The 111696-nt window shown below is 65.6% G+C and carries 108 protein-coding genes and 1 tRNA gene (1 of these 109 cut by a window edge); 56 read left to right on the forward strand and 53 right to left on the reverse strand.

Going from position 1 to position 111696, the window contains the following annotated elements; all coding sequences use genetic code 11:
* The 7 genes in view from AM2010_RS12200 to AM2010_RS12230 are tightly spaced (each overlapping or abutting the next) and all read right to left on the reverse strand, a layout consistent with a single transcriptional unit that may run on beyond the window.
* A protein-coding gene (locus AM2010_RS12200) for a RidA family protein (RefSeq protein ID WP_047807300.1) crosses the window boundary here: on the reverse strand, positions 1 to 276 show its 5' portion. The gene continues 129 nt to the left of window position 1, outside the view; the window shows 276 of its 405 coding nt (coding positions 1-276); it begins with the start codon at positions 274 to 276; its stop codon lies beyond the left edge, outside the window.
* Positions 273 to 695: an acyl-CoA thioesterase gene (locus AM2010_RS12205; RefSeq protein ID WP_047807301.1), complete on the reverse strand. Its 423-nt coding sequence runs from the start codon at positions 693 to 695 to the stop codon at positions 273 to 275. Before AM2010_RS12205 ends, AM2010_RS12200 begins: the two co-directional genes overlap by 4 nt.
* A complete protein-coding gene (locus tag AM2010_RS12210) occupies positions 695 to 1861 on the reverse strand; it encodes an acyl-CoA dehydrogenase family protein (RefSeq protein WP_047807302.1) in 1167 nt (388 codons plus the stop codon). Before AM2010_RS12210 ends, AM2010_RS12205 begins: the two co-directional genes overlap by 1 nt.
* Positions 1861 to 2670: an enoyl-CoA hydratase family protein gene (locus AM2010_RS12215; protein WP_047807303.1), complete on the reverse strand. Its 810-nt coding sequence runs from the start codon at positions 2668 to 2670 to the stop codon at positions 1861 to 1863. Before AM2010_RS12215 ends, AM2010_RS12210 begins: the two co-directional genes overlap by 1 nt.
* Complete coding sequence (locus tag AM2010_RS12220; protein WP_047807304.1) at positions 2667 to 3164, reverse strand: MarR family winged helix-turn-helix transcriptional regulator; 498 nt, start codon at positions 3162 to 3164, stop codon at positions 2667 to 2669. Before AM2010_RS12220 ends, AM2010_RS12215 begins: the two co-directional genes overlap by 4 nt.
* Entirely contained in the window at positions 3161 to 3946 is a 786-nt protein-coding gene (locus AM2010_RS12225) for an SDR family NAD(P)-dependent oxidoreductase (protein WP_047807305.1), read from the reverse strand. The genes AM2010_RS12220 and AM2010_RS12225 overlap by 4 nt, the downstream gene beginning before the upstream one ends.
* The gene (locus AM2010_RS12230) at positions 3939 to 6239 is read right to left on the reverse strand and encodes a bifunctional salicylyl-CoA 5-hydroxylase/oxidoreductase (RefSeq protein WP_047807306.1); all 2301 of its coding nucleotides are present in this window, start codon (positions 6237 to 6239) and stop codon (positions 3939 to 3941) included. The genes AM2010_RS12225 and AM2010_RS12230 overlap by 8 nt, the downstream gene beginning before the upstream one ends.
* Positions 6240 to 6379: 140 nt before the next feature.
* Between AM2010_RS12230 and AM2010_RS12235 the strand changes: the two genes are divergently transcribed.
* From AM2010_RS12235 to AM2010_RS12260, 6 genes are all read left to right on the forward strand, one after another.
* Positions 6380 to 7549, forward strand: coding sequence for a pyridoxal phosphate-dependent aminotransferase (locus AM2010_RS12235; protein WP_047807307.1), 1170 nt, complete (start codon positions 6380 to 6382; stop codon positions 7547 to 7549).
* 37 nt (positions 7550 to 7586) lie between these two features.
* The gene (locus tag AM2010_RS12240; protein WP_047807308.1) at positions 7587 to 9242 is read left to right on the forward strand and encodes a DUF885 family protein; all 1656 of its coding nucleotides are present in this window, start codon (positions 7587 to 7589) and stop codon (positions 9240 to 9242) included.
* A 254-nt stretch (positions 9243 to 9496) separates the two neighbouring features.
* Positions 9497 to 10573, forward strand: a complete 1077-nt coding sequence (tdh, locus tag AM2010_RS12245) for an L-threonine 3-dehydrogenase (protein ID WP_047807309.1) — start codon at positions 9497 to 9499, stop codon at positions 10571 to 10573.
* Positions 10574 to 10577: 4 nt separating this feature from the next.
* Positions 10578 to 11696, forward strand: coding sequence for a GNAT family N-acetyltransferase (locus tag AM2010_RS12250; protein WP_047807310.1), 1119 nt, complete (start codon positions 10578 to 10580; stop codon positions 11694 to 11696).
* Positions 11697 to 11708: 12 nt separating this feature from the next.
* Entirely contained in the window at positions 11709 to 12749 is a 1041-nt protein-coding gene (locus AM2010_RS12255) for a methyltransferase (RefSeq protein WP_047807311.1), read from the forward strand.
* On the forward strand, positions 12746 to 14149 hold the full coding sequence (locus AM2010_RS12260; protein WP_053044081.1) for an FAD-binding oxidoreductase: 1404 nt from the start codon (positions 12746 to 12748) through the stop codon (positions 14147 to 14149). The genes AM2010_RS12255 and AM2010_RS12260 overlap by 4 nt, the downstream gene beginning before the upstream one ends.
* Before the next feature lie 71 nt (positions 14150 to 14220).
* Here the strand turns inward: AM2010_RS12260 and AM2010_RS12265 are convergent.
* A tRNA-Gly gene (locus AM2010_RS12265) sits at positions 14221 to 14295 on the reverse strand.
* Positions 14296 to 14480: 185 nt separating this feature from the next.
* On the opposite strand from AM2010_RS12265, the gene AM2010_RS12270 reads away from it, so the two are divergent.
* Both AM2010_RS12270 and AM2010_RS12275 read left to right on the forward strand, forming a co-directional pair.
* A complete protein-coding gene (locus AM2010_RS12270) occupies positions 14481 to 15395 on the forward strand; it encodes a tetratricopeptide repeat protein (protein ID WP_047807312.1) in 915 nt (304 codons plus the stop codon).
* Positions 15396 to 15420: 25 nt separating this feature from the next.
* The gene (locus AM2010_RS12275) at positions 15421 to 16044 is read left to right on the forward strand and encodes an LON peptidase substrate-binding domain-containing protein (protein ID WP_047807313.1); all 624 of its coding nucleotides are present in this window, start codon (positions 15421 to 15423) and stop codon (positions 16042 to 16044) included.
* Positions 16045 to 16054: 10 nt separating this feature from the next.
* Here AM2010_RS12275 and AM2010_RS12280 read toward each other — a convergent pair whose 3' ends face one another.
* From AM2010_RS12280 to argB, 5 genes are all read right to left on the reverse strand, one after another.
* On the reverse strand, positions 16055 to 16675 hold the full coding sequence (locus AM2010_RS12280; protein WP_047807314.1) for a MarC family protein: 621 nt from the start codon (positions 16673 to 16675) through the stop codon (positions 16055 to 16057).
* Between the two features lie 6 nt (positions 16676 to 16681).
* Positions 16682 to 17422 carry a hypothetical protein gene (locus AM2010_RS12285; protein WP_053044082.1) on the reverse strand — a complete coding sequence of 247 codons (741 nt, stop codon included), beginning with the start codon at positions 17420 to 17422 and terminating at the stop codon, positions 16682 to 16684.
* Positions 17419 to 18315, reverse strand: coding sequence for a bifunctional methylenetetrahydrofolate dehydrogenase/methenyltetrahydrofolate cyclohydrolase FolD (gene folD, locus AM2010_RS12290; RefSeq protein WP_047807315.1), 897 nt, complete (start codon positions 18313 to 18315; stop codon positions 17419 to 17421). The genes AM2010_RS12285 and folD overlap by 4 nt, the downstream gene beginning before the upstream one ends.
* Positions 18316 to 18573, reverse strand: a complete 258-nt coding sequence (locus AM2010_RS12295; RefSeq protein ID WP_047807964.1) for a YggT family protein — start codon at positions 18571 to 18573, stop codon at positions 18316 to 18318. It lies immediately after the preceding gene.
* Positions 18574 to 18702: 129 nt separating this feature from the next.
* Positions 18703 to 19602: an acetylglutamate kinase gene (gene argB, locus AM2010_RS12300; RefSeq protein WP_047807316.1), complete on the reverse strand. Its 900-nt coding sequence runs from the start codon at positions 19600 to 19602 to the stop codon at positions 18703 to 18705.
* Between the two features lie 213 nt (positions 19603 to 19815).
* Between argB and AM2010_RS12305 the strand changes: the two genes are divergently transcribed.
* Positions 19816 to 20208: a hypothetical protein gene (locus AM2010_RS12305; protein ID WP_047807317.1), complete on the forward strand. Its 393-nt coding sequence runs from the start codon at positions 19816 to 19818 to the stop codon at positions 20206 to 20208.
* Between the two features lie 156 nt (positions 20209 to 20364).
* Here the strand turns inward: AM2010_RS12305 and AM2010_RS12310 are convergent, their stop codons facing one another.
* The 5 genes from AM2010_RS12310 to AM2010_RS12330 all read right to left on the reverse strand — a co-directional run bounded on the left by AM2010_RS12310 (position 20365) and on the right by AM2010_RS12330 (position 24339).
* A complete protein-coding gene (locus AM2010_RS12310) occupies positions 20365 to 21228 on the reverse strand; it encodes an HTD2 family dehydratase (protein ID WP_047807318.1) in 864 nt (287 codons plus the stop codon).
* Positions 21228 to 22442 carry an acetyl-CoA C-acetyltransferase gene (locus AM2010_RS12315; protein WP_047807319.1) on the reverse strand — a complete coding sequence of 405 codons (1215 nt, stop codon included), beginning with the start codon at positions 22440 to 22442 and terminating at the stop codon, positions 21228 to 21230. The genes AM2010_RS12310 and AM2010_RS12315 overlap by 1 nt, the downstream gene beginning before the upstream one ends.
* 65 nt (positions 22443 to 22507) lie before the next feature.
* Complete coding sequence (locus tag AM2010_RS12320) at positions 22508 to 23683, reverse strand: acyl-CoA dehydrogenase family protein (protein WP_047807320.1); 1176 nt, start codon at positions 23681 to 23683, stop codon at positions 22508 to 22510.
* Between the two features lie 37 nt (positions 23684 to 23720).
* Positions 23721 to 23942 (reverse strand): hypothetical protein, encoded by a 222-nt coding sequence (locus AM2010_RS12325; protein WP_047807321.1) that lies wholly within the window; start codon positions 23940 to 23942, stop codon positions 23721 to 23723.
* Positions 23943 to 24039: 97 nt separating this feature from the next.
* Complete coding sequence (locus AM2010_RS12330) at positions 24040 to 24339, reverse strand: hypothetical protein (RefSeq protein ID WP_047807322.1); 300 nt, start codon at positions 24337 to 24339, stop codon at positions 24040 to 24042.
* A gap of 135 nt (positions 24340 to 24474) precedes the next feature.
* Between AM2010_RS12330 and recQ the strand changes: the two genes are divergently transcribed.
* The 5 genes from recQ (at position 24475) to AM2010_RS12355 (ending at position 28840) form a co-directional block, all read left to right on the forward strand.
* The gene (recQ, locus tag AM2010_RS12335) at positions 24475 to 26265 is read left to right on the forward strand and encodes a DNA helicase RecQ (RefSeq protein ID WP_047807323.1); all 1791 of its coding nucleotides are present in this window, start codon (positions 24475 to 24477) and stop codon (positions 26263 to 26265) included.
* Between the two features lie 76 nt (positions 26266 to 26341).
* The gene (locus AM2010_RS12340) at positions 26342 to 27256 is read left to right on the forward strand and encodes an SPFH domain-containing protein (RefSeq protein ID WP_047807324.1); all 915 of its coding nucleotides are present in this window, start codon (positions 26342 to 26344) and stop codon (positions 27254 to 27256) included.
* Positions 27257 to 27273: 17 nt separating this feature from the next.
* Positions 27274 to 27477, forward strand: coding sequence for a type II toxin-antitoxin system antitoxin (locus AM2010_RS12345; RefSeq protein ID WP_047807325.1), 204 nt, complete (start codon positions 27274 to 27276; stop codon positions 27475 to 27477).
* Between the two features lie 62 nt (positions 27478 to 27539).
* Entirely contained in the window at positions 27540 to 28523 is a 984-nt protein-coding gene (locus tag AM2010_RS12350; RefSeq protein ID WP_047807326.1) for a right-handed parallel beta-helix repeat-containing protein, read from the forward strand.
* 53 nt (positions 28524 to 28576) lie between these two features.
* Positions 28577 to 28840 (forward strand): DksA/TraR family C4-type zinc finger protein, encoded by a 264-nt coding sequence (locus AM2010_RS12355; protein WP_047807327.1) that lies wholly within the window; start codon positions 28577 to 28579, stop codon positions 28838 to 28840.
* A 31-nt stretch (positions 28841 to 28871) separates the two neighbouring features.
* On the opposite strand, the gene ribA is transcribed toward AM2010_RS12355, so the two are convergent.
* From ribA to pabB, 7 genes are all read right to left on the reverse strand, one after another.
* Positions 28872 to 29909 (reverse strand): GTP cyclohydrolase II, encoded by a 1038-nt coding sequence (gene ribA, locus AM2010_RS12360; protein WP_236699463.1) that lies wholly within the window; start codon positions 29907 to 29909, stop codon positions 28872 to 28874.
* A gap of 29 nt (positions 29910 to 29938) precedes the next feature.
* Positions 29939 to 30730 carry an exodeoxyribonuclease III gene (locus tag AM2010_RS14440; protein ID WP_047807328.1) on the reverse strand — a complete coding sequence of 264 codons (792 nt, stop codon included), beginning with the start codon at positions 30728 to 30730 and terminating at the stop codon, positions 29939 to 29941.
* Positions 30731 to 31024: 294 nt separating this feature from the next.
* Positions 31025 to 31735 (reverse strand): LolA family protein, encoded by a 711-nt coding sequence (locus AM2010_RS12370; RefSeq protein ID WP_082132921.1) that lies wholly within the window; start codon positions 31733 to 31735, stop codon positions 31025 to 31027.
* Positions 31736 to 31799: 64 nt separating this feature from the next.
* The gene (gene rpmG, locus AM2010_RS12375; protein ID WP_010233410.1) at positions 31800 to 31967 is read right to left on the reverse strand and encodes a 50S ribosomal protein L33; all 168 of its coding nucleotides are present in this window, start codon (positions 31965 to 31967) and stop codon (positions 31800 to 31802) included.
* A 138-nt stretch (positions 31968 to 32105) separates the two neighbouring features.
* Positions 32106 to 32510, reverse strand: coding sequence for an alternative ribosome rescue aminoacyl-tRNA hydrolase ArfB (arfB, locus tag AM2010_RS12380; RefSeq protein ID WP_047807329.1), 405 nt, complete (start codon positions 32508 to 32510; stop codon positions 32106 to 32108).
* Positions 32503 to 33156 carry an RluA family pseudouridine synthase gene (locus AM2010_RS12385; protein WP_047807330.1) on the reverse strand — a complete coding sequence of 218 codons (654 nt, stop codon included), beginning with the start codon at positions 33154 to 33156 and terminating at the stop codon, positions 32503 to 32505. Before AM2010_RS12385 ends, arfB begins: the two co-directional genes overlap by 8 nt.
* Positions 33153 to 34976: an aminodeoxychorismate synthase component I gene (gene pabB, locus AM2010_RS12390; protein ID WP_047807331.1), complete on the reverse strand. Its 1824-nt coding sequence runs from the start codon at positions 34974 to 34976 to the stop codon at positions 33153 to 33155. The genes AM2010_RS12385 and pabB overlap by 4 nt, the downstream gene beginning before the upstream one ends.
* 104 nt (positions 34977 to 35080) lie before the next feature.
* On the opposite strand from pabB, the gene AM2010_RS12395 reads away from it, so the two are divergent.
* Positions 35081 to 36655: a helicase HerA-like domain-containing protein gene (locus AM2010_RS12395; protein WP_047807967.1), complete on the forward strand. Its 1575-nt coding sequence runs from the start codon at positions 35081 to 35083 to the stop codon at positions 36653 to 36655.
* Between the two features lie 39 nt (positions 36656 to 36694).
* Here AM2010_RS12395 and AM2010_RS12400 read toward each other — a convergent pair whose 3' ends face one another.
* From AM2010_RS12400 to AM2010_RS12425, 6 genes are all read right to left on the reverse strand, one after another.
* Complete coding sequence (locus tag AM2010_RS12400) at positions 36695 to 38095, reverse strand: sensor histidine kinase (RefSeq protein ID WP_047807332.1); 1401 nt, start codon at positions 38093 to 38095, stop codon at positions 36695 to 36697.
* A 3-nt stretch (positions 38096 to 38098) separates the two neighbouring features.
* The gene (locus AM2010_RS12405) at positions 38099 to 38833 is read right to left on the reverse strand and encodes a response regulator (RefSeq protein WP_047807333.1); all 735 of its coding nucleotides are present in this window, start codon (positions 38831 to 38833) and stop codon (positions 38099 to 38101) included.
* Between the two features lie 47 nt (positions 38834 to 38880).
* The gene (locus tag AM2010_RS12410; protein ID WP_047807334.1) at positions 38881 to 39555 is read right to left on the reverse strand and encodes a hypothetical protein; all 675 of its coding nucleotides are present in this window, start codon (positions 39553 to 39555) and stop codon (positions 38881 to 38883) included.
* A gap of 189 nt (positions 39556 to 39744) precedes the next feature.
* Entirely contained in the window at positions 39745 to 40137 is a 393-nt protein-coding gene (locus AM2010_RS12415; RefSeq protein ID WP_047807335.1) for a cupin domain-containing protein, read from the reverse strand.
* A complete protein-coding gene (locus AM2010_RS12420) occupies positions 40137 to 40529 on the reverse strand; it encodes a VOC family protein (RefSeq protein WP_047807336.1) in 393 nt (130 codons plus the stop codon). The genes AM2010_RS12415 and AM2010_RS12420 overlap by 1 nt, the downstream gene beginning before the upstream one ends.
* An 82-nt stretch (positions 40530 to 40611) precedes the next feature.
* Positions 40612 to 42417, reverse strand: coding sequence for an aminopeptidase P family protein (locus tag AM2010_RS12425; protein ID WP_047807337.1), 1806 nt, complete (start codon positions 42415 to 42417; stop codon positions 40612 to 40614).
* A gap of 37 nt (positions 42418 to 42454) precedes the next feature.
* On the opposite strand from AM2010_RS12425, the gene AM2010_RS12430 reads away from it, so the two are divergent.
* Positions 42455 to 44563 carry a S9 family peptidase gene (locus AM2010_RS12430; RefSeq protein ID WP_047807338.1) on the forward strand — a complete coding sequence of 703 codons (2109 nt, stop codon included), beginning with the start codon at positions 42455 to 42457 and terminating at the stop codon, positions 44561 to 44563.
* Entirely contained in the window at positions 44560 to 44958 is a 399-nt protein-coding gene (locus tag AM2010_RS12435; protein ID WP_047807339.1) for an acyl-CoA thioesterase, read from the forward strand. Before AM2010_RS12430 ends, AM2010_RS12435 begins: the two co-directional genes overlap by 4 nt.
* 42 nt (positions 44959 to 45000) lie before the next feature.
* On the opposite strand, the gene AM2010_RS12440 is transcribed toward AM2010_RS12435, so the two are convergent.
* The gene (locus AM2010_RS12440) at positions 45001 to 46704 is read right to left on the reverse strand and encodes a GGDEF domain-containing protein (protein WP_053044083.1); all 1704 of its coding nucleotides are present in this window, start codon (positions 46702 to 46704) and stop codon (positions 45001 to 45003) included.
* 51 nt (positions 46705 to 46755) lie between these two features.
* Positions 46756 to 47871, reverse strand: a complete 1116-nt coding sequence (gene ald, locus AM2010_RS12445; protein ID WP_047807340.1) for an alanine dehydrogenase — start codon at positions 47869 to 47871, stop codon at positions 46756 to 46758.
* Positions 47872 to 48092: 221 nt separating this feature from the next.
* Here ald and AM2010_RS12450 point away from each other — a divergent pair, with 221 nt between their 5' ends.
* From AM2010_RS12450 to AM2010_RS12480, 7 genes are all read left to right on the forward strand, one after another.
* Positions 48093 to 49442 (forward strand): OprO/OprP family phosphate-selective porin, encoded by a 1350-nt coding sequence (locus AM2010_RS12450; protein ID WP_047807969.1) that lies wholly within the window; start codon positions 48093 to 48095, stop codon positions 49440 to 49442.
* Between the two features lie 96 nt (positions 49443 to 49538).
* The gene (locus tag AM2010_RS12455) at positions 49539 to 50585 is read left to right on the forward strand and encodes a substrate-binding domain-containing protein (RefSeq protein WP_047807341.1); all 1047 of its coding nucleotides are present in this window, start codon (positions 49539 to 49541) and stop codon (positions 50583 to 50585) included.
* A gap of 175 nt (positions 50586 to 50760) precedes the next feature.
* Positions 50761 to 51624 (forward strand): non-homologous end joining protein Ku, encoded by an 864-nt coding sequence (ku, locus tag AM2010_RS12460; RefSeq protein ID WP_047807342.1) that lies wholly within the window; start codon positions 50761 to 50763, stop codon positions 51622 to 51624.
* Complete coding sequence (locus AM2010_RS12465; protein WP_047807343.1) at positions 51624 to 52094, forward strand: MgtC/SapB family protein; 471 nt, start codon at positions 51624 to 51626, stop codon at positions 52092 to 52094. Before ku ends, AM2010_RS12465 begins: the two co-directional genes overlap by 1 nt.
* Positions 52091 to 54640: a DNA ligase D gene (gene ligD / locus AM2010_RS12470; RefSeq protein ID WP_047807344.1), complete on the forward strand. Its 2550-nt coding sequence runs from the start codon at positions 52091 to 52093 to the stop codon at positions 54638 to 54640. Before AM2010_RS12465 ends, ligD begins: the two co-directional genes overlap by 4 nt.
* Positions 54641 to 54693: 53 nt before the next feature.
* Positions 54694 to 55833, forward strand: a complete 1140-nt coding sequence (locus AM2010_RS12475; RefSeq protein WP_047807345.1) for a DUF2157 domain-containing protein — start codon at positions 54694 to 54696, stop codon at positions 55831 to 55833.
* A complete protein-coding gene (locus tag AM2010_RS12480) occupies positions 55830 to 56348 on the forward strand; it encodes a GDYXXLXY domain-containing protein (RefSeq protein ID WP_047807346.1) in 519 nt (172 codons plus the stop codon). Before AM2010_RS12475 ends, AM2010_RS12480 begins: the two co-directional genes overlap by 4 nt.
* A 428-nt stretch (positions 56349 to 56776) precedes the next feature.
* On the opposite strand, the gene AM2010_RS12490 is transcribed toward AM2010_RS12480, so the two are convergent.
* Together AM2010_RS12490 and AM2010_RS12495 are read right to left on the reverse strand one after the other, a co-directional pair.
* The gene (locus AM2010_RS12490) at positions 56777 to 59131 is read right to left on the reverse strand and encodes an FtsK/SpoIIIE family DNA translocase (RefSeq protein ID WP_047807348.1); all 2355 of its coding nucleotides are present in this window, start codon (positions 59129 to 59131) and stop codon (positions 56777 to 56779) included.
* Between the two features lie 92 nt (positions 59132 to 59223).
* On the reverse strand, positions 59224 to 59757 hold the full coding sequence (locus AM2010_RS12495) for a thiamine phosphate synthase (protein ID WP_236699464.1): 534 nt from the start codon (positions 59755 to 59757) through the stop codon (positions 59224 to 59226).
* A gap of 22 nt (positions 59758 to 59779) precedes the next feature.
* Between AM2010_RS12495 and AM2010_RS12500 the strand changes: the two genes are divergently transcribed.
* Positions 59780 to 60442 carry a YggS family pyridoxal phosphate-dependent enzyme gene (locus AM2010_RS12500; protein ID WP_047807349.1) on the forward strand — a complete coding sequence of 221 codons (663 nt, stop codon included), beginning with the start codon at positions 59780 to 59782 and terminating at the stop codon, positions 60440 to 60442.
* 69 nt (positions 60443 to 60511) lie between these two features.
* Here the strand turns inward: AM2010_RS12500 and AM2010_RS12505 are convergent, their stop codons facing one another.
* The 3 genes from AM2010_RS12505 to AM2010_RS12515 form a co-directional block, all read right to left on the reverse strand.
* Positions 60512 to 63235: a TonB-dependent receptor gene (locus AM2010_RS12505; protein ID WP_047807350.1), complete on the reverse strand. Its 2724-nt coding sequence runs from the start codon at positions 63233 to 63235 to the stop codon at positions 60512 to 60514.
* 103 nt (positions 63236 to 63338) lie between these two features.
* Positions 63339 to 66098: a [protein-PII] uridylyltransferase gene (locus tag AM2010_RS12510; RefSeq protein ID WP_047807351.1), complete on the reverse strand. Its 2760-nt coding sequence runs from the start codon at positions 66096 to 66098 to the stop codon at positions 63339 to 63341.
* Positions 66095 to 67792 carry a class I adenylate-forming enzyme family protein gene (locus AM2010_RS12515; protein WP_047807352.1) on the reverse strand — a complete coding sequence of 566 codons (1698 nt, stop codon included), beginning with the start codon at positions 67790 to 67792 and terminating at the stop codon, positions 66095 to 66097. The genes AM2010_RS12510 and AM2010_RS12515 overlap by 4 nt, the downstream gene beginning before the upstream one ends.
* A gap of 163 nt (positions 67793 to 67955) precedes the next feature.
* Between AM2010_RS12515 and lgt the strand changes: the two genes are divergently transcribed.
* Together lgt and AM2010_RS12525 are read left to right on the forward strand one after the other, a co-directional pair.
* Entirely contained in the window at positions 67956 to 68822 is an 867-nt protein-coding gene (lgt, locus tag AM2010_RS12520; protein WP_420834962.1) for a prolipoprotein diacylglyceryl transferase, read from the forward strand.
* Positions 68819 to 69907, forward strand: a complete 1089-nt coding sequence (locus AM2010_RS12525) for a class I SAM-dependent methyltransferase (RefSeq protein WP_047807354.1) — start codon at positions 68819 to 68821, stop codon at positions 69905 to 69907. The genes lgt and AM2010_RS12525 overlap by 4 nt, the downstream gene beginning before the upstream one ends.
* 39 nt (positions 69908 to 69946) lie before the next feature.
* Here AM2010_RS12525 and AM2010_RS12530 read toward each other — a convergent pair whose 3' ends face one another.
* The 3 genes from AM2010_RS12530 to AM2010_RS12540 form a co-directional block, all read right to left on the reverse strand.
* Positions 69947 to 71488 (reverse strand): glycine betaine ABC transporter substrate-binding protein, encoded by a 1542-nt coding sequence (locus AM2010_RS12530; RefSeq protein ID WP_047807355.1) that lies wholly within the window; start codon positions 71486 to 71488, stop codon positions 69947 to 69949.
* Entirely contained in the window at positions 71485 to 72252 is a 768-nt protein-coding gene (locus AM2010_RS12535) for an ATP-binding cassette domain-containing protein (RefSeq protein ID WP_047807356.1), read from the reverse strand. The genes AM2010_RS12530 and AM2010_RS12535 overlap by 4 nt, the downstream gene beginning before the upstream one ends.
* A 96-nt stretch (positions 72253 to 72348) precedes the next feature.
* On the reverse strand, positions 72349 to 73866 hold the full coding sequence (locus AM2010_RS12540; protein WP_053044084.1) for a PAS domain-containing protein: 1518 nt from the start codon (positions 73864 to 73866) through the stop codon (positions 72349 to 72351).
* A 120-nt stretch (positions 73867 to 73986) separates the two neighbouring features.
* Between AM2010_RS12540 and AM2010_RS12545 the strand changes: the two genes are divergently transcribed.
* From AM2010_RS12545 to AM2010_RS12565, 5 genes are all read left to right on the forward strand, one after another.
* Positions 73987 to 75153 carry an isovaleryl-CoA dehydrogenase gene (locus tag AM2010_RS12545; RefSeq protein ID WP_047807357.1) on the forward strand — a complete coding sequence of 389 codons (1167 nt, stop codon included), beginning with the start codon at positions 73987 to 73989 and terminating at the stop codon, positions 75151 to 75153.
* Positions 75150 to 76103 carry an NAD-dependent epimerase/dehydratase family protein gene (locus AM2010_RS12550; protein WP_047807358.1) on the forward strand — a complete coding sequence of 318 codons (954 nt, stop codon included), beginning with the start codon at positions 75150 to 75152 and terminating at the stop codon, positions 76101 to 76103. Before AM2010_RS12545 ends, AM2010_RS12550 begins: the two co-directional genes overlap by 4 nt.
* Entirely contained in the window at positions 76100 to 77707 is a 1608-nt protein-coding gene (locus tag AM2010_RS12555; protein ID WP_047807359.1) for a carboxyl transferase domain-containing protein, read from the forward strand. Before AM2010_RS12550 ends, AM2010_RS12555 begins: the two co-directional genes overlap by 4 nt.
* 83 nt (positions 77708 to 77790) lie before the next feature.
* On the forward strand, positions 77791 to 78294 hold the full coding sequence (locus tag AM2010_RS12560; protein ID WP_047807360.1) for a hypothetical protein: 504 nt from the start codon (positions 77791 to 77793) through the stop codon (positions 78292 to 78294).
* A gap of 94 nt (positions 78295 to 78388) precedes the next feature.
* Positions 78389 to 79021 (forward strand): TetR/AcrR family transcriptional regulator, encoded by a 633-nt coding sequence (locus AM2010_RS12565; protein ID WP_053044085.1) that lies wholly within the window; start codon positions 78389 to 78391, stop codon positions 79019 to 79021.
* Between the two features lie 6 nt (positions 79022 to 79027).
* Here AM2010_RS12565 and AM2010_RS12570 read toward each other — a convergent pair whose 3' ends face one another.
* Positions 79028 to 80761 carry a bifunctional metallophosphatase/5'-nucleotidase gene (locus tag AM2010_RS12570; protein WP_047807361.1) on the reverse strand — a complete coding sequence of 578 codons (1734 nt, stop codon included), beginning with the start codon at positions 80759 to 80761 and terminating at the stop codon, positions 79028 to 79030.
* Between the two features lie 163 nt (positions 80762 to 80924).
* Here AM2010_RS12570 and AM2010_RS12575 point away from each other — a divergent pair, with 163 nt between their 5' ends.
* A complete protein-coding gene (locus tag AM2010_RS12575; RefSeq protein ID WP_047807362.1) occupies positions 80925 to 81419 on the forward strand; it encodes a hypothetical protein in 495 nt (164 codons plus the stop codon).
* Between the two features lie 85 nt (positions 81420 to 81504).
* On the opposite strand, the gene gyrB is transcribed toward AM2010_RS12575, so the two are convergent.
* The gene (gyrB, locus tag AM2010_RS12580) at positions 81505 to 84042 is read right to left on the reverse strand and encodes a DNA topoisomerase (ATP-hydrolyzing) subunit B (protein WP_047807363.1); all 2538 of its coding nucleotides are present in this window, start codon (positions 84040 to 84042) and stop codon (positions 81505 to 81507) included.
* Between the two features lie 128 nt (positions 84043 to 84170).
* Here gyrB and AM2010_RS12585 point away from each other — a divergent pair, with 128 nt between their 5' ends.
* The 4 genes from AM2010_RS12585 (at position 84171) to AM2010_RS14320 (ending at position 87530) form a co-directional block, all read left to right on the forward strand.
* A complete protein-coding gene (locus AM2010_RS12585) occupies positions 84171 to 85556 on the forward strand; it encodes an L-serine ammonia-lyase (RefSeq protein ID WP_047807364.1) in 1386 nt (461 codons plus the stop codon).
* Positions 85550 to 85684: a hypothetical protein gene (locus AM2010_RS14480; protein ID WP_269084052.1), complete on the forward strand. Its 135-nt coding sequence runs from the start codon at positions 85550 to 85552 to the stop codon at positions 85682 to 85684. The genes AM2010_RS12585 and AM2010_RS14480 overlap by 7 nt, the downstream gene beginning before the upstream one ends.
* Positions 85685 to 85716: 32 nt before the next feature.
* Positions 85717 to 87270 (forward strand): class I adenylate-forming enzyme family protein, encoded by a 1554-nt coding sequence (locus AM2010_RS12590; protein ID WP_047807365.1) that lies wholly within the window; start codon positions 85717 to 85719, stop codon positions 87268 to 87270.
* Between the two features lie 119 nt (positions 87271 to 87389).
* Entirely contained in the window at positions 87390 to 87530 is a 141-nt protein-coding gene (locus AM2010_RS14320; protein ID WP_169747788.1) for a hypothetical protein, read from the forward strand.
* A gap of 193 nt (positions 87531 to 87723) precedes the next feature.
* Here AM2010_RS14320 and AM2010_RS12595 read toward each other — a convergent pair whose 3' ends face one another.
* Positions 87724 to 88029 (reverse strand): UrcA family protein, encoded by a 306-nt coding sequence (locus AM2010_RS12595; RefSeq protein ID WP_047807366.1) that lies wholly within the window; start codon positions 88027 to 88029, stop codon positions 87724 to 87726.
* A gap of 214 nt (positions 88030 to 88243) precedes the next feature.
* Between AM2010_RS12595 and guaA the strand changes: the two genes are divergently transcribed.
* The 4 genes from guaA to AM2010_RS12615 all read left to right on the forward strand — a co-directional run bounded on the left by guaA (position 88244) and on the right by AM2010_RS12615 (position 92402).
* The gene (gene guaA, locus AM2010_RS12600) at positions 88244 to 89818 is read left to right on the forward strand and encodes a glutamine-hydrolyzing GMP synthase (protein WP_047807367.1); all 1575 of its coding nucleotides are present in this window, start codon (positions 88244 to 88246) and stop codon (positions 89816 to 89818) included.
* Positions 89819 to 89962: 144 nt separating this feature from the next.
* A complete protein-coding gene (locus AM2010_RS12605; protein WP_047807368.1) occupies positions 89963 to 90505 on the forward strand; it encodes an NADPH-dependent FMN reductase in 543 nt (180 codons plus the stop codon).
* Positions 90502 to 91329 (forward strand): arylamine N-acetyltransferase family protein, encoded by an 828-nt coding sequence (locus AM2010_RS12610; protein WP_047807369.1) that lies wholly within the window; start codon positions 90502 to 90504, stop codon positions 91327 to 91329. Before AM2010_RS12605 ends, AM2010_RS12610 begins: the two co-directional genes overlap by 4 nt.
* A 98-nt stretch (positions 91330 to 91427) precedes the next feature.
* Positions 91428 to 92402, forward strand: coding sequence for an NAD(P)H-dependent flavin oxidoreductase (locus AM2010_RS12615; RefSeq protein ID WP_047807973.1), 975 nt, complete (start codon positions 91428 to 91430; stop codon positions 92400 to 92402).
* 18 nt (positions 92403 to 92420) lie between these two features.
* Here the strand turns inward: AM2010_RS12615 and AM2010_RS12620 are convergent, their stop codons facing one another.
* The 5 genes from AM2010_RS12620 to AM2010_RS12640 all read right to left on the reverse strand — a co-directional run bounded on the left by AM2010_RS12620 (position 92421) and on the right by AM2010_RS12640 (position 95620).
* Positions 92421 to 92969: a DUF924 family protein gene (locus AM2010_RS12620; RefSeq protein WP_047807370.1), complete on the reverse strand. Its 549-nt coding sequence runs from the start codon at positions 92967 to 92969 to the stop codon at positions 92421 to 92423.
* Positions 92970 to 92976: 7 nt separating this feature from the next.
* Positions 92977 to 93375, reverse strand: coding sequence for a hypothetical protein (locus AM2010_RS12625; RefSeq protein WP_047807371.1), 399 nt, complete (start codon positions 93373 to 93375; stop codon positions 92977 to 92979).
* 3 nt (positions 93376 to 93378) lie between these two features.
* Positions 93379 to 93801 (reverse strand): hypothetical protein, encoded by a 423-nt coding sequence (locus AM2010_RS12630; protein ID WP_047807372.1) that lies wholly within the window; start codon positions 93799 to 93801, stop codon positions 93379 to 93381.
* Between the two features lie 58 nt (positions 93802 to 93859).
* On the reverse strand, positions 93860 to 95290 hold the full coding sequence (gene tldD, locus AM2010_RS12635) for a metalloprotease TldD (RefSeq protein WP_047807373.1): 1431 nt from the start codon (positions 95288 to 95290) through the stop codon (positions 93860 to 93862).
* 69 nt (positions 95291 to 95359) lie between these two features.
* Positions 95360 to 95620 (reverse strand): zinc-finger domain-containing protein, encoded by a 261-nt coding sequence (locus tag AM2010_RS12640; protein WP_047807374.1) that lies wholly within the window; start codon positions 95618 to 95620, stop codon positions 95360 to 95362.
* A gap of 78 nt (positions 95621 to 95698) precedes the next feature.
* Here AM2010_RS12640 and AM2010_RS12645 point away from each other — a divergent pair, with 78 nt between their 5' ends.
* Positions 95699 to 96673, forward strand: coding sequence for an ABC transporter ATP-binding protein (locus AM2010_RS12645; protein WP_047807375.1), 975 nt, complete (start codon positions 95699 to 95701; stop codon positions 96671 to 96673).
* 48 nt (positions 96674 to 96721) lie between these two features.
* Here AM2010_RS12645 and AM2010_RS12650 read toward each other — a convergent pair whose 3' ends face one another.
* The gene (locus tag AM2010_RS12650; protein ID WP_047807376.1) at positions 96722 to 96952 is read right to left on the reverse strand and encodes a hypothetical protein; all 231 of its coding nucleotides are present in this window, start codon (positions 96950 to 96952) and stop codon (positions 96722 to 96724) included.
* 108 nt (positions 96953 to 97060) lie between these two features.
* Between AM2010_RS12650 and nadB the strand changes: the two genes are divergently transcribed.
* The 6 genes from nadB to AM2010_RS12680 all read left to right on the forward strand — a co-directional run bounded on the left by nadB (position 97061) and on the right by AM2010_RS12680 (position 103022).
* Positions 97061 to 98641 carry an L-aspartate oxidase gene (nadB, locus tag AM2010_RS12655; RefSeq protein ID WP_047807974.1) on the forward strand — a complete coding sequence of 527 codons (1581 nt, stop codon included), beginning with the start codon at positions 97061 to 97063 and terminating at the stop codon, positions 98639 to 98641.
* Positions 98642 to 98768: 127 nt separating this feature from the next.
* Complete coding sequence (locus tag AM2010_RS12660; protein WP_047807975.1) at positions 98769 to 99659, forward strand: alpha/beta fold hydrolase; 891 nt, start codon at positions 98769 to 98771, stop codon at positions 99657 to 99659.
* Positions 99660 to 100193: 534 nt separating this feature from the next.
* The gene (locus AM2010_RS12665) at positions 100194 to 102248 is read left to right on the forward strand and encodes a ribonucleoside-diphosphate reductase subunit alpha (RefSeq protein ID WP_150115291.1); all 2055 of its coding nucleotides are present in this window, start codon (positions 100194 to 100196) and stop codon (positions 102246 to 102248) included.
* A 10-nt stretch (positions 102249 to 102258) separates the two neighbouring features.
* On the forward strand, positions 102259 to 102504 hold the full coding sequence (locus tag AM2010_RS12670; RefSeq protein ID WP_047807378.1) for a DUF4160 domain-containing protein: 246 nt from the start codon (positions 102259 to 102261) through the stop codon (positions 102502 to 102504).
* Positions 102485 to 102751: a DUF2442 domain-containing protein gene (locus tag AM2010_RS12675; RefSeq protein WP_047807379.1), complete on the forward strand. Its 267-nt coding sequence runs from the start codon at positions 102485 to 102487 to the stop codon at positions 102749 to 102751. Before AM2010_RS12670 ends, AM2010_RS12675 begins: the two co-directional genes overlap by 20 nt.
* The gene (locus AM2010_RS12680) at positions 102741 to 103022 is read left to right on the forward strand and encodes a hypothetical protein (protein ID WP_047807380.1); all 282 of its coding nucleotides are present in this window, start codon (positions 102741 to 102743) and stop codon (positions 103020 to 103022) included. The genes AM2010_RS12675 and AM2010_RS12680 overlap by 11 nt, the downstream gene beginning before the upstream one ends.
* 127 nt (positions 103023 to 103149) lie before the next feature.
* Here the strand turns inward: AM2010_RS12680 and AM2010_RS12685 are convergent, their stop codons facing one another.
* Complete coding sequence (locus tag AM2010_RS12685) at positions 103150 to 103392, reverse strand: DUF2171 domain-containing protein (RefSeq protein WP_047807381.1); 243 nt, start codon at positions 103390 to 103392, stop codon at positions 103150 to 103152.
* 97 nt (positions 103393 to 103489) lie between these two features.
* Positions 103490 to 103750 (reverse strand): hypothetical protein, encoded by a 261-nt coding sequence (locus tag AM2010_RS12690; protein ID WP_047807382.1) that lies wholly within the window; start codon positions 103748 to 103750, stop codon positions 103490 to 103492.
* 165 nt (positions 103751 to 103915) lie between these two features.
* Here AM2010_RS12690 and AM2010_RS12695 point away from each other — a divergent pair, with 165 nt between their 5' ends.
* From AM2010_RS12695 to AM2010_RS12725, 7 genes are all read left to right on the forward strand, one after another.
* Positions 103916 to 104983, forward strand: a complete 1068-nt coding sequence (locus AM2010_RS12695) for a ribonucleotide-diphosphate reductase subunit beta (protein ID WP_047807383.1) — start codon at positions 103916 to 103918, stop codon at positions 104981 to 104983.
* 327 nt (positions 104984 to 105310) lie between these two features.
* On the forward strand, positions 105311 to 105580 hold the full coding sequence (locus tag AM2010_RS12700; RefSeq protein ID WP_047807384.1) for a DUF4160 domain-containing protein: 270 nt from the start codon (positions 105311 to 105313) through the stop codon (positions 105578 to 105580).
* Entirely contained in the window at positions 105573 to 105839 is a 267-nt protein-coding gene (locus tag AM2010_RS12705; protein WP_047807385.1) for a DUF2442 domain-containing protein, read from the forward strand. Before AM2010_RS12700 ends, AM2010_RS12705 begins: the two co-directional genes overlap by 8 nt.
* 15 nt (positions 105840 to 105854) lie before the next feature.
* Positions 105855 to 106655, forward strand: coding sequence for a hypothetical protein (locus tag AM2010_RS12710; RefSeq protein ID WP_047807386.1), 801 nt, complete (start codon positions 105855 to 105857; stop codon positions 106653 to 106655).
* 45 nt (positions 106656 to 106700) lie between these two features.
* Positions 106701 to 107822 carry an 8-amino-7-oxononanoate synthase gene (locus AM2010_RS12715; protein ID WP_047807387.1) on the forward strand — a complete coding sequence of 374 codons (1122 nt, stop codon included), beginning with the start codon at positions 106701 to 106703 and terminating at the stop codon, positions 107820 to 107822.
* Entirely contained in the window at positions 107819 to 108442 is a 624-nt protein-coding gene (gene bioD / locus AM2010_RS12720; protein WP_047807388.1) for a dethiobiotin synthase, read from the forward strand. Before AM2010_RS12715 ends, bioD begins: the two co-directional genes overlap by 4 nt.
* Positions 108439 to 109686 (forward strand): adenosylmethionine--8-amino-7-oxononanoate transaminase, encoded by a 1248-nt coding sequence (locus tag AM2010_RS12725; protein ID WP_047807389.1) that lies wholly within the window; start codon positions 108439 to 108441, stop codon positions 109684 to 109686. Before bioD ends, AM2010_RS12725 begins: the two co-directional genes overlap by 4 nt.
* Before the next feature lie 18 nt (positions 109687 to 109704).
* Here the strand turns inward: AM2010_RS12725 and AM2010_RS12730 are convergent, their stop codons facing one another.
* Complete coding sequence (locus AM2010_RS12730) at positions 109705 to 110463, reverse strand: 2-keto-4-pentenoate hydratase (RefSeq protein WP_236699466.1); 759 nt, start codon at positions 110461 to 110463, stop codon at positions 109705 to 109707.
* Positions 110464 to 110640: 177 nt separating this feature from the next.
* On the opposite strand from AM2010_RS12730, the gene AM2010_RS12735 reads away from it, so the two are divergent.
* The gene (locus AM2010_RS12735; RefSeq protein WP_047807391.1) at positions 110641 to 111666 is read left to right on the forward strand and encodes a LacI family DNA-binding transcriptional regulator; all 1026 of its coding nucleotides are present in this window, start codon (positions 110641 to 110643) and stop codon (positions 111664 to 111666) included.
* Positions 111667 to 111696 lie beyond the last annotated feature (30 nt).

The following is a 111696-nucleotide window of genomic DNA, read 5'->3' on the forward strand; positions in this document are numbered from 1 at the left end:
GGCCGGCAGGCTGGCGAGATATTCCTCCCGGTCGGTGACGTACCAGGTCATGCGCACGATATGTTCGGCAGCCGCGCCGGCTTCGGCGAGAACGGCGATCGTATTGATCAGGACCTGGCGGAATTGTCCGGCAAGATCATCGGCGACGAACTGCTCGTTCTCGTCCCATCCGATGATCCCGGCGGTGAAGATCATGCGGCCGCTGGCGGCAATGCCGTTGGAATATCCGCGCGGTCGCGGCCAGCCGGGGGGCAGGAGGGATTGGTGGGCGGTCATGATGCTTCCTTGTTGGACGTTGCGTCTTTCCTCAGACGCTCGAGAAAGTCTGCCGGCCAGGCGCGGGCCTGCGCGCTGGCGAGATCGATCAGCACGAGGGTGGGGCGAACCGCGAAGCGTGCTTCGCCGCCACAGGCAATGTCGACCGCAAGGTCGAGCGAGCTTTTGCCGACCCGCAGCGTGCGGACTGTGAAATCGAGCATGTCGCCCAGCCGGCTGGGCGCGGTGAATTCGGCACTGAGGGCCACCGTTGGCAAGCCCATGCCCAGCTCGCCGTGCATCGTGCGCCGATCGACCCCCAGCACGGCGGCGGTCCAGTCTTCGACCGCTGCGTCACACAGTTCGAAATACCGCGGATAATAGGCAATGCCCGCAGGGTCGCAGTGCGCGAAGCGCAAGGGCAGGCTGGTTGTGAACATCAGCGTGCGCTTTGGGCAAGATGCTGACGCGCGATGACCACTTTCTGCACTTCGGATGCGCCTTCGTAGATCCGCAATGCGCGCACTTCGCGATACAGCGCCTCCACCGGGGTGCCCACGGTAACGCCCAGCCCCCCGAACATCTGGACGGCCTTGTCGATCACCTGCTGCGCGCTGTCGGTCGAATGCAGCTTGGCCAGCGCGGCTTCCCGCGAATTGCGTTCTCCGCGGACGTCGCGCAGCCAGCCCGCGCGATAGATCAGCAGCGCCGACGTATCGACGTCGAGCACCATTTCGGCGAGCTTTGACTGGGTGACGGCATTATCTGCCAGAACCCCGCTGCCCAGCTTGCGCGTGCGCGCCCGCTCGGTCGCTTCGTCCAACGCGCGCCGCGCGAAACCAAGCGCTGCGGCGCCGACAGTCGTACGAAAGATGTCGAGCGTTGCCATGGCGGCGGCAAAGCCGCGTCCGGCCTCGCCCAGCAGCGCGGACTGCGGCAGGGCCATATCGGTGAATGTCAGCGTCGCCAGGGGGTGCGGCGCGATCACCGCGATCCGTTCGGTTACCGCCAATCCCGGGGTGTCGGCATCGACGATGAAGGCCGAAACGCCTTTCGCCCCCGGTGCCTCCCCCGTGCGGGCGAACAGAACGTAATAGTCGGCGATGCCGCCGTTGGAGATATACGTCTTTGCGCCGTCGACACGGTAGCCGTCCGCAACGCGACTGGCGGTTGTTTCCATTGCCGCGACGTCCGATCCCGAGACGGGTTCGGTAAGCGCGAAAGCCGCAATCTTCTGCCCGGCCGCGACGGCCGGAAGATAGGCCTGCTTCTGCGCCTCGGTCCCGAACAGACTGATCGTGCCTGAGCCGAGCCCCTGCATCGCGAATGCAAAGTCCGCCAGGCCCGAATGCCGCGCCAGCGTTTCGCGGATCAGCGCGAGCGAGCGGATATCCAGCGTTTCGTGAACACCGCCATAGGCGGCCGGAACGCAGTAACGCAGCCACCCGCCATCCCCCAGGGCGCGGACGAGCGCGCGGCAGGCGCCGTCGATGTCCTCCGGATGATCGTCAGCCAGGTTGTCGGCGCACCAGGCATCCAGATCGGCAGCAAGCTGGCGGTGCCCATCGTCGAGGAAGGGCCAGTCGAGGAAGCTGCGGTCGGCCATCAGTCGCCTGCGAACTCTGGCGTGCGCTTGGCGGCGAATGCCTCGAAAGCGCGACGAAAATCGTTGGTTGCCATGCAGATTGCCTGCGCCTGGGCCTCCATTTCGATCGCCGTTTCGACCGAAACCGACCATTCGGTGTTGAGCTGTGTCTTGGTGATGCCATGCGCGAAGGTCGGGCCGCAAGCCAGCGAGCGAGCGAGGGTGAGAGCTTCTTCCTCCAGCGTTTCGCTGTCGACCAGGCGATTGTGGAAGCCCCAGCGTTCGCCTTCCTCGGCGGTCATCATCCGTCCGGTGTAAAGCAGTTCGGATGCGCGGCCCTGGCCGACGATCCGCGGCAGTATTGCGCAAGCGCCCATGTCGCACCCGGCCAGGCCGACGCGGGTGAACAGGAAAGCGGTCCGGGCCGTCGGGGTCGCGATCCGCATGTCGGAAGCCATTGCCATGATCGCGCCCGCGCCAACACAGATGCCGTCGATCGCAGCGACGATGGGCTGCGGGCAGGCGCGCATCGCCTTGACGAGATCCCCGGTCATCCGGGTGAAAGCCAGCAATTCGGGCATTGCCATTTCGGTCAACGGTCCGATGATCTCATGCACATCCCCGCCCGATGAAAAGTTGCCGCCGGCGCCCGTGACGATCACGGCCTTTACCGCCGGAGCATAGGCCAGGGCGCGGAAGGTATCGCGCAGTTCGGCATAGCTTTCGAACGTCAGGGGATTCTTGCGCTCGGGCCGATTGAGCGTCACGGTCGCGACGCCGTCGGCGAAATGCCAGCCGAAGTGTTCTGGCGAGAACTGTTCGGGGTTCATGCCTCTTCCTTTCCGATTTGTGCGGCAAGCGAATCCTTCAGCGTGCCGAGAAGTTCGAGGAGCGCGCCCTGCTGGTCGCGCTCCAGCCCGCCCAGCATTGCGTCGATCCAGTCCTGATGCGCTTCCGCCAGCCCGTCGAAGCACTGGCGCCCCTGTTCGGTCAGGCGCACGATCGAGGATCGGCCATCGGTGGGCGAGGGTGCCACCCCCACGTATCCATCGCGGACCAGGGCCTGCACGACGCCGGTGACGTTTCCGTTGGACACCAGCAGTGCTTGTGACAGCTGGCCCATCGTCATCCCTTCAGGATGGCGATCGAGTGCTGCCATGATGTCGAACCGCGGCAGGGTGATGTCGTACCGATCGGCGAAGCGCCGCCTCACCTGCTTTTCGATTGTCCGCGTGCACGCCAGCAATCGCAGCCACAGCCGCACGCTGTCGCGCTGTTCGGGATCGCCAATCCGATGGTCGAGTATCGATGGACTGTCGTTCACATCACTTCTCCGCCTGCGACCATGATGGTCTGCCCGGTGATCGAGCGGCTGGACGGGCGGCACAGCCAGGCTACCGCTTCAGCCACTTCGGCCGGTTCTATCAGCCGTCTCTGCGGGTTGAAGCGCGTGAGTTCGGCCTTTGCCTGATCGGCGCTGCGTCCCGTCGCGGTCTGGATACGCGCGACGGCAGTGTCGACGATCCCGGTGTCGGAGAAGCCGGGGCAGACGGCGTTTACCGTCAGCGCCGTTCGCGCATATTCTGCGGCCAGGGCGCGCGTCAGGCCGATGGCGCCGTGCTTCGACGCGACATAGGGTGCGGTATAGGCATAGCCTTTGACCCCTGCGGTCGATGCGACCGTCACAATGCGACCCGCGGGCGCCGCCAGCAGATCGGGCAGCGCGGATTGGGTGCAATGAAACAGCGCGTCGAGGTTGACGCCGATCGTTTTTCGCCACGCTTCGGCGGTAACGCTGGCGAAGGGCGCGCTTGGCGCGATACCCGCATTGTTGATGAGAATGCCTATGGGGCCGTGCTGCGCGCGCGCAGCGGCGCAGGCTGTGTCTACCGCCTCGCGGTCGGAAACATCGGCAATCGCCACATGCACGTCGGCCCCATATCCGGTGCGCAGGGCGTTTGCCGTTTCTTCCAGCGGCCCGCGGGTTCTGCCGACCAGCGTCAGCCGCGCGCCTTCGGCAGCCAGCGCGCGCGCAATGGCTGCGCCGATCCCCGATCCGCCCCCGGTGACAAGGGCATGGGCATCTTTCAACTGCCGACTAGCCATTCTCCGCGGCTTCCATCTCGGCCGCGCGCTTCATGTTGCGCGTCAGCTGGGCGATGCCGCCGAGATAGGGCGCCGGCACGGGGGCACGATCGTATTCGTGCTGTGCCGCGGCGCGCAATGTCCACATGGGATCGATCATGTGCGGCCGGCCGAGCGCCACCAGATCTGCCCGCCCGGCGGCCAGAATCGAATTGACGTGGTCGGTTTCGAAGATGTTGCCGACGGCCATCGTCGAAACCCGTGCCTCGTTCCGGATCTGGTCGGCGAAGGGCGTCTGGAACATGCGCCCGTAAACCGGACGCGATGCCGCCCAGGTCTGCCCGGCGGAAACGTCGATCAGGTCGGCCCCGGCAGCCTGAAACGCTTCGGCGATCTGCACGGCTTCGTCCGGCGTCACGCCTGCCGTTCCCATCCAGTCGGTGGCAGAGATGCGAACCGACATCGGCCGGTCGGCAGGCCAGACGGCGCGCATCGCGGAGAAGACTTCGAGGGGATAGCGCAGGCGGTTTTCCAGCGAGCCGCCATATTCGTCGTTCCGCCGGTTCTGCAGCGGGGTGATGAAGCTGGACAGAAGATAGCCGTGGGCGGCGTGCATCTCCACCATATCGAAGCCAGCTTCTATCGCGCGCTGCGTAGCAGCCACGAACTGATCGCGGACCTGGATCATATCGTCCCGGTTCATCGGGCGCGGGACCTGGTTGGCTTCGTTCCACGGCACGTCCGATGCGGCGATCAGCGGCCAGTTGCCGCTGTCGAGCGGTTCGTCCATTCCCTCCCAGCCGATCCTGGTGGAACCTTTGGCGCCCGAATGGCCGAGCTGGAGACAGATCCTGGCCGGGGTTTCGCGGTGCACAAAATCGGTGATGCGGCGCCACGCGGCGACATGTTCGGGCGCATACATGCCGGGGCATCCCGGGGTGATCCGCCCATCGGCGGAAACGCAGGTCATTTCGGTATAGACTAGCCCCGCACCGCCTTGCGCACGGGTGCCGTAGTGGACCAGATGAAAATCGCCGGGCATGCCGTTTTTGGCGCTGTACATTGCCATCGGCGATACGACGACGCGGTTGCACAGGCGCATCTCGCGCAGCTTGTAAGGGGCGAACATCGGTGGGGCGATTTCGTCCGCGCCGTCGGGGGCCTGGGTCTGAAACCAGCGCTCCACCCCTTCCAGCCATGCCTTGTCGCGCAGCCTCAGGTTTTCGTGGCTGACCCGCTGCGAGCGGGTGAGCAGCGAATATGCGAACTGGAGCGGCGGAAAGGCCAGATAGCGGTCGAGCGTTTCGAACCACTCGGTCGAATTGCGCGCGCTGTTCTGAAGCTTCAGCACCTCGACGCTGCGCTCCGCCTGATATTCGGCAAGCGCCTGCGCCCGGTCGAGGCCCGGGCGGTTGAGCACCTCGGCCAGCTTGATCGCATCTTCCAGCGCCAGCTTGGTGCCCGATCCGATCGAGAAATGCGCGGTATGCGCTGCGTCGCCGAGCAGGACGAACTTCTCGTACGACCAGTTGGCGGTAACGATGCGGCGGAAATTGAGCCACGCCTTCGGTCCCGGCAGGTGCGTGGCGTTGGACATCAGGGCGTGACCGTCGAGATGCTTCGCGAAGATTGTTTCGCACAGCGCGATCGCGTCGGGCTGGTCCATCCGGTCGAGGCCGAGCCGCTGCCAGGTTTCCGGCTCCATCTCTACGATGAATGTCGAAAGCCGGTCGTCGAAACGATAGGCGTGGGCCCATATCCAGCCGGCATCCGTCTGTTCGAACGCAAATGTGAAGGCATCGAACTGCTTTTCGGTGCCGAACCAGAAAAACTTGTTCTTTCGCACCTGAATATCGGCGTCGAAATGTTCGGCGTGGGCAGTGCGAATGCGGCTGTTCGCGCCATCGGCCGCGATCACCAGATCGTAGTCCGCCCAATCGGCCAGATCGGCGCTCGCTTCATGTTCGAAGTGCAGGCCGATGCCCAGCTCGCGTGCACGATCCTGCAGTATCGCGAGCAGCCGCTTGCGCCCGATGCCGATAAATCCGTGCCCCCCCGAACGGATGGATTCGCCGCGGATGTGGACTTCGATATCGTCCCAATGGGCGAATTCGTCGCGGATCGTCTCCCCGCTGACCGGGTCGTTGGCCATCAGATTCTCGACTGTCTGGTCCGAGAAGACGACTCCCCAGCCGAACGTATCGTCGGCACGATTGCGTTCGAACACGTCGATCGTGTGCGATGGATCGCGCAGCTTCATCGAGATAGCGAAATAGAGGCCTGCCGGGCCGCCGCCTGCGCATGCGATCTTCATCTCGCCAACTCCTTTCCCGATTTGTCGAACGATCGACTGGCTAAGTCGTCGGGAAATTTATTTCAACCTTAAAATTTTAAGCTTGAAATATCGTATATCACGTAATTATGCACGTGTATGGGAAATCTGGAGATGCGACTATGAAGTGGCCAGCGCAGCGCCTTGCGGCGGGATCGAAGAAATCCTTCGGGATGTATGACGAGGCGGCCAAACTCGACGCGGCCGGTGTCGACCTGATCCATCTCGAGTTCGGGCGGCCCCATGCGGACACGCCCGAACATATCAAGCAGGCGACCAAGGACGCGCTTGACGCCGGGATCGTTCACTATGGCGATTTTCGCGGAACGCTGTCGTTTCGGGAAGCGCTTGTGCGCAAGCTACGCGATTTCAACCAGCTCGATTACGGCGTTGACGAAGTCCTGGTGACCAATGGGCTGACCCATGCATCCTTCGCAGCATTCATGGCCGCGGTCGATCCGGGTGACGAAGTGATCCTTCTCGACCCGTTCTATCCGCAGCATGTCGGCAAGACCGAACTGGCGGGCGGCAAGGTCGTAGTGGCCGAACTGGACAAGGAAAACGGCTTCGCGATCTCGCGCGAGAAGATCGCGGCCCGCATTACCGATCGCACGCGGATGATCGTGCTGGTCAATCCGGCCAATCCCACCGGGCGGGTCTATACCCGCGAAGAGCTGCAGCATGTCGCCGATCTTGCGATCGAGCACGATCTGCTGGTTCTGTCTGACGAAGTTTACGAATACATCACCTATGGCGGCGCGCAGCACATCAGCATCGCGAGCCTGCCGGGAATGCGCGAACGGACGATCAGCTGCTATGCCTTTACCAAGGCCTATTCCATGGACGGCTGGCGCATCGGCTATCTGGCGGCGGACGCTCGTCTGATGCCTGCTCTGCTGCGCATCGCAATGACGGAAGTAACGCACGTCAACGTCTTCGTGCAGGAAGGGGCGCGGGCTGCGGTTGAGGGGCCGCAGGACGCGATGCAGGCCATCGTGGAGGCGGATCGCCGCAAGCGCGATATCGTCGTGCAGGCGCTCAACCAGATGCCCGGCGTGTCGTGCGCCGAGCCGGAGGGGACGATCTACGCCTTCCCCGACATCACCGGCACCGGGTTCCAATCGCAGGATCTTGCGATGCGAATACTGAAGGAAGCGCACGTCGTGGTCGAATCGGGCGCGTTCTACGGTCCCAGCGGCGAAGGGCATCTGCGCGTCTGCTTCGGTTCGGTATCGGAAGCGCGCGTCGCCGAAGGGATGGACAGGCTCACTCGCTTTTTCAACGCGTTGTGACGGGAAGGCGCGCCTTGCGCCGATTGGGGAGGGACTGATGAAATTTGCCTTGCGCTGTACCGCTGCGCTGATGCTGGCGACCGCGATGCCGGTAACACTGGCCACGCCGGCCGCCGCTCAGCAGGAACCGGAGCGTGCCGGATACGCCGCGCTGCAGACGCTCTATTCGCAGTTCCGCGATCTCGTCCCGCCGCCGATGGTGGACGGTGTGCCCGATTACTCGCCCGAGGCGATGGCGCGCCAGTATGCAGAGCTGAAGGCGCTGCAAACGCGCCTGCGCGCGATAGATGACAGCAGCTGGCCGATCTCGCAGCGCGTGGACTACATGGTCGTACTGGCCGAAATGCGCGGGTTCGAGTTCCAGCACCGGGTCCTTCAGCCGTGGAAGCGCGATCCTGCGTTCTACAGCACGACCAATCTCGGCTTCGGCCCGAAGATGCATGGCGCGATGGCCATCCCCGATCTACCGCTGGACGATGCCGAGGCGGCAGCCCTGGCCGATCGCCTGAACGCGGTGCCTGAGGCGCTGCGCCAGGCAAAGACGAACCTTACCGACGCACGCGGAGACCTCGCGCGTCTCGGCATCGTGCAGAAGCAGGTCGAGGTCAACGTTTACGGCCAGCTGGCGGAACAGGCCGCCCGCCTGCAGCCGGAACTGGCCGCACCTGCCCGCCGTGCCCAAGCCGCCGCGGGCGAGTTCAAGGCATGGCTGGAAAGCATCGAGGCGGATCTTCCCGCCCACGGCGGGGTCGGCCGGGAAAACTACGCCTGGTACCTGAAGAACGTCCTCCTGCTGCCCTATACCCCGGAAGAAATCGCAACGCTGGGCGAGCGGGAGTATCAGCGCCAGATCGCCTTCCTCAAGATAGAGGAGCATCGCAACCGCGACACCCCGATGCCGGCGCCGATCGCGACCCGTGCCGAATTCGATGCCAAGCGGAAGGCCGAAGACGAAGATCTTCTGCGCTTCCTGCGCGAAGGCGACTGGATGACGATCCCGGACTATGTCGCGCATGATCCGGAAGAGGGCCCCTATCAGTTTCCGTTCGAGAAGGACCCTTCGAAGCCGGGCCTGTTCGATCCCCCGCTCGATCTCCATTTCTTCTTCCAGGCCGAATTTCGCGACGGGCGGCCACTGCGCGCGCACAACCTTCCCGGCCATGCTTTCGATGGATTGCAGTCGGCGCGCGACACGCGCCCGATCCGGGGCGAGCGGCGCCTGTTCTTCGTGAACGGCGTGCGCAACGAAGGGTGGGCGTTCTATCTTGAAGAAATGATCCTGCAGGCCGGCCTGCTCGACGACCGGCCCAAGACGCGGGAGATCGACTATATCCTCGGCGCCAAGCGCGCGGCGCGCGTGCGACCGGAACTGATGATGCAGGCCAACGCCTGGACCTGGGCGGAAGCCAATGCCTCGCTGATCGCGCGCACGCCCAAATGGATGGGCCCCGGTGATGCGGTCGCCCAGTTCGATATAGAACTCTACTTGCGCCAGCCCGGCTACGGCATCGGATATTACATCGGCAAGATCGAGCTGGAACGGCTGCTGGCCGATGTCGCGATGCAGGAAGGCGAGGCGTTCGACATCAAGTCGTTCCATGACCGCTTCCGGGCAGCCGGTTCGATCCCGATTTCGCTGATCCGCTGGGAAATGACCGGCAAGGCTGACGAGATCGCGACGATGCGCGATTAGGCAGAAGCGGCCCTGCGCGGCCGCGATAGCCCATCGGCCCAGACGAGAAACACGCCAGCCTTCGCCGCAAGGCTGCGGCGAAGGCTAAAGCTGTGCCCCGTTCGTCTGCGATATGACCATTCCGGATGTATCCCCGCCGGTTCGGCTCCGGAACGGACGGGGCCTTCGTTGACCGACTCACGCCGAACATAGAGCTTCTCCTTCACGCAAGGCGCGGATTTCTAAACGAAATTCCGCACCAGAAAGGGTGCGCTATGCAAGCTTTGGTCAAGGCCCATCCCCGCGAAGGGCTATGGATGTGCGACGTGCCGGTACCCGATCCGGGACCGGATCAGGTGCTGGTAAAAGTTCGCCAGACCGGGATTTGCGGGACCGATCTGCATATCTGGAACTGGGACGAATGGGCCCGAAGCACGATCGCCGTGCCAACCACTATCGGTCACGAGTTCGTCGGCGAAATCGTCGCGCTCGGCCGCAACGTAAGGCACCTTTCGCGCGGGCAGCGGGTATCGGGCGAAGGCCATGTCGTCTGCATGCATGGCCGCGCAGCACGGGCAGGGCGGCCGCACCATTGCGCGCAGATGGACGCGATCGGAATCACCCTGCCGGGTGCCTTTGCCGAGTATCTCGTGCTTCCGGCGGTAAACGCGGTCCCTCTGCCGGATGCCATCGACGACGATATCGGCGCGATCCTCGATCCGCTGGGCAATGCCGTCCATGCTGCGTTGTCGTTCGATCTCGCGGGGGAAGATGTGCTGATTACCGGCGCGGGCCCGATCGGGATTATGGCGGCCGCTGTCGCGCGCCATGCCGGCGCCCGCAAAGTGGTTATTACCGACGTCAATCGGGGCCGCCTCGCCCTCGCACGGGAGGTGGTCGATGCGGTCACGGTCGATGTGTCGACCCAGCCCTTGTCCGACGCGGTCGCACCGTTGGACCTTGGCGATGGCTTTGCCGTCGGTCTGGAAATGAGCGGCGCGCCATCCGCATTCGATGCCATGGTCGATGCGATGGCACCGGGCGGCAGGATCGCCTACCTCGGCATAGCGCCGCGCCCGATGCTGGTCGACTGGACGCGGATCATCTTCAAAAGCCTGTTTATCAAGGGGATTTACGGGCGCGAGATGTTTCGCACCTGGCACAAGATGATTGCCCTGCTCGAATCCGGGCTGAATGTCGGGCCGGTCATTACCCATCGGCTGGACGCTGCGGATTTCGCATCCGGGTTTGCCGCGATGCGCTCCGGCCAGGCGGGCAAGGTGGTGTTGTCCTGGCCCCCCGAGCAGAGCGTCGCCGCGCACCGTTCTGCCGTTCAGCACGTGGAGGCATAGGGCTGTGGCGGGCGGGCTGGAAGTCATCGCGGTGAAGGCAATCGATGCGATCCCTGCTGACGCATACGAAGAACTCGCCGCGCATTGCGATGCCCCTGCTTATTACGATCGGCGCTTCCTTCAGGCGGCGGAACGGCATCCGCTATTGCCGATAGAGGATATGCACTACGTCCTCGTCCGCAACGGCGACCGGCTTGATGCTTTCCTGCCCGTCTATCGCCAGCGCGTGTCGACTGCCGACCCGCTTGGCCTCCTGTCGCGGACCGCCTCCGCCGGTTTCCATCCCTCGGAAAGCGCGCTCTTCAGCCACATCATGCATTGCTGCGACTCGCGGCTGCTGCTGCGCGACAATTCACCGGTACTGTTCGGAATGGTCCTCGACCGGGTTGAACAGCTGGCGCGAGAGGAAGGTGTTCCCCAGTTCGCGATTGCTAATGTCGCCGATCCGGCCCTGCTCGCAATGGCCGAGGCACAGGGCATGGAAGTCAAATTTTCGGTCGATCGCTACCAGATGGATCTGACCGGGATCGACGACGTCGAAGACCTGGTAATGCGGCATATCCCGGTGGAGGGGCGGCACGAAATTCGCCGCCAGCGGCGCAAGATCGCGAAATACGGGATCCGGGTGGAGATCGAGACCCCGCCGATCGCGCGGATCGAGGAGGTGGCGCAGCTGTGCCACGATACCACGGCGCGGCGCGGTACGCCCGATTATCTGCCTGCCGATGCTCTTGCGCGGTTCCTGGCCGAGTGCGGATCGCTGCTGCGAATCGTTTCGGTGTATCACGAGGATCGGCGCGTCGGCGCGAGCATCCTGCTCCTCGACAACGCGGCAGTGCACTTCTGGCTCGCCGGGATGGATTACACCCTCGATACCTTCAGCCCCTATACCGCCGCGTTCGACGCGGTTTTCCACTTCGCGTTCGAAAATGGTTTCAGGCGCATCGAATGCGGCCGGCTGAACGAACGGACGAAGCAGCGCTTCGGTTTTTCACCGCAACCTCTCCACGCGATTGTGCGCCGCGTTTCCGCCCGACCGGGCGCCGAGGAACAATGCGCGGCGGCCCGATGCGGCCCGGCCACTTCCCGACAAGACGCCGACTTGCCCCAAACTTCCGCCTGAAAGGACTGGATCATGAACACCGTCACATTCCCTTCTTCCGTCACGATGCCGCGCAACGACGATCGCCCGCTGTGGGATGTCCTGCTGGGGGTTTTCGGCCTGCCCGCGCTGTTCATTGCGCATCGACTGGGCTTGTTCGAGCTGGTCGACGCAAAGGCCCCCACGCTGGAGGAATTGTGTGTGGAACTGAAACTGGCGCGGCGCACCGCGCAGATTCTGGTGAGCACCGCCACCGCGCTCGATTTCATGACGGTCGAGGATGGCCGCTATCGGCTGACCCCACTGGCCGAAGACTATCTGCTGCCGCGCAGTTCAACCTATTTCGGATACTACTGGGATCTGATTATCGACAACCATCAGGTCTTCTCCTTCGATGCGTTGAAGAATGCGATCGTGAACGACAAGCCGACCGCCTATGGGGTCGACGACATCTATCAAACCCATCGCGAGGAGGAGGAACGGACGCGCGAATTCACCCGTGCGATGCATTCGATCAGCCTGCCCCCTGCAATGGCCTGGGCGCGCAAGCTCGACCTGGCGCAGCATCGGCAGATGCTCGACATCGGCGGCGGGTCGGGGGCTCATGCCCTGATGGCGGCCCAGGCCGTGCCCACGCTGAACGCGACGATCTTCGATCTTGAAACGGTCTGCCCCGTGGCGGAAGAATTCATTGCCCACTACGGCATGGGCGATCGCGTGTCGGCCGCGCGGGGGGACATGTGGATCGATCCCTTCCCGGCCGCCGATTTCCACTTCTACTCGCATGTTTTCCACGGCTGGCCGCCCGAAAAATGCGCGTTCCTGAGCCGCAAGAGCTTCGAACATCTCGAACCCGGCGGGCGCATCGCGGTGCATGAATTTGTCTACAACGATGCCGACAAGACAGGCCCGTTCCCGGTCGCGGCGATGAGCATGGTCATGCTCGGCTGGGGCGTGGGCGAACAATATTCGGCGGACGAGATCACGCGCTTCCTGTCGCAGGCCGGCTTCGTCGATGTCGAAACCGTGCCGACGTTCGGGTACTACAATATCGTGACCGGCAGAAAGCCGTGAGCGAGCCGGGGAAGCGGCTGGAGGAGCCGCTGGCCGAACAACTGGCCGACCGCATTCGGGGATCGGTCGTCGGGCGCGCAACGCCCGGCTACGAGCTGCGCCGGACGGGGCTCGTCTGGAATGGCCGGCCGGCGCAGAATTACCCCGATCTCATCGTTCGCCCGGATACGATCGGGGAAGTTCGCACCGCGATCCGCTTTGCGCGAGAGCACGGATTGACGGTCTCCGTTCGTGGAAGCGGACACAGCTACAGCGGTGTCTTCCTGCACGATGGCGGTATGCTGCTCGATCTGTCGGGGCTCGATGACATTGTCCCCGACATCGAAACGCGAACCGTGTCGGTCGGGCCGGGCGCAACGGGCGGCCGCATCGATGCGGCGCTGGCACATCATGGCCTGGCTTTCCCCGTGGGGCATGGGGCGCAAGTGGGAATCGCGGGATTCCTCCTTGGTGGCGGGATCGGGATCAACGGTGGTGCCTGGGGCGGGATGAGCTGCCACAGTATCCTCGCCGCCGATATGGTCATGGCCGATGGGCGGCTGGTTCGCGCCAGTGCCGGGGAGAATGCGGACCTGTTCCGGGCCCTGCGCGGGGGCGGCCCGGGGCTGCCCTTCGTCGTCGTGCGGTTTATCCTGCGCTGTTACCGCCGGCCTAACCATATCGCGCTGGTCAATCGTTTCGTTCGCTTTTCGCAATTGCCGGACGTGGCGCGCGCGATCGAACGCCTGTCAGACCGCCTCGATTCCCGGCTGCAGGTTATGCTCGCCATCGTCCCTGCGCCGGCGGAACTGGCCCCCCGGTTGGCGCAGGATGATCACAACCGGCTCGGCGCCCTGACCGCGATTGCCTTTGCCGACGACGCGACCGAGGCAGAGCGGTTGCACGCGCCGTTGGACGGTGAGCCGGCCTTGCAGGCCGCACTCCATCGCGAAGCTATCGATCCGGCGGGCTTCGACGACATCTTCGCCATGACCGATATGGCGTTGACCGCGCCCAGGGTGCGCGCGGACAATATCTTCACCGACCGGCTCGGCGAAGCGGTGGCTGCGCTGATGCGGCATCTGCCTGCGGCCCCGTCGCCGGCATGCATCCCGTTGATCGTCCGGCGCAATTCACCCTCGGTGCGCGACGATGCCGCCTTCTCGATCCGCGGCCGCTTTTCGGTGTCGACTTATGCGCAGGCGGAGGTGGCGGAGGACGACCGCCCCACTGCAGCATGGCTCCACCGCCTGTACGACGATCTGTTGCCGATCGCTTCGGGATGCTACGTCAACGAAGTCGATCTGGAGGGGCGGCCCGAAGCGCTGGAACGCTGCCATTCGCCGGCCGTGCGCGAAGAACTCGCCGCCATTCGCAAGCACCACGATCCCCACCGCCTGTTCCGCGGCCCTGCCGGCTGATCGGAAGATCGATCGCGGCAGCGGCACCCGTACGGGCGGGTGCGTTGCGACCGGTCATGCAGAAGATGTTCTGGAGCGGGCGAAGAGATTCGAACTCTCGACCCCAACCTTGGCAAGGTTGTGCTCTACCCCTGAGCTACGCCCGCTCACTGACGTACCCGGCGGCGCATGGCCCCGGTGGGAGGCGGCGCGATTAGCAGCGGGTGCTGAAGGCTGCAAGGGGAAAATCGCCGCTCGCGCCAGAGTGCACTTCGCTCTTCACAATGCGCGCAAAAGGCCCACATTGGCAGCTTGACCGAAAGCGTGGCAACGGGAGCGAATCTTGGCGAGCATGGGCCTTAATATCGACGAGCAGAAGGCGGTGGACCGGTTCCGTAAGGATGTGGTCGAACCGTCGATGACGAAACTCGTCGTCCTCGATTTCTGGGCCGAATGGTGCGGCCCGTGCAAGGCGCTGGCTCCGGTGCTGGAGAAAGTGGCAGCCGAATACGCCGACAAGGGCGTGATTCTGGCAAAGGTCAACGTGGACGAGGAGCAGTTCATCGCGAGCCAGTTCCAGGTCCGTTCCATCCCCACCGTCTATGCCCTGTTTCAGGGTCAGCCGGTCGCCGACCTGACCAGCGCCCGCAGCGAATCGCAGTTGAAGCAGACGCTGGATCAGTTGCTGGCCCAGCTGCCGGTGCAGGGCGGCGATGGCGGCGCGGCGCAGCAGCAGGGGCAGGACGTCGAACAGTTCGTCACCATGGGCGAGCAGGTTCTGGCCGATGGTGATGCCGAGCGTGCTGCGGGCATTTTCGGTCAGGTGATCGAGATGGTGCCCGACAACGCGGCGGCACACGCGGGCCTCATCCGTGCGCTGGTCGCAGCCGACCGGGTGGAGGAGGCCCAGGCACTGGTGGGCTCTCTGCCGCCCGCTCTGGCTGAGGACCCGGCGGTGAAGACGGCGAAAAGCGCGCTGGATCTGGCGGGGACTTCGGTTGACGACGGCGAACTGCAAACCCTGCGCGCGGCCGCAGCGGAAGATCCTGCCGATATGGAAAAGCAGCTCGCCTTTGCAGAAGCTGCCTTTGCTGCGAACAGCCGCGACGAGGCCGCCGATACGTTGCTTGCCATGATCGAGCGTGATCGCGAGTGGAACGAAGGTGCGGCGCGGGCCAAGCTGCTCCAGATTTTCGAAGCGGTCGGGCTGGAAGATCCCTGGGCCGTTGCCACCCGGCGCCGACTGTCGAAAATCCTGTTCGGATGATCGGGATGCAGCGCCTTTGCAGCGGATGGGTTTGCGGGTGAGCACCCGGCTTTCGATCTTTCCCCTGCCCGGCGTCATCCTGTTCCCCGGGCTACAGTTGCCGCTGCACGTGTTCGAGCCGCGCTATCGCGCGCTGGTGAGCGATGCCCTGGCACGCGACCGGCGGATCGCGATGATCCAGCCGCAGCGCGCGGCGGAAGGCGCGCCGTTGTTCGCGGTGGGGTGCGTGGGGCGGATCGGCGAAGTCGAGGCGCTGGACGATGGGCGGTACAACATCGTTCTGGAGGGGGAGGCACGCTTTCGCCTGGTCCGCGAGCTGGAGACGACGACTGCCTTTCGCCAGATCGATGCGACCTTGATCGAAGACCGCGACGACGAAGTTCTCAGCAGTGTGGAGCGCGCCGGGTTCGAGGCCGAAGCACGGCGCTTCGCCGATGCTCAAGGCTATAGCGTGGATTGGGATTCGGTCGCGCGGCTCGACGATATGGCGCTGATCAACGGTGTCAGCCAGATCGCGCCCTTCGATCCGGCGTCCAAACAGGCTTTGCTCGAAGCGTCCGACCTGAGCGAACGGTGCGAGCTGCTGATCCAGCTCATGCAGTTCTTCGGCTTCCGCGACGGTGACGAGGAGCGTGTGACGCTCCAGTAACGGCGCGGCGTCAGAAGAACGCCCCGCGCAACCCGTCGATCACGTACTGCGCGGCTAGCGCGGCCAGAAGAACGCCCAGAAGGCGCGTGATCACTGCTTCCACCCGTGCGCCGAAGAAGCGCATCAACGGGCCTGCGGCGAGGAAGGCGAGCAGGGTCAGGGCCAAGACCAGCAGCAGCGCCCCCAGAACGACCAGCGTTTGTTCGGTTCTCTCCGCCTCGTTCATCAGCAGCATGATCGCGGCGATCGCGCCGGGGCCGGCCAGCATGGGCATGGCCATCGGGAAGACCGAGACGTCCTCAATCTCCGGCGTGGCGGCGACCTTCTCCGCGCGTTCCTCGCGCCGCTGGGTGCGTTTCTCGAATACCATTTCGAACGCGATCCAGAACAGCATCAGCCCGCCGGCGATGCGGAAACTGTCCAGCTCGATATGGAGCGCGCCGAGCAATTCCTGCCCGAACAGGGCGAAGACCAGCAGGATCGCCAGCGCGATCATGCAGGCGCGGATCGCCATGGCGCGCGCCTGCGCGGCGGTCGCGCCTTTGGTCAGCCCGGCATAGATCGGCGCGCAGCCGGGCGGATCGATCACCACGAAAAGCGTGATGAAGGCGGAAATGAAGAGTTCGACCATAACGTATCAATCTCCGGCCGGTGCGGCGACTTCGCTGCGCAGCACCTCTTCCATCGTGTCGCCCTTGCGCAGGAAAACCGATACCACGCGCGAGCGATCGGGCGCGACCCGATAGCGGTAAACGAGCGTCCGGTCGCGCGATTCGCCGTAGCCGTCGGCAAGGCCAAGGCCCGCAGCCTCTGCGCCCGCATCCCTGTCCGCCTGGGCCGCAGCGAACGCAGCCGGCTGGCCGTCCGGCGCGCAATCGGCCACCTGGGTGCGGATAATATCGGGCTCCGTCAGCGGTTCGGCCAGATCATCCCCCTGATCCAGCAGCCAGCGATGCTCTTCCTCGTCGCCGGGGCGCCCGCGCCGTTCCCACACCGTGGTGTAATAGCCGGTGGTGCCATCGGGGCGCTGCCAGGCGCCGCGGGTGACCGAAAGCGATCCGTCGCAGCTCGACCAGAGCTGGTGCGGCTGCCATTGCACCGGCTGTGCCGGATCATCGCGCCGCGAGAGCCATTTTCGCGCCTCGACCGCTTCGGGCACGAACATCACCGCATTGTCCGCCGCGAACTTGCGGAACGCCGTCCACTGGCCTTTCTCACGCGCCTCGCGCGCGAAAGCCAGTTCGGTCGCGATCACGGCGCTCGGGTTGGCCTGCGGTTTCAGCGAGCGGTAGAAACGATCACGCGCGCTGCCGCCCGGCCCGCCCGCGCATCCGGCGAGCAGCAGAGCAAGGCACAGGGCGGCGGCGAAGGTCCTCATATCGCGTCTTCGGACAGGGCGATCCCTGCGTTGCGATGCGCGGCGACCAGCGTATTGCGCAGCAGAACCGCGATCGTCATCGGCCCGACACCGCCGGGAACCGGGGTAATGGCGCCGGCGACTTCGCGCGCCTCGCCAAAAGCGACGTCGCCCACCAGCCGCCCCTTGTTCGCGCCGGGTTCGGGCGCCAGGCGGTTGATGCCCACGTCGATCACGGTGGCGCCGGGCTTGATCCAGTCCGCCCTGACCATTTCCGCCCGGCCGACCGCGGCGACCAGAATATCGGCCCGGCGGACCACTTCGGCCAGATCTTTCGTCCGGCTGTGCGCGATGGTGACGGTGGCATTGGCATCGAGCAGCAGTTGCGCCATCGGCTTGCCCACGATGTTGGAACGCCCGATGACGACCGCGTTCAGTCCCGAAAGGTCGCCCAGCCGGTCGGTCAGAAGCATCATGCAGCCTAGCGGCGTGCAGGGGACGAAGCCGCTTTGGCCGACCGCAAGCCGTCCGGCATTGGTGACATGGAACCCGTCCACATCCTTGTTCGGGTCGATCGCGGCGATCACCGCCTGCTCGTCGATATGCGCGGGCAGCGGCAGTTGCACCAGAATGCCATCGACGGTGGAATCCGCGTTGAGGCGCGCGACGAGCGCGAGCAATTCGCCTTCACTCGTGCTTTCGGGCAGGCGGTGTTCGAAACTGGCCATGTTCGCGGCAAGGGTCGCCTTGCCCTTGCTGCCGACATAGACCTGGCTCGCCGGGTCGTCCCCCACCAGCACCACGGCCAGCCCGGCCTTGCGGCCAGCCTTCGCCGCAAAGTCGGCGGCCAGCACGCCCACCTTCTCGCGCAGTTGCGCGGCGAAGGCTTTGCCGTCGATGATCTCGCCCGCCATTTACTGGCCGTATGTCGCGTAGAGCAGAACGCGCATCAGGATCTGCAGGCCGATGATCAGCACCAGGGGCGAGAAGTCGATTGCCCCGGTTCGCGGCAGGATCCGCCGGATCGGCGCGAGCACTGGTTCGAGCAGCGAATTGATCGAGTTGTAAATCTGCATGAGGAATTCGTTGCGCGCGTTGACCACGTTGAACGCGAACAGCAGGCCGATGATGAACTGGATGATGACCAGCATCACCACGACATTGATCAACATGCCGACGATATCGATGATGAGACCCACGAATTGTCCTTTCCTGACGCAGGGCGGGTGAGCCGCCCTCCTACGCTTTTCCGGCCCGCTGTATCAACCGCGCGATACGCCGGCTGCGACCTCGTGCGGAGTTCATTCGGCCCGGATCAGCGTTCCTGCACCCCGAGCGGTGAAGAATTCGAGCAGCATGGCATGGGAAACGCGCCCGTCGAGCACGACCGCCGCCTCGCACCCTGCCTCGACCGCGTGAACGCAGGTTTCGAGCTTGGGAATCATCCCGCCGCCGATCGTGCCATCTGCGCGCAGGCGTTCGATATCGGCGGGAATCAGATCGGTCAGCAGTTTGCCCTGCTTGTCCAGCACCCCGGCCACGTCGGTCAGCAGGAACAGCCGCGCCGCGCCCAGCGCGGAAGCGATCGCGCCGGCCATCGTGTCGGCATTGATATTGTAAGTGTGACCGTCCGCCCCGGCGCCGATCGGCGCCACGATCGGGATCATGCCGGCGGCCACTGCGGTGTCGATGATCGTGGTGTCGACCGCGCACGGTTCTCCCACGAAACCCAGATCGATGGCCTGTTCGATATTGCTGCCCGGGTCCTTGGCCGTGCGCTGGACCTTGCTCGCGGTTACCAGGCCACCATCCTTGCCCGAAATGCCGATCGCCTTCCCGCCCGCCTGGCTGATCCAGCCGACCAGTTCCTTGTTGATCGCACCCGACAGGACCATTTCGGCGATCTGCGCGGTTTCCTTGTCGGTCACGCGCAGCCCGTCGACGAATGTGCTTTCGACGCCCAGCTTCTTCAGCATCGCGCCGATCTGCGGCCCGCCGCCATGGACGACGACCGGGTTGATCCCCACGGCCTTGAGCAGGACGATATCTTCGGCAAAGTCGCGCGCCGCAGCCGGATCGCCCATTGCATGGCCACCGTATTTGACGACGAACGTGCGGCCGGCATAGCGCTGGAAGTAGGGCAGCGCCTCGATCAGCACCTGCGCCTTGGCAATCGTCGCCGTTTCGTTGCTGCCGCTCATCGTCTCGAATTCTCCTGCGTCTGGCCGCGCCGGGCGCTTAGCGGCTGCGCGCGAGGGTGGAAAGCATCATCGTCCGGCCGTGGTCTTGCATAAACCGCCGATTAACGCGTTCGGCCTGGCGACAGCCGGGGGCGGGGCACCGCATTTCGGGGAGCGTTTGCGAAGGCCGGGCGTCTGAGTTGTCCATATCCAGCAAAGAAGGATGGATGGACCATGAAGAAGATGCTTTCCCTTTCGCTCGCCCTTGCCATCGGCACCACCGGTACGCTGGCCCATGCCCAGATCGTAGGGGAGACCGCTGGCACGCTGGGCGGTGCTGTCGGCCCCGTAACGGGTGATGTCGAAGTCGACGCCGATGCGGATATCGACCCGGTCGATGGCGCAATCGAACCCGCGACCGATGGGGTGCGCGATACGCTCGACCAGACGCGCGATACCGTTGAGGACACCAGGCAGGACGCCTACGACCGGATCGACGATGCGGCAGATATCGAAACTTCGGCCGCCGCCGAGGTTGAAGCTGATGCGGAGGCCGCCGACACTGCGATTTCGACCGACGCGGATGCGGATGCGGATGTGGAAGTTGAAGCCGATCCCGAACTCTGATTGGCTCCGCCGTTTGGCGACCTCGGCCGCGAGGCGCCCGGCGAACGCAGTATTGCGATAAGGGAAGGGCGGTGCCGCGGCATCGCCCTTCTTCGTTGGGCGGGTCTCGGGAGCGGGCCCCGGGAGCAGGCCTGGGTCAAGCTGGCGCCTGGCGTATCAGCCTGCGCTCGCTTCCATCACTTGCCGCCCGTCCCCCCCGAAGGCGGCAACTTCGATGCCCCGTTCGGCCTTTCGCATCGCCAGATGGAGCGGCTCTTCCGCGATCGCCGGGGAGAGACCGCGAAAGGCAAAGGTCGACAATGTATTATCGCCCAGTTCCTGCGCGGCGAGCTGCAGCAGAAGGCTGGCGGTCAATGGTCCGTGTACCACCAGTCCGCGATAGCGTTCGATATCGCGTGCATAAGGCGCGTCGTAGTGGATGCGGTGCGTGTTGAACGTCAGCGCCGAATAGCGAAACAGCAATCGCGGATCGGGCACGATGGTGCGATGCCTGTCCCATCCGGCGGGATCGAATGCCCCTTCCCCCGATGATGGCGGCGGCGACGGCGGAGACAATGGCGCATCGGGCGGCGCAGGCGCGCGATAGACCACGGTCTGGCGTTCACGCACGGCGATGTGGCCATCGGCAGACGTTTCGTGCTCGATCCCGACGAACGTCATCGGCCCGCTGCGCCCCTGCTTGGGCTGGATCGAGACGATGCGCGACACGCGCTCCACCGCTGTGCCGACCGCGATCGGGGCGTGAAAGGCGATCTCGCTCGCAGCCCACATGCGGCGCGGCAGGGGGATCGGGGGCAGGAAGCCGGCGGGACTGCCGTCACGCAGGGGATGCCCATCCTCGCCCAACCGCGCTGTCGCAGCATCGGGCGTGCAGAGGCAGAAGTGGATGCCCTGCGGCATCGGCTGCCCTTCGCCCGGGGGCGGCAGATCGAACGTGGCGGACCAGCGCGCCGCCAGCGCGGGATCGAGCCGGTCCACGCTGTGCTGCTCGCGCCCGATCCAGGCGTCCCACTCAGCCATCAGGCCGCGCGTTCGAACACCGCAGCGATGCCCTGCCCGCCGCCGATGCACATCGTTTCGAGGCCGTACCGCACCTCGCGCCGGCGCATTTCATGCGCCATGTCGGCCAGGATGCGCCCGCCGGTTGCGCCGATCGGGTGGCCGAGCGAGATGCCCGAACCGTTGACGTTCAGCATCTCGCGCCGGGAATCGTCCTCGCTCCAGCCCCAGCCCTTCAGCACGGCGAGAACCTGCGGGGCGAAGGCTTCGTTGAGTTCGACCAGCCCGATATCGTCCCACCCTTTGCCGGTCCGGTCAAAGAGGCGTTCGACAGCCGGCACCGGGCCGATGCCCATCCGGCTCGGGTCGCACCCCGCGGCGGCATAGCCGTCGAACCACAGCATCGGTTCCAGCCCCAGTTCGGACAGCTTGTCTTCGGCCACGACCAGACAGGCGGCGGCGGCATCGTTCTGCTGGCTGGCGTTGCCCGCAGTGACCACTCCGCGTTCCAGCGCGCGCAGGCCGGCCAGCGTTTCCATGCTCGCGTCGGGGCGGAAGCCCTCGTCCCGCGCGAAGGTGACCGGGTCGCCGCGCCGCTGCGGTACCTCCAGCGGGACGAGCTGCGCGTCGAACCGGCCAGCGTCCCACGCGGCGGCGGCGTTCTGGTGGCTGCGAACGGCGAAGGCATCGGCTTCCTCGCGGGTGATGCCGTAATCCTTCGCCAGGTTCTCGGCCGTCTCGATCATCCCGGTGATGACGCCGAAGCGCTCGACTGGCTGGCTCATCAACCGGCCGCGGGTCAGCCGGTCCCACAGTTCGACATTGCCCGCCTTCACCCCGCCGCGCAGCGCGGTGGTGTAGTGTTCGACGTTGGACATCGATTCGCAGCCGCCCGCCACGACCACGTCGGCATGACCCGCCTCGATCATCATCGCGGCATTGACGACGGCCTGAAGGCCGGACCCGCAGCGCCGATCGAGCTGATAGCCGGGAACGTCCAGCGGGAGGCCGGCCGCGAGCCAGCTCCAGTGCCCGATCGCAGGAGCTTCGCCATTGCCGTATCCTTGGCTGAAGACCACGTCGTCGACCCGCTCCGGGTCTATCCCGCTGCGTTCGATCAGGGCCTTCAGTATCGCAGCGCCCAGATCTCCCGCCGTGAGCGGCGCCAGCGTGCCGAGGAAGCGGCCCACCGGGGTGCGCAGGGGGCTGACAATGGCGGCGCGGCGTTTGGTCATGGCAAATCCTTCAGGCAGTTGTGATCCTCTCGATACCGGCGAAGCGGTATTCGGCGGGCAGCTTGTCAGGTGTTTGCGGCGAAGTCGCGCAACATGTGCTTGGCAATCTGCAACTGCAGGATCTGCGTGGTGCCTTCGTAAATGCGATAGATGCGCGCATCGCGGAAAAAACGTTCTGCATCGTATTCGGCCAGATAGCCGGCCCCGCCGTAGATCTGGACCACGCGGTCAACCACGCGCCCGCACATTTCCGAAGCGAAGACCTTGAACGCGGCGGCCTTGCGCAGGACATTCTCGCCCGCATCGGCGCGCGCGGTGACATCTGCCATCATTGCTTCGGCCGCGTATATCTCGGTCTCGCTTTCGGCGAGCATCTGCTGGATCAGCTGGAAATTGGCGATCGGTTCGCCGAACGCCTTGCGTTCCGTGGCATAGCGCAGCGCCGAATCGAGCGCGCGGCGGGCATAGCCGGTCGATGCAGCGCCGACCGAGATGCGGCCGTTGTCGAGGCTCTTCATCGCAAAGACGAAGCCTCTGCCGGTTTCCCCGCCCAGCAATGCCTCGCCAGGCACGTGCACGTCTTCCAGAACGATGTCGGCGATCTGCGCGCCGGACTGGCCCATTTTCTTGTCCGCGCTGCCGACCGAAACGCCAGGCGAATCCATCGGGACGATGAAGGCGGAAACGTGCGCGTTCTTGGGCAGGTTCTCTTTTTCGGTCCGGGCCATGATCAGGCCGACCCGGGCCTGCGGTGCATTGGTGATGTATCGCTTGGTGCCGTTGAGGATCCAGCCGTTGCCGGACGGATCGCGCCGCGCGGTGGTCTGCATCGCGGCGCTGTCGCTGCCCGAACCCGGTTCGGTCAGGCCGAAGCAGGCGATTTCGCCGGCGGCAACGCGGGGCCACCATTCGGCCTGCTGTTCCGGCGTACCGCCGTTCTTGATCGCCGAATTGAACATGCCGACATTGATCGAGAAGATCGAACGGAACGCGGGCGCGGCATAGGCCATCGTCTGCACGACGCGCGCGTACTGGCTGGTGTTGAGGCCGGCGCCGCCGAATTCTTCGGGCACGGTCAGGCCGAACAGGCCCATCTCGCGCATTTCCGACACGATGCCTTCGGGGATGGCATCGCCTTCCACGACGTCCGCCTCGGCCGGGATCAACCGTTCGCGCACGTAGCGTTCGAGCTGGTCGATGAATTGCTGGAAAAGTTCGGGGTCCATACCGGATGCGGCCATTCTGTCTCGTCCTTTGCCTAAAGCGTGTGTGGGCGTTCTAGTCTTCGGCCTGGGGAGAAGTCCGGGTGGTGGTGGCGCCTTCGGGCGCATCGTCAGCGCCCGCCGCTTCGATGGGTTGCCGGCGCTGTTCGAGCATTTCGGCCGCCTCGTCGAGCGCCTTGGCCTCGCCGACGGTTACCCCGCCGGGGCCGGGTTCATTATCGGCAGGCTCGCAGGCGGCGAGCAGTACGAGCGCGGGAAGCAGGGCGGGCCATTTCATCGGCCGGCACCATAGCGCAGCGCGCGCAAAGGAAAAGCGGGCGAATCGCTGTACGATCCACCCGCCTTCCTGTGCCTCGCAAGGCAGGCCGGACCGCTTACTGAGCGGCTTCGGCTGCCGCTGCGGCTTCGGCGGCGACATCGGCTGCGGCTGCGGCGGCAGCTTCGGCAGCTTCGTCCGCACTGGCGGCGGCAGCGGCGTCGGAAGCGCTCGTGTCCGCGGCCACGGGTTCGGCAGCAGCCGGTGCGTCGACCGGTTCTTCCGCTACGGGTTCCAGAGCCTCGTCAGCCGGCATTTCCACCGTGTCGGCTTCTGCATCGACGGAGGCATCTTCGGTGCTGCCGCAGGCGGCAAGCGCGAAGACCGCGGGAACGATGGCAAGAGCGAATTTCTTCATAATTTCTCTCCGTGGTACAGCGCCGGATGGCGCGGATCGGGATCGACCCTACCCGTGCCACAATTCAACCGCAATCTGCAAAAGTGACAATCGCGGCGTTCACGCGGGGGCCCGGCTATGCCATGGCGGTCCGCGATGGCGACAGCATGGCAAGGCGAGCAGGGGCTTGAACAGGCAAGGGCGGAACTGCGCCGCCTGTTCGGTTTCGACGATTTTCGCGGCGTGCAGCCGCAGGTTCTGGCGCGGGTGCTGGCCGGGCAATCGACTCTGGCGGTCATGCCCACCGGCGCGGGGAAGTCGCTGACATACCAGCTTCCGGCGACGATGCTGCCGGGCACCTGCCTGGTGGTCAGCCCTCTCATCGCGCTGATGCACGACCAACTTCGCGCCGCGCGAGCCAACGGGATCGAGGCGGCGACGCTGACCAGCGTGGACGCTGACTGGCGCGAGACGATCGATCGGTTCCGCGCGGGCGCGCTGGATCTGCTCTACGTCGCGCCCGAACGCGCCAGCCAGCCGGGTTTCCGCGATCTGCTCGCTTCCGCCCCGCTTGCCCTGTTCGCGGTGGACGAGGCGCACTGCGTGTCCGAATGGGGCCACGATTTCCGCCCCGACTATCGCCAGTTGCGCGGCCTGATGGATGCCTTCCCCCAGGTGCCGCGCCTTGCGCTCACTGCCACGGCCGATGCGCATACGCGCGCCGACATCCTGGAACAGCTCGGCATTCCGCGCGACGGGCTGGTTCTGGCCGGGTTCGACCGGCCCAATATCCGTTATGCCATGCGCCATCGCGACAATCCGGTGCGCCAGCTGACTGCGCTGATGGCGGAAGAGCCGGGGCCGGGGATCGTCTATGCGCCTACGCGCCGCAAGGTGGAGGATCTGGCCGAAAAGCTCGCGGCCGCGACCGGGCGCCCGGTGCGCCCCTATCACGCCGGGCTCGACCCCGCGGTCCGGGCGGAGAACCAGGCCGATTTCGTCGCCAGCGAAGACATGGTGATCGTCGCCACCGTCGCCTTCGGCATGGGGATCGACAAGCCCGACGTCCGCTTCGTGGCGCATGCCGGCATCCCCAAGTCGATAGAGGGGTATTATCAGGAAACGGGTCGCGCCGGGCGCGATGGCGATCCGGCGCGCGCGGTCATGCTGTGGGGGGCGGGCGACTTCGCCACTGCACGCCAGCGTCTGTCGGAAATCGAGGAAGCGCGTCGTGCGGGGGAACGTGCGCGGCTCGATGCCCTCGCCGGACTGGTGGAGACCGCCGGTTGCCGGCGCGCCGTGCTGCTGCGCCATTTCGGCGAGGATCCGCCGGCATCCTGCGGAAACTGCGACAATTGCCTGACCCCTCCGCAAGTGACCGACGCGACGGAGGCGGCACGCAAGCTGCTGTCCGCCGCCTATCGTACCGGGCAGACGTTCGGTTTCGGGCATTTGCAGAAAGTGCTCACCGGCGTCGATGACGAACGGGTGCGTCAGCGCGGGCACGACAGGTTGAGCGTGTTCGGCATCGTCGAGGGGGAGGAAGCGCGGCTGCTGCAGCCCCTGGCCCGCGCACTGCAGGCGCGCGGGGCCCTGGTCGCGACCGAGCACGGCGGGCTTGCCCTGGGCGGCGACGCGCGTGCGATCCTGAAAGGGGATCAGGCGGTTGCCATCGTCGTCCCCCCACGCGCGGAGCGTCGCCGGCGGCGCGAGGAAAGCCCCAATCCGGTCGGCGATCCGCTGTTCGATGCCCTGCGCGAGCTACGCCGCGAACTTGCGCTGGAGGCGCAGGTGCCGCCCTATGTCGTGTTTCACGACGCCACCTTGCGCGAAATGGCCGCGCGCCGGCCCGCGACACTGGCGGAGCTGGGCGAAGTCGGCGGGGTCGGGGCGAAAAAGCTGGACGCTTACGGCGCGCGCTTCCTCGATACGATCAGGCGACATTGACCGAGGCGATAAATTGATATAAATATAATATCATAATTATATCATCGCAGGGTTACATCAAACACGGGGGATCGCCATGTCCGACTTTCTCAAAGGAATGAACGTCAGCCGCGAAAGCGGGGCGCATTCGTACAGCGGCTATCCGATGCTGCTTGTTCTCCTCGCCCTGATTGCACTTGCGGCATGGGCGCTGCTTGGCGCGGCCCCCGGCTTCGATGCGGGTAAGGGCGAGAAGCTGCTGTTCGTCGGGGCCATTGTGGGATCGGCGATCGCGTTGCTGCTGCTCCTTTGCGGGTTCTTCATGATCCAGCCGAATCAGGCCGGCGTGATCACGCTGTTCGGCGAATATCGGGGAACCGAGCGGCGCGAGGGGCTGCGCTGGGTCTGGCCGTGGATGATGCGGCACAAGATTTCGGTCCGTGCGCGCAACATCCATTCGGAACGGGTCAAGATCAACGATTTGCGCGGCAATCCGATCGAAATCGCCTGCAATGTCGTCTGGCGCGTGGCGGACACTGCGCAGGCCAGCTTCGATGTCGACGATTACAAGGAATTCGTGAACATCCAGATCGAAGCCGGGCTGCGCACGGTCGGCTCGCGCTATCCCTACGACGATCTGGAAAACGAGGACGTGACGCTGCGCGGCAGCGCCGATGTGGTCAATCGCGAGCTGCTGGAAGAACTCAACGAGCGGTTGAGGGTTGCCGGCATTCTGGTGGACGAGGCTGGCCTGACCCATCTCGCCTATGCGTCGGAAATCGCCAGCGTCATGCTGCGCCGTCAGCAGGCCGAGGCGGTGATTGCCGCGCGTTCGAAACTGGTCATGGGTGCCGTCGGCATGGTCGAAGATGCGCTGACCAAACTGAGCGAGGACAACATCGTCAACCTCGACGACGAACGCCGTGCGGCGATGGTGTCCAACCTCATGGTGGTTCTTTGCGGCGACCGGGAAGCGCATCCCGTCGTCAACGCCGGATCGCTTTACCAGTAGGGCCGTTCACCCCACCGATGCCCGCCAGGAAAGCCTTCGCCCTCCGTCTCGACCCGGCCATTCACGCCGCGGTCGAGCGGCTCGCCGCGACCGAACTGCGCAGCGCCAATGCGCAGATCGAGGTGCTGCTGCGCGAGGCGTTGAAAGAGCGGGGGATCGATGTGCGGCCGTCCGCGCCGCCACGCCGGGGCCGCCCGCCTTCCGGCGCCGCGGGGAGCTGACCTGGCAGGTGCATCGCGCGTGTTTAGCCGGGCGTTAACCCATTGGACTTAACGCGAACGCCATGGATATTTGCGCTCGCACCTCGCCCCTTCGCAATTCCGCCGCGTTGGCTGCCGCAATCGGCGCGCTGGCCGTCGCCGCGATCCCTGCCGCCGCACTGTTCGCCCAGCCCGGTTCCGCCCCGTTCACCGTGGTGGAAAGCGGCACGGGCTACGCCACGCTGCAACAGGCGGTCGAAGCGATCGGGACCGGCGAAGGCACGATCGCGATCGCCAGCGGAACCTATCGCCAGTGTGCGGTGCAGGAAGGGGGATCGATTTCCTATCTGGCCGCCGAACCGGGCAAGGCGGTGTTCGACGGCAAGACTTGCGAAGGCAAGGCCGCGCTGGTTCTGCGCGGCCGTGCGGCCAAGGTATCCGGCCTGGTTTTTCGCCGCATGGCCGTGCCCGATTACAACGGCGCGGGCATCCGGCTGGAGCAGGGCGATCTTACCGTTGCGCAATCGTGGTTCGCCGATAGCCAGCAGGGTATCCTGACGGCGAATGACCCTTCGGGCCGGATCGTGATCGACAAATCGACCTTTTCCGGCCTTGGCACGTGCGAAGGCGACGGGGGCTGTGCGCATTCGATCTATATCGGCGATTACGGCCACCTGCGCGTGACCCGCAGCCGCTTCGAACGCGGGACCGGCGGCCACTATGTCAAGGCGCGCGCGGGACGGGTGGACATCGCGGCTTCCAGCTTCGACGATTCTGCCGGGCGGGGCACCAACTACATGATCGACCTGCCCGCAGGCGCGACCGGCCAGATCACCAACAACTGGTTCGTCCAGGGCCGCGACAAGGAAAATTACTCCGCCTTCATCGCCGTGGGTGCGGAGGAGATCAACCACAGCTCGGACGGATTGCAGATCGCCGGGAACGACGCGCGCTTCGTGCCGGCGCTCAACCGCAATTCGACGTTCGTGGCCGACTGGACGGGGGCCCGCCTCGCCATTGGCGACAACGCGCTCGGCACCGGCATCGAGCGATTCGAGCGGCGTTGACCGGAACTTCCCGCGCGCTCTACGGGTTGTAGCCGCGAAAGAGGTGATTTCCGATGGCAGGCGGCTGGGCCCGTGACGGGGCCGTGCAGGATCAGATCGACGATACGGTGAGCGATGCGGTGCGCGCCGCGCGCACCCGGATGCCCAGCGGCGAAAGCGCCGAATACTGCGACATTTGTGGCGAGGATATCCCGGAAAAACGCCGCAAGGCCCTGCCCGGCGTGCGCACCTGCATCGCCTGCCAGTCCGCACGCGATGCCCAGACGCGAAGCTCCGGCATTAATCGCCGGGGCAGCAAGGACAGTCAGCTACGCTAATTTCCGGCCCGCGCGGGTCGGATGATCGCGGTCATATCAGCAGGTGACCCGACCGGTCGCGCTTGGTCGCGAGGTAGCGGGCATTGTGCGGGTTGTCGGGCAGCTGGTGCGCGATCCGCTCGGTCACCGTGATCCCGCTGGCGGCAAGCGCATCGACCTTGGCGGGGTTGTTGGTCATCAGCCGGATCTCGTGCACGCCCAGCAGCTCCAGCATCCGTGCCGCGACCGGGAAGTCGCGCGCCTCGTCCGGCAGGCCGAGCCTGCGGTTGGCATCGACTGTGTCGAACCCCTGATCCTGCAGGCGATAGGCGCGCAGCTTGTTGACCAGGCCGATCCCGCGCCCTTCCTGCCGCAGGTAGAGCAGCACGCCCCAGCCGCCGCGTTCCGCCTCGTGCGCCATCGCGTGCAGCGCAGCGTCGAGCTGCGGCCCGCAATCGCACTTGAGGCTGCCGAGGATGTCGCCGGTAAGGCATTCGGAGTGCAGCCGGACCAGCGGGGCCGCATCGGATCGCTGCTCCCCGATGATCAGCGCGACGTGTTCGCGCATATCGTCGGCGCTGCGGAAGGCGACGATCTCGGCATCTTCGCTGGCCGAAACCGGCAGCCGGGCGCGAGTCGATATCGCCAGCGCCGAAGCGTCGGCCCAGACGTCGAGATCGGACACCGCCACCGGTTGCGCTTCGCCGGCCTGATCGGGATCGACCAGAAATGCCGGGAGAATGCCCGCAATCCGCGCCAGTTCGAGCGCAGCCACTGCATGCTCCGCCCACGCAAGCTCTTCGGCGCGAAACGGCCCCTTCAGCGGGGACCGCAGATCGAGCGCCGGGTCCGCCACCGGCAGCGCCGCTGACAGGTCGAACGGTTCTGCGCCGCGGATCAGCACGGGGGCATGAGGCTCCGCCGCCGCGCGCTGGTTGGCGAGTTTCAGCGTTTCGGCGCGCGCTGCGGAAATCAGCATCCGGTCCGCGCTCGCCTGCCGCGCGATCGCGGTTTCGACCGGTAGCAGAACCGGCCCACCCTCCATCGCAAGCGGCCAGCCGTGGCGCAGGGCGTCGATCGCCTGCGCCACCCGCCGCGCGGGAGATGGCCCTGAGGCCGTCAGAGATCGAACTCCGTGATCAGCGGCACGTGGTCGCTCGGGCTTTCCCAGCGCCGCGTTTCTTCCACGAAACGGTGGCTGGTCGCCTGCCGCGCCAGGTCCGGGCTGGCCCACATGTGATCGAGCCGCCGCCCCTGATCCTTCTGCCGCCAGAAACTGCGGTAGGACCACCAGGAATAATTGCGTTCCGGTGCGGGGATGAACGTGCGCCCAAGATCGACCCAGCCATGCGCATCGCGGAACCGGCCCAGCGTTTCCACCTCCACCGGCGTATGGCTGACCACCTTGAGCAGGGCCTTGTGATCGTAAACGTCGCATTCCAGCGGCGCGATGTTGAAATCGCCGACGATCACGGTGGGCCGGTCGATCGCATCGGCCCAGCGGGTCATCCGGTCGAGGAAGTCGAGCTTCTGCCCGAACTTGGGATTGACGGTGCGGTCGGCGACATCGCCGCCGGCCGGGATATAGACGTTTTCCAGCACCACGCCCTGACCGGCGCCGAGCAGCTCGACCCCGACGTGCCGCGCCTCCCCATTATCCTGCCAGTCGTGGCGGGAAAATTCGCGCAGCGGCAGCCGGCTGACCGTGGCGACACCGTGATAGCCCTTCTGCCCGTGAACGGCCTGGTGGACATAGCCCATGTCGGCCAGCGCCTGCGCCGGGAACTGGCTTTCCTGACACTTGATCTCCTGCAAACAGAGCACATCGGGTGCCTGTTCCTCGATCACGCGCTTGACCTGCTCGATACGCAGGCGGACCGAATTGATGTTCCAGGTGGCAATAGACAGCATGGTCCGGCCTTAGGTGCCCGAATCGCCAGCGGCAAGCCGGTGGAATGCCTGATCGCCCCCCGGCATTTCCGCATGGCAACAAAAAACCCTCGTGCCGGGGGCATTGGCACGAGGGTTCCATGTTAGCGTTCGTCACGCTGTTACAAGACAGCTTTTCTTGCGAGAGCAGGGCAACAGGGGGGAGACCCGCCTCGCGCCGTCTTGCAAAGCCAAGATAGGCATTGGTGGCTTTCTAACCAATGAACGACACGCGGCATCTCGTCGCAATCGCCGAACGTCGCGGCTTGAAAGCGTTCAGCGCGGGCGGCGGGTGGATCGGCGCGGGTCCCGATAGGTGAACGCGCTGTCGGCCACCGCAATGCCGTAGCGATGATTGCGCAGGCGCACGGTCGTGCGGTTGTTCTGCGCGTCGAGCGCAACCCAGTTCGTCAGTTCCAGACCGCCGGGGGCGGCGGCATTGCGCGTGAAAATCAGGGTGATCACGCCGAATTGCGGCTTGTTCACGTCCCGCACCTGAACGCTGACGACATTCGGATGCTGGGTCGGAACCAGCTTGCCGTAACGCTTCACGTCGCGCGCCGGATCGAGCAGGGCACCGAGCGGCGAATCGGAGATCGGCCAGCGTTCGACCTGGTTCACCTCGTAATCGATCATGGTGAACGACTTGCCGTTGGAAACCAGCAGCAGCGGCACCCCGTCTTCGTACTGGAAGCGGATCTTGCCCGGCCGTTTCAGCGTCATCTCACCGGAAACCGTGCGCCCCTTGCGATCGGTCTGGGTGAAGTCGGCCTTCATCGTCGAAATATCGCGCAGGGCGGCAACCGCACGGTCGAGATCGCCCTCCGCCGCCGCGACCGGCGCTGTCGGCGCGACCAGGGCGGCAGGAACGGCGAGCGCGAACGCCGCAGCGATCGCGATACCACGCGGCAGGCCAGCGGGCCGATGGGAAAATACGCGGTGCGCCAGGCGGCGCAGCGGGTTTGCGGTGATCTTGTGCACTGTCATGCTCCGTGAGTTAGGGCTGGAGCATTGAACCGCCGCTGAATTCATCCGGTTCCGGCGATTCAGCTTACTTGATCTTCGCTTCCTTGAACTCGACGTGCTTGCGCACGACGGGATCGTACTTGCGGAAGGTCATCTTCTCGGTGATGTTCCGGGGATTCTTCTTCGTCACGTAGTAGAAGCCCGTGTCGGCAGTCGAGACGAGCTTGATCTTGACGGTTGCGGGCTTCGCCATGGCGTGTTCCTAAAAGATCGACAGGGGGCCGCCCGACGCCGTCGGACCTGCCCGAAAAAATACAGGCGGCGCGCACGGCACCGCCCTTCCGGCGCGCCCATTGGGCGATTCACCGGCGAAAGTCAAGCGCGCACCGCGTTACCAGTCGACCTTGCCGCGCCCTGCCTTGATCGCGCCGCGCGCCTTCTTGGTCTTGAGCCGCTTGACCTTGCCCACCCGGTTCACCCGGCTTTTCGCCCGTTTGCGCGGCGGGGTCAGCGCATCGCCGAGCAGCGCCGACAGCCGTTCGCGCGCTGCCTCCCGATTCTGTTCCTGCGTGCGATATTCGCGCGCGGTCAGCACGATCTCGCCCCGCTGCGTCATGCGGCTGCCGGCGATTTCCTTCAGCCGCTCGAACGCTTCGGGCGGCATCCCAAGGGCAAAGACATCGACTCGCAGCTGCACCGCGGTTGCCACCTTGTTGACGTTCTGCCCACCCGGGCCACTGGCGGCGATGAACTTCTCTTCCGCGATCTCCAGCGCAAGATCGACGATTCTACCCATCGGCGAAACCGAGTGCTCCGAAATCCGGGGGAAGGGGTGCGACAGCCTCGATCGCCGGCTTGCCCTGGCGCTGGACGACCAGCCCGGCGGCATGGAGCATCGTGCGTCCAGCCCCCTTGCCGGTGCCGTAAACGGGATCGCCCAGCAGCGGGATGCCGATACCGCTGGCGGCATGGACGCGGATCTGATGCGTGCGCCCGGTTTCCGGCGTAAATTCGACCAGTGTGCGCCCGCCGCAGCGCGAAAGGGTGCGCCAGTGCGTCAGCGAGGGCTTGCCCTTCTTCGCCGGTATCATGCGCCAGCCTTTTTCCGCGCTGCTGATCTTGCTCAGCGACAGTTCGATCGTGCCCGTTTCGTCCGCCGGCTCGCCGTCGAGAATGCCGAGGTATCGCTTGTCCACCAGCCGATTTTCGAAAGCGCCGGCGAATCGTTTCAGCGCCTTGGGATTGCGCGCCAGCAGCAGACAGCCCGAGGTATCGGTATCGAGCCGGTGCACCGCGACCGGCGCGCGCTGGAAGCCGAGCTTGAGCGTATCGAGGTGATCCTCCAGCGATGCGCCACCCTTGCGGGGGCGCTCAATCGGCAGACCGCCGGGCTTGTCGATCACCAGCGCTTCGCCGTCTTCGAAGAGAATATCGATGTTCATATAAGTTCAGCCCGTAGCAGGCCGCGCAGGGCATTGCCGACAAGAAATCCGCTTTCGAGGTCGTCGAGGGTCAATTCGGCCTCTCGCGCACGATTGTCGGCGATCAGCGCCTCCCGCCCGACGCCGGGCAGCAGGCCGATCCGGGCGGGCGGCGTGTCGAGCATATCGCCGCGTTGATAGAAGATGTTGGTGAAGCTGCCTTCGGTCACCAGCCCATCGTCGCGCACGAAGATCGCCTCGTTCGCCCCGGCATCGCGCGCGACGGACAGTGCCTCCTGGTAAAATCCGCGATCAGTGGTCTTGTGCCGCAGCCGCCAGTCGCCCGGATCGACCGGTAGCGGCAGTGCGATGCAGCGCACGGGGCCTTCGGACAGGGGCGGAATATCGCCGGCCTCCAGCGCGATCGCCCCGCTGCGCGATGCCAGCAGCCGCACGCGCGATTCGCGCTCCAGTTCGAAACACAGCGCCTGGATGCGGTTGCGCGCCGCGTGCCGATCGAACGCGAAGCCGAATGCGGCGGCGCTGGCCTTCATCCGTTCCAGGTGTCCTTCGATCAGCGCGATACCTTCTTCGGGGGTGAAGCGCATCGTTTCGATCAGGTCGAAGCCGGGCGCGCACCCGGCGGCCGAGCTGCGCCGGGCGAAGTCTCCCTTCAGCACGGCCTCGCGCCACTCGGTCAGGGGGGCGCTGTCGGCGACAATGGCCGATCCCACGCCAAGCACGGCGCTGCCCTGCGCATTCTCGATCGGGGTCAGCCGCAGGGTGCGGATGGCGACGTTGAAGGCGGCATCGCCCCCGTTTCCATCCCGGGCCGGCCCGATCCGCCCGATTGCCCCGCAGTAGGGGCCGCGCGCATCGCGCTCGACTTCGGCGATCAGTTCCATGGCACGAATCTTGGGCGCGCCGGTGATCGAGCCGCAGGGGAACATTGCCCGCACCAGGTCCGCCGCGCCGCGCCCTTCGGCCATCCGCGCGCGTACCGTGGTCACCATCTGATGAACCGTGGGATAGCTTTCGACCGCGAACGGCGCATCGACCCGGACGCTGCCCGGTTCCGCCACGCGGCTGAGGTCGTTGCGCAGCAGGTCGACGATCATCAGGTTTTCCGCTCGGTCCTTCGCGGAGCCGGCCAGTTCTTCCGCCAGCGCGCGGTCGCGTGCCGGGTCGTCCGCCCGCGGGCGGGTGCCCTTCATCGGCTTGGCCTTGGCCTCGCGCCCTTTCAACGACGCAAACAGTTCGGGCGAAAGGCTGAGCAGCCAGTGCTGACCGTCGAACACCATTCCGCCGTATCCCGCCTGCGCGGCCGGGCGCAGCGCGGCATAGAGCCCCTGGGGATCGCCGCGATACGAACCGGCAAGCGGGAACGTAAGGTTCGCCTGATAGATCTCGCCCGCGCGGATCGCATCCTGCAACCGCGCGAATGCCGCCGTATATGCACCCGGCGATATCTGCGGGTCGAGCGGTCCGAGCGCGACCTCTCCCGAAGCGCGGGCGGCGAGCCACCCATCGACTTCACTCGCGGGAATCACGGTTTCGCGTGCGAACAGGCCCAGCCAAACCAGCGGACCGGCACTGCCGCTGCGCGCTTCGGCCAAGGGCATCAGCCTGGGTTCGAGAGCCAGCCCCGCTTCGTATGCGATAAAGCCCGCCAGCCATCCGCCGCGCTCCGCCCGGGCGGCATCCGCAGCCTGCAGGGTCGCCGCCACCTCGCCCGGTCGCCGCGCGACGAAAACTTCGGCGGGGTCTTCGTAAAGGTGCGCGTCGGCGGGGCTTTCGCCGCGCGCATCGTCCAGCAATACAAAGGGAACTTGGTCCGGCATCCGGCCAGCCTTAGGGGCAGCGGGAAAATACGCCAAGCCGCGAACTTGACCGCGCGCGATGCCGTGGGCCATGCCCGGCGGAGACGATGGCGGGAGACTACGTGGTGAGTGATATCTTTCTCGGGCTGGGCGGAAATGGCGAGAAGCAGTTTCTCGATCTCTCGCGCGCCAACCGGCACGGGCTGATCGCCGGGGCAACCGGCACCGGCAAGACGGTGACCCTGCAGGGCCTGGCCGAAAGCTTTTCCGCCAATGGCGTGCCGGTCTTCGTGGCCGATGTGAAAGGCGACCTGTCGGGGATCGCCATGGCCGGATCGCCCACGTTCAAGAATGCCGACAAGCTGGAGGAACGGGCGAAGGAGCTGGGCATGGACGACTATGCCTATTCCGACAATCCGGCGGTGTTCTGGGATCTCTACGGCGAACAGGGGCACCCGATCCGCACGACGATTTCGGAAATGGGGCCGCTGCTGCTCGCGCGTCTGCTCGATCTCAATGACACGCAGGAAGGCGTGCTGCAGATCGTGTTCCGCCATGCCGACGACAATGGCCTGCTGCTGCTCGATCTGGGCGACCTGCAGGCGATGCTGGCCCACTGCGCCGAAAATGCGAAGGACCTGAGCGCGAAGTACGGCAATGTCAGCCGCGCCAGTGTCGGGGCGATCCAGCGCCAGCTGCTTAGTTTTGAAAGCCAGGGGGCCGATCGCTTTTTCGGCGAGCCGGCGCTGGAGATCGACGACTTCCTCAAGTGTGACGATCAGGGACGCGGCTTTGTCAACGTGCTGGCGGCGGACAAGCTGATGCGCAGCCCCAAGCTCTACGCCACCTTCCTGCTCTGGCTGCTGGCCGAACTGTTCGAAAGCCTGCCCGAGGTCGGCGACCCGGAAAAGCCGAAGCTGGTGTTCTTCTTCGACGAGGCGCACCTGCTGTTCGACGATGCGCCCAAAGCGCTGGAAGACAAGATCGAACAGGTCGTGCGCCTGATCCGCTCGAAAGGGGTGGGCGTGTTCTTCGTCACCCAGAACCCGATCGACATTCCCGAAGAAGTGGCCGGCCAGCTCGGCAACCGGGTCCAGCACGCGCTGCGCGCCTTCACCCCGCGCGACCAGCGCGCGATCAGGGCCGCGGCCGAAACCTTCCGTATCAATCCCGATCTCGACGTGGAACAGGCGATCACCGAGCTGAAAGTGGGCGAGGCGCTGGTTTCCACCCTGCTCGAAGACGGTGCGCCCTCGGTCGTTCAGCGCACGCTGATCAAGCCGCCACGCAGCCGGCTGGGCCCGGTAAGCGCGAAGGAACGCGCCATCGTGCAATCGGTAAGCCCGTTCGACGGCAAGTACGACACCGCGATCGACCGCGAAAGTGCGGAGGAAGTGCTGGCGCAAAAGGCCCTCGATGCTGCCGCCACGGCGGAGGAAGTCGAGGAGAAAGGGCGCGAGGAAGTGGAGAAGCGCCCCCGCAAGAGCACTTCGATCTGGAGCAAGGCGATGAAGCGCGCGATTGGCGCAGCCACCAGCTCGGGCGCCGCGATTGCGGCCAGTGCGATCACCGGCAAGCGTTCGCGCGCCAATCCGATGAAGACCGCCGCCAGTTCGGGCCTCGGTTCGATCGCCACCGATCTGGCGGGGCCGCTCGCCGGGCGCTTCGTGCGCAATATCATCGGCGGCCTGATGCGATAGAGCCGGTTTCGGCGAGGTTGTAGCGGTACCCGGCCGCGATCAGCCTGTCGGCAGCCGGATTTCCCCGCGCAGGCCGCCTTCTTCGCGGTTCGCCAGTACCAGTTCGCCGTCATGCTGTTCGGCAATTGCGCGGGCGAGCGTGAGGCCGAGGCCGGCACCGCCGGTGGCGCGATTGCGCGAGGCTTCGCCGCGAGTGAACGGCTCCAGCATATCGGCGATCCGGTCGGGCGCGATACCGGGGCCGCGATCGTCGACGCGCAGGATCACGCGTTCGCCCTCGCGCAGCAGCGAGACTTCGGCTTCCCCGCCATAGCGCACGGCATTGGCGATCAGATTCCGCAAGCCTCTGCGCAGCCAGGTGATGTAAACGGGCAGGGCCGTGCGCACCGTGGGCCCCAGGGTGACCGGATCGCCCATATCCTCGAACTCTTCGACGACGGCGGCGGTCAGGGCGGCCAGATCGACCCGTTCGGGCGGTTCGCTGGCGCGGCCGACACGGGCAAGCGAGAGAATGTCGTCGAGCGAGCGGGTAATATCCTCGATCCCCGCGGCCATCTTCTGGCGCTCGCTTTCATCCTCCACCGATTCGATGCGCACGCGCAATGCCGCCAGCGGTGTCTTGAGATCGTGCCCGATCGCGCCGAGCATGACGTCCTTTTCATCGAGCAGCGCGGCGATGCGCGCTTCCATCGCGTTGTGGGCGGAAATCAGCCGGCGCACATCGTGCGGGCCGCGCGGTTCCAGTTGCCCATCGGCATTCTGCGTGCGGGCGAATTTCTCGGTCCGGGTGGTCAGCGCCGCGAGCGGGCCGGTGATCCGCCGCAGCAGAAGAAAGTGCAGGCCGACCAGCAGGGCGTAGATCACCAGCGTCTGGACGAGGATCGAACCGAGGACCCCGCGCTGCGGCGAAGGGAGCGGCACGCGCGCGACGACCCAGTGATCTTCGCCCGGCTGCCTCAGGGCGGCCACGACCAGGCGCCGGTCCGGCCCGTTACTGCGCAGCAGCCGGGCCCGCAGGCGCGGGCGACCGTCGACATAGGGATCTCGCGCCAGCGGGCGTTCGACCACGATCATGTCGTCCACGACCATCCCGTGGCTTTCGACCAGCGAACGCAGGGTGGCGGTGCGATCCGCGTCTTCGACATCGCCCGGCAGCGGCGCAAACGCGGGAACCCGCTCGATCCGCAGTGCCCGTACCCAGCGTTCAGCGTCGCCGCGTTCCATTGCGCGCGGTCGTCTGTCGCCGCGCTCTTCCCGCGGCTGACTGCGAACCACGAGCGAAAATGCGGCCGCGTTCATCACGGCTGCCTCGCGCCGGGCCTCCGCCGCGCGCCACAGCAATCCTGCCGAGATCGCCTGGGCAAGCAGCAGGACGACCGCCACTGCCAGCAGCATCTGGCCCATCAGGCTGCGCGGCCACAGGCGCATGGACAGGCGCATCGGTCAGCCCCGCTCCTGCGCCACGCGGCGCACGTCGGCGGCGAAGCGATAGCCGCCGCCGCGCACGGTCAGGATGAAATGGGGATCGCGGCTGTCCGCTTCGATCTTGCGCCGCAACCGGCTGACCTGATTGTCCACCGCCCGATCGAACAGGTGCGCCTCGCGCCCCTGGACCATGTCGAGCAACTGGTCGCGGTCGAGCACGGCGCGCGGATGATCGAGAAACGCGCGCAACAGGCGGAACTCGGCGGTGGAAATCGGCACCACTGCGCCATCGGGATCGGTCAACTTGCGTTTCAGCGGATCGAGCCGCCAGCTTTCGAAAACGTAGTGTGCATCGTCGTCGGCCAGCGTCGCCGGACGGCTCGCCCGCCGCAGGACGGAGCGGATGCGGGCGACCAGCTCGCGCGGCTCGAACGGTTTGACGACGTAATCGTCGGCGCCGATCTCCAGCCCCACGATGCGGTCGGTCGCTTCGCCTTTGGCGGTCAGGAATATGACCGGGATCGCGCGGGTTTCGACCAGGTGGCGGCAAAACGACAGCCCGTCTTCCCCCGGCATCATGATGTCGAGCAGGACGAGGTCGGGTGCTTCGGACAGTATCGCGCTGCGCGCCACGGCGGCGCTGGAAGCCTGCTGCACGTCGAACCCCTGGCGGACGAGATAGTCCGCCAGGGGTTCGCGCAGGCTTGCCTCGTCATCGACGAGCAGCAAGCGGACGGGGGCAGCTTCGTTCATCGTGGACGCCTAGACCCGGGCCGCGGCAGGTATCAAGCGCAACGCCTTCAACCCGGCCGGCGGGCGTTGCGGCGTTCTTTCATTTGTTCGCGCGCAGCCTTGCGTTCGGCTTCGGTGATCACACCGTTGCCGTCGCTGTCTGCCCGGGCGAAGCGCTGCTGCGCTGCCGCCTGGAATTCGGCGCGGCTGACGGCCTGATCGCCATCGGTGTCGGCCCGGCGCAACATGGCCATGCCGGCCATCTTGCCGCCGCCGCGCCGCCCGGCCTTGCGGCCATGGCCCTTGCGCCCTTCGCGAGCGGCCTCCATTTCGGCTTGCGAGAGACCGCCGCTGCCATCGGTGTCGAGCCGGGCAAAGCGTTCCGCGCCGCGGGCTTCGCCGCGTTCGGCCCGCGCTTCTCGGCGTTCTTCACGCTTTGCGCGCCGTTCGGCCCGCGCTGCATCCATTTCGGCCTGAGTGACTTCGCCGTTGCCGTCGGCATCGAGCCGGGCGAAGCGCTGCGCCTTGCGGGCGGCCCGATCTTCGGCGTCGATCCTGCCGTCGGAGTTCACATCGAGGCGCGCGAACATCTGGTCCGCATGGGCGGTCATTTCGGCGCTGGTGACTTCGCCGTTGCGGTCGGCGTCGGGGCCGCGCGGTGCGCGGTCGTTCTGGGCCAGCACGGCAGAACCGCCAGCCAGCGCGAGGGCGGCAGCGGATAGGGAAAGGGCGATCGTTTTCATGGTCAATGCTCCATTCTGGAAGAACAGGTTGAGCTGCGAGGCCGCCGGAAGGGGGGAGGTCTATAAAGCGACGCTCGCAACTCGTGATGCCTGTTCTAGAAGGGCACTGTCGCACGATTATCCCGGATCGGGGGATTATTGTCGCGAAGTGTCGCAGGATTGTTCGCGCGTTCAACCATGCGACAGAAATCAGCGCGCCCGGTGCTCGGTTCCCTCACCGGCGGTGATGAACAGCGCGGTGGCTTCCCCTTCGACATCGGCGGTGTGCCATGTCGCCGGCGGATTGATCGCATATTCGCCCGCCGCCAGGGTTACGGTCTGGGTCGAGCCGTCGGCATATTCCTGATGCAGGGTTATCGTCCCTTCCAGGCACAGGACGACTTCGTCGCCCGCAGGGTGCATTTCCCACGAATCCCACGACTGGGAAAATCGAAACAGGCTCACCAGCCGTCCCTCCCCATCCTCCCCGTGGCGTTCGTCATATCCGCCATACCAGTCCATACCGGTGAATTCGGGCTGGGCGACGGCCGAACCGCCCCGCCCCAGATGGATCGGGAAGCGGGCGATCGGCTGCCCGGCCATCAGCCCTTCACCATGCAGAAGGCGTTGAGCTTGTTGCCATCGCGGTCGCGGAAATAGGCGGCGTAGAAGGTGTTGCCATCGCCATCGGGTTCTCCGCGCGGGCCGGGCGCGCCTTCGTCGCTGCCGCCATTGGCGAGCGCGATATCGTAAAGGCGCTTCACCTGCGCTTCGTCCTTGGCTTCCAGCGCGACCATCGTGCCGTTGCCGACGCTGGCCACTTTTTCGTCGTAAGGCCTGGTCAGGGCCACGCCGGGGGCGCCGCCGGGGCGGCCCCAGGCGATGAAGCTGTCGAAATCCATCATCCGCCCCACGCCCATCTCTTCCGCGATGGCATCGTAGAACGGGGCATGGCCCTGCAGGTCGTTGGTCCCCAGTGTTACGTAACCGATCATTGCGCCTCTCCTCGACAGCGACTCGCCAATGACGAGAACATTAGTGGAACATTGCCGTGTAGGAAAGCGCTTTTTCGGGTTGCTAGAGCGGCTGGCACGCCTCCTCCAACCAGGCCAGGACCTCGCCTTCAAGCTGCGGTGCGAGGATCGCGCGGGTTTTCGCGTGGTAATCGTTCCACCAGGCGATCTCGTCCTCGGTCAGCAGCGCGCGATCGACCAGGGTGCGGTCGATCGGCACGAAAGTGAGCGGTTCGAAGCCGAGCCAGTCGCCCTCGCCCCCGGCGATCTCGCGCTTCACGGTGAGGACGAGGTTCTCGATCCGGATGCCGTATTCGCCGCCCTTGTAGTACCCCGGTTCGTTCGACAGAATCATCCCGGCGAACAGTTCCTGCGCAGTGCCGGCCTGGCCGCCGCTCGATTTCGCGATCCGCTGCGGCCCCTCGTGCACGCCGAGATAGCTGCCCACGCCGTGCCCGGTGCCGTGGCCGTAATCGACCCCCGCCTGCCACAGGAACTGGCGCGCGAAGGCATCGAGCTGGCTGCCGTTCGTGCCCTGGGGGAAAGTCGCGCGGTCGATCGCGATATGGCCCTTGAGCACGCGGGTGAAGCGATCCTTCTGCTCGGCCGAGGGATCGCCGGGTCCGATCCACACCGTGCGCGTGATGTCGGTCGTTCCGTCGAGATACTGCCCGCCCGAATCGCACAGGAACACGCTGCCCGGTTCGATCGGCAGGTTCGAATCCTCGTCCACCCGGTAATGCGGGATCGCCGCGTGGGGGCCGGCGGCGGAAATCGTGTCGAAGCTGTTGTCCTTCAGCAGGCCGGTGGCCTTGCGGAATTCCTGCAGCTTGGCCGCTGCCGAAAGCTCGGTCTCCCCGCCCTTAGGCGCGGCGACCGACAGCCAGTGGAGGAACCGCGCGACCGCTGCGCCGTCGCGTTCCTGCGCCTTGCGGTGCCCTTCCTGCTCGACCGGGTTCTTGATCGCCTTGGGCAGGATCACCGGGTCACGCTCGGCCACCGGGGTCGCCCCGCCTTCCTCGAGCAGGCGGAAAATCGCCGCGACGCCGAAATCGGGATCGACCGAGACAGTCTTGCCCTTCATCGCCGAAAGCGCGCCGTCGAAGGCATCGCGCGGGCGGATCGTGACCGCGTTGCCGAGGTGCTTTTCCAGTTCCGGAGTGACTTTCTCGGGCGCGATGAACAGTTCCGCCGTCCCGTCGCTATGTGCGATCAGGTAGGACAGGGCCACCGGGGTCCGCTCGACATCCGCACCGCGGATATTGAGCAGCCAGGCGATCGAATCGAGCGCCGAGACGACTGCCGCGTCGTAACCTTCGTCCTTCATCCAGTCGGCCACTTCGGCGCGTTTTTCCGCGCTCGACCGGCCGGCGTGCTCGTCCGCATGGACCAGCGCCGCGGCGGTGGAGGGTTCGGGTTGATCGTCCCACACCGAATCGACCGGGTTGCTTTCGACCGCGACCAGTTCGCTGCCCTTCTTGGCCAGCGCCTTGCCGACCTGATCGGCCCAGCCTTTGGTATGGAGCCAGGGATCGAAGCCGATCTTCGCGCCTGCTGGGGCATTATCGGCGATCCACTTACCCATCGAAACCTGGGGTACGAGGCAATAATCGTACAGCTTGCTGTCGACCTGTTCGTGGACCTGGATGGTGTAGCGTCCGTCGATGAACATGCCGGCCTTGTCCGCCAGCACGACCGCGCTGCCGGCAGAGCCGCCGAATCCGGTCAGCCACGCCAGGCGCTGGGCATAGCCGCCGATATATTCGCTCATGTGCTCGTCGGAAATCGGGACAACGAACCCGTCGAGTGCGCGGCGCTTCAGTTCCTCGCGCAGGGCGGCGAGACGGCTTTCGTGGGTTTGCATCAGCATGGTTGCGGTCCTTTCGTGGCCCACATAGAGGCGCAGGATGGATCATGCCACCATCAAGCCGCCGATTGCGGCCAAGCGCCCCGTCAATGCAACGCATCACGGGGTGGAAATTTCCGACGACTATGCCTGGCTGCGCGACCCCGGCTATCCCACTGTGGACGACAGCGAGGTGATCGCCCACCTCGAAGCGGAAAACGCCTGGTTCGAAGCGCGGATGAAACCGCACCGCCCGCTGGTCGATGCCCTGTTCGGCGAAATGCGCGCGCGGATCAAGGAAGCCGACACCTCGGTGCCGCAGAAGGACGGCGACTGGCTGTACTGGATCGAGTTCGAGGAAGGGGCCGAATACAAGAAATGGTGGCGCCGCCCGGTCGGCGCGCCGGACGATGGCAGCGCGGACGAACTGATCCTCGACGAACCGGCCCTGGCCGAGGGCAAGCCCTATTTCCGCGTCGGCGCACTGTCGGTCAGCCAGGACGGCACCAAACTCGCCTATTCGGTCGACGATAACGGATCGGAACGCTTCACCGTGCGGATCAAGGATCTGGCGACAGGCGCGATGCTGCCCGACGAGATCCCCGGCACGCTGTCCGCGCTGGTCTGGGTCGCGGGTGACACGGGGCTGGTCTATTCGCTCGCCAACGAACAGTGGCGGACCGACAATGCCCGGCTCCACTGGCTGGGCCGCCCGCTGGCCGAAGATGTCGAGCTATATCACGAAGACGACGAGGGGTTTCGCGTCGGATCGGCGCTTTCGGCGGACGAGAAATGGGTCGTGATCGGCAGTAGCGACCACGAGACGAGCGAGGTCCGCCTGGTCCCGGCCGACGACCCGCTGGCCGAACCGGTGCTGGTGCGCGAACGCGCCAAAGGCGTAGAATACGATGTCGACGTGCATGGCGCGACCCTGTTCGTCCATGCCAACGACACGCACGAAAACTTCCGCCTCGCCACCGCGCCGCTCGACCGGCCCGGCGAATGGAGCACACTGATCGCGGGATCGGACGCGTTCTACCTTACCGGATTCACGCTGTTTCGCGATTTCTACGTGGTCGAGGGGCGGCAGGCCGGGCTCGATACGATCGCGGTGCGGTATTACGACGATCCCGACCGGGTCGAGCCGATCGCCTTTCCCGAAGAAAGCTACAGCGCCGCACTGGGCAACAACCCCGAATTCGCGACCGGGGTGCTGCGCCTTTCGTACGAAAGCATGGTCAGCCCCTCCACCGTTTACGACTACCACGTGGCCGAGCGGCGGCTGGAAGTGCGCAAGGTGCAGGAAATCCCCTCGGGCTACGACGCGGGGCTCTATCGCACGGAGCGACTGGAAATCGCCGCGCGCGACGGGACGCCGATCCCGGTCTCGATCGTCTATCGCGCCGACCGGCAGGGCGCTGGGCCGCTGCACCTTTACGGTTATGGCGCATATGGCATTGCCATTCCGCCCGGTTTTTCGACCACCCGGCTCAGCCTGGTCGATCGCGGGTTCGCCTATGCCATCGCGCATATTCGCGGCGGCGACGATCTGGGCCGCGCCTGGTACAAGGCGGGCAAGCTGGAACGGCGGACCAATGCCTTCAACGATTTCGTCGACGTGGCCAAGGGGCTGATCGCGCGCGGTTACAGCGAAGCGGGCAAAGTGACGATTTCGGGCGGATCGGCGGGGGGCGAGCTGATGGGGGCGGTGATCAATTCCGACCCCGCGCTGTGGGGCGCGGTCGTCGCGCATGTGCCGTTCGTCGACGTGCTCAACACCATGCTCGACCCCTCGCTGCCGCTGACGCCGGGCGAATGGCCCGAATGGGGCAACCCGATAGAAGACCGGGCCGCCTTCGACCTGATCCGCAGCTACAGCCCTTACGACAATGTCCGCGCGCAGGACTATCCACCGCTGCTGGTCACCGCCGGTCTCAACGATCCGCGGGTCACGTACTGGGAACCGGCCAAATGGGTCGCGCGGCTTCGCGAGTTGAAGACCGACGATAACGAACTGCTGCTCAAGACAAACATGGGCGCGGGCCACGGGGGCAAGTCGGGCCGGTTCGAAAGCCTGGAAGAAGCAGCCGAGGAATTCGCTTTCATCCTGTGGCAGATGGGCATGGCCCCGGCGGGCGATGAGGGCGACAGCCGGGATGCCGCGGGATGAGCGGCGCGTTCTGCCTGACGTTCACCGCCCGGCCCGAACACATCGACGTAATGGGCCACGTCAACAATGCGGTGTGGGTGCAATGGGTGCAGGACATTGCGACCGCGCATTGGGACGCCGTGGCAACGCCCGAACATGTCGCGACTTATGTCTGGCTCGTGACCCGGCACGAGATCGATTATCGCGGGAACGTGGCCCAAGGCGAGCAGGTGAGCGGGGCAACCTGGGTGGAGGGAGAGCCGCGCGGCGCGACTTCGGTGCGCCGGGTCGATTTCCGCAACGATGCCGGCAAGGTAATCGTTTCGGCTGCCACCACCTGGGCCATGCTGGATCGTGCGACCGGGCGGCCGGTTCGTGTGCGGCCCGAAGTCGTGGCGCCGTTCGGCCTCGGGTGAAATCGTGCCGAGCTGTCTGGGGGGGGGGGGCTGGCGGGGCCGTCAGGCGGCCGCCGTTTCCGATCCCGGCGCAGTCTTGCCGAACAGTATCAGCCGTTCGTGCATGGAACGGTTGCGACCCGCCTCCTTCGCTTCGTACAGCAGCTTATCCGCACGGGCATAAAGATCGTCGAACCCGAGCGCGTCGGATAGGCCGTCCGGTATTTCGATCATTCCCATGCTTGCCGTGACCACCCGGTCGATCTGGGTCACTTCGCGGGCGACACGCAGGCTGATCGCGCGGCGGATGCGTTCGGCGCGCTCGGCCTGATTGTCGCCGCGCAGCAGCAACAGGAATTCCTCCCCGCCCATTCGCACGGCGACCGATTGCCGCTTCTTCTCGCTCGCCAGCACCGCGGCGACGGTTCGCAGAACCTTGTCGCCGACGCCGTGGCCGAATGTGTCGTTGATATCCTTGAACCTGTCGAGATCGAGCAGGGCGAAGGTTGAAAACCCTTCGGCGCGAAGCTGGGCGAAGCGTCCGTCCAGCCCGCGCCGGTTCATCAATCCGGTAAGGGGGTCGCGTTCCACCAGATTGCCCAGCGCCGCCGCCATCCTGCGCGCCTTGTCGCGTTCGCGCCGCAGCGTCAGGAAACGGTCGGTCACCCCCAGCGCGGTCACCGTCGCTTCGCAGACCAGGCCGAGATAGAACAGATCGAGCGTACGAACCGCGGGCACGCCCGGCATCAGTTCGGTGGCAAGTTCGATCAGGAATACGACGGTCAGGGGAATCCAGCCCACCAGCTGGAACCAGACCGCCCGGCTGCCGCGCATCAGCGCCCGGCCCACCACCTGCAACCACAGGAGCAGGACAGGGGCCAGCGCGATGCCGTGCAGCGGCAGCCCGGCGGGCATCATCCATTCCGGCCTGACCGTCTGCATGACGGAAACGATCAGCGCCCAGGCGGCGGCCCATTCCATCGCCTGCGCCTGGCGGGCGCCCAGTTTGTCGCGTTCGATGAAATGGCGCGTGAACAGCAGGCAGGCGGCGATGGCCGCGCCGAACGTCATGATCGTCGCCGCGCGCCAGACATGGGGATCGAGCGGGAGCACTTCGTTCACGATCCCGCTCCGCAACGCGACCAGCGGGATAAAACACACGGTCATGATCGCGTGCCAGACGATGAAGCGATTGCGCAGCACGCGCCAGAAAAGCGCATCGAACAGGATCGGCATGGCCAGCATTCCGATCAGTATCCCGATCAGAACCAGCCGCCCGACATGGCCGGCCCGCCGATCCGGCCGCTCGGGCGCCAGATGCAGGCTTTCGAGGCTGGCCTGATGCGAAAGCCCTTCGATCAGAACGGTCACGCGCGCGGGCGCGGTGCCGGTTTGCGGCAGGGGGATGGCGAGCGTGGGGCCGGCGCTGGTTGCGATGGCCTGCGACATTGGCGTGGTCGCGCTTGTCCGCGCGCCGTCGCGCCCCTCGACCGCAATGGCGATGCGATCGAACTTGCCCAGATTCATCAGCAGGTATCGCGGCACCGCATTCGCCGGGTCGGGTTCGAATTGCAGCGCGACCGCCTCTGCCGGCAAGCGGGGCGGCCTGCTGGCGCAGGGCAGCACTGCATCGCCTGGCATCGCGGACAGGGCGCTGACTGTAGAGGGGGGCGGCGGACAGGGGTGGGCCGCTGCGGGAAGGCCCAGCGCAGCGCACAGTGTCAGGATCGCCAGAATGGCGGCCCGAAATTTGGCTTCCCCGCCCATGCCGAAGCATTAGGGCCATTCGGTTATCGCAGCGTTAAGCTGCGCGCGGCATCACCCCAGGATGTCGGCCACCGGGCGATATTCGTAACCCAGTTCTTCGGCCACGGCGGCATAAGTCACTTGCCCGGCATGGACATTCAGCCCTTCGGCCAGGTGTGGATCGCGGCGCATCGCCTCTTTCCATCCCAGCCCGGCGATCCGCAGAGCATGGGGCAGCGTGACGTTGTTGAGCGCATACGTGCTGGTCCGCGCGACTGCGCCGGGCATGTTGGCGACGCAATAATGGACCACGTCGTCGATCACATATGTCGGATCGGCGTGGGTCGTCGCCCGGCTCGTTTCGAAACAGCCGCCCTGGTCGATGGCGACATCGACCAGCACCGCACCCGGCTGCATGGATTTGAGCAGGTCGCGCGCGATCAGCTTGGGCGCGGCGGCGCCGGGGATCAGTACCGCACCGATCACCAGATCGGCCTCGCACACCGCCTCTTCCAGATTGGCCTTGTTCGAAAACCGCGTCTTGGCCCGGCTTTCGAAATGGATTCCGACACGCTCCAGAACCGCCGGGTCGCGATCGAGAATGGTCGTGTCTGCGCCCAGTCCGACTGCCATCTGCGCGGCATTGAAACCGACCACGCCGCCGCCGATCACCAGGACTTTGGCCGGAAGCACGCCCGGCACCCCGCCCAGCAGCACGCCGCGCCCGCCGTGGGCCTTTTCCAGCGCGGTCGCGCCGGCCTGCACACTCATGCGCCCTGCGACCTGGCTCATCGGTTTGAGCAGCGGCAGCGAGCCGCCCGGTCCGGTCACCGTCTCGTAAGCGATCGCGGTGACGCCGTTCTTCACCAGATCGGCGGTTTGCGGCGCATCGGGGGCGAGGTGGAGGTATGTGTAGAGGATCTGCCCATCGCGCAGCTTGGCGCGTTCTTCCGCCTGCGGTTCCTTGACCTTCACCACCATCTCGCACTCGGCGAAAATCGCGTCGGGCCCATCCTTGATGAATGCGCCCGCCTGGCGATACTGGTCGTCGTCAGCGCCGATGCCGTTTCCGGCCCCGCTCTGGATCCAGACTTCGTGACCATGCGTTATCAGCTCACGCGCGCTTTCGGGCGTGAGGCCGACGCGATATTCGTGGTTCTTGATTTCCGTGGGGCAACCGATGCGCATGGGTCCTGTCTCCTCGCTGCGTGCGCCCGTTACAAGTGAAACTATCGCGCCGCAACCTGTGTCTCGATCAGCGGATGGGGTGCATGATCGCGTGTGGCTTTGCGAGAACAATGCGTGCGCGCCGCACCAAACCCGATCGAAGCGGCGTCATCGAAGTGTCACAAAATCGGAATACTGGCGCTGTCATCCGGTCAGAAACCGGTCATTATAAGGTAACGAAAATGAAAAGTTTCCTTGCCCTATCGCATGTCGCCGCCGTGGCCGGCGGGTTGTGGGCGGTGCCGCTGGCGGCGCAGGACGGTGGTGCCGGATCGGGTCACGGCCAGGTCGAGGCTCTGCGCGCGGAAATGGCGCGCCTGGCCGATCGGGTCGAAACGCTCGAAGCCGAACTGGCTGCGGCGAAAGGCGAGCCGGCGGCCGTGCCGCCCGCCCCGGCCGCGCCGTCGGCGGGCGCGAGTTCGATCAGCTGGAAGGGCGCGCCTGTGATCGAAGGCGAAGGCGGCTGGAGCTTCAAGCCGCGCGGCCGGCTGCAGATCGATGCCGGCACGATTTCGGCCCCCGATTCCCTCGGCGCCGTGGACGGCTTCGGCAGCGAGATCCGCCGCGCGCGGCTGGGCGCGGAAGGCGATATCCCCGGCGGCTTCGGATACAAGTTCGAGCTGGATTTTGCCGGGGGCGAGGTCGAACTGGCCGATGGCATTCTGACATACGGCGATGGCGGGCTGACCGTTTCCATCGGGCACCACAACACGTTCCAGGGGCTGGAGGAACTGACCAGCAGCCGCTTCATTTCGACGATGGAGCGTGCGGCCTTCACCGATGCCTTCGGCTTCGAACGCCGGCTCGGCCTGTCGACCCAATACGCCGCCGGCGCGTGGCTGGTTCAGGCCGGGGTGTTCAGCGACAATGCCGATGCGCTGTCGAACCGCAACTGGAGCGTGGACGGGCGCGTCGTCGCGATGCCCGAACTGGGCGGCACCCGGCTCCATCTGGGCGGATCGGTGCACTATGCGGATTACGAGGAAGGGACCGCGCTGCGATATCGCCAGCGGCCCTTCGCCCACTTCACCGATACGCGCTTCATCGATACCGGCCGGGTGGAAGGGGCCAGCGAGCTGGGCATGGGGCTGGAGGCGGCAGCGATCGCCGGGCCATTCCACGCCGCGGCGGAAGGGTTCTGGCAGCAAGTCGACCGTCCCGGCGCACTGCCCGACCCGACATTCTTCGGCGGCTATGCCGAAATCGGCATGTTCCTGACCCCCGGCGATACGCGCGGGTACAAACGGGGCGTGTTCGACCGCGTGAAGCCGGCAAACCCGGTGGGTGAAGGCGGTTTCGGCGCGGTCCAGATCAATCTGCGCTACGACCGGCTCGACCTGGTCGATGCGGGGATCGTCGGTGGCACGCATGATGGATATGCCGTCTCGCTCGTCTGGACGCCGACCGATTACACGCGCTTCATGGCCAATTACGGCCGCATGGAGTACGCCAATGCCGCCCTGCCTGCCGGGGAAGACGACCGGTCCTACGGCGTCGATACCTTCGGCGTGCGGGCCCAGATCGACTTTTGAACCATTGCCCGATCCGACCGGGCGGATCGATGTCATGTCCTTGTCACAGATCACTCATACCCGAGAACCGATCCTAACCTTGCTGGGGTAAGAAAAATGCACATCACGAAATCCATCTGCCTTGCCGCGGTCGCGGCGCTTTCGCTGTCCGCATGTGGCGATGCGCCGGGCGCCGGCGGCACGCGCGATTCGATCCGCGCGGTCGGTTCGTCGACCGTCTATCCTTTCGCCAAAGTCGTGGCGGAAAACTTCGCCCGCTCGCACGCCGATTTCAAATCGCCGCTGATCGAATCGACCGGCACCGGCGGCGGCATCGCGCTGTTCTGCGAAGGGGTGGGCCCGAACACGCCCGACATCGCCAACGCTTCGCGCCGGATGAAGAAAGGCGAGTTCGAAACCTGCCAGGCCAACGGCGTGGAAGAAATCATCGAACTGCAGGTCGGCCTTGACGGGCTGGCCTTCGCTTCGGCGCAGGGCGGGATCATGATGAACCTGACGCCCGAAATCGTTTACAAGGCGATCGCGGCGCAGCCTTATGGCAAAGAACAGACGGCCAAGACCTGGGCCGATGTCGACCCCTCGCTGCCGAACGAGCCGATCCTGGTCTATGGCCCGCCTTCCACATCCGGCACGCGCGACGCGCTGAAGGAACTGGTGCTGGAAGTCGGCTGCGATGCCGACCCGGCGATGGAAGCGCTGAAGGAAAGCGACGAAGATCGTCATACGCAGATTTGCACCGAAGTGCGTTCGGACGGCGCCTATGTCGACCAGGGCGAACAGGATAACCTGATCGTGCAGAAGATCGGCAACAATCCGAAGGCCGTGGGCGTGTTCGGCTTCTCCTACCTCGAAGAAAATTCGGGCAAGGTCCAGGGCCTGCCGATGAACGGGGTGGAGCCGACTTACGAGAACATCTCCAGCTTCCAGTATCCGGGCGCGCGCCCGCTCTACGTCTACGTCAAGAAGGCGCACCTCGACGCGATCCAGGGGCTGAAGGAATTCCTGGCCGAATGGGCGAACAGCTGGGGCAAGGATGGCCCGCTGGCCGCGATCGGCCTCGTTCCTTCGCCCGATGAAACGATGGCGGCCAACGCTGCCTCTGCAACCACGCAGTACACCACGATGACCGGCGAAGAGCTGTAAGGCTCGCGTACACCGGCAATCGCCGCACTTTCGCGAAGGGCGCCGTCTCCTGAGGGACGGCGCCCTTTTCGTTTGGACCGGAGTCGTGGGGCCATAAGTCGAAAGGCCAGAAATCGGAGGGTTGGAAACGATTTCCCGTCCCAAACGCTGAATCGCGCGAAAGGGGACAGGAACGATGGCCGCACGCGCATATTGGCAGGGGCAGATCAGGCTGGCGCTGGTTTCGATACCGGTCGAAGTCTATGCCGCGACGAAGAGCGGGGCCTCGATTTCCTTCCGCCAGATCCACGAGCCCAGCGGCAAGCCGATCAATTACGAGAAAGTCGTCCAGGGGATCGGCCCGATCGACCGCGACGACATCGTCAAGGGCTACGAGATTTCCAAGGGCAACTACGTCCTGCTGGAGGAAGAGGAGATCGAGGCGGTCAAGATCGAGAGCCGCAAGACGCTGGAACTGGTCCAGTTCGTCGATGCGGACGAGATCGACGTGTTCTATTTCGAGAAGCCTTACTACGTCGTGCCGCAGGACGAGCTGGCTGAAGAAGCCTTCATCGTCCTGCGCGAGGCATTGCGCCAGAAGAAGAAAGTGGCGCTGGGCCAGCTATCGGTGCGCGGGCGCGAAACGCTCGTCAGCCTCAAGCCCTGCGGCAAGGGGCTGGTGCTTGAAACGCTGCGCTACGAGGACGAGGTCCGCAAGGCGCAGACTTATTTCAAGGACATTCCCGACGATAAGCCGGACAAGGAGATGCTGGAGCTGGCCGGGACGCTGATCGACAAGAAAAGCGCGCCGTTCGACGCCGGCGAGTTCGAGGACCGCTATGTCGATGCGATCCGCAAGCTGATCGACAGGAAGGCCAAGGCGAAGGGCAAGACGATCCTGGAGGATGTGGACGAGCCGGCACCCTCCGGCGGGTCGAACGTGATCGACCTGATGTCCGCGCTCAAGAAATCGGTGAAAGAGGATAAGCCCGCGAAGAAAGCCTCTTCGAAGAAATCCTCCTCGGGCAAATCGGGCGGCAAGTCGCGGAAGAGCGCGTGATGGTGCTGAACGATCCCGTTCTCGTCCACTGGATGGACTGGGACCTGCTGGTGCGCCTGGGCGTGGCCGCGATCCTCGGCCTCGCGCTCGGGCTCGACCGCGAGCTGCGCGGCCACGCCGCGGGGATGCGCACCCATGGGCTGATCTGCTTCGCTGCGGCGGCGATGACGGTCTCGGTCATCTCGCTGTTCGGCCAGCTCGAAGGCGAGCGGATGGATCCGTTGCGTGTTTACGAGGCGACGGGCGCCTTCATCGGCATCATCGGCGCCGGGCTGATCGTGTTCAGCAAGGGCGAAGTGAAGAACCTGACCACGGCCGCGCACTTGTGGCTGGCGGCGGTGGTCGGGATCGCCTGCGGCGCGGCGCAATGGCCGCTGGTGGTGATCGCGGCGGTGATCTCGGTCGTCATGCTGACCCTGCTGGGCCTGGTCGAGCGGCGCTGGTTCCCGGACGAGGACGCAGGCCGGTGAGCAGGCGCGACCCCCTGGCCGAATACAATCGCAAGCGCGATTTCTCGAAGACCGCGGAACCGGCGGGGGAGCGCGCCGGGGGCGAAGGCGGCAGTCGCTTCATCGTCCAGAAGCACGCGGCCAGCCGCCTTCACTGGGATTTCCGGCTGGAAGCCGACGGCGTGCTCAAGTCCTGGGCCGTGACCAAGGGGCCGTGTCCCGATCCCGACGTCAAGCGCCTGGCCGTGCGGACCGAGGATCACCCGATGTCCTACGCCGATTTCGAAGGCACGATCCCGAAGGGCGAATATGGCGGCGGCACGGTCATGCTGTGGGATCGCGGCACCTGGGCCCCGGTGGAAGGCAAGAGCTGGAAGGATATCGAAAAGGGCCACCTGCACTTCACTCTCGATGGAGAGCGGATGAAGGGCGAATGGCTGCTCGTGCGCATGAAGAAGAAGCCGGGTGAAAAGCGCGAAAACTGGCTCCTGCGCAAGATCGAAGACGAACATGCCGAACCCGGCGACACGCTGGTGGAGCGCGAGCTGACCAGCGTCCTGACCGGCCGCGCGATGGCGGAAATCGCCGCCGACAAGCAGGGCGAGCACTCGCTCGAAGGCAAGTCGGGCCGGGCATTCGCAAGGGAAATGGCCAAGGCGGGCGAAAACAACGCGAAGAAGGCGGCGAAAGCGAAGAAGAAGCCGGCGCGCAAGGGGGGCGCCGGCAAGCCACCGGCATTTCGCAAGCTGCAACTGGCCACGCTGGTCGATGCGGTGCCCGCGGGCAATGGCTGGATGCACGAGATCAAGTTCGACGGTTATCGCGCGCTGATCGCCGCTGCGGGCGGGACGGTGCGCGTCTATACCCGCAGCGGCAAGGACTGGAGCGAAAAGTTCGCCCCGCTTGCCCGCGCCTTCGCCGCGCTCGACCTGCCGGCCTGCCTGATCGACGGGGAGATCGTCGCTTACGATACCGCGGGCAATCCCGATTTCTCCTCGCTCCAGCGCGTGCTCAAGCGCGGGCACGGCGCGCAGGGGGAAAGCGACCGGCTCGCCTTCCATGGCTTCGACCTGCTCGAAGCCGATGGCGAGGACCTGACCGGCCTGCCCAATGTCGAGCGCAAGGAACGGCTGGAGGCGCTGCTCGAAGGGGTCGAGGCGCCGATCCACGTCGCCGATCACGTGATCGGCGCGGGGGAGAAGCTCTACCGCGCGATGTGCGACGCGGCGCAGGAAGGGATCATCTCCAAGACGATCGACGCCCCCTATCGCGGCAGCCGGACGCGCAACTGGGTGAAGGTCAAGTGCACGCTGCGTCAGGAATTCGTGATCGTCGGATGGAAGGCGTCGAGCGCGAAAGGCCGCCCCTTCGCCTCGCTTCTGCTGGCCCAGCACGAAGGATCGGGCGAGGATGCGCGGCTCGTCTACAAGGGCAATGTCGGGACCGGCTTCTCGCACGAGACGCTGGAGGACATGGCGGCGAAGATGAAGCGGCTGGAGCGCAAGACGCCCCCGGTCGAGGTCGATCGCGCTTCCGCTCGCCAGGTCACCTGGGTGACGCCGAAACTGGTCGCGGAAATCGCCTTCAGCGAATTCACCGCCGACGGCAATGTCCGCCACGGCAGCTTCCTCGGTCTGCGCAGCGACAAGGACGCGGACGAGGTCCGGCCGGAGAAGGCAGGCAGCGCACCTGACACCGGGGCCGCGCAGGACGTGGAGATATCGAGCCGCGAGCGGGTGATCTTCCCCGATGCGAAGTGCACCAAGGGCGATCTGGCCGATTACTACGCCGATGTCGCGCCGCTGATGCTGCCTTTCGCGGCCCAGCGCCCGGTCAGCCTGGTCCGCTGCCCCCAGGGGCGGGCGAAGAAGTGCTTCTTCCAGAAACATGACAGCGGATCGTTCGGCCCCCACGTCAGGCACGTGCCGATCGCGGAGAAGAAGGGCGGGACCGAGGACTATCTCTACCTGGAGGATGCCGCGGGCCTGCTCGCCTGCGTGCAGATGGGCACGATCGAATTCCACGGCTGGGCCGCGCGCAGCGGCGATGTCGAGCGGCCCGACCGGATGATCTTCGACCTCGACCCGGACGAAGGGCTGGATTTCGCCGACGTGAAACAGGCCGCGGAGGACCTGCGCCGCAAGCTGGCCGATATCGGGCTGACCAGCCATGCCATGCTGACCGGTGGCAAGGGGGTGCACGTTGTCGTGCCGTTGACCCCCGGCCATTCGTGGGAGGTGCACAAGGATTTCGCCAGCCGCTTTGCCGAGGCGCTGAGCATGGCCGAACCCGATCGCTTCACCGCGACGATGAGCAAGGCGAAACGCAAGGGCAAGATCTTCATCGACTGGCTGCGCAACCAGCGCGGCAGCACCGCGGTCGTCCCCTATTCGGCGCGCGCGCGCGAAGGGGCGCCGGTGGCCGCGCCGATCGCCTGGGGCGAGTTGAAATCGTTCGGCGATGCCAAGCCGTTCACGATCGCCGACGCGGCGAAGCTGCACGCGCGCGCGAAGTCGAAATCGCTCGCCGGGTGGGGCTTTGCCGAGCAGCGCCTGCCCGATATCTAGGGGCTGCGGTTCGCCTTGCCCGCGATGCCGGGCACAGGTACGCTTGTGCGTGAATGATCGGCCGCAAACTTTCCGCCTGGCAGCGTGCCGGGCTGCTCGACGAGCAGACGGTCGTGGCGATCCGCGCGTACGAGGCTGACCATGCGCGCCCGCTGGCGCTGTGGGCCGCGATCGGCATCGGTGCACTGGCCATCGGCCTCGGGCTGGTGTCGGTGGTCGCCGCGAACTGGGAGGATATTCCCGGCCGCCTGCGCCTTGCCGTCCATTTCGCCGCGCTCGCCGGACTGGCCGCCCTGCTCTGGCGCGTGCCGCGCGCGCGCGCGGACGACCGCCCCTGGATGCAGGAAGCCGCGCTGTTCGTGTTCGGCGTGCTCGGCCTCACTTTCTTCGGCCATCTCGGCCAGGTCTATCAGACCAGCGCGCCGCTGTGGCAGCCGCTGTCGCTGTGGCTGGTGCTGTTCGGCCCGGTGCTTCTGCTGCGCGGGTCGAGCTGGCTCACCGCGATCCTGTTCGCCGGCGTTATCGTGTGGGCGAGCTGGGGCTTTGCCGATCCGGTGCGGACGCAGTTCGGCGCGGACAGGCGCCCCGATGTCGTGATCGGGCTGACGACCGCGCTGCCGGTCCTGCTCGCGCCGCTGGGCGCCTGGATGCGCGAGCGCGATGCGCGGGACGGTTTCTGGTGCAGGCTGGAACAGCTCGGCTTCGCTTATGCGATCGGCTGTGCCTCGCTGGTCGCGGTGGCAAGCGGATTTGGCGAGATGGACGGCGACGGGCTGTTCTCCTTCGGTGCCCAGATGGCCCAGGTTATCGTCGGCCTCGCCGCCGCGGCGCTGCTGGTCGGCGCGCGGCGCGGCAGGTCGGGGCAGGCGCTGGGCGGGGCGGTCGCCGGCGCGGCGTTGACGATCCTGCTCAGCCGCATGATCGGCGACAGCCAGCTTGCGGCGGGCATCCTGTTCATGGCGCTGTGGGTCGGCGTTGCGCTGGCCGCGCTCTACGGCGGGTGGCGGGGCGTGTTCCAGCTCGCGGTTGCGGCAGTGGCGGTGCGGCTGGTGATCCTCAGCTTCGAACTGGCGAGCGACCTCCTGACCAGCGGCTTCGGCCTGATCCTTGCCGGGCTTCTGATCTTCGGCATTGCCTGGGCCGCGGTGCGGCTGTCGCGCCGCCTCGCTCCGGAACGGGGGGAAGGGGCATGAGGCGGCCATTCGCCCTGGCCGCGGCGCTGGCGCTTCCGCTCGCGGGGCTCGGGCTGAGCTGGGCGGCGGCCGAATATACCTCGCGCCAGGGAACCGTGTGGCACGTGCCGATCACCGGATACGACCCGCGCGACATCCTGCGCGGGCACTACGTGATCTATACGTATGACTGGCCCGGCCTCGAAACCGCGGCGCGCGACCGGCAGTTCGGGGACACGCTGTGCCTGGAAGGGAATGCGCCGCACCTGACGCGCGCATTCCCGCCGCAAGGGCGGCCCTGCGCGGCCTTCGTCACCGCGCGCGGGGGATGGAACGATCCTGAAGGCGGGCTGGCGAGCGGGCGGCTCTATGTTGCGCAGGAGCGTGCGACCGAGTTGGAACGTCGGCTGGCCGATCCCGCCCTGCAGGGCATGGTGCGCATCCGCGTGCGCGAAGACGGCCACCTCACCCCGCTCGACATCACCTTCCGCGAACGTGATGGTGAGGCGGCGCAGACGACACGGAACGAACGCTAGCGCTTCTGCCGGTTCCCCGCGAAGGCGGGGGTCTCAGGCCGCAGGCGTTTCGCCCGATAGCATGAGACCCCCGCCTGCGCGGGGGATCACATTGGAGAGGTGGTGCGGGCAGCTTTCGTCGTCATCGGCATCGCGAGAAGTGCTGCCCCTGCAATGAGTTCCTGCGAAAGCAGGAACCCAGGCCCAGCCACAACGCCCGCCATCATGGGCCCCTGCTTTCGCAGGGGATCACCGCGCCCGAAGACTGATCGCGAAGACCGATGCTTCGCCCCGCCCCACCCGTCATGCTGAACTTGTTTCAGCATCCATCGCGCCGCCCGGCTCCGCCCACGCGGGAGGAGAAATGGGCCCTGAAACAAGTTCAGGGTGACGGTTTCAAGGGTGCGAACGTCGCTCCGCGCCAGCCCATCACGCGGCGACATCGCGGGCTAGATCGGGTTGCCGTCCTGGTCGCGGAAGATCTCGCGGCGGCCGACGTGGTTGGCGGGGCCGACCAGCCCTTCTTCCTCCATCCGTTCGATCCACTTGGCCGCGGTGTTGTAGCCCACGCCCATCTGGCGCTGGAGCCACGATCCGCTGGCCTTCTGGTTTTCAAACACGATCTGGCAGGCCTGGCGGTACTTGCGCTCTTCGGGATTGTCGCTCGCGGTCAGTTCGTCGTCGAAGCTGAAGCCGCCGTCCTCCGGCTCCTCGGTCACGGCGTCCACATATTCGGGCTTGCCCTGGCCGCGCCAGTGTTCGGCCACGGCCTCGACTTCCTCGTCCGAGACGAAGGGGCCGTGGACGCGGACCATCGCGCCGGAGCTGGGCTTGTAGAGCATGTCGCCCTTGCCCAGCAGCTGTTCCGCGCCCTGTTCGCCCAGGATCGTGCGGCTGTCGATCCGGCTGGTGACGTTGAAGCTGATCCGTGTCGGCAGGTTGGCCTTGATCACGCCGGTGATGACATCGACCGAGGGGCGCTGGGTCGCCATGATCAGGTGGATGCCCGCGGCGCGCGATTTCTGGCTCAGCCGCTGGATCAGGACCTCGATCTCCTTGCCGACGGTGACCATCAGGTCGGCCAGCTCGTCGACGATCAGCACGATCTGCGGCAGGGGGGTGTAATCGAGCTGCTCCTCCTCGAACAGTTCCTCCCCCGTTTCGGGATCGAACCCGGTCTGGACCCGGCGGCCGAGCGGCTTGCCCTTGGCGATCGCGGCCTTCACCCGCTCGTTGAACGAATGGATGTTGCGCGAATTGATCGAGCTCATCATCCGGTAGCGCCGCTCCATCTCCTCCACCGCCCACTTGAGCGCGCGGACCGACTTGTGCGGCTCGGTCACGACTTGCGACAGCAGGTGCGGGATATCGTCGTAGCTTTTCAGCTCCAGCACCTTGGGATCGATCAGGATCAACCGGCATTCGTCGGGCGTGAAGCGATAGAGCAGGCTCAGCAGGATGCAGTTCAGCCCGACCGACTTGCCCGACCCGGTCGTGCCCGCCACCAGAAGGTGAGGCATGGCCGCGAGATCGGCGACGATCGGTTCGCCCGCGATATCCTTGCCCAGGATGATCGGCAGGCTCCCCTTGGCATTGGCGAAGGCTTCGCACGCGGCCAGTTCCTTGAACGCGACCATCTGGCGGTGCGCGTTGGGCAGTTCGATCCCCATCACCGTCTTGCCTGGAATGGGGGAGACGCGGGCGCTGATCGCGCTCATGTTGCGGGCGATATCTTCGGCCAGGCCGACCACGCGGCTGGCCTTGATCCCGGGCGCGGGCTCCAGCTCGTACATCGTCACCACCGGGCCGGTGCGCACGGCGGTGATCTCGCCCTTCACATTGAAATCGTCGAGCACGGTTTCGAGCAGGCGCGCATTGCGTTCCAGCGCCAGGCGGTCGAGCTTGGGGCCCTTGTCGGTCGGCGGTTCTTCCAGAATGTCGAGGCTGGGCAGCTCGAACGCGGCGAACATGTCGCGCTGTTTCGCCTTGTCGAGCTTGGCCGGGCGCGGTGGGGCACTGCGTTCGGCGATTTCGGGCGCGCGGCGCGGCGCGCTGCGTTCCTCGCGCTGTTCGGCCGTTTCCGGCGCGGTATCGCTTTCCACACTGACTTTCGCCGCGCGTTTGGGACGCGGCAGGAAGGGCACATTGTCCGCCGAAATTCCCGGCGCGCGGCGGAGGAAGCCGGGCAGGGTCAGGAGCGCGCGCCAGTCGATCGCGAAAACGCGGGTGACCAGCGCAATTCCGCCAGCCAGGCAGGCGACGGCCATCGCCAGAATGGCCCAGCCGCGTCCGCCCTCGGGCAAGCGACTGGCGAGCGTCTCAATCGCGCCGGCGCCCAGCAGGCCGGCGATCCCCCCGCTCGACGCGGGCAGCGATCCGCCGGGACCGTCGAACGCCAGCGAAAGGACGCTGGAGAGCAGGATCATGGCCAGCAGCAACATGCCGACCGGGCGCAGCCAGTGGGTGTCGGTATCGCGGTCTTCCTCCTCCACATCGCGCCACAGCTTGCGCGCGCCGACGTAGAGCAGGGGAAGCAGGAAGATGGCCGAGATGCCGAAAGCGAACAGGACCCGTTCGGCCGCCCAGGCGCCACTGGTGCCCATCCAGTTGCCGACATCGTTGCCGGCCGCCGCGGTCGAAGGGCTGGGGTCGGTCTGGGTATAGCTGACCAGTGCGAGCGTGAGGAACAGCGCGCAGGCGAACAGAATGCCCGCCCCCGCCATCTGCGCGGCGCGGCGCAGGCTGCGCCGGAAAGTGGCGCGCCAGTCGGTGGTCGGCGATTTTGTGGCCGCGCGAGTGGCCATTGCGATTCCCCTGATGTGAGCGGACAGTATGAATCCTCGGCGACTCTGCCGTCAAGCGACCTTCGGCGGATCGGGCCGGCGCCCGGCGCGCATCATACCAGACCGTCGATCGCTGCCCAGCGCTGCCAGTCCAGTTCCAGCGCGCGAGCGGCGGTCATTCCGCCCAGGGCGATGACCGGCATCCGCGCCCGTGCGGCGAGCGCGCGGAAACGCATCGGGCCCAGAGTGGGGGCATCCGGGTGCGAGCGGGTCGGAAAGACCGGAGAGAGGGTGACGGCATCGGCCTCGATCGCGTTCGCCGCCTCGATCCCGCGCGCATCGTGCGCGGTGGCGATCCGCAGCCGCCCCTCGCCCGGGCCGATCCGCCGCGCCGGCCCGTAGAGTCCGTGCGCCCCCCACAGGCGCGCCTCGCCCGCGCTGCCGGACAGGACCACGCGGTGCCCGCATTCGTGCGCGATCTGCGCCAGCACCGCATATCGCGCGCGGCGCGGTTCCGGGGCGAGGTGATAGTGACGATAGATGAAACCCGAACCTTCCGGCAGCGATCGCAGGGCCTGTTCCAGCCGCGCGTCGTTGCGCGCATCGGACAGCAGCCAGAGGTTGGGGAGGGTATGGTTTCGCTGCACGGGGTCGCTATAGCGCCTTGCGATGAAAAACCCAGATACCCCCCTGCAACAGGTCCGCGAACGCATTGGCCGCGCGTGCAAGGTCGCGCGCCGCGATCCCGCCGACGTGACCCTGGTTGCCGTGAGCAAGACGCACCCTGCCGAGGCGATCGAACCGCTCCTGCGCGAAGGGCAGCGGGTCTTTGGCGAAAACCGGGTGCAGGAAGCGCAGACCAAGTGGCCCGCGCTGCGCGAGGCCTGGCCCGATGCCGAAGTGCATCTGATCGGCCAGCTTCAGTCGAACAAGGCGGAAGACGCGGTGGCCCTGTTCGACTGCATCCATTCGCTCGACCGGCCCAGCCTGCTCAAGGCGCTGGTCAAGGCGATGGACCGGGCGGGCAAGCGGGTCCCGTGCTTCATCCAGGTCAACGTGGGCGAGGAAGATCAGAAGGGCGGGTGCGCGCCGGGCGATCTCGCCGGATTCATCGCCCGCGCCCGCGATGCGGAAATCCCGCTCGCCGGGCTGATGTGCATTCCGCCGCTGGACATAGAGCCGGCGCCGTTCTTCGCATTTCTCGACAAGCTGGCGCGCGACAACGGGCTGACGGGCAGGAGCATGGGGATGAGCGGCGATTACGAAACCGCCGTGATGCTGGGCGCCACCCATGTGCGCGTTGGCACCGCGCTGTTCGGCGCGCGGGGCTGAACGCGGCACACGCAAAAAGAAAGGGGCGCCGGTGAGCGCCCCTTTCCGTTTCAAACCGGCAGTGGCGGATCAGAACTTTCCGCGTACCGTGATGCCGTAAGTCCGCGGCTCGGCCAGGAAAGCCGAATAAGTCTGCTGCGAAGCGATGAACGGCGTGTTGAACGCGACCTGGGTGTAGTTGGTGTCGAACAGGTTCTGCACCCAGCCTTCGATCGAGAAACGGTCCGCGATATTGGTCAGACCGATACGACCGTTCACGACCACGTAGCTGTCCTGTTCCTTGCCGTAGAGCAGGTCGGAGCCGGTGTTGTAATCGTCGGTCATGCGGGCGTTGAAGAACACCAGGCCGCGCATTCCGCTCGAACCGATTTCCGGGGTCCACGAAACCGACGAGGTGGCCACCCATTCGGGCGCGTTCGACATATTGTCGCCCGGCAGCAGACGCAGCGCCGGGTCCAGCGGAACGCCGGAGTCGGTGCCGATCAGATCGTCTTCGTAGCTGGTGTCCGAATAGGTCACGCCGACCGTGAAGCCGAGATCCGGGGTCGGGTTGAGCGTGGCTTCGAATTCCACACCCTGCGCGATCACGCCCGGCTGCACGTTCTCCGGTGCGCAAGCGCCCGTCGTCGCATCGCCGTCACGATCCGCTCCGCCAAGGTCGGTCGAACACGAATTGATGTTCTGGACCAGGTAGAACGAGCCGTTGAAGGTGTTGAGCTGGAAGTTGGAGAACTCCTGCCGGAAGGCGGCAACGCTGAAGCCGAAATCGCGGGTCGAATATTTCGCCCCGATTTCGAAGGCGTCGACCGTTTCCTCTTCGAACTGCAGCGCGCCGACATCGATGTTGGGCACATCGAGGAACAGCGGGTTGGACAGGGCCGAGCGGTCGAGGTTGAAACCGCCCGCCTTGTAGCCGCGCGAATAGGAACCGTAGAGGAGCAGGTCGGGCGTCGCCTTCCAGCTCAGCACCGCGGTGCCGGTGAACTCATCCTCGTCGCGGGTGTCGGACAGCGTCACGCCGTCCAGCTCCGAAGTCGAGTTGCCCTGGCACGACAGCGAAATGATACCGCCGGCCAGCGGTGCCGCAGCGGTGCCCAGAAGCGGCGAAAGCATCGCGCGGTTGGTCGGGCAGATCGTGTTGTCGTTACCGAAGGCCGCATCGAAATCCTTGGTTTCGTTGGTGTAACGAAGGCCAAGGGTGAGATCGACGGTGTCGGTGATGTGGAAGATATTGTGGGTGAAGAATGCGAAGTTCTCGCTCTTCTGGTTATAGAGATCTCCCGTACCACCGAGATCGTTGATCTGGGCCAGGTTGTCGAGACCGGCAAAGATCAGCGGCGTGGCCGGGCCGAATGCGCCCGCGCCTCCGTTGGCCGCCAGCAATGCCGCCCGGCCGCCAGCGCCGAGGCACCCGCTGCTGGAAGGATCGGCAAGGGCCGGGTTGATCGCATTGACCACGCGGCACGGCGCGAAGGCACCGTAATCCTCGCCGAACCGAAGGTTGTCGGTCACCCGCAGCTTCTCGTTGGCGTAGAAGCCGCCGACCAGCCAGTCGAGCCGGTCGTTGAAGGCGGAACCCTGAAGGCGCAGTTCCTGGGTGAAGGTCTTGAACCTGCGCCCGCCTGCATCGTCGCCCGGCGCGCGATAGAGAATATCGAGCTGGGTGTAATCGGTGTCCGACGCCTGCCAGTTCGAATATTCGCGATAGGCGGTGATGGAGGTCAGCTGGACATTACCCAGTTCCCAGTTGAGTTCGCCCGAAATGCCATAATCTTCGGTCTCGCCGGCATATGTGCGACCGGGCGTGACGTAGATATCCCGTTCGAACGTGCCCTGCGTCAGTGCGCGCGGGTCCTGACCCAGGCCGAGCAGGATCGGTATGATCGGGTTGTCGGTGCTGGTCAGCGCCGGCCCGCCTTCGGGACGGGTGAACGAATCGAGCCCCGGGCTGACACGCGCGAGCGGGGCGAAATCGGGCTGCACGAATGTGGCCGCGCAGCAGGCTTCGTCCTTCTTGGAATAGTCGCCGACCAGGCGGAAGCTCAGCGTATCGCTCGGTTCGAACAGCAACTGCCCGCGAACGAGATAGCGGTCGCGGTTGTTGACGGTCGTGTCGTTGTTGATGTCGTTGTAGAAACCGTCACGCTTGAAATAGACGCCGTCGAGCCGCGCAGCGACCGTCTGGCCGATCGGGGCATTGATGCCGCCCTCGATCCGCATCGCGTCGTAATTGCCGTAGGTGAAGGCACCGTAGCCGGAAAATTCGAACTCGGGCGGCGCGGTGTAGATGCTGATCAGGCCAGCGGAAGCGTTACGGCCGCCCAGCGTGCCCTGCGGGCCGCGAAGGATTTCGATCCGGTCGATCGGGCCAAGCTCGCTGAGCGCGTTGCCCGAGCGCGAGCGATAGACCCCGTCGACGAAGACCGCGACCGAGCTTTCGAGGCCGGGGTTGTCCCCGACCGTGCCGATCCCGCGAATACGGGCCGAACCGTTGGCTTCATTGCCGGTGGAGGACACGAGCAGCGAAGGCGCCACCTGGTTCAGCTCGCGAATATCGCTGGTGCCCGATTTTTCGAGCATTTCGCTCGAAACGGCCGACACGGCGACCGGCACATCGGCCAGCGACTGTTCGCGGCCCTGCGCGGTCACGACGATGATGGGGCCGCTCTGCGCCGCAGGCGCCTCGGCAGCGGATTCCGCCTGACCTTCGGTCTGCGCAAAAGCCGCCTGGGGCAGGAGCGCAAGGCTCGCTCCGGCGAGGGCAACTGCCCGGTATGATATCACTCTTTTCATGTTTTTCTCCTCCACCAAAACTTGACGTATACGTAACCCGGCCTTTCTTGCTTGGGAAACATTGTTTCCACCAGCGTCGTATTTTTGTCGATTAGTGTTGCATTCAGGCGTCTTCGAGTTCGGCCTGGCGCTGATCGCTGGCCGCTTCGAGCAGGGCGGTTTCGATTCCCGCGACGCGCGGACCGGCGATGATTTTCTCTCCCAGAAGGTCGGTGACGTAAAACGTATCGGCCGCGCGTTCGCCGTAAGCGGTGACATGCGCGGAATGCACAATCAGCTGGCATTCGAACAGCGCCCGCGCCAGCCGGTTGAGCAGGGCAGGGCGGTCGCGGGCGTTGACTTCGATCACGGTGAAGCGGTTCGATGCCTCATTGTCGACGATGACCCGCGGGCGCACATCGAACGCGCGGGCCCTGCTGCGCGGCAGGGGCCGTTTGGCGAGGCGCGGGACCAGCTCGATCCGGTTCGCCAGCGCGTCGTCGATCGCCGTTTCGATCCGTTCAAGCTGATCCCGTTCGTGGAACGGTTGCCCCAGCGGATCCTGCACCAGGAAATTATCGACCGCCCAGCCGGAACGGGTCGTATGAATGCGCGCGTCGATGATATTCGCCCCCGCCAGGTGAATGCCCCCCGCGATGCGGTAGAACAGCCCCGGATGATCGGCGGCAATGACGCTGACCAGCGTTGCCCCGCGCGAAGGATAGACTTCGCAATGGATCGACAGGTCGTGATCCAGCCGCCGCGCCGCAGCGAACTGCCGCAGGTTGAGCGCGGCAATGTCTTCGGGTTCCGCGATCCAGTAGGCATCGCCGAATTCGTCCGCGTGGCGTTCGACCAGCGCAGCATCGTCGCCCAGCATTTCCCGCGTTGCGTCTTTCCTGGCTGCGACCCGTTCCCTGCGCCCCCGGTGCATGTGGCCCAGCCGCAGCCGCTCGTGCGCGACATCGTACAGTTCGCCCAGAAGCTGCCGCTTCCAGCTGTTCCAGGTGCCGGGGCCGACCGCGCGGATGTCCACCGCGGTCAGGATCAGCAGATGGCGCAGGCGTTCGACGCTCTGCACCTCGCCCACGAAATCCTCCACCGTCTTGGGGTCGGTCAGGTCGCGCTTGAATGCGGTCGCGCTCATCAGCAGGTGATAGCGCACCAGCCAGGCGACCAGATCGGTTTCGTTCTCGCCCAGCCCGAAGCGGGGGCACAGCTCTTCCGCAACTTCGGCGCCCAGCACCGAATGGTCGCCGCCGCGCCCCTTGGCAATGTCGTGCAGCAGCACCGCGACATAGGCCGCCCGGCGCGAGGTGATCTTGTGGATCAGGCGGGTCGAACGCGGGTGATCTTCCGCCAGTTCGCCCTTCTCGATCCGGTTGAGCAGGCCGATCGCGCGAATGGTATGCTCGTCCACCGTATAGTGGTGGTACATGTCGAACTGCATCTGCGCGTTGACTTTGCCGAAATCGGGCACGAAGCGGCCGAAGACGCCCGCCTCGTTCATCCAGCGTAGGACGGTTTCGGGATCGTTGCGCCCGGCCAGCAGATCAAGGAACAGGGCATTGGCGCGCGGATCGTTGCGCACTTTCGCGGTGATGAGGCGCGAATCGCGGTCGGCCTGGCGCATCGTCGCCGGCTCGATCTCCAGCCCTTCCGCCTCCGCCACGCGGAAAATCTCGATCAGGCGCACCGGGTCCTTGCGGAACCAGTCGTCCGCCGGTGCGCCGATCCGGCCGCCGAAGACGCGGTAACCCTTCACGCTGCGCGCGCGGGCGCGGAAACCGGCGAGCAGCCCCTGGCGCGCGCGCTTCTGCGCGAACTGTTCGTCGATATGGGCCAGGAACACCCCGGTCAGGCTGCCGACCCGCTTCGCCTGGAGGAAATAGAACTGCATGAAGCGTTCGACTTCGCTCTTGCCCGGACGGTCGGTGAAATTCATCCGTTCGGCGACCTGGCGCTGCAGGTCGAAGGTCAGCCGGTCTTCCGCTCGCCCGGTGATCTGGTGCAGGTGGCAGCGGACCGCCAGCATGAACCCTTCGGCCCGGCGGAAGCTGCGGTATTCCTGTTCCGTCAGAAGGTCGATATCGACCAGTTCGGCGGCGCTGCGGACCTTGTGGATGTATTTGCCGATCCAGTAGAGCGTCTGCAGGTCGCGCAGCCCGCCCTTGCCATCTTTCACATTGGGTTCGACGACATAGCGGCTATCGCCCATCCGCTTGTGCCGCGCGTTGCGTTCGGCCAGCTTTTCGGCGACGAACTGGCGCTCGGTTCCGGTGACCACATCGGCCCAGAAGCGGCGGCGCGCTTCCTCGTACAGCGCCTCGTCACCCCAGACATAACGCCCTTCGAGCAGGGCGGTGCGAATGGTCACGTCGCCCTTCGCCATGCGGACCATATCGTCGGGTGTGCGGCTGGAATGGCCGACCTTGAGGCCCAGATCCCACAAGTAATAGAGCATCGCCTCTATCACCTGTTCGCACCATGGGGCGCGGCGGGTCGGGGTCAGAAACGCGATGTCGACGTCGGACTGGGGCGCCATTTCCGCTCGGCCGTAACCACCGACGGCCAGGATCGCGAGCCGTTCGCCCTGCGAACGATTGGCGGCCGGATAATCGCAGGCGACCACATGATCGTGGATCAGGCGGACCAGCTGATCGACCAGAAACGCGTGGCCGGCGACGCATTCGTGCCCGGCGTGGGGCTTGTCCGCCAGCCGCCGACGCAATTCGTCGCGTCCGGCGTCGAGCGCGTCGCGCAGTGTTTCCACCACCGCGCCGCGCGCATCGGCACCGCCCTTCGCCGCAATTCCGTCCAGCGTTTCGGCCAGGGCCCGGCGGTCGATAATGGCGCGCTGCCTGGGGATGCGGACCTGGTTCAAGCCCCGATCAGCTCCTCGCCGAAACGGTCGCGAACCGCGCGCTTGTCGATCTTCTGCGTGCCCAGGCGAGGCAGGGGTTCATCGGACTGGCGAATGCTCTGCGGAATTTTGAACGGCGCCAGCCGCCCGGCGAGAAATTCGAGCAACTCGTCTGGCGACAGCGAATGGCCTTCCTTGCAATAATAGACAGCCGCCGGGATTTCGCCGAAGCGATCGTCGGGCAGGCCAAAGACCGAGCATTCGGCAACCGCATCGTGCGCATAGATGGCCTGTTCCACGTCGATGCACGAGATATTCTCGCCGCCCCGGATGATGATATCCTTCTTGCGGTCGACGATGAACAGATACTCGTCCTCGTCCAGATATCCCAGGTCGCCGGTGCGAAAATAGCCGTTGTCGAAAAACGCGGCGTCGGTGGCCTCGTCGTTCTTCCAGTACCCGCAGAAATTGGCGACCGAACGGATGCAGACTTCGCCCACTGCGCCCTGCGGCAGGGTGTTTCCGTCATCGTCGAGGATGGCGAGGTCGACCAGCGGCTTGCTTGCGCGGCCGGTCGATCCCGGCTTGGCCATATAGTTTTCGTTGAAGTTGCCGCAGCCCACGCCGTTGGTTTCGGTCAGGCCATAGCCCAGCAGCGGGAAGCCGCCGGGGAAGGCCTTCTTGATCTTGGTCACGTGGTCGACCGGGCGCGGCGCGCCCCCGGCGGCGAAGCTCTTGCAGGCGCTGAGATCGAACGAATCGCGTTCCGGGTGGGTCGCGATTTCGTAGCTCATCAGCGGCACGCCGACGAAGTAGGAGACTTTCTCCGCCTCCATCAGCTGCATCGCCTCGCGCGCGTCCCACTTGGGCATGAGCACGAGCTTGCGCGCGATGGCGTAGCTTTGCAGATAGAGCGGCACTTCGCCGGTAACGTGGAACAGCGGCACCGCAATCAGCGCACAGGCCTGCCCTTCGGGTGGATCGCCGCGCTGAGTCAGAAGCTGCGCGGCCATCGCGCTTTGCGAAACGTAGCTCATCGTGCCCTGGACTACGCCGCGATGATCGGACCAGGCGCCCTTGGCATCGCCGGTCGAGCCGGAGGTGAACAGGATCGTCGCAAGATCGTCCGGCCCCAGTTCGCCCAGCATCCGCATGGCGGTGTCGCCTTCGCCCCAGATCGGAGCGAGCCCGTCGGACGGTGGCAGGTCGTGCGCGATCTCCACGATCCGGGCGCCGTGGTCGGTGCCTTCCAGCCGCTCCGTCCGCTGGCTGTCGGCAAGGACGATCGAACATTCGGACAGGCGAATGCCGTGCGCCAGCTCCTCGCCGGTCCAGAACCCGTTGAGCAGTGTGGCGCAGCCGCCGCCCATGATCACGCCCATATAGGCGATGATCCAGTTGGCCGAATTGCGCGCGGCAATGCCGACCCGGTCGCCCTTGGCCATCCCCTGCTTCTGCACCAGCCCGGCAGCGACGTGGCTTGCCGCGACCCAGCATTCGCCGAAGGTCAGGCGCACATCGCCGTCGACCAGGAAGACGAGATCCTTATGCTCGTTGCAAAAATGCGCGAAATAGTGCGCCAGGCTGGGCGGCGCACCCTTGAATGCCGGCAGGGACTGCCCCCGACGTTCCACTGATTCGGTCTCGAACGGCATCCCCGGACCGGTCAGGGCCGCGATGATCCGTTCAAGATCGTTGTCCAGTTCAGTCGGCATTCGTTCGCTCTCCTCTCTCCATTCCCCTACGTCACGGTGCGATCAAATCGTACCCGACGCTCGAACGCAGGGTTTCGCCCCGTCGCTCTCTATGCCAAAAGCCGCGCGAAATTCCCGCGTGCCGGGCAAGGTCTTCGACCTGATTTGATAAGGGGTTCGCCTGTTGCTGTCACTACTTGCCGCCGCTGCAGCGGATACCGCGGGACCGATTCAGTGGGCTGAGCTGGGGCTGACGCCGGGTATCGACCTGGGGTTCTTCACCCTGCGCTGGTACTCGCTCGCCTATCTCGCCGGGATCATACTGGGGTACTGGCACCTGTCGCGAATGATCAAGGCACCCGGTGCGCCGATGGCGCAGCGCCATGCGGACGATCTGTTCTTCTATTGCACGCTGGGCATCATCATCGGCGGGCGGCTGGGCTATGCCACGTTCTACGAGCCTTCGCTGTGGACCAGCCTCAAGCTGTTCCAGCTCTGGACCGGGGGGATGAGCTTCCACGGCGGGCTGGCCGGGGTGCTGGTCGCGATCGGCTTCGTATCCTGGCGCGGCGGGCTGCCGTTCATGCGGGTGGCCGATTACATCGCGGTCAACGTCCCCTTCGGCATGATGTTCGGACGCCTCGCCAACTTCGTCAACGGCGAGCTGTGGGGCCGTCCCAGCGACGTGCCGTGGGCGATGGTCTTTCCCCATGCAGGGCCGCTCGCCCGCCATCCTTCGCAGCTGTACGAGGCCGCGCTGGAAGGCGCGCTGCTGGTGATCGTCCTGCTGTTCCTGTTCTGGAGAACCCGCGCGCGCTATCGCCCCGGGCTGCTGGTCGGCGTTTTCACCGCGGGGATCGCGCTGGGGCGCTTCACGGTCGAATTCTTCCGTGAGCCCGATGCCCAGCTGGCGGAATTTGCCGCTGATACCGGGCTTTCGATGGGGCAGTGGCTGACGATCCCGCTGATCGTGCTGGGCGTTGCCGTTACCGTCCGGGCCCTCGCGCGCCCCGCGCTCGCAAGCGGCAGAGCCGCGCCCGGAGCTGCATGAGCGAGCGCGCCGACGCTGATCTTCCCGGTAACCTTCCCGGCGATCTGGGCGCGATATTCCGCCGGCTGATCCGTACCGCAGGGCCGATTTCGCTCGCCCAGTTCATGGGGGAAAGCAACGCGCGTTACTACGCCGGGCGCGATCCGCTGGGCACGGCGGGCGATTTCGTCACCGCGCCCGAGGTCAGCCAGATGTTCGGCGAACTGATCGGCCTGTGGCTGGCCGACATGTGGATCAGATCCGGGCGGGAAGAACCCGTCCTTTATGCGGAACTGGGGCCGGGGCGCGGCACCCTGGCGAAGGACGCGCTGCGCGCGGCAAAACGCTACGGCCTCGAACCCGAGGTCCACTTCGTCGAAGGGTCGACCGCGCTGCGCGAAGTGCAGGAACAGGCGGTGCCCGATGCCTGCTGGCACGCCGATCTCGCGGGCGTTCCGCAGGATGCGCCGCTGCTGCTGGTGGCCAATGAATTTCTCGATGCCCTGCCGGTGCGCCAGCTCGTCCGCACCGGCGATGGCTGGCGCGAACGCATGGTCGGGCTGGACGGGGAAGATTTCGTCTTCGTCGCCGGACGCCAGCCGATGGAGGAAGCCGTTCCGGCCGACTGGCGCGACGCACCGCCGGGGACGCTGATCGAAACCAGCCCTGCCTCCGCCGCGATCGCTTACGAGATTGCCGGCCGGCTGGCCGACCAGGGCGGTGCAGCGCTGGTGATCGATTACGGTCACGGCGAAATGCGAACCGGATCGACCCTGCAGGCGGTGCGCGCCCATGCGAAAGTCGATCCCTTCGCTGCCCCGGGGGAGGCGGATCTGACCGCGCATGTCGATTTTGCCACGCTGGCGCGGATCGTCGAAGCGCGCGGGGCGCGGCATCTGGGCACGGTCACCCAGGGCGATTGGCTGCGCGCGCTGGGGATCGACGCGCGGGCCCAGGCGCTGGTCGCGCGCGCGCCGCATTACGCCGACGATATCGAGGCTGCCCGGCACCGCCTGGTCGACGATGCGCAGATGGGGCGGCTGTTCAAGGTCATGGGTGTCGCCGCGCCCGGCTGGCCGGACGGGGTCGGCTTCGACAGCGAGTAAAGCGCGGCCGGCGCTGCCACGGCCATGCCGGGAGCGACGCTAGAGGCCCAGCGTCTCACCCAGTTCGCGGGCCGCCTGCGCGGGCGATTTCTTGCCCCCATCGGTGCGATCGACCGACAGGTTCGCCTCGCGCATCGTTGCCACGTCGATCGCGCCGATCAACGGCTGCAACGCGGCGACGAGCCGGGCATCGCCGGCACGCTCCGGCGCGATCAGCACCAGCGCGTCGTAAGCCGGGAAGGCCCCTTGCGGATCGTCGAGAACGATCAGCCGGTCGGCCGCGATCCGTCCGTCGGAGGTATAGGCGCTGATCACATCCGCCTCCCCCGATTGCAGGGCGTTGTACATGAAGGTCGGCTGGAACGTGCGCTGCCGCCCGAAGCGCAGGCCGTAGCTATCGCGCACCGCGAACCATTCGGGACGGCGGAAGAATTCGGGATCCGCGCCGATCGTCAGGCGCGGCGCCACCCGCGCGAGATCGGCCAGCGAGCGCACCCCCAGCGCGCTGGCGCGGTCGGCCCGCATTGCCAGGGCATAGGCGTTTTCGAACCCCAGCCGGCCGAGCACGAGCGTGCCGCTGGTTTCCCGTTCCCATTCCACGATCGCGCGATAGATCGCCTCGCGCCCCGGATTGCCGCTGCGTTCCATTTCATTGGTCCACAGCGTGCCTGTGTAATCGACCGAAATGTCGATCGCGCCCGAGGTGAGGGCGTCGTGGACCACGGCCGAGCCAAGGCCATCGCGATATTCGACGCGATAGCTGGCCTCTTCCAGCCGCTGGCCGATCAGGCGAGCGAGGACATATTGTTCCGAAAAGCTCTTGGCCCCGATCACCACCCTGTCGCTGCGCTCGCGCGGGTCGAACTGGACGAAAGCCGCTGCGGCGATCCCGGCCAGTGCCAGGGCGGCCCCGGTCCAGACGAACGGCCGCCGCCGGGTGGCGAAGCCGCGCTCGATCATGCCCAGCAGCGCGTCGGCGACCATCGCCAGGGCGGCGCTGGCGATGCAGCCCGCCAGCACCAGCGCCCAGTTCTGCGTCTGCAGGCCGGCGAAGATCGGATCGCCCAGGCTCGGCTGGCCGATCGTCGTGGCGAGCGTTGCCGCGCCGATGGTCCAGACCGACGCGGTGCGAATGCCGGCCATGACGTAGGGCGCGGCCAGCGGGGCTTCGACCAGGCGCAGTTTCTGCCATCCGGTCATGCCGACCCCATCCGCCGCCTCCAGCACGCCAGGCGCCATATGTTCGCGCGCGGTCACCGTGTTCCTGAGAACCGGCAGCAGGGCATAGAGCGCCAGCGCGAGCAGGGCAGGCAGGAAGCCGAGCGTGGGCAATCCTTCGCCGAACACGGCACGCAGCGACAGCAGGATCGGGAAGAACAGTGCCAGCAGGGCCAGCGCCGGTATCGTCTGCACCAGGCTGGCGAAGCCCAGGGCGAGGCGCGCCACGGCGGGTGAACGGCTGGCCCAGATGGCCAGCGGCAACGCGACGGCAACGCCCAGCGCGATTGCCGCGGCGGCGAGCAGGACGTGCGCGGCAAGCTTGTCGCCCAGGCCGAGCAGGATCGTCAGGATTTCGTTCATCGTTCCAGCTCGGCGATCGCATCGGCCTGATCGCGCGGAACAGCGACCAGCGCCTGCGCTTCCTCGCCCCCGGCGCCGCCCAGCAGCGCGTGCGGCGCTTCGTCGGCGACGATCCTGCCGCCCGCCATGACCAGCACCCGTTCGGCCAGCAGCAATGCCTCCGCCATGTCATGCGTGACCATCAGGGTGGTCAGCCCCAGCCGATCGTGCAACTCGCGCACCTTGCGGCCCAGGGCATTGCGCGTGACCGGATCGAGCGCGCCGAACGGTTCGTCCATCAGCAGCAGTTGCGGTTCGGCGGCCAGCGCGCGGGCCACGCCGACCCGCTGCCGTTGCCCGCCCGAAAGCGCGTCCGGCATGCGCCGGGCGTGATCGGGTTCGAGCTCGACCAGCGCCAGCAGCTCCGCCACGCGCGCAGCGCCGATCGGTTGATGGGCGAGGCGCGGCCCGATCGCGATATTTTCCGCCACGGTCATGTGGGGGAACAGGCCGACCGACTGGAAAACGTAGCCGATCCGACGCCGCAGGGCCGGGGCGGCCAGGCCCCCTACGTCTTCCCCGGCGAAGAGAATCGCGCCTTCATCGGGCACGACCAGCCGGTTGACGGTCTTGAGCAGGGTCGACTTGCCCGATCCCGATGCGCCGACCAGCGCGACGAAGCTGCCGCGCGCGATCTCCAGATCGACGCCGTCGATGGCCTGGGTCGTGCCATAGCGCTTGGCGATTCCGTTGAAGGCAAGCTCGATCGGGGACACCGCATCCATCGGCCAACCTTAGGCGGGAAGCGCGTGGAAACAAAAGGGCGGAGTTGCCTTCATCGAAAGCGGGCCAGTGGCGCATCGGCCCTGCAAATGACGAAACTAGTCCGCCAGCCTTTTCACGGGCAGGCGCAACTGCGCTGCCAATCCCTGTTCGCGCCAGTCGCGTTCCACCGTGCCGCTCAACTGGCCCATCGTCATGTCGATCAGCCGGGTGCCGAAGCCCGATCCCCCGCCGCCCGGCGTGGGCTTGCGGCCCCCGGTCTCGACCCAGGAAACGACGATCTCGGGCTCTTCGATCCGCAGTTCGATCGCCAGCCGGCCATCGTCGGCCGCCAGCGCGCCGTACTTGATGGAATTGGTCGCCATCTCGTGCAGGACGAGCGCGAGCGAGGTGGCCGCGCGCGATCCGACCGGTGCGGTATCGCCTTCAATCGCGATGCGCTCGCTCGCCATATCGCCGGCGAAAGGTTCCAGCACCGCGGCGATCAGCCCGCGCAAGTCGCCGCGGCTGCTGTCGCCCGTGGGCAGGACGAAATCCTGCGCCTTGCCGAGCGATGCGATCGTGCCGACCAGATCTTCGCCGAACGCGCGCAATTCGTCGTGCCCCCGGGTGCGCAGCGAAACCAGCCCCGAAATCAGCGCGAAGACGTTCTTGATCCGGTGGGCCAGTTCGTGCGCCAGCGTGCCGCTGGAATCGGCCTGTCGCCGCCGTTCGTCGATATCGGTCAACGTACCGTACCAGCGCGCGATGCCGCCATCGTCGTCGGCCACGGGAATCGCGCGGGCGATGGTCCACCGCCAGCTGCCGTCGGCCTGACGCAGGCGGTATTCGGTTTCGTAGCTTTCCCTGCGCGCGAGAGATCTGGTCCAGGCGGCGAACACTCGTTCCTGATCGTCGGGATGGACGAACGTGCGCCACTGTTCGATATCGGGCGGCGGTGCACCGCCGGTCACCTGTTCCCACCGGGCATTGAAATAGTCCAGCCGACCAGTGCCGTCGGCGGACCAGATGATATCGGGCAGCCAGTCGCCCAAAGTGCGGAACCGGGCGCTCTGGCGCGAAAACTGCGCCCGATGCTGCCGCACTTCCCGGCGGGCCTGGAACCGGCGTTTGACCGATCGGCCCAGCACCGACAGCCCCTGGCGCTGCAGATCGGTCAGCCCTTCGGGGCGCGGCGCGGTGTCGATGACGCACAGGGCCCCGATCGGCGCGCCTTCGCTGGAAGTGATCGGAACCCCGGCGTAGAAGCGCAGCCCGAAATCGCCGGTGACCAGTTCGAAATTGGCGAAGCGCGGATCCTGCGTCGCATCGGGAACGACCAGTATGTCGCCCTTCATCATCGCATAAGCGCAAAAACTGGTGGATCGCGGCGTGCTGTCGATATCGACACCGGTGTGCGCGAGAAATTTCTGCCGTTCCGATTCGACCAGAGTGATCAGCGCGACCGGCGTATCGCACAGGCTGGCAGCGAAGCGGACGATTTCGGTCAGTTCGGAATCGTCGACCAGCGAATCGAAACCATGTGCCGCGACGACTTTCGCACGTTCGCTGTCGCCGCAGAACGCAGCCGCCGGTGCCGCATCGTTGGGCCAGAGTGTCGATTCGCGCAGTTTCATTCCGTCCGAGGCCGTAGTACCGAATTTGGTCCGGGTTCCAAAGGCTTTCGGGCCGCGCCTGCTGTTCGTTTGCCGCCGCGATCACGCTCGGCTATGCGCCGTTTGCCAACAGGAGATCCCATGCGCGCCACCCCCGATTTCGATTTTCAGCTGGGCGAAACCGCCGCGATGATCCGCGAAAGCGCCGCCCGCTTTGCCGACGAACAGATCGCACCCCTGGCCGAAAGGGCCGACCGCGAAGACTGGTTTCCGCGCGATCTCTGGCCCGCAATGGGCGCGCTCGGCCTGCACGGCATCACGGTGGAGGAAGCCGACGGCGGGCTGGGCCTGGGATATATCGAGCACGTCATCGCGGTGGAGGAAGTCAGCCGGGCCTCCGCCTCGGTCGGGCTGTCGTATGGCGCGCATTCGAACCTGTGCATCAACCAGATCCGCCGCTGGGGCAACGAGGAGCAGAAGGCGAAGTATCTGCCCAGGCTGATTTCCGGCGAACATGTCGGGTCGCTGGCGATGAGCGAGGCGCAGGCCGGGTCCGATGTCGTGTCGATGAAGCTCAAGGCTGACGCAGTGCAGGGCGGCTATGTGCTCAACGGCACGAAGTTCTGGATTACCAACGCGACCGATGCCGATACGCTGGTGGTCTATGCCAAGACGGCGCCCGAACAGGGCAGCCGCGGGATCACCGCGTTCCTGATCGAAAAGGACATGCCCGGCTTTTCCATCGGGCAGAAGATCGACAAGATGGGAATGCGCGGCAGCCCCACGGCGGAACTGGTTTTCGACGACTGCGAAGTGCCTGAAGAAAACGTCATGGGCCCGCTGCACGGCGGGGTCGGCGTGCTGATGAGCGGGCTGGATTATGAACGTGTGGTGCTCGCCGGGTTGCAGCTCGGCATCATGCAGGCCTGCCTCGATACGGTCATCCCCTACGTTCGCGAACGCAAGCAGTTCGGCAAGCCGATCGGCGCGTTCCAGCTCATGCAGGCGAAAGTGGCGGACATGTATGTCGCGCTGCAATCGGCCCGCGCCTATACATATGCCGTGGCGAAGGCCTGCGATGCGGGCCAGACGACCCGCTTCGATGCCGCGGGCGCGATTCTGCTGTCGAGCGAGAACGCCTTCCGCGTCGCGGCGGAGGCGGTTCAGGCGCTGGGCGGGGCCGGCTATACCAAGGACTGGCCGGTCGAACGCTACCTGCGCGATGCCAAGCTGCTCGACATCGGGGCGGGCACCAACGAGATCCGCCGCATGCTGATCGGGCGGGAGCTGATCGGAGCGGCGGGGTGAAAGTCCTTCTGACCGGCGCGTCTGGATGGCTGGGGCGGTTTCTCGCCCCGCGGCTGCGCGCGGCCGGTCACGAGGTCGTGGGGCTGGACGTCGCCCCCGGGGATGAAACGCAGGTGGTCGGCACGGTGGCCGATCCTGCCCTCGTGCGCGGCGCGGTGAACGACCACGGGATCGAGGCGATCGTTCACGGCGGCGCGCTGCACAAGCCGGATATCGCCCGCTATCCCAAGCAGGCCTTCGTCGATGTGAACGTTACCGGCACGCTGAACCTACTGCAGGCGGCGGTGGAGGCAGGGCACGATCGTTTCGTGTTCACCTCGACCACGTCGATGATGGTCTCGCCGCGCGTGCGCGAAGGTTCGGCCGGGGCCGCCTTCTGGATGGACGAGGCGTTCCATGACGGGCCGCCGCGCAACATCTATGGCGCGACCAAGGCGGCGGCGGAGAACCTGTGCGCGCTCCATGCGCGGGAGCACGGGCTCGACGTGGCGATCTTGCGGACCGGGCGGTTCTTTCCCGAGGAAGACGATACCCACCGCGAGCTTTCCGGCGAGAACATGAAGGCCAACGAATTCCTGCACCGGCGGCTGAGCGCTGCCGATGCCGCCGGGGCCCATGTCGCCGCGCTGGAACGTATTGGCGGACACGGATGCCAGACATTCGTGATTTCCGCCCCGCCCCCGTTCACGCGCGACGATGCGGCCGATCTGATGCGCGATGCGCCGGCGGTAGTGGAGCGGTGTTTTCCGGGCGTGAGCGATCTCTACGCCGCGCGCGGGTGGAAGCTGCCGGAGCGGATCGGGCGAGTGTACGATCCCGCCAAGGCCGAACGCATTCTCGGCTTTCGGTGCGCGACCGATTTCGGGCAGGTCGTGGCTTCGCTGCGCGATGGCCGCCCCCTGCCGTTCGAACATGACCCGGCCTATGTGCCGCCCAAGGAACTTGCATGACCGCCCCCGTCCTCACCTCGAAGCTCGACCGCGAAAATCCCGAGGCACGGGCGCGGTTCGATCACAACCGCGCTCTGGCGCAGGAACTGCGTGCCCATGTCGCGCAGGCCTCGCTCGGCGGGTCGGAGCGTCACCGCGAACGCCACGTTTCGCGCGGCAAACTGCTTCCGCGCGACCGGGTGGAGCGGCTGCTCGATCCGGGCAGCGCCTTTCTGGAGATCGGCCAGCTCGCCGCCAACGGCATGTACGAAGGCGACGTCAACGGCGCTTCGATGATCTGCGGGATCGGGCGGGTTTCCGGCAGGCAGGTGATGATCGTCGCCAACGATCCGACCGTGAAGGGCGGGTCCTATTACCCGATGACGGTCAAGAAGCACTTGCGCGCGCAGGAAATCGCGCAGGAAAACCGCCTGCCGTGCATCTATCTGGTCGACAGCGGCGGGGCGAACCTGCCCTATCAGGCCGATGTCTTCCCCGACCGCGAGCATTTCGGGCGCATCTTCTTCAACCAGGCGAACATGTCCGCGCTGGGCATTCCTCAGATCGCCTGCGTCATGGGCAGTTGCACCGCGGGCGGTGCCTATGTCCCGGCGATGAGCGACGAGACGGTGATCGTTCGCAACCAGGGCACGATCTTCCTTGCCGGTCCGCCGCTGGTGAAGGCCGCGACGGGGGAGGAAATCAGCGCCGAAGACCTGGGCGGCGGCGATCTGCACGCGAAGAAGAGCGGCGTGGTCGATCATCTGGCGGAAAACGACGAACACGCGCTGACCATCGTGCGCGACATCGTCAGCCACCTGGGCGAAAATCCGGCGGCTGCGAAAAACATCGACCGGCGCGATCCCCGCGACCCGCTGTTCGATGCCGAAGATCTCTACGCGATCGTGCCGGAGGATGTGCGCGCGCCCTACGACGTGCATGAAGTGATCGCCCGGCTGGTCGACGGCAGCGAATTCCATGAATTCAAGGCGCACTATGGTTCCACACTGGTGTGCGGCTTCGCGCATATCTGGGGCATGCCGGTGGCGATCCTGGCCAACAACGGCGTGCTGTTTTCCGAAAGCGCGCAAAAGGGCGCGCATTTCATCGAACTGGCCTGTCAGCGGCGCATTCCGCTGCTGTTCCTGCAGAACATTTCCGGCTTCATGGTCGGCGGCAAGTACGAAGCGGAAGGAATCGCCAAGCACGGGGCCAAACTGGTGACGGCGGTGGCGACCGCGACCGTGCCGAAGGTTACCGTGGTGATCGGCGGCAGTTTCGGCGCGGGCAATTACGGCATGTGCGGCCGCGCCTATCAGCCGCGGTTCCTGTTCACCTGGCCCAACGCCCGCATTTCTGTGATGGGCGGCGAACAGGCGGCCAGCGTGCTGGTGACGGTCCACCGCGATGCCGATAGCTGGACGGCGGAACAGGCAGAGGAATTCAAGGCCCCGATCCGCCAGAAGTATGAAGATGAAGGCAACCCGTACTACGCCACCGCGCGGCTGTGGGACGATGGCGTGATCGACCCTGTGCAGACGCGCGACGTGCTGGGGCTGGCGCTTGCCGCCGCGCTGGAGGCGCCCATTCCCGACCGCCCGGCTTTCGGCGTCTTCCGCATGTGACCCTGCCAACGGGTGGCGATTTTCTGAAACCCGCCGGCCCGTTGGCGCATTGGACAAGAGAACACCGGACAAGGAGAAGCCCGATGATCCATTCCGCCCGTATCGCCATTGCCGCCCCGCTGGCTCTGGCACTGGCCGCCTGCGGCGAGACGACCGACGTCGATGAACGCGTGGTCGAAACGCCCGAGCTGGAAACCCCAACCGACGTAACGCTGCCCGAAGTCGAGGTGGAATATCCCGAGGTGCCGGTGAATGCCCGAACCTCGGTCGACTATGCCGGGACATACGAATTGCGCACCAGCGACGATCAGGTCAGCACGATCGTGCTGGAAGAAGGTGACACATACGTCTGGCGCGCGCCCGACGGCACCGAAACGCGCGGATCGTTTACCTGGGGCGAGGACAACAGCCGCATTCTGATAGAGCGTGACGGCGAAACGCAAGCCTATGCGGTGGCCGAAAACGTCCTCTACCGCCTGCCAGCCGCCGATGCCCCGACCGCCGGGGAGCGCAGCGAGGAAACGACCTGGCGGCGCAGCACGCCCGCTGCGGCAGAAGCGGGATCGGCGGATACTTCCGGCGAATAAGCCGCCGCCCGCGCCCAATTCGCGCTCGCCGGGTCTTTAACACGGCCCGGCCCGTCGCTAGATTACGCCGGATCTAGGGGACGGACCGATAGACATGACTTCGCCCAGCACCGCGAACAGCGAACGCGCCCGGCTTGTGCATCTGGCGATGCAGGCGATTGCGCGCACGGGGGAAAACACGACACGCGCCCTGCTGGCGAAGGAAGCGCGCATGCCGCGTGCGCGGATCGACGCGATCTTCGCCACTGACGACGACCTGTTCGATGCCATCCTCGAACAGTGGTATGCGCCTGCCATCGCGATCATGGAAGAAGTGATTGACTGCGACCTGCCGATCAGGCGCAAGTTCTACGAATTCTTTGCTCGCCGGTTCGTGCGGGAGCGGGAGCGGTTCCGCAAGGACCCGGCGGCCTTCGCCGTCTATTGCGAGATTGGCACCGACAAGTTCGAAAACGTGCGCGGCTATGTCGACCTGGCCGATCACTATCTGTCCGAACTGATCGCGCAGGCGCAGGAAGAAGGCCACTTTTCCGGGCTTGGGATCAATCAGGCCCTGTCGCTGATCAATCAGATAGTCGCCTGCTATATCCTGCCCCAGATGCTGCTGATGGTGGACCAGGAAAAGTTGAGCGAAGGCAAGCTGGCGACGATCATCGACACGCTGTTCGATGGCCTTTCGGGCGATGCGCGCGGCGCCGCGCCGGTCGCCGGATTGCGGATCGCCTGATCCCGCCTATTGCCCGGTAATGTCGCGGACCCGCCCGGTCGCGGGAAGCGGCCGCATCTCCATCGCCCGCAGATATGCCTCGATCGCGTCGAGATCCACCGGGCCGGTGACGCCGTGCGTGCCCTGCTCGAATACGGTGAAGCTGTCGCCGCCTGCGGCGAGGAAGCTGTTCATCGTCACCCGGTACGCCCCGGCAGGGTCGATCGGGTCGCCATTCAGTGTGGCCGATACGACCCGGTCGCCTTCGGCCCGATCCATGTCGTAAGCGAAGGCGAACCCTTCGGAGACGGAGAAGGTCTGGACGAAGCCATCGGTATCGAGCTGCTGTTCGAGCAGGGCCAGCAATTGCGCGCCGGTATAAGTGCGGGTCACCAGCGTATTGCCGAACGGCTGCACGGCAAAGATGTCGCCGAACGTCACCGTGCCATCGCTGGCCGGCGCGATGGGGGCGCGAATGCCCGAATTGTTCATCAGCGCGATCTGCGCACCCGCATCGCGTGTGGCGAACAGATGGGCATCGGCGATCAGATTGCCCAGCGCCGTTTCCTCGGTCGCCGGACCGGGATCGTCCGCCGGACCGGAAATCTTCCCGACCGGGCGGGTGGAGGCTTCGCGCGCAGCATCCGAATATCGGGCGACGTAGGCAGCCATTTCGGTTTCCGCCGGGAACGCCGCGAACGCCGGATCGGCCCCGTCGCCATCGTTCTGCACCACGATGTTGCGCGCGGTCAGCGATGCGACCGATCTGCGTACCGGGTCGATCGTCATCGTAATGTCGGTCAGCAGCGTACCGCCATACCCGGCGCTCGTGACGATGAAATCGCGCGCGGGATCGAGCGTTGCGAAGTCGCAGACATACGATCGGTGGGTGTGGCCGGAAATGACCAGGTCGACCCGCGGGTCCAGCCGTTCGAGAATATCGCGCAGCGGCCCGGCAATGGCGCCGCAGCCGGTGAAGGGCGTGCCGGGTTCCGGTTCCAGACCCTGATGGATCGCGACCACGATTGCATCGGCACCTTCTTCTGCGAGCTGGGGCACGCGCGCGTTGATCGCATCGGCCTCGTCACCGAAAGTGAGCCCGGCCACCCCGCTGGGGGTCACCAGCGAGGGGGTGTCTTTCAGCGTCAGCCCGATCACCCCCACGGTCACCGCGCGCGGGCCGGTGCCGAAGCGGCGGAGCGCTGCGCCGGGAAAGAGTGTGTCGCCGCCTTCGGTCACGACGTTGGCTGCCAGAAAGCCGAAATCGGCGCCGGCAAAATCCGGTTCCACCGCGCAGGGTTCGCGCAGGCCGTGCCGCTCGCAGCCGCCATGCTGGAGCCGCTTCAGCTCGCGCCATCCGCGGTCGAATTCGTGGTTGCCGACCGCGTTGAAATCCAGCCCCATGCGGTTCATCGCACCGACTGCCGGTTCGTCGAGGAACAATGAAGAGACCAGCGGGCTCGCCCCGACGAGATCGCCCGCCGCGATCACCAGCGAATGGTCACCGCCCTGCCTGTGCTGCGCCACCGCGCTGGCCAGATAAGCCGCGCCGCCCGCACGAATTTCGTGACTGGAGCCATCTTCGCCGGGCAGGCGAATCGGCCGTGCCAGCGGCTCCAGATTGCCGTGAAAGTCGTTCAGGCCCACGATCTTGATCGTAACCGGGGCGGGCGACTGCGGCGCAGGCGCGGTGTCGCGCACCGTCGAACAGGCGCCCAGCGCGGCGATGAGGAAAGGGAGGAAGAACAGGCGCGATGTCATAAAGGAGCCTCTTGGCGGGGATCTGTGTCCGGCGGATGACAGGCCTGCCGCCCGACGCGGCATGATACAAGCCCGTCGGAGGATGTCGAAGCGCGTCCTGTCGGAATTCTGTCACACGAGAGAGCTAGGCCCGCGGCAACGTTAACTCGACAGGATCTGCGTCATGCGTATCACGCCCGTTGCATTCGCCTTCGTCCTTGCCGCCCCCCTCGTGCTCGCCGCATGTGGCGAGCGACCGGAAGGGGAAAGCGCCGATGACTTTGCCGCTCGCGTCAACGGCGGCGCCGCCCCCGCCGAAGAAGGCGTAGCCAGCGAGGCAAAGAAGCAGCCTGATGGTCCGCGCGATCCCTCGCTGCCGCGCGTCGCGGCCGATGGGCGCAAGGCGCTGCAGCAGGCGGCGACCTACACCCAGCCCAATGCGGACGGCAGCGCCGACAGCCTCGCGATCCGGCAGGACGGAACTTATACGCTGGTGGAGGACGGGCGAACGACCACGGGCGAATGGCAATGGCTGCCTGATGGCAAGCGTCTGCGGCTCGAAGGGCTCGTCCGCCAGCCGATCGTGCTGGTCGCCGATGGCGCGCTCTACCGGATGCAGAACGAAAACGTGCCGTTCGACGATGTCACCCCCGACCGCGCCTATCGCCTGGCGCAGTAAGCCCTATCGCGGGGCGGTGTGGTAATCCCGACAAACGCCAGCCACCCCGCCGCAGCCAGAAGTGCGGCGAGGGCGGCGGCGGCGATCACACGTCGAGGTTCGCGACGTTGAGCGCGTTATGCTGAATGAACTCGCGGCGCGGTTCGACGATATCGCCCATCAGGCGGGTGAAGATCTCGTCCGTGACGTCGGCATCCTCCACCTTGACCTGCAGCAGCGCGCGGTTTTCCGGGTCGAGCGTGGTTTCCCACAATTGCTCCGCATTCATTTCGCCCAGACCCTTGTAGCGCTGGACCGAAAGCCCCTTGCGCCCGGCGGCGAGCACGGTGTCGAGCAATTCGGTCGGGCGGGTGATCGCATCGTCGGCCGTGGCCGCGATTTCGATTTCTTCGCCTTCGCCGTCTTCGGCGCTTTCGCCGGCGGGTTCGCTTTCGGCCCCGATCCGCGACAGGCGCGCCGGGCTGGCGTAAACTTCGGCGTTTTCACTGGTGAGCCGGTGCAGCTTGCGCGCTTCTGCGCTGGTTACGAATGGGGCTTCTATGTCGTGCACGTCGGTCACCCCGCGCCACAGCCGTTCGAAGCGGATCCCGCCGTCGGCGTGCAGCTCGGCGCTCCACTTCGCATCCGGGTCGGCGCGGCCCAGCCGCTGTGCCGCATTTTCGAGCGCGCGCGCGCGGCCTGCCTGATCGAGAGCGGGATCGAGCGCGCCGGACAGCGCCAGCTGTTCGACGATCACGGCATCGTATTTGCGCGGCACGAAGGCGATCAGGTTGCGAATGCGCAGGCCGTGTTCGACCAGCGCCCGCAGATCCGCCTCCGCACGGGCACCGCCCGCCGTTTCCAGCACGCGGTTCTGCAACCCGGCATCGACCAGATAGCGGTCGAGCGCGGCCTGATCCTTCAGATAGACCTCGCTGCGGCTCTTGCTCACCTTGTACAGCGGCGGCTGCGCGATGAAGAGGTGACCGGCCCGGATGATCTCGGGCATCTGGCGGTGGAAGAACGTCAGCAGCAGGGTGCGGATATGCGCGCCGTCGACATCGGCGTCGGTCATGATGACGATCTTGTGGTAGCGCAGCTTTTCCAGGTTGAAATCGTCGCGGATACCAGTGCCCATCGCCTGGATCAGCGTGCCGACTTCCTTCGATCCGATGATCCGGTCGAACCGGGCGCGCTCGACATTGAGGATCTTGCCCTTGAGCGGCAGGATGGCCTGCGTCTTGCGGTCGCGGCCCTGTTTGGCAGAGCCGCCGGCGGAATCACCCTCGACCAGGAACAGTTCCGACTTGGCCGGGTCGCGTTCCTGGCAGTCGGCCAGCTTGCCGGGCAGGCTGGCGACGCTCATCGCGCCCTTGCGGCTCATCTCTCGCGCGCGGCGGGCCGCCTCGCGCGCGGCGGCGGCATCGACCACCTTCTGGATGATCGCCTTCGCATCGGCCGGGTTTTCTTCCAGCCACTCCGTCATCTTCTCGCCCATCAGCGATTCGAGCGGCTGGCGAACTTCGGAACTGACCAGCTTGTCCTTGGTCTGCGACCCGAACTTGGGATCGGGCAGCTTGACCGAAACGATCGCGGTCAGCCCTTCGCGCATGTCCTCGCCCGTCAGCGAGACCTTTTCCTTCTTCATCAGGCCGGAAGCGCTGGCGTAGTTGTTGAGCGTGCGGGTCAGCGCGGCGCGGAAGGCGGCCAGATGCGTGCCGCCGTCGCGCTGCGGGATGTTGTTGGTGAAGCAGAGCACGTTTTCGTAGTACGAATCGTTCCATTCCAGCGCGACGTCGATCCCGATGCCGTCCTTTTCCGCCGATACGGAAATCGGTTCCGCCACCAGCGCCTGCTTGTTGCGGTCGAGGTATTTCACGAACGCGGCGATCCCGCCTTCGTAGAACAGGTCGTGTTCCTTCACGTCCTCGTGACGGCGGTCGCGCAGCAGGATGCGGACGCCGGAATTGAGGAAGGCCAGTTCGCGATAACGATGTTCGAGCTTGTCGAAATCGAACTCCGTGACGTTCTTGAACGTGTCGGTGGACGGCAGGAAGGTCACGCGGGTGCCCTTCTTCAATCCGTTTTCGTCACCGTTCGATTCCACCGGCGGGGCGTCGCCCACGACCTTGAGCGATTCGACGGCATCGCCGTGTTCGAACCGCATCCAGTGTTCCTGGCCATCGCGCCAGACGGTCAGTTCGAGCGATTCGGACAGCGCGTTGACCACCGATACGCCCACGCCGTGCAGGCCGCCGGAAACCTTGTAGGCATTGTCGTCGCTGGTGTTTTCGAACTTACCGCCGGCATGGAGCTGGGTCATGATGACTTCGGCTGCCGAAACGCCTTCGCCCTTGTGCATATCGACCGGAATGCCGCGGCCGTTATCCTCGACCGAAACCGAACCGTCGGCATTGAGTTCGATCAGAACCAGGTCGCAATGCCCGGCCAGCGCCTCGTCGATCGCGTTGTCGGACACCTCGAACACCATGTGATGCAGGCCCGATCCGTCGTCGGTGTCGCCAATGTACATGCCGGGCCGTTTGCGCACGGCATCCAGTCCTTTGAGGACCTTGATCGAATCCGCGCCGTATCCGGGTGTCTTCGGCGCCTGTGCGCCGGTGTTCTCAGTGGTATCGTCCATGCCGAGTATATAGGCGCTGGCGGCCTGAATGCCAAAGTTTCCCGCGTGATATTACCCACAGTTTGCGACCCGTCCGGTTTCGTCTGCAACCGGTTGATTTCGGAACGTGGAAAGCGCATCTCGCGGCCATGCTTTCGGTGCTCGACATCTTCCGGATCGGCATCGGGCCGTCTTCATCGCATACCGTCGGGCCGATGCGCATTGCGCGCACTTTCGTCCGCGCGCTGGCCGCATCGGGCAAACTGGCGAAGACCGCGCGGATCGCGGTGGAACTGCAGGGCTCGCTGGCGCTGACCGGGGTCGGGCACGGCACGGTCGATGCGACAATTCTGGGCCTGATGGGCTTCGCCCCCGATACGACATGCCCGGACGAGGGCGCCCGCGCGCTCGACGGTGTGCGGGCCAGCCATCGGATTGCGCTGGGCGGCAAGCGGGACATCGCGTTCGATCCAGCGGCGGATATCGATCTGGCGGGTCATATCATACCCGATCTGCATCCCAACGGAATGACGCTGACGGCCTATGACGCCGATGACGAAAAGCTGTCGCGACGGACATATTATTCGACCGGGGGCGGCTTCGTCGCGTCCGAAGCGCAGTTGAAGCGCAAGCCCAGGGGCGACCGCATCAACACCGGCACGCAGGTTCCGCACGATTTCGGATCGGCGGAGGAACTGCTCGCGGCCTGCGCCGATACGGGCCTGCCGATTGCCGAACTTATGCTGGCCAACGAAGATGCCTTTCGTCCGCGCCGGAAAACGCTCGACGGGATTGACCGGATTGCGGCGGCGATGGACCAGTGCATCGACCGCGGGCTGAACCAGCGGGGCGTGCTGCCGGGCGGGCTCAAGGTCGCGCGCCGGGCACCCGATCTGTGGGACAAGCTTTCGGCCAATCCGCAATCGAACGAGCGCGAGCAATTGTTCGACTGGCTCAATTGCTACGCCATGGCGGTGAACGAGGAAAACGCCGCGGGCGGCCGCGTCGTGACGGCGCCGACCAATGGCGCGGCGGGGATCATTCCCGCGGTCATCCGCTTCTACTGTGTCACTGCCGAGGAGGAAGCCTGCCGCGAAAGCCGGCGCACCTTCCTGCTCACCGCAGGCGCGATCGGCCTGCTCTACAAACAGCGCGCGAGCATCTCGGGCGCGGAAATGGGCTGCCAGGGCGAAGTCGGCGTGGCGTGCTCGATGGCGGCGGGCGGGCTTGCCGCGCTGTGGGGCGCGTCGCCCGCGCAAGTCGCCAGCGCGGCGGAAATCGGCATGGAGCACAATCTCGGCCTGACTTGCGACCCCGTCGGCGGACTAGTGCAGGTGCCATGCATCGAACGCAATGCGATCGGCGCGGTCAAGGCGGTCAATGCCGCCCGGCTGGCGCTGCACCGGCCCGAAACCGACGCGCGCGTCAGCCTCGACCAGGTGATCGAAACGATGCGCCAGACCGGGCTCGACATGTCGAGCAAGTACAAGGAAACCAGCCAGGGCGGGCTGGCGGTCAATGTGATCGAATGCTGATGCTGCTGCTCGGCGCAATGACGGGCGGTGTCCTGCTGCTTTTGGTGACAAGCGAGCTGATCGAACCTTCGACCGCGCAGGCAAGCGTGATCCTCGCCTTTTTGCTCGGCTCGCTTGCGGGCGGCTAGACAGGCGCGCGCGCCGCGATAGGGTGGCGGGCATGGGAGAGACACATATCGCCGCGCTGACCGAGCCATTCGGCAGCTTTTCGCAAATTATCGCCGACAATGCCGCGCGGTTGGGAGATCGGACGGCGCTGCGCGACGAGAGCGGCGACATCGGCTGGGCCGAACTGAACGAGCGTGTTGAGCGCATCGCAGCACGGCTGATCGAAAGCGGCTTGCAACGGGGCCAGTCGGTGGCCATTCTCGGTCATTCCTCAATCGCCTATGCGCTGGTGTTTCTCGCGGCGGTCCGCGCCGGCGGGGTTGCCGCGCCGCTGACCACCAGCGCGAGTGCCGAACAGCTTGGCGGCATGGCGAGCGATTCGGGCGCGCATCACATCTTTATCGACCGGGCGAAGCTGGGCGAGCTGGGCGATGATTGCTTCGCGGGCCTGCGCCGCATCGTTCTGGACGAAGAGCTGGACGACTGGATGGCGCCGGCGGGCACGCAGGTGCCGGCGTTCGATCCGAAGCCGGGGGATCCGTTCAACATCATCTATTCATCGGGCACGACGGGTGTGCCCAAGGGCATCGTCCATTCGCACCAGATGCGCTGGCGCCAATTCGCTTCGATCGGGGCGTCCTATCTGGACAGCGGGCTGGAGGTGCGCGCGCTGGCATCGACCCCGCTCTATTCGAACACCACGATGGTGGCGTTTCTTGCACCATTGCTCGCCGGCGGCATGGTGCGGATCATGGGCAAGTTCTCCGCCGTCCGGTGGCTCGATCATGCGCAGGCCGACCGCACGACCGTGACGATGCTGGTGCCGGTGCAGTATCAGCGGCTGATGGACGAGCCGCGGTTCGACGATTTCGACCTGTCCTCGCTCGCGCTCAAATACTGCACATCGGCGCCCTTCCCGGCCCCGCTCAAGCGCGAGGTGCTGCGCCGGATGCCCGGTGCGCTGGTGGAAATCTATTCGATGACGGAGGGCGGGGTCGTCTGCCTGCTCCCCTGCCACGAATTTCCCGACAAGCTGCACACGGTCGGCCGGCCTGCGCCGGGCAGCGAGATCAGGGTGCTCGACGATGAGGATCGGGAGGTCCCGCCAGGCACTGCCGGCAACCTGGTCGGGCGCAGCCAAACGATGATGAGCGGTTACAAGAACCGCCCGGAACAGACGCAGGAAGGCTACTGGAGCGATCCTGCCACCGGGGATGTCTGGCAGCGGATGGGCGATATTGGTCGGGTCGATGCCGAGGGATTCGTCGAACTGGTCGGCCGGGCGAAAGACATGATCATCTCCGGCGGTTTCAACATCTATCCGACCGATCTGGAAGCCGAGCTGGAGCGGGAAGACGATGTGATCGAAGCGGCGGTGGTGGGCGTGTCCAGCCGGCGCTGGGGCGAAAGTCCGGTCGGCTTCGTCCAGCTGGCCGACCGGGCGCGCCCCGTCGGTGACGTGCTGGCCGCCGTCAATGCCAGGCTGGGCAAGACCCAGCGACTGGCCGCGCTGCATCCCATCGGGGAAATGCCGCGCAGTCACATCGGCAAGCTGCTGAAGACAGAATTACGGGAGAAGGCCGAGACACTCGGCGGAGTGGAATAGCGTCTATCCGGGATAGAGCGATGGAGACGCGGCCGCCGCGATTGGGGGGGGGAGGACTTGGCGGCCGCGCCTCTCTCGCTGTTCTTCCTCGACAGGCTCAGGCGATTGCCGCTCCGAGCATGAGGCTGCTGATGGAAGCAGCTACGAGAAAGACCAGGAAGTGCGATGCTGTCGTGCGCATTGCATATCTCCTGTTCGAGGAGGCCGGGGGAAGGGGGAGAGAGAGGAGAGAGGAACCTTCCGCCCGGCTCGAGAGGTGAAATAATCTTTCGCCCCCCTTTTCACAAATGAGAAAACTGCGATATTTGTTGCAAAATGCGCAACGAACTGTGGGATATTGCCGCCCCGGTCGTGCAAATTATGGGTGATCCGCTGCAGCTTGCGGATCTGGCACAGACAAATCCGGCGCCACCGCGAGACGGGTGACGCCGGATTGTAGCGGGATCGGTTGGATCAGCTCGCGCTGGCGAGCGTGGCCCTGGCCTTCTGTGCAATGATCCGCTGGGCCGAATCGATCAGCGAGGCCTTGCAATCCTGATCGTAGGACACGGTGTTGACCGACATCGCAGTCGGGTAGGCGCAAGCCGATTCTGCAGCGGCGGCGACACGCGTGCGCAGTTCGGCGACGTGGTCGGGATCGCGCAAATCGAGATCGTCGAAATGAACCGCGATGCTGACTTCGGTGTACTTGGCCTGCGCGGGCGCGCTCATCAGCGCAGTAACGGCAAGACCGGCGGCGAGAATATGATGGAATTTCATGAGCGTCTCCTTGCTGAAAGGTATTGTCGCTCTTCAAACATCCTGTGTTGTTCTCGACTGCGATTGTGCGCTGCACCATGTTTGTTCGCAAGTGCAAAATTAGCGAGGTCATGTTGAAAGCCATGCATGTTCGCGTCGCTCTGGCTGGTCGGGTATCGCTGGCGAAACGGCGAATGCTGGACAGGTGAGGCCAGTCAGCCTTAACGGGTCCACCATGCAGCCAGAACACCTCCCCGATTCCATCCTGATCGTCGATTTCGGCAGCCAGGTCACCCAGCTCATCGCGCGCCGTGTGCGCGAAGCCGGGGTCTATTCCGAAATCGCGCCCTTTACCCTGGCGGAGGAGGCGTTCCATCGCCTTCAGCCGAAGGGGATCATCCTGTCGGGATCGCCCGCCAGCGTGTGCGATGAAGGGTCGCCGCGGGCGCCGCAGGTGCTGTTCGACAGCGGATTGCCGATCCTGGGCATCTGTTATGGCCAGCAGGTCATGACGCAGCAGCTCGGCGGCCAGGTCCGCCCCGGCCACGAAACGGGGGAAGGCGGGGAATTCGGTCGCGCCTATCTGACCGTGAGCGAACAGTGCGCGCTGTTCGACGGGCTGTGGCAGACCGGCGAACGGCATCAGGTCTGGATGAGCCACGGCGACAAGGTCACCGAATTTGCGCCCGGCTTCGACATTGTCGCGACCAGCGACGGGGCACCCTTCGCGGTCATCGCGGATGAACAGCGCAAGTATTACGGCACGCAGTTCCATCCCGAAGTCGTCCATACGCCCGACGGTGCGAAGCTTCTGGCCAATTTCGTGCGCCATGTTTGCGGGCTGGCGGGCGACTGGACGATGGCCGAATTCCGCAAGACCAAGATCGAGGAGATTCGCGAGCAGGTCGGCGATGGCAAGGTGATCTGCGGGCTTTCGGGCGGAGTCGATTCGGCGGTTGCCGCAGTGCTGATCCACGAGGCGATCGGCGAGCAACTGACCTGCGTCTTCGTCGATCACGGGCTGATGCGGATGAACGAAGCCGAACAGGTCGTCACCCTGTTCCGCGATCATTACAACATCCCGCTGGTCCACGTGGACGCGGAAGAAATGTTCCTGGGCGGACTGGCGGGCGAAACCGACCCGGAGAAGAAGCGCAAGTTCATCGGCAAGGCCTTCATCGACCTGTTCGAGGCCGAAGCGACGAAGATCGGCGGAGCCGACTTCCTCGCCCAGGGCACGCTCTATCCCGACGTGATCGAATCGGTTTCCTTCACCGGCGGGCCGAGCGTGACGATCAAGAGCCACCACAATGTCGGCGGCCTGCCCGAACGCATGAACATGAAGCTGGTCGAGCCCTTGCGCGAACTGTTCAAGGACGAGGTCCGCGTGCTGGGCCGCGAACTCGGCCTGCCCGAGGTGTTCGTCGGCCGCCATCCTTTCCCCGGGCCGGGGCTTGCGATCCGCATTCCGGGTGAAGTGACCAAGGAACGGTGCGACATCCTGCGCAAGGCCGATGCCATCTATCTGGAGGAAATTCGCGCCGCGGGCCTCTACGACGCGATCTGGCAGGCGTTCGCCGTGCTGCTGCCGGTCAAGACCGTGGGCGTGATGGGCGACGGGCGCACCTACGACAGCGTCTGCGGCTTGCGCGCGGTGACCAGCACCGACGGGATGACCGCGGACGTCTATCCGTTCGACGCGAGCTTCCTCACCCGTGTGGCCACCCGCATCGTCAACGAGGTGAAGGGCATCAACCGCGTCGTATACGACTATACCTCGAAACCGCCCGGCACGATCGAGTGGGAATAGGGCGCATCGTCGCCCCCGGTCTCGCCTGTTCGGGCAGGCCCATCACGCTGGCCGGATTTTGCGATCAAGAAAGTGCTTGATCTCAAGTTTGGTTGAAGTTGTATCGACCCGTTCCTCACCGATGGAATCGAAGGAACGAGGAACATGGCGGACACTTTGCGGATCGGGCTGGTCTACGGCAGTGCGCGGCCGGGACGGCTGTGCGACAAGGTCGCGAACTGGGTAACCGAACGGGTCGCGGCGCGCGGCGGAATGGCGATCGAAGCGATCGATCCGGCGGCGGCCTACGACGATGCCGAACGGGTCCGGCGGATCGAGGCCGCGGACGGCTTCATCGTCGTGACGCCCGAATACAATCACAGCTTTACCGCGCCGTTGAAGGCGCTGATCGACGCGGCGAACAGCGAATGGCACGCCAAGCCGGTCGCCTTCGTATCCTACGGCGGCACATCGGGCGGGCTGCGCGCGGTCGAACATCTGCGGGCTGTTTTCGCCGAACTACACGCCGTCGGGATCCGGGACACGGTCAGCTTCGCTTCGGCGTGGGAACAGTTTGGCGACGACGCGCGCCTGGCCAATCCGCGCCGGGCCGAACGGGCGATGGCGACGCTGCTGAAGCGGCTCGACTGGTGGGCGCGGGGCCTGCGCACCGCGCGCTCCGTACATGCTTATGGAGAGGCGGCATGAGCGAATATGCCGTGGACCTTGCCGCCTATTGCGCCCGCATCGGCTATTCCGGGCCGCTGGAGCCGACGCTGGACACGCTGCGCGCATTGCAGGAATTGCATCCGGCGGCGATCCCGTTCGAGGCGATCGACGTTCTGCTCGATCGCGGGGTGGATCTCGCTCCGCACGTGGTTGACGACAAACTGATCGCGCGCGGACGGGGCGGCTATTGCTACGAGCAGAACGGGCTGTTCAAGCGCGTGCTGGAAGCGGTTGGCTTCGAAGTGGAAGGCCTGATCGCGCGCGTGAACTGGCAGGCCCCGCCCGACGCGCCCTTGAACCCGCCGTCGCATATGGCGCTGCGGGTAACGGTAGGCGGCGCGGCCTGGCTGGTCGATGTCGGTTTCGGCAGCTGCGTGCCGACCGCGCCGCTCCGCCTGGCTTGCCGCGAGCCGCAAAACACGCCGCACGAAATCTTCCGCCTGACCCCGGCGATGCACGGGCTGCAACTGGAAGCCTCGATCGCGGGCAAGTGGCAGCCGGTCTACCGGGTCGTGCCGACACCCGTGCTCGATGGCGACTATACGCTGCACAACTGGTTCACCGCGACCCACCCCAGCTCGCATTTCCGCCACCGGTTGATCGTGACGCGCACGACGCCCGAGGCACGGCATGTGCTTGCCGATGCCCGCGTGACGGTGCGCGGGCGCGACGGGACCGTTCATCGCGAAACGTTGAACGCCGGTGCGATTGAACGGGCACTTGCCGAGCGGTTCGGCCTGCCGGTCGAGCGCGAATGGCGGGCGGTGATCGAGCGGGCGGCTGCGGCAGAGATGCTCGACTGAGCGGCAGGCCCGGCCCTGGCGAGCCATGTGGAAACCTTGCCAGCCCCGGCGAATTGCGACAGGTCAGGTGCCGACACATGATGCGAGGGGAGATGTCGATGAAGACCGCGATCACCGAAATGTTCGGTATCCAGCACCCGATAATCCAGGGCGGAATGCACTATGTCGGGTTCGCCGAAATGGCCGCCGCGGTGTCCAATGCCGGCGGACTGGGGATCATCACCGGGCTGACGCAGAAGACACCTGCCGATCTTGCCAACGAGATCGCCCGTTGCCGCGACATGACCGACAAGCCGTTCGGCGTGAACCTGACCTTCCTGCCGACGGTGAATGCGCCCGATTATCCCGGTTACATCCGCGCGATCGTGGAAGGCGGGGTGAAAGCGGTGGAGACCGCGGGCAATAACCCGCAGGCGGTGCTGCCGCATCTCAAGGATGCCGGGATCAAGGTGATCCATAAGTGCACCAGCGTGCGCCACGCGCTGAAGGCGCAGTCGATCGGGTGCGATGCGGTTTCGGTCGACGGGTTCGAATGCGGCGGCCATCCGGGTGAAGACGACGTGCCGAACTTCATCCTCCTGCCCCGCGCGGCGGACGAACTGGAGATCCCGTTCGTATCGAGCGGCGGCATGGCCGACGGGCGCAGCCTCGTCGCAAGCCTCGCGTTCGGCGCGGCGGGCATGAACATGGGCACGCGCTTCATCGCGACGAAGGAGGCCCCGGTCCACGACAACGTCAAGCAGGCGATCCTGGCCGCGAGCGAGCTCGATACGCGGCTGGTGATGCGCCCGCTGCGCAATACCGAACGGGTGCTGACGAACGACGCGGTCGAGCGGTTGCTTGAGAAAGAACGCGCGCTGGGCGCCGATCTGAAGTTCGAAGACATTATCGAGGAAGTTGCCGGCGTCTATCCTTCGATCATGCGCGAAGGGGAAATGGACCGCGGGGCGTGGAGCTGCGGCATGGTCGCCGGCCTCGTCTACGACATCCCGACGTGCAGGGAACTGATCGACCGGATCATGAGCCAGGCGAACGACATCGTCGACCGGATGGACGGGTTGCGCCGCGCCTGACCGGGGCCGCTGCCGCGCCTACCAGGCGTAGCCCGCGGCGACCGCGCGCTTTTCGGCCGGGGTCGATTCGCGGCCCAGGGCCGTGTTGCGGTGGGGGAAGCGGCCGAACCGCGCAATCATGCGATAATGGTTGCACGCGAAGCCGCGCTGTTTGGGCGACTGCGCGAAATAGGCCAGCGATGCGCGCTGATCGGCGATGTCTTCGCTGTGCATCAGCGGCATGGCGATAAAGGCGCGCTGGCGTTCGGGCAGCCGCAGATCCCATCGGCGGGCGATCACGCGGCGCGCGATTGTTCGGGCCAGCGGATCGGAGGCGAAGGCACGCGCCTGGCCGCGAAACAGGTTGCGCGGCACCTGGTCGAACAGCAGGATCGCGGCTTGCGCGGTCAATGGGTCGCGCAGAAATTCGCCGGCTGGCCGGTGGCGCAGTGCCTGCCAGTCGCACACAAAGCGGCGGCGCAGCAGATCGTCCACCGCCGCGCCGCCCCCGTACCAGTCGGCGGGGCCAAGGCGATGGAACCAGACATGCAGCATTTCCGCCGCCCAGCGGCGCGGGGCGGCGGTCATGCGATGGCTAGCCTTCGACTTTCTTGTAAGGGACGAAATCGCCCAGGAAGATGTTGCCGGTGTAGAAGCCGCCCATCCGGTCGAACGTCGTTATCATGTCCATCCGGCACAGCTGGCTGCCAGTCCGGCGAATGGCCATCGCGTCGCCATCGTCGAGCGCTTCGGCATCGCGCGGGATATTGACGTAAACCGTGCTGCCGCGCTCCACCACGATCGCGGTCCCGTCGATCACCCGCATACGGGTACTGGGCGCCATCTGGACGCACGATTGCGGCTCCCCCGCGACGCGCCCTTCGATCAGCTTGGCCAGTTCGGCCTCGCCTTCGGTCTTGTGATGATCGGCGGCAGCGGGGGCGGCGAAAATCGTTCCCGCCGCGATGGTGGCAATCAGAGTAGCTGTCTTCATTGGTCAGCCTCCTTGTTTCTCTTGGCTCTGGTCCCCCCCAGCCTTCGTATACGGGACAAAACTGTCGAGAATCAGGATCGGCCCCGGCACGCCGCCCAACCGGTCGTGCAGTTCGACGCGGTCGTGGCGGCAGACCTCGGTCCCATACTGATGGAACACCGGCAGATCGCTGCTGGAAAGCATGCGCGCGCCGCCCGGGCGATTGACCCACAAGGTCGCGCCGTCGCGAAACACGATCGCGGTCCGGCTGATGATCTCCACCGCGTCACGCTGGCTTTCCTGCAGGCAGCGAACCGGCTCGCCCGCCACGCGCCCTTCCAGCATTTCGGCCAGCCGCACTTCTCCGCGCGACGGCTTTTCCGCCGCCACCGGGCTGGCGAGCGCGGCCGAAGCTGCGATCAGAGGAACGAGAATCCCGTGTTTCATAGACAGGCGATGTAACATGCTTCGCGTGAACGCGCGATGAGCATGTGGGCGCAACGGATCAGGCCGTGCCGCCGACCGTCAGCCGGTCGACCAGCAGCGTGGGCTGGCCGACCCCTGCGGGCACGCCCTGTCCGCCCTTGCCGCACATCCCCACGCCTTCGTCGAGCGCGAGATCGTTGCCGATGCCCGAAACGCGCGTGAGCACGCTGGGCCCGTCGCCGATCAGCGTCGCGCCCTTGATCGGCTCGCCGATCTTTCCATCCTCGACCAGATAGGCTTCGGTGCAGGAAAAGACGAACTTGCCCGATACGATATCGACCTGCCCGCCGCCGAAGCTCTTGGCATAGATGCCGTTCTTCATCCGGCTGAGCAACTCGGCCGGATCGTCCTTGCCCGCCCGCATGAAAGTGTTGGTCATGCGCGGCATCGGTGCGTGTTCGAAGCTTTCGCGCCGCCCGTTGCCGGTCGGTTCCATTCCCATGAGCCGGGCGTTCAGCCGGTCCTGCATATAGCCTTTGAGGATCCCGTCCTCGATCAGCACGGTCTCACGCGTGGGCGTGCCTTCGTCGTCGATCGACAGCGATCCGCGCCGGTCGCGAATGGCGCCATCGTCGACCACGGTCACGCCGGGCGCCGCGACCCGTTCGCCGATCCGGCCGGAGAAGGCGCTGGTGCCCTTGCGATTGAAGTCGCCTTCCAGCCCGTGGCCGACTGCTTCGTGGAGGAGAACACCGGGCCATCCGGGGCCGAGCAGAACCGGAACCTCGCCCGCCGGTGCGTCGACGCTGTCGAGGTTGACCATTGCCTGACGGACGGCTTCGTCCACGGCGCGGTTCCATTGGGCGGGATCGAACAGCCGGTCGTAGAGATGGCGCCCGCCGAACCCGAAACTGCCCCGTTCGCGCCGGCCGTTCGCTTCGGCCACGACCCCGACGTTGAGGCGCACCAGCGGGCGCACATCGGTGGCGACGAAGCCGTCGGGCCGCACGATTTCGACCACGCTCCAGCTCGCCAGCAGGCTGGCGGTGACTTGCGTCACACGCGGATCGCGCGCGCGCGCGGCAGCGTCGATCGTTTCCAGCAGGGCGACCTTATCTGCGAAGGGCACGGCGTCCAGCGGATTGTCGGCCGTATAGAGGTGGCGGTTGTTCCCCCTTGGGGCCGCTGCGCGCGGGCCCTGACCGGGATCGAGCAGTTGCAGCGTTGCGCCCGCGCGGACGATCGCTGCCTCGCCAATCTCATTGGCATGGGTGAACCCGGTCGTTTCGCCCGAAATGCCGCGCAGGCCGAAGCCCGAATCGCGGGCATAGTCCGCCGTCTTGAGGCGCCCGTCATCGAACGCGAGCGCTTCGCGCGCGGTATATTGCAGATAGAGCTCGCCATCGTCGCACGGTTCCAGCAGGCGCGCGGTCAGCGCGGCGGCGCGTTCGGGGTCGAGCTTGCCCTGACCATAAAGGAAAGCGCGCGGATCGGTCGGCTGGACTGTCATGCCCGCGATATAGGCATGTCGGGTCGGCAATGTCAGGGGGCGGGCTATCTCAGCGGCGCTCTCGCATTGTCAGCGATGGCCGGGGTCGCTGCCTGCGGAAATGTCTTCCAGCGCGGTCTGGTTCGCGCCGTCGGCGGGGCCGCCGCGCAGCACGAAGCGCCGATCGCAATAGCCGCAATCGACATAACCGTGCTCGTCGATCTCAAGCCACACGCGCGGGTGACCGAGCGCCGATGCGCGATAGCGGTCGCCGGGGCGAATCGCATCGGCACCGTCGCATTTGACGCGAACGTGATCGACCAGAGTCGTTTCGGGCGGCGGAATGTTCATGGGGCGCAGATAATGCGATGCGCGCGCTTGCGCAACTGGCCCTTTACGGATCGGCCGGGGACGCCCAATTGAGCGGTCATGACCGATGCCGCCCAGCAGACTTCGCCCGCCGATGCCCCGCCGGCAATTGCCATTCGCGATCTGACCAAACGCTACGCAGGGGAGAAGGGCGAACAGGGCAAGCTCGCGCTCGACGGCGTCAGCTTCGATGTGCCGCAGGGCCAGATCTTCGGCCTCCTGGGGCCCAATGGGGCGGGCAAGTCCACACTGATCAACACCCTTGCCGGGCTGGTGACCAAGACTGCCGGCAGCGCCGAGATCTGGGGCTTCGATATCGATCGCAGTCCGCGCAATGCCAAGCGGATGATCGGGATCGTCCCGCAGGAAATCGTCTTCGACCCGTTCTTCACTCCGTTCGAAGTGCTGGAGAATCAGGGCGGCTTCTACGGTATCGGCAAGGCGGACCGGCGCAGCGAGGAACTGCTCGCCGCCGTACATCTGGCGGACAAGCGCGATGCCTATGCCCGCACCCTGTCGGGGGGGATGAAGCGGCGCCTGCTGATCGCCAAGGCCATGGTCCATTCGCCGCCGATCCTCGTGCTGGACGAGCCGACCGCAGGCGTTGACGTGGAATTGCGCCGGCAGCTGTGGGATCTGGTGGGCGCGTTGAACGCCGAAGGCGTGACGGTCGTTCTCACGACCCATTATCTGGAAGAAGCCGAACAGCTTTGCGACCGGATCGCGATCATCAACCACGGCAAGCTGATCGCCAACAAGCCGACTCGCGAACTGGTGGGGATGGCGCGCGAGAAGATCGTTCGCGTCACGCTCGACCGCGATATCGCCGGGCCTCCGATGGAGGAAGGGTTCATCAAGGCCGAAGTGATCGAACCACGCACGCTGGAGGTGACATACGATCGCGACGCGGCCAGCGCCGGCCAGGTGCTCGCCCGAATCCAGGCACACGGTTACGCGATTCAGGATGTCACGACGCGCGAGGCCGATCTGGAAGATGTCTTCGTTTCGCTGACCAGCGCGAGCCGTCAGGAATGACAGGGGCCTGATCGGCTCTCCGGCGCTGCGGCGTCGTTTCTTGCTCGATTATCGCGACGCTGCGTGGCGGAAACGGCGCGCGGCGTCGAGCGCATGATCCTTGGCGCCGTCTTCGCAATCGGCGTCGGCCAGCGTTTCGATTTCGGAAGCCGCACGATTGAGCAATCGCTTGGCAATCGCCTCTTCATGCTCGGCCTCGTCACGTTCGCGGCGAAGGCGCTGTGTTTCAGTGTCGGACTTCTCGTCCATCCGATGGGGTCCCGTTGTGTCGACGTCCATGCATCCACGTCCGTTCAAGGCATCGCGGAGGGGCTAGCACATTGCCGCTTTGCTGGCGAGTACATCTCCTCTCTGTCGCCGGGGATGGTGTTGTGCAAGAGAGGCGCGATGAACGAATGTGACATTCTCGTCATCGGATCCGGCGCGGCCGGGCTGACGGCGGCGCTTGCGCTGGCAGAAACGCGGCGCGTGACGGTGCTGGCCAAGGGCTCGCTTACCGGGGGCAGCACCGCCTGGGCCCAGGGCGGGATCGCCGCCGTGCTGGATGCCGGCGATACCTTCGACAATCATATTCGCGACACGATGGTCGCGGGCGCCGGCCTGAACCGGCGCGAGACGGTGGAATTCGTGATCGAACGTGCGCCGCGTTCGATCGATCGGCTGGTGGAACTGGGCGTTCCCTTCAACACCGAAGGCGCCGACCTGCATCTGACGCGCGAAGGCGGCCATTCGCACCGGCGGATCGTGCACGTCGACGATGCGACCGGCTGGGCAGTGCAGGAAGCGCTGCTGAAGGCGGCGCAGGCCAATCCGAACATCACCCTGCTGCCCGGACGCAGCTGCATCGATCTGATTACCGGGCGGCACGGGGAAAAGTTTTCGGGCGATGGCCGCATCTGGGGCGCCTATGCGCTGGACGAGGCAAGCGGACGGGTCGAACGCCACGTTGCGCGCGCCACTGTCCTGGCGGCGGGCGGGGCGGGGCGTGTCTATCAGTTCTCCACCGCGCCGCGCGGCGCCACGGGGGACGGGATCGCCATGGCCTGGCGCGCCGGGGCGCGGGTTTCCAACATGGAAATGATGCAGTTCCACCCGACCTGCCTCTATAACCTGGAGGTCAAGAACTTCCTGATTACCGAGGCTGTGCGGGGCGAAGGCGGGCACCTGCTCCACCCGGAAACCGGCCGCCGCTATATGACCGATTACGATGCGGAGCGGATGGAACTGGCCCCGCGCGACATCGTGGCGCGGGCGAACGACGACCAGATCAAGCGCTACGGCCTCGATTACGTCCATCTCGATATCAGCCATCAGCCGCCCGAATTCGTGCGGCAGCACTTCCCCACGATCCACGAGAAGCTGGCCGGGCTGGGGATCGACATGACGCGCGAACCGATCCCCGTCGTCCCGGCGCAGCACTATACCTGCGGGGGCGTGCTGATCGGGCTGGATGCGCGGACCGACCTGCCGGGCCTGTGGGCGGCCGGCGAATGCACCGAAAGCGGCCTGCACGGGGCCAACCGCCTGGCGTCGAATTCGCTGCTCGAATGCTTCGTCTTCGGGGAGGCGGCGGCGCGCGATATCCTCGCCGGATGGGACGATCTGCCCGCGCCGCCCGCGATCCGCGAATGGGACGAAAGCCGCGTCACCGATTCGGACGAGGAAGTGGTCATCAAGCAGAACTGGACCGAGATCCGGCGCATGATGTGGAACTATGTCGGGATCGTGCGCACGACCAAGCGGCTGGAGCGGGCCCAGCACCGGATCGATCTGCTGGCGCAGGAGATTCAGGATTATTACGGATCGTTCCGGGTCACGACCGATCTGATCGAGCTGCGCAACCTGCACCAGTGCGCCGACCTGATCGTGCGCAGCGCCCTGCGCCGGCACGAGAGCCGCGGACTGCATTTCACCCTGGACTATCCCGAAACAGACGCGGTCGCCCGCGATACCGTACTGGTGCCGTAACGCGCGACGTACGCCGGGCAGGACCCCTTGCCGGTTGATCCTTTCGCGCGAATGCGCTTCGTTGCAGATCGAAACCGGCAGCTCGCCCAAACGGCGGGTCTGGTCGCATTTCGGGGGGAGAATACGCGTGGCACAGATCACCGCCAACGGCATCACGCTGGAATACGAAGATTACGGCAAGCCGGGCGATCCGCCGATCCTGCTGATCATGGGGCTGGGTGCGCAGTTGACGCTGTGGCCGATCGAACTGGTCGAGGCGCTGGTGGCGCAGGGGTTTCGCGTTATCCGATACGACAATCGCGACATCGGCCTCAGCCACAAGTTCGACGGGGTGAAGGCGCCGGGCATTCTTTCGTTGATGCTGCTCGGCCGGATCGGCCTGACGCCGCGGGTCCCCTATACCCTGGGCGACATGGCGGCCGATGCGGTCGGCCTGCTCGATGCGCTGGATATCGCGCGCGCGCATGTGGTCGGTGCCAGCATGGGCGGGATAATCGCGCAGCATGTCGCCTTCACCCGGCCCGAGCGGGTTCTGTCGTTGACCTCGATCATGTCGACCACCGGCAATCGCCGCCTGCCGCCCGCGCGCAAGGAAGCGCTCGACGTGCTGACGAAGCGCCCCGATTCGACCGACGAGGAGGTTCTCGTCGCACATGGCATGAAGATCGCGCGCACGATCGGCAGCCCGGCCTACCCGCCGGACGCAGACCGGCTGCGGGCCAACGTGACCGCGAGCATCAGGCGCAGTTACTACCCCGCCGGCCTGCAGCGCCAGATCGCCGCCATTCTGGCCGACGGTGACCGCCGCGCCCGTCTGCGCGATGTGGCGGCGCCGACACTGGTGATCCACGGGGAAGCGGACCCGCTGGTTCCGCTCGCCGGCGGGCAGGACACGGCGGCCGCGATTCGCGGGGCGAAGCTGCAGACGTTCCCCGGCATGGGGCACGATATCCCGCTGGACCTGATCGATCCGCTGGCGGATGCGATCGCCGCCCACGTCCGCGATTCGCAGCGCTGACGGGTCGCAATCGGTCGTTTGTCAGGCGGTTATCCGACAGGAAATTGCGCCGCCCGATTCGATTGATTCAAACCCCATTCGTCCCCACTTTCCGCACATATATTTTTTCCCGGAATCATTTTGGGGGTTGCACTTGGGCAGAGCCAAGGAAATCCCGCGCGTCGCAGCGTGGCACATGGATAAGACACCCCGCCACAAGGCCGATTATCGGCATTTGCCCCCTTGCACGCGAAGGCCGCCTGATTCAGTATCTAGTGGTCAGGTCGGGCTTGCGACCCACTAGATCGTGTTTTCAGACCGTTTCGCCCTTTCGGGCACAGGCGGTCTCCGGGACACGCAGGGGGCTGACGCGAAGCGACCTGGCTGGGCAGATCGGGGGGCGAAGTTTGCCCGTTTTGCCGTGGCCAATGCGTGGTGAAGGCAGGCTTCATCGCGTCGAGTGTAGATGAAACGACGGGCCTATTCGCACCGTTGTTTCCAATGGCGTGAAAGCGGGTGGGCATAATGGATTTCAGGACCGGAGACGAAGCGGCTATGGGACTCGATCAGACGGGGGCAGCCGATCACGCAGGCGATGTCGCGACCGAGAATGAAACCGGCCCCGAAAGCGCCGAACGCAAGAAGGCGGCATTGAAGATGGAACAGGCCGACAAGGGTAGCGAACATCTGGTGGACGATTCCGCCGGGGGCGTTGTGGCGGACAAGGCCAACGCCGCGCTGGCACAGGCCGTGACGGCTGCGGCCGAAGCCAATGCCGAACAGCCCGACAGCAAGAAGATCCTCGATCGCCGGTTCGTTATCGTGACCGACGAATCGCGCGATGCGAACCTGACCGAATTCGGCAAGGAAACGCTGATCGACCGCTATCTGTTGCCGGGCGAGAAGTTTCAGGACCTGTTCGCGCGCGTCGCCGATGCCTATGCCGACGATCAGGACCACGCGCAGCGCCTGTACGACTATATTTCGAAGCTGTGGTTCATGCCCGCAACGCCGGTTCTGTCGAACGGCGGCACCAATCGCGGCCTGCCGATTTCCTGCTATCTCAACAGTGTCGAAGACAGCCTGGAAGGGATCGTCGGCACCTGGAACGAAAACGTCTGGCTCGCCAGCCGCGGCGGCGGCATCGGCACGTACTGGGGCCACGTGCGCGGGATTGGCGAGCCGGTCGGCCTCAACGGCAAGACCAGCGGCATCATCCCCTTCGTGCGGGTGATGGACAGCCTGACGCTGGCGATTTCGCAGGGTTCGTTGCGCCGTGGTTCGGCCGCCTGCTACATCGACGTGTCGCACCCGGAGATCGAGGAATTCCTCGAAATCCGCAAACCTTCGGGCGATTTCAACCGCAAGGCGCTGAACCTGCACCACGGCGTGCTGCTGACCGATGAATTCATGGAAGCGGTCCGCAATGGCGAGGAATTCGACCTCAAGAGCCCGCGCGACGACAGCGTGCGCAAGACGGTCGATGCGCGCAGCCTGTTCCAGAAGCTGGTGGAAACCCGGCTGGCGACGGGCGAGCCCTATATCGTCTTTTCCGACACCGTGAACCGGATGATGCCCAAGCATCACCGCGAGCTGGGGCTGAAGGTTTCCACCTCCAACCTCTGTTCGGAAATCACCCTGCCGACCGGGCGCGACCACCTGGGCGAAGATCGCACCGCGGTTTGCTGCCTGTCTTCGCTCAACCTCGAAAAGTGGGAAGAGTGGGAAGGCGACAAGCAGTTCATCGAGGACGTCATGCGTTTCCTCGACAACGTGCTGCAGGATTATATCGACCGCGCCCCGCCCGAAATGGCGCGGGCGAAATATTCGGCCATGCGCGAACGCAGCGTCGGCATGGGCGTAATGGGCTTCCACTCTTTCCTGCAGCGCAAGAACATCGGTTTCGAAAGCCCGATGGCCAAAGTGTGGAACCTCAAGATGTTCAAGCACATCAACGCCAAGGCGAACGAGGCGTCGATGATGCTGGCCAAGGAACGCGGCCCCTGCCCCGATGCGGAAGAAATGGGCGCGATGGAACGCTTCAGCTGCAAGATGGCGATCGCGCCCACCGCCTCGATCTCGATCATCTGCGGCGGCACCAGCGCCTGCATCGAGCCGATCCCGGCCAATATCTACACGCACAAGACCCTGTCCGGGTCGTTCGTGGTCAAGAACCCCTATCTGGAAAAGGTCCTGCGCGAAAAGTCGAAGGATTCGACCAACGTGTGGAACTCGATCCTCGAACGGGGCGGTTCGGTCCAGCACCTCGATTTCCTGACGCCGGAAGAAAAGGCGACGTTCAAGACAAGCTTCGAGATCGATCAGCGCTGGCTGCTCGAATTCGCAGCCGACCGCACGCCCTATATCGACCAGGCGCAGTCGCTGAACCTGTTCATCCCGGCCGATGTCGACAAGTGGGACCTGATGATGCTCCACTTCCAGGCGTGGGAAAAAGGGATCAAGTCGCTGTACTATCTGCGTTCGAAATCGGTCCAGCGCGCCGGGTTCGCTGGCGGCGTGGAAGCGGACAACACCACCGACGCCGCGAAGTACGAGCTGAGCGCGGGCGGCGAGCAGACCGATTACGAGGAATGCCTGGCCTGCCAGTGAGGAAGGCGCCGTGCCGAAAGTCTTCGACTGGCGCGGCTATCGCTTCCATTTCTACTCGTACGAGGGCAGTCCGCGCGAGCCGATCCATGTTCACGTCGCGAAGCCGGGCGCAGACGCAAAGTTCTGGCTCTTCCCCGACGTGCGTCTCGCACGAAACAATGGTATGAGTGCACGCGAGATCCGCCTGCTGCGTTCCCAGATCGCGGACCGCAAGGCAGAGATCGTGGAGAAGTGGAATGCCTTCTTTGCAGAATAGAGTTCCAGAACCGAAGGATGTCTCCTTCGACGAAGACAGCTTCTGGGTTCACTTGTCGGACGGGCGCACGATCGGTGTGCCTCTCGCCTGGTTCCCCCGGCTGCTCGATGCATCACCGGCGCAGCGTGAGGACTTCTTCCTCAGCCCCTCGGGTATTCACTGGGACGCAGTCGACGAGGACATCTCCGTCGAGGGCCTGCTGATGGGCTTCGCTGATCGTGTCAGGAGGCCGGCCGATGCGGCCTAGGGGCGCGATTGCCCTCCTCATCCTCGCCGCCCTTTCGGCCTGCGCGTCGCAGGTCGATGCCGGCGTTTCGCAGGATGCGGGCGCGCCGGGGTTCTGGTGGGGGCTGTGGCACGGGTTCGTCTTCCCGTTCGCCTGGATCGGTTCGCTGTTCGATCCTGGTATTGCAGTCTACGCCGTGCCCAATCGCGGGGGTTGGTACGATTTCGGCTTCTTCCTTGGCATCACCGTGCTTGGCGGCGGTTCGTGGTTCGGCTCCCGCTCGCGCGGCTAGCCGTCTTCGGGCCCGGTACGAAGCGCCAGACAGGCCCGAATCGCAAAACCCCGGCCACGCCGTGGGGCGGGCCGGGGTCCTCGCTGTCCGCTGTCGTCGGGGATACGCAGCGGTTAAAGGCGCCGGGTCACACGGCCTGTGTGGCGTTCGTGCCCAGTCCGGCGGGGATGCGGGCCTCCTGTTTCAGATAGATCCGGTTGTCGTCGATCTTCTCGATCTCGTCGATCGACAGGAAATGGTGCATGTCGTCGGCGCTGTCGGACCGCGTCAGCTTGATCGCGTCGTCCTTCACTTCGTCGACCGTGCCGACGTGCTGGCCATTGCAATCGGCGACTTCCATGTGTTCTTTGATGCGCAGCTTCTCGAACATAAAAACAAATCCTTTCAATTACTTGTATATATCATCAACGGGCCGATGGCCTATCCGTTCCGCCGTTCGGCGCACATCGGGCACGGCTCGTTGGCGCTCACCCGGAAACGGGTCGCGCGGCATCGGCGCGGGCGCGCCGGGCGGGATCGTCGGACGTTTCGCCGACCACCGGCTCCCCCGCCTGGCGCTGACCGATCGCGGCGGTGTTGAGATCCTGCTGCGTTCCTTCGGCCGGCTTATCGGTGGCGGCGCGATCGCGCGTTTCGCCTTCGCGCGGGCCGGTGCGTTCGATCCCGCCCGGCTCGTGCCCCGGTTGCAGCGTCACATTGCGGCTGTCGTTCGGTTCGTATTCGCCCATGGAAATTCTCCTTTCCCCCAACCAATCGGCGAAGGGGCGGCAACGTTCCGCCCGGTGATCGTGAAAAGGACCCGTCTTATCCCCGCCGAATCGGTATCGCTTGCCTTCGAAAGCGGCGCATGATTCTCTATATGGAGTCGCCACGCGCAAACCGGAGACCACAAGATGTCGTTGCTAGAAGCCCGCAAGACCTACAAGCCGTTCGAATACCCGTGGGCTTACGACTTCTGGAAACGGCAACAGCAAATTCACTGGATGCCCGAGGAAGTGCCGCTGGGGGAGGATTGCCGCGACTGGGCGCAGAAGCTGTCCGATCACGAGCGTAACCTGCTCACCCAGATCTTCCGTTTCTTCACCCAGGCCGATGTCGAGGTGCAGGATTGCTACCACGACAAATATGCCCGCGTGTTCAAGCCGACCGAAATCAAGATGATGCTGGCCGCGTTCTCCAATATGGAGACGGTGCATATCGCTGCCTATTCGCACCTGCTCGACACCATCGGGATGCCCGAAAGCGAATATGGCATGTTCCTCGAATACGAGGAGATGAAGGCCAAGCACGATTATCTGCAGAACTTCGGCGTCGATAGCGACGAGGATATCGCCCGCACGCTGGCGATGTTCGGCGGCTTCACCGAAGGGCTGCAGCTTTTCGCCAGCTTCGCCATGCTGATGAACTTCCCGCGCTTCAACAAGATGAAGGGCATGGGGCAGATCGTCAGCTGGTCCGTGCGCGACGAATCGCTGCACTGCGAAGGCATCACGCGCCTGTTCCACGCATTCGTGCAGGAACGCGACTGCCTGACCAAGGCAGTCAAGGAAGACATCATGGACATGTGCCAGAAGACGGTGCGGCTGGAAGATGCCTTCATCGATCTGGCGTTCGAACAGGGTCCGGTGCCGGGGATGACGGCGAAGGAAATCAAGCACTACATCCGCTACATCGCCGACTGGCGCCTGGGCCAGCTCGGCCTGCCCGCGATCTATATGGTGGAAGACCACCCGCTCCCCTGGCTCGCCCCGCTGCTCAACGGTGTGGAGCACGCCAACTTCTTCGAAACCCGCGCGACCGAATATTCGAAAGGCGCGACCAAGGGCAACTGGCAGGATGTCTGGTCGAGCTTCGACAAGCGCCAGAAAGCCAACAAGGGCGAAGAAGCCAACGACCTCGCCGATGACGGCCCGGGCCTGTTCGGCGACGACGCGGAAGGCGGGAGTGTGGCGGCGGAGTGAACGCGCCGGATTTCGGGGTAGTATTCTGGACCGCGTTGATCACGCTCGCGGGAGCCTGGTTCGGGTATTGGCTGACTGGCAAACCGAGGTTGATCGTTTTCAGCCCAAACTCCACGTTCTTTCGACTCGATCCACCCGAAGTTGGGGGCGCGCCGCTCGCTATCCGTGCGGGCCAGATTATTGTCCAAAATTTCGGTCGCAAAAGCGCAACTAAGGTTCAGCTCGTCGCCGAACCGGGCATCACCCCTTGGGGATACAACCTCTTTCCTGCCGTAGATCACGTGGTGAGGACAGTAAGATGATCGAAAATATGGCACACTGATTTCCATGCCGATCATCTCCAGCTTCTACGGTATCCTGATCCGCATGTATTTCGCCGATCACGCGCCGCCGCATTTCCACGCCGCGTATCAGGGGCACGAAGCGTTGGTGCGGATTGCCGATGGTCAGATCATCGAAGGATCGCTGCCGAACAAGGCGCGCCGGATCGTGGCCGACTGGGCGTTCGAGCACCGAAGCGAGCTCGAGGCGAATTGGCGGTGCGGGCAAGAACTGCTACCGATGGAGCGCATTCCCGGAGCGGACCAAGATGATTAAGCTCATCAGAATTGAAGTATGCGGCCCGCGTGCGCTGGCGCTCTATTTCAGCGATGGCAGCCATGGCGAGTGGTCGGCCGAGCAAATTCTTGCGCACGACACGGTGCTCACCCGTCCGTTGGAGCGAGAGGCTTACTTTCGCCGTGCCTTCATCGAAGCGGGTGCGCTCGCCTGGCCGAATGGACTCGATTTCTCCGCTCGCTCGTTGCACGAGGAACTCGCCCGCGCGAACAAGCTCAAATCTGCTCATGCTGCATAGTCGGACGGCGGACGCATGATTTACCGCATCCTCACCGCTCTCGCCGTTGCGGCCTCGTTCTCCATGGCCACCCCCGCCATCGCCTGCTCAGTCGTGCCGGGCTACCGTGTGCCGACCAACCTCGAACTTGCTGAAAAGGCCGAACTGGTGCTGCTCGGGCGGGTCGTGGGGGAGGTTGAAGGGGCGGAACTGCGGGACAGGAGGCTGCTGGTCGAGCCACAGGTGGCGATCAAGGGGGAGGTTTCCGACGGGCCCATCGTGATCGCCGGAGTGCGTCTCGATCAGCCTCTTGCGGGCGGTGGCAGCGGCCTGCTTTCCAACCCCTACGAACTGGCGGAGGCGCATCCCGACAGTTTCTTGGGGGCCTGCATCCGCCGCATCTTCCCGCGCGGCACCACGGTGCTGTTCTTCCTTGAGCGCGCGTCGGACGGCGAGGGCTGGCGGCCGTCGGGCGGGCCGTTCTCACGCTGGGCGGAGGACGTGCTGAGCGAGGATGCGCCGTGGTTGACGCTCACGCAGCTCTACGTCGCCGCTGCCGCCGCGCCCGAGAGCCGGCGCCGCGCCATGCTCGAAGCCGAGTTCGCCGGCCTCGTCGCTCTTCCGGCCGATCCGGTCGTGCAACTCATCGCCGCGGACATCGCTCGCCAGCTCGCCGGCCCGAACGAAACCTGGGCCGAGGTGATGGCGCGCGAGATGGAAGCCTACCGCGAAACACGTGAAGCGGTGGATGCGGTCAAAGACGCGATGGACGATGTCGCTGAGGATATACCGGAGCCAGACCCCGCGCGGGCCCACGCGATGGAGGACGGGCGCTAGCATCCGACTCGGCAAGGGGCGCGATTGGCGCTAGGCGGCGCGGCGATGACGGCACTCGATACCTTGCGGCGCGATCTCGACGTGCTTGAACACCGCGGGCGGGGGCGGCGGCTTTCCCCGCGAACGGGGATCGATTTCGCGTCCAACGACTACCTCGCCCTCGCCGGGTCGGAGCGCCTGCGCCGCGCGGTCTGCGATGCCGCCGCGCGCCAGGTCCCGGTCGGATCGGGCGGTTCGCGGCTGCTGCGCGGCAACGCGCCCGAACACACGCTGCTGGAAGACGAGGCCGCCCGGTTCTTCGGCACTGGCAGCGCGGTTTTCGTCGGCTCCGGCTATTGCGCCAATACGCTGCTGTTTTCGACCCTGCCCCAGCGCGGCGACCTGATCGTGTACGACGATCTGGTGCATGCCAGCGCGCGCGAGGGCATTCGGCTCGCGCGGGCGGAGGTGGCCGGTTTCCCGCACAACGACGTGGCCGCCGCGGCGGACGCGATTGCCCGCTGGCGCCGCAGCGGCGGGCGGGGCACGCCGTGGATCGCGGTCGAAAGCCTCTACAGCATGGATGGCGACCGGGCGCCGCTGGCCGATTTCGCCGAACTGGCGCGGCAGGCCGATGCCATGCTGCTGATCGACGAGGCCCATGCCACCGGCGTGTTCGGCACCGACGGGCGCGGCCTGGCCGAAGCGCTGGACGGGGCGGACAACGTGATCTCGCTGAAGACCTGCGGCAAGGCGTTGGGGTGCGAGGGGGCGTTGCTGGTCGGGCCGGCGCTGGTCCGCGAATTTATCGTCAACCGGGGGCGGCAGTTCATATTCTCCACCGCCCCGTCGCCGCTGATGGCCGCGGTCGTGCGGGAGAGCCTGCGCGCGCTGCAGGACGAGCCAGAGCGGCGCGAACGCTTGCACGCGCTGGTCGCCCATGCCGCGCGCGGGCTGGCCCGGCTGGGCGCCGAGGCGACCGATACGCCGATCCAGCGGGTCATCCTGGGCGACGACCGGCGAACGATGGCCGCCGCAACCGCATTGCAGGATCGCGGGTTCGACGTGCGCGGGATTCGCCCGCCGACTGTCCCCGAAGGGACGTCCCGCCTGCGCATATCGCTGACGCTCAACGTGACCGAAGGCGATGTGTCGGCGCTGATCGCGGCGCTGGAGGATGTGCTGTGAGCCAAACCGTTGTCGTCACCGGGACCGACACCGATGTCGGCAAGACCGTATTCGCCGCCGGGCTCGCGGCCATGTTGGGGGCCGATTACTGGAAACCGGTCCAGGCCGGGACGGAGGACGGCGGCGATGCCGCGAGCGTGGCGGCGCTGGGCGTCGCGCCGGGAAAGATCCTGCCGGAAGCCTATCGCCTCGGCACCCCGTGTTCCCCCCATCGTGCGGCGGAAATCGACGGTGTCGAAATCAACCTCGCGCGGCTGGACCCGCCGCGGCGCGATGGCGCACTGGTGGTGGAGGGCGCAGGGGGCGCACTGGTGCCGGTGACGCGGCAGACGCTCTATGCCGATCTGTTCGCGCGCTGGGGATGCCCGGCCGTGGTGGTGGCCAGCACGCGGCTGGGCACGATCAACCACAGCCTGTTGACGCTGGAGGCATTGCGCGCGCGGGCCGTGTCCATTCTGGGCGTCGCCTTCGTCGGCGAGGCGAACGAGGACAGCGAACGAACGATCTGCGATTTCGGCAAAGTCCCTCGCCTGGGGCGGCTTCCCTGGCTCGATCCGCTGTCCGCCGATAGCCTGGCAGCGGCGTTTCGCGCGAATTTCAGCGCAGGGGATTTCGCATGACCGGCTCGCCGATCTGGCACCCCTTTACCCAGCACGGCCTGGTCGACCCGATCCCCGAAGTCGTGCGGGCGGAAGGGGCAGCCTTGCACACCCGCGAAGGGCGGCGTGTGATCGATGCGATCTCGTCATGGTGGGTCACCACGCATGGCCACGCTCACCCCCGGATCGCCGCTGCCATTGCCGAACAGGCGGCGCGGCTCGACCAGATCATATTCGCCGGCTGGACGCACGAACCGGCGGAAACGGTCGCCGCCGGACTGCGCGCGATCATGCCCGAGTGCCTGACGCGCGTGTTCTTTTCCGATTCGGGATCGACCAGCGTCGAAGTCGCGCTGAAGATGGCGCTCGGCTACTGGCTCCATCGCGGGGAGCCGCGTCATCGCATTCTGGTGCTGGAACACGGTTACCACGGGGATACGATCGGCGCGATGTCGGTCGGTGCGCGGGGCGCCTTCAACCGCGCTTACGAACCGCTGCTGTTCGATGTCGAAACGATTCCCTTCCCCGGCGAAGGGCGCGAACAGGCCGCGCTGGACGCGCTGGAACGGGCGTGCAGCGCCGGTGCGGCGGCGTTTATCGTGGAGCCGCTGATTCTGGGTGCCGGCGGGATGCTGGCCTATTCCGCCCACACGCTGAAGGCCATGCACGCGATCTGCGTTCGGCACGGCGTGCTGTTCATCGCGGATGAAGTGATGACCGGGTGGGGCCGCACGGGCAGTTTGCTGGCCTGCGATCAGGCGCATGTTTCGCCGGACATTCTGTGCCTGTCGAAAGGTCTCACCGGCGGGGCGATCCCGCTCGCGGTGACGATGGCGAGCGAGCCGGTATTCGCCGCGCATTACGCCGAAGATCGCGCGCGGATGTTCTTCCATTCGTCCAGCTACACCGCCAATCCGATCGCCTGTGCCGCGGCGGCGGCGAACCTGGCGATCTGGCGGGAGGAGCCGGTGCGCGAACGTGTCGCGGACCTGTCGCGCAGGCAGGCGGCGGCGCTGGCCGCGCTATCCGATCACCCGCGCGCATCGAACCTGCGGCATCTGGGCACGATCGCCGCGCTCGATATCGGGGCCGCCGAAGGGTATCTGTCCGATCTCGCCCCCCGGCTGCTCCGTTTCTTTCGCGAGCATGACGTTCTGCTGCGCCCGCTGGGGAACACCGTCTATGTCATGCCGCCCTATTGCATCGGGGATGACGATCTGGACCGGATCTATCGGGTTATCGCCTGCGCGCTGGACGAAGTCTGACGCTATCTGGGTCTGACGCTATCGGGCGATCGTGGCGGCGAGGTCGCCCACGCCTGAAAAGCGCGCGACCACGGCATCGCCCGGCGCCACTTCGTGCACGCCGGTTATGGCGCCGCTCGATACCCACCAGCCGGCGGCAGGCGCGATGCCCCGGCCCGCAAGGTTGCCGAGCAGGAAGCGTACCGCGCCGAACGGCCCGTCGAGCATGGTGGCGGTCGTCGCGCGGCCCACGCTTTCGCCGTTTATTTCAAGCGTCGCCTCGATCGTGGACAGGTCGTCCCACAGCCCGCGCCCGACCGGCGCGCCCAGGACCAGCCCGGCATTGTTCCCGTGGTCGGACACCGTTACGCAGGGCCCGTCGCGATTGATACCGGGGTAGGGGGAAGAGGCGATCTCTATGCCGATTCGCACTTCGTCGATCCAGGCCATCGCTTCTTCATTCGATTGCGGCACCGGTGCATCGGGGGCCGGCGGTGCAAGGCGAAGCATGAACTCCGCCTCTGCCGCGGCGAACCCCTGTTTGAAGACGGGCATGGGCACCGGCTCGTGCTGAGCCACAACGATGGTGTCGGAAAAGATCGGGCCGGCAAGGCGGTTGGCGCCAAGGGCATCGTCGGCGGGCGGGTTGATCTTGCCGACTTTCCATCCGCCCACGGGCCGGTTCCAGATCTCCAGCGCCATATCCTGGATGGCATAGGCTTCATCGAGGTCGGCGGGCGCAGTTCCGCCGGGATAGGCACTCAGCGCATCACCCGATCGCCGGGCATTTACAAACACTTCAGCAATATCACGCGCAGCGACACTCAAGACGGAACCCTCCCCCAAACTGCTATCCAACCCCGTTACTGATCCATTAGGAAACCGGTGTCAAAACTTTTGTGGTACGGCGCTTTGGGGAAACTGAAACATCCTCTAAGACCCGGATGTACCCTGAAGGGGTGGGAGTTCGAACACATGAACAAGTCGGACAAACAGCCGACGATCAATGATGTCGCGCGGGTCGCGGGCGTTTCCAAGAAGACCGTGAGCAGGGTGATCAACCGGTCGCCCCTGCTCAAGCTGGACACGCGCGAGAAAGTCGAAGCGGTGATCGCGCAGCTGGGCTATGTCCCCAATCCGCAGGCGCGTGCGCTGGCGCTTCGGCGCAATTTCCTGCTCGGATTGCTGCACGACAATCCCAATGCGCAGACCGTGCTGAATTTTCAGGAAGGGGTGCTCGACGCGATCCGGGATACCGAATTTGCGCTCGTGGTTCGCCCGGTCGATCGGCATTCGCCCGGAATGCTCGACGATATTCGCAATTTTCTGGAATTGCAGCGGCTCTATGGCGTGCTGATCCTGCCGCCGATCTCGGAAGATGACGAGCTGGCCGCGCTCTGCCGCGACATGGGCTGCGGTTATGTCCGCATGGGGTCAGCCGCGCTCGACGAAGCCGAACATCTCGTCCAGTCGAACGATCGCCAGATGGTGGAAGGGGTGGTCGATTACCTCGTGGAACAGGGCCATCGCCGGATCGGCCTGATCGAGGGTCCTGTCGGTTTCCGGTCCGCATTCGAACGGCGCGAAGGGTTCCTGTCTGCGATGCGCAGGCATGGTCTCGACGTGCCGCAGGATGCGATCGTGCCGGGGAACTACCGGTTCAATTCCGGCGTGGAAGGGGCCGATCGCCTGCTGTCCGTGGAACCGCGCGTCACCGCCGTGTTCGCAAGCAACGACGAAATGGCTGCTGGCGCCTACCACGCGGCGCGTGCACGCGGCGTCGAGGTTCCGCGCGACTTCTCGATCGTGGGTTTCGACGATTCGCCGATCGCAGCCCATATATGGCCCCCGATGACGACGGTCGGCTGGCCGATCCGCCAGATGGGCAAGGCGGCTGCGCTCAAGCTGGTTGCCCCCGACATGGCGGACGCGCGCCCTTCGTGCTTTCCCGCGCGCCTGGTCACGCGCAGTTCGGTCGCGCCGCCCGCAAAAGAAATCTGATTGACGCGGTTGAAATGCCCCCCGCTTTGC

Origin of the sequence: Pelagerythrobacter marensis (genome assembly GCF_001028625.1) — a bacterium.
GTDB classification, from domain to species: Bacteria; Pseudomonadota; Alphaproteobacteria; order Sphingomonadales; family Sphingomonadaceae; genus Pelagerythrobacter; species Pelagerythrobacter marensis.

Bases quoted from the DNA above. Each gene is read 5' to 3' on its own strand.
- AM2010_RS12665 (WP_150115291.1), top strand. From the start codon at position 100,194: ATGGGACTCGATCAGACGGGGGCAGCCGATCACGCAGGCGATGTCGCG.
- AM2010_RS12490 (WP_047807348.1), bottom strand. From the start codon at position 59,131: ATGGCCACTCGCGCGGCCACAAAATCGCCGACCACCGACTGGCGCGCC.
- AM2010_RS12560 (WP_047807360.1), top strand. From the start codon at position 77,791: ATGATCCATTCCGCCCGTATCGCCATTGCCGCCCCGCTGGCTCTGGCA.
- AM2010_RS12405 (WP_047807333.1), bottom strand. From the start codon at position 38,833: ATGAACGAAGCTGCCCCCGTCCGCTTGCTGCTCGTCGATGACGAGGCA.
- AM2010_RS12415 (WP_047807335.1), bottom strand. From the start codon at position 40,137: ATGGCCGGGCAGCCGATCGCCCGCTTCCCGATCCATCTGGGGCGGGGC.
- AM2010_RS12710 (WP_047807386.1), top strand. From the start codon at position 105,855: ATGATTTACCGCATCCTCACCGCTCTCGCCGTTGCGGCCTCGTTCTCC.
- AM2010_RS12595 (WP_047807366.1), bottom strand. From the start codon at position 88,029: ATGAAATTCCATCATATTCTCGCCGCCGGTCTTGCCGTTACTGCGCTG.
- AM2010_RS12505 (WP_047807350.1), bottom strand. From the start codon at position 63,235: ATGAAAAGAGTGATATCATACCGGGCAGTTGCCCTCGCCGGAGCGAGC.
- AM2010_RS12340 (WP_047807324.1), top strand. From the start codon at position 26,342: ATGTCCGACTTTCTCAAAGGAATGAACGTCAGCCGCGAAAGCGGGGCG.
- AM2010_RS12385 (WP_047807330.1), bottom strand. From the start codon at position 33,156: ATGAACATCGATATTCTCTTCGAAGACGGCGAAGCGCTGGTGATCGAC.
- AM2010_RS12270 (WP_047807312.1), top strand. From the start codon at position 14,481: ATGGGCCTTAATATCGACGAGCAGAAGGCGGTGGACCGGTTCCGTAAG.
- pabB (WP_047807331.1), bottom strand. From the start codon at position 34,976: ATGCCGGACCAAGTTCCCTTTGTATTGCTGGACGATGCGCGCGGCGAA.
- AM2010_RS12285 (WP_053044082.1), bottom strand. From the start codon at position 17,422: ATGAGGACCTTCGCCGCCGCCCTGTGCCTTGCTCTGCTGCTCGCCGGA.
- rpmG (WP_010233410.1), bottom strand. From the start codon at position 31,967: ATGGCGAAGCCCGCAACCGTCAAGATCAAGCTCGTCTCGACTGCCGAC.
- nadB (WP_047807974.1), top strand. From the start codon at position 97,061: ATGAACGAATGTGACATTCTCGTCATCGGATCCGGCGCGGCCGGGCTG.
- AM2010_RS12645 (WP_047807375.1), top strand. From the start codon at position 95,699: ATGACCGATGCCGCCCAGCAGACTTCGCCCGCCGATGCCCCGCCGGCA.
- AM2010_RS12535 (WP_047807356.1), bottom strand. From the start codon at position 72,252: ATGGATGCGGTGTCCCCGATCGAGCTTGCCTTCAACGGAATCGCCAAG.
- AM2010_RS12440 (WP_053044083.1), bottom strand. From the start codon at position 46,704: ATGGGCGGGGAAGCCAAATTTCGGGCCGCCATTCTGGCGATCCTGACA.
- AM2010_RS12455 (WP_047807341.1), top strand. From the start codon at position 49,539: ATGCACATCACGAAATCCATCTGCCTTGCCGCGGTCGCGGCGCTTTCG.
- tdh (WP_047807309.1), top strand. From the start codon at position 9,497: ATGCAAGCTTTGGTCAAGGCCCATCCCCGCGAAGGGCTATGGATGTGC.
- AM2010_RS12370 (WP_082132921.1), bottom strand. From the start codon at position 31,735: ATGACAGTGCACAAGATCACCGCAAACCCGCTGCGCCGCCTGGCGCAC.
- AM2010_RS12725 (WP_047807389.1), top strand. From the start codon at position 108,439: ATGACCGGCTCGCCGATCTGGCACCCCTTTACCCAGCACGGCCTGGTC.
- AM2010_RS12475 (WP_047807345.1), top strand. From the start codon at position 54,694: ATGATCGGCCGCAAACTTTCCGCCTGGCAGCGTGCCGGGCTGCTCGAC.
- AM2010_RS12610 (WP_047807369.1), top strand. From the start codon at position 90,502: ATGAGCGAATATGCCGTGGACCTTGCCGCCTATTGCGCCCGCATCGGC.
- AM2010_RS12420 (WP_047807336.1), bottom strand. From the start codon at position 40,529: ATGATCGGTTACGTAACACTGGGGACCAACGACCTGCAGGGCCATGCC.
- AM2010_RS12735 (WP_047807391.1), top strand. From the start codon at position 110,641: ATGAACAAGTCGGACAAACAGCCGACGATCAATGATGTCGCGCGGGTC.
- AM2010_RS12235 (WP_047807307.1), top strand. From the start codon at position 6,380: ATGAAGTGGCCAGCGCAGCGCCTTGCGGCGGGATCGAAGAAATCCTTC.
- AM2010_RS12355 (WP_047807327.1), top strand. From the start codon at position 28,577: ATGGCAGGCGGCTGGGCCCGTGACGGGGCCGTGCAGGATCAGATCGAC.
- AM2010_RS12705 (WP_047807385.1), top strand. From the start codon at position 105,573: ATGATTAAGCTCATCAGAATTGAAGTATGCGGCCCGCGTGCGCTGGCG.
- AM2010_RS12605 (WP_047807368.1), top strand. From the start codon at position 89,963: ATGGCGGACACTTTGCGGATCGGGCTGGTCTACGGCAGTGCGCGGCCG.
- AM2010_RS12570 (WP_047807361.1), bottom strand. From the start codon at position 80,761: ATGACATCGCGCCTGTTCTTCCTCCCTTTCCTCATCGCCGCGCTGGGC.
- AM2010_RS12565 (WP_053044085.1), top strand. From the start codon at position 78,389: ATGACTTCGCCCAGCACCGCGAACAGCGAACGCGCCCGGCTTGTGCAT.
- AM2010_RS12630 (WP_047807372.1), bottom strand. From the start codon at position 93,801: ATGAAACACGGGATTCTCGTTCCTCTGATCGCAGCTTCGGCCGCGCTC.
- AM2010_RS12615 (WP_047807973.1), top strand. From the start codon at position 91,428: ATGAAGACCGCGATCACCGAAATGTTCGGTATCCAGCACCCGATAATC.
- gyrB (WP_047807363.1), bottom strand. From the start codon at position 84,042: ATGGACGATACCACTGAGAACACCGGCGCACAGGCGCCGAAGACACCC.
- AM2010_RS12675 (WP_047807379.1), top strand. From the start codon at position 102,485: ATGCCTTCTTTGCAGAATAGAGTTCCAGAACCGAAGGATGTCTCCTTC.
- AM2010_RS12575 (WP_047807362.1), top strand. From the start codon at position 80,925: ATGCGTATCACGCCCGTTGCATTCGCCTTCGTCCTTGCCGCCCCCCTC.
- AM2010_RS12650 (WP_047807376.1), bottom strand. From the start codon at position 96,952: ATGGACGTCGACACAACGGGACCCCATCGGATGGACGAGAAGTCCGAC.
- AM2010_RS12345 (WP_047807325.1), top strand. From the start codon at position 27,274: ATGCCCGCCAGGAAAGCCTTCGCCCTCCGTCTCGACCCGGCCATTCAC.
- AM2010_RS12590 (WP_047807365.1), top strand. From the start codon at position 85,717: ATGGGAGAGACACATATCGCCGCGCTGACCGAGCCATTCGGCAGCTTT.
- folD (WP_047807315.1), bottom strand. From the start codon at position 18,315: ATGGCGGGCGAGATCATCGACGGCAAAGCCTTCGCCGCGCAACTGCGC.
- AM2010_RS12715 (WP_047807387.1), top strand. From the start codon at position 106,701: ATGACGGCACTCGATACCTTGCGGCGCGATCTCGACGTGCTTGAACAC.
- AM2010_RS12255 (WP_047807311.1), top strand. From the start codon at position 11,709: ATGAACACCGTCACATTCCCTTCTTCCGTCACGATGCCGCGCAACGAC.
- AM2010_RS12480 (WP_047807346.1), top strand. From the start codon at position 55,830: ATGAGGCGGCCATTCGCCCTGGCCGCGGCGCTGGCGCTTCCGCTCGCG.
- AM2010_RS12240 (WP_047807308.1), top strand. From the start codon at position 7,587: ATGAAATTTGCCTTGCGCTGTACCGCTGCGCTGATGCTGGCGACCGCG.
- AM2010_RS12555 (WP_047807359.1), top strand. From the start codon at position 76,100: ATGACCGCCCCCGTCCTCACCTCGAAGCTCGACCGCGAAAATCCCGAG.
- AM2010_RS12320 (WP_047807320.1), bottom strand. From the start codon at position 23,683: ATGGCCGCATCCGGTATGGACCCCGAACTTTTCCAGCAATTCATCGAC.
- AM2010_RS12400 (WP_047807332.1), bottom strand. From the start codon at position 38,095: ATGCGCCTGTCCATGCGCCTGTGGCCGCGCAGCCTGATGGGCCAGATG.
- AM2010_RS12315 (WP_047807319.1), bottom strand. From the start codon at position 22,442: ATGACCAAACGCCGCGCCGCCATTGTCAGCCCCCTGCGCACCCCGGTG.
- AM2010_RS12310 (WP_047807318.1), bottom strand. From the start codon at position 21,228: ATGGCTGAGTGGGACGCCTGGATCGGGCGCGAGCAGCACAGCGTGGAC.
- AM2010_RS12450 (WP_047807969.1), top strand. From the start codon at position 48,093: ATGAAAAGTTTCCTTGCCCTATCGCATGTCGCCGCCGTGGCCGGCGGG.
- tldD (WP_047807373.1), bottom strand. From the start codon at position 95,290: ATGACAGTCCAGCCGACCGATCCGCGCGCTTTCCTTTATGGTCAGGGC.
- AM2010_RS12325 (WP_047807321.1), bottom strand. From the start codon at position 23,942: ATGAAATGGCCCGCCCTGCTTCCCGCGCTCGTACTGCTCGCCGCCTGC.
- ald (WP_047807340.1), bottom strand. From the start codon at position 47,871: ATGCGCATCGGTTGCCCCACGGAAATCAAGAACCACGAATATCGCGTC.
- AM2010_RS14440 (WP_047807328.1), bottom strand. From the start codon at position 30,730: ATGCTGTCTATTGCCACCTGGAACATCAATTCGGTCCGCCTGCGTATC.
- AM2010_RS12530 (WP_047807355.1), bottom strand. From the start codon at position 71,488: ATGAACGAAATCCTGACGATCCTGCTCGGCCTGGGCGACAAGCTTGCC.
- AM2010_RS12280 (WP_047807314.1), bottom strand. From the start codon at position 16,675: ATGGTCGAACTCTTCATTTCCGCCTTCATCACGCTTTTCGTGGTGATC.
- guaA (WP_047807367.1), top strand. From the start codon at position 88,244: ATGCAGCCAGAACACCTCCCCGATTCCATCCTGATCGTCGATTTCGGC.
- AM2010_RS12585 (WP_047807364.1), top strand. From the start codon at position 84,171: ATGCTTTCGGTGCTCGACATCTTCCGGATCGGCATCGGGCCGTCTTCA.
- AM2010_RS14320 (WP_169747788.1), top strand. From the start codon at position 87,390: ATGAGGCTGCTGATGGAAGCAGCTACGAGAAAGACCAGGAAGTGCGAT.
- AM2010_RS12305 (WP_047807317.1), top strand. From the start codon at position 19,816: ATGAAGAAGATGCTTTCCCTTTCGCTCGCCCTTGCCATCGGCACCACC.
- AM2010_RS12465 (WP_047807343.1), top strand. From the start codon at position 51,624: ATGGTGCTGAACGATCCCGTTCTCGTCCACTGGATGGACTGGGACCTG.
- AM2010_RS12690 (WP_047807382.1), bottom strand. From the start codon at position 103,750: ATGGGCGAATACGAACCGAACGACAGCCGCAATGTGACGCTGCAACCG.
- AM2010_RS12540 (WP_053044084.1), bottom strand. From the start codon at position 73,866: ATGAAACTGCGCGAATCGACACTCTGGCCCAACGATGCGGCACCGGCG.
- AM2010_RS12350 (WP_047807326.1), top strand. From the start codon at position 27,540: ATGGATATTTGCGCTCGCACCTCGCCCCTTCGCAATTCCGCCGCGTTG.
- arfB (WP_047807329.1), bottom strand. From the start codon at position 32,510: ATGGGTAGAATCGTCGATCTTGCGCTGGAGATCGCGGAAGAGAAGTTC.
- AM2010_RS12695 (WP_047807383.1), top strand. From the start codon at position 103,916: ATGTCGTTGCTAGAAGCCCGCAAGACCTACAAGCCGTTCGAATACCCG.
- AM2010_RS12640 (WP_047807374.1), bottom strand. From the start codon at position 95,620: ATGAACATTCCGCCGCCCGAAACGACTCTGGTCGATCACGTTCGCGTC.
- AM2010_RS12425 (WP_047807337.1), bottom strand. From the start codon at position 42,417: ATGCTGATGCAAACCCACGAAAGCCGTCTCGCCGCCCTGCGCGAGGAA.
- argB (WP_047807316.1), bottom strand. From the start codon at position 19,602: ATGAGCGGCAGCAACGAAACGGCGACGATTGCCAAGGCGCAGGTGCTG.
- AM2010_RS12625 (WP_047807371.1), bottom strand. From the start codon at position 93,375: ATGAAGACAGCTACTCTGATTGCCACCATCGCGGCGGGAACGATTTTC.
- AM2010_RS12205 (WP_047807301.1), bottom strand. From the start codon at position 695: ATGTTCACAACCAGCCTGCCCTTGCGCTTCGCGCACTGCGACCCTGCG.
- AM2010_RS12410 (WP_047807334.1), bottom strand. From the start codon at position 39,555: ATGAAAACGATCGCCCTTTCCCTATCCGCTGCCGCCCTCGCGCTGGCT.
- AM2010_RS12330 (WP_047807322.1), bottom strand. From the start codon at position 24,339: ATGAAGAAATTCGCTCTTGCCATCGTTCCCGCGGTCTTCGCGCTTGCC.
- AM2010_RS12225 (WP_047807305.1), bottom strand. From the start codon at position 3,946: ATGGCTAGTCGGCAGTTGAAAGATGCCCATGCCCTTGTCACCGGGGGC.
- AM2010_RS12500 (WP_047807349.1), top strand. From the start codon at position 59,780: ATGAAAAACCCAGATACCCCCCTGCAACAGGTCCGCGAACGCATTGGC.
- AM2010_RS12275 (WP_047807313.1), top strand. From the start codon at position 15,421: ATGGGTTTGCGGGTGAGCACCCGGCTTTCGATCTTTCCCCTGCCCGGC.
- AM2010_RS12680 (WP_047807380.1), top strand. From the start codon at position 102,741: ATGCGGCCTAGGGGCGCGATTGCCCTCCTCATCCTCGCCGCCCTTTCG.
- AM2010_RS14480 (WP_269084052.1), top strand. From the start codon at position 85,550: ATGCTGATGCTGCTGCTCGGCGCAATGACGGGCGGTGTCCTGCTGCTT.
- AM2010_RS12545 (WP_047807357.1), top strand. From the start codon at position 73,987: ATGCGCGCCACCCCCGATTTCGATTTTCAGCTGGGCGAAACCGCCGCG.
- AM2010_RS12210 (WP_047807302.1), bottom strand. From the start codon at position 1,861: ATGGCCGACCGCAGCTTCCTCGACTGGCCCTTCCTCGACGATGGGCAC.
- AM2010_RS12515 (WP_047807352.1), bottom strand. From the start codon at position 67,792: ATGCCGACTGAACTGGACAACGATCTTGAACGGATCATCGCGGCCCTG.
- AM2010_RS12215 (WP_047807303.1), bottom strand. From the start codon at position 2,670: ATGAACCCCGAACAGTTCTCGCCAGAACACTTCGGCTGGCATTTCGCC.
- AM2010_RS12525 (WP_047807354.1), top strand. From the start codon at position 68,819: ATGAGCGAGCGCGCCGACGCTGATCTTCCCGGTAACCTTCCCGGCGAT.
- ku (WP_047807342.1), top strand. From the start codon at position 50,761: ATGGCCGCACGCGCATATTGGCAGGGGCAGATCAGGCTGGCGCTGGTT.
- AM2010_RS12700 (WP_047807384.1), top strand. From the start codon at position 105,311: ATGCCGATCATCTCCAGCTTCTACGGTATCCTGATCCGCATGTATTTC.
- AM2010_RS12435 (WP_047807339.1), top strand. From the start codon at position 44,560: ATGAGCGGCGCGTTCTGCCTGACGTTCACCGCCCGGCCCGAACACATC.
- AM2010_RS12430 (WP_047807338.1), top strand. From the start codon at position 42,455: ATGGATCATGCCACCATCAAGCCGCCGATTGCGGCCAAGCGCCCCGTC.
- AM2010_RS12685 (WP_047807381.1), bottom strand. From the start codon at position 103,392: ATGTTCGAGAAGCTGCGCATCAAAGAACACATGGAAGTCGCCGATTGC.
- recQ (WP_047807323.1), top strand. From the start codon at position 24,475: ATGGCGACAGCATGGCAAGGCGAGCAGGGGCTTGAACAGGCAAGGGCG.
- AM2010_RS12230 (WP_047807306.1), bottom strand. From the start codon at position 6,239: ATGAAGATCGCATGCGCAGGCGGCGGCCCGGCAGGCCTCTATTTCGCT.
- AM2010_RS12620 (WP_047807370.1), bottom strand. From the start codon at position 92,969: ATGACCGCCGCCCCGCGCCGCTGGGCGGCGGAAATGCTGCATGTCTGG.
- AM2010_RS12295 (WP_047807964.1), bottom strand. From the start codon at position 18,573: ATGTTGATCAATGTCGTGGTGATGCTGGTCATCATCCAGTTCATCATC.